The sequence below is a fragment of the Sphingomonas rustica genome (assembly GCF_039652585.1).
GTDB classification, from domain to species: domain Bacteria; phylum Pseudomonadota; class Alphaproteobacteria; order Sphingomonadales; family Sphingomonadaceae; genus Sphingomonas; species Sphingomonas rustica.
In genome coordinates, this window is the sequence record NZ_JBDIZK010000002.1 from 342,153 (window position 1) to 455,475 (window position 113,323).

A 113,323-nucleotide genomic window follows, 5' to 3' on the forward strand; every position below is an offset into this window, starting at 1 on the left:
CGCGATGCCGAGCCCGGCATGGACCAGCTGGACCATCGCGTCGCCGCTGTTGACCTCGATATTGCCGCTGACCGCCAGCAGGAAGGTCTCGTCGTCGCGCCGAAACGCCCAGCGCGGCTCCACCCGCCGGAAGTTGAAGCCGAGGCAATTATGGTCGAGCAGGTCCTCTGGCGCCTGCGGCACGCCGTGACGAGCGAGATAGGCGGGCGACGCGACGATGGTGCGCGTCGATTCCGCCAGGCGCCGGGCGGTGAGGGGGCTGTCGCTCAACGGTCCGATGCGGATCGCGACATCGGCGCGCTGCTCGATCAAGTCGATGATCGTGTCGGTCAGGCTCAGGTCGAGTTGGATGCCCGGATACCGATCGAGGAATTCCGGGATCAGCGGGATCAGGATCTTGCGGCTGTGGCCCAGGGTCGCGCTGACGCGCAGGCGTCCGCGCGGCGCCGCTTGGTCGGCGACCGACCGTTCGGTCTCGTCGATGTCGCGCAGGATCCGCAAGGCCGAGCGGTGATAGGCCTCGCCCTCCGGTGTCAGCGCGAGTGCGCGCGTGGTTCGCGACAGCAGCCGCACGCCCAGCCGGGATTCGAGCCGGGCGACGACGCGGCTGATGGCGGATGGCGTGAGGCCCAGAAGCCGCGCCGCGGCCGAGAAGCTGCCACGCTCGACGATCGCAGCGAACACTTCCATCTCACTGGCGCGGTCGATGCGGTCACGAGGCATTGATGCGTTCCAGTCACAGATGTTTGCCCTGGCACCGCTCTAATCAATCGATGCGACGCGCGCCACTTGTGCCTGATCATAAGTGGAGCGCTATGCCGTGAAGATCAATCCTCCGTTGCTGGCCCTGGCGATCGGCGCCTTCGGGATCGGCGTCACCGAATTCACCCCGATGGGATTGCTGCCGGTGATGGCCGCCGACCTCGGCGTGTCGATCCCGACCGCCGGGCTGCTGGTCAGCGCCTATGCGCTTGGCGTGCTGATCGGCGCACCGTTGATGACGCTGACGACCGGGCGCATGTCCCGCAAGACGCTGCTGATCGGGCTTGCCGCGATCTTCACTCTCGGCAACTTCCTCTCGGCGATCGCCGACAGCTATGCGCTGCTGCTCGTGTCGCGGATCGTCACCTCGCTCAATCACGGCGCCTTTTTCGGGGTCGGCGCGGTCGTCGCGGCCGGGCTGGTACCGGTCGAGCGCCAGGCGAGCGCGGTCGCGGCGATGTTCACCGGTCTGACCGTCGCGACGATCGCCGGGGTGCCGCTGGCGACCTGGATCGGCCAGCATCTCGGCTGGCGCGCCGCTTTCTGGGGAACGACCGGACTCGGCGTCGTAACCATGGCTGCGCTCTGGGCGTCGCTTCCAGCTGCCTTGCCCAACGCCAGCGGCAATGCCCGGTCCGAGCTGTCGGTGCTCAAGCGCGGCAACGTCCTGCTTGCGCTCGCGCTGACCGCGATCGGCTTCAGCGCGATGTTCGCGCTGTTCACCTTCGTGACGCCGATCCTTCAGGGCGAGGCGGGGGCATCACCGCTGGCCGTGACCCTCATCCTGATGATCTTCGGCGTCGGCCTGGCGATCGGCAACTGGGCGGGTGGACGTTTCGCCGACCGGTCGGTCGACCGGACGCTGATCGTCGCGATGGCGGCGCAGATCCTGCTGCTGCTCGTCTTCCCGTTCGTCATGCAGTCGGCCATTGCCGCCGCGGCGCTGCTGTTCGCGATCGGCATCGCCAGCTTCGCGCTGGTCCCGCCGCTGCAGATGCGGGTGATGAACGCGGCGGCCGATGCGCCGAACCTGGCATCGGCGATGAACATCGGCGCGTTCAACCTGGGCAATGCGATCGGCGCGGCGGCGGGCAGCGGAGTGATCGGCCTCGGGCTGGGCTATGGCGCGGTCTCGATCGCGGCAGCGCTGATGGCTGCCGCAGGCCTGACGCTGGTTCTCTTCACGCGTCGCCGGCCGGCACGCGGGGCGCCGGCCGGACTTGCGCAGCCAGGCTAGTCGGCGAGCAGCGCGGCCTCGGCGCGCGCGCGGACCTCGTCGAGCGTGCATGTGCTCAGCAGTTCGCCCGTGCGCCACACCGGCTGCAACAGGCTGGCGCCCGGCGCCACCTCGTCCAGGCGGCGGGCGACTAGCCTGCCGCCCTGTTCGATCACCGCCTGGCGACCCGCCTTGGATCCCTTGGTCGGGTCGGTGGCAGGGGTCTTGCTGACATCGTGCCAGACGTCTGCATCGTCCTGCATCGCATTCGCCTTCATCGCGAAGCGCAGCGTGTCGCGGTTGACCAGCTGGAGTAGGCCGCCGCCCATGCCGAAGGCGATGTTGTCGATCGCGAAGCCGCTCTCGATGACGCGATCAACCAGCCGGGCGATGCTGTCGATGTTCATGCCGTCGCCCTGGATCAGCCGGACATGCGGATCGAGCACGCGATAGCCCTTGGCGTTGACGCTGCCGCCGAACTTCTCCCACAGCATGTGAAGCGTGCGCACCGGCGTCTCGACCGGATCGCCGCTGTCGGGCCGGACGACCAATGTCCCGCCATCGCCCAGCACCGCGTCGCGCAGGCTGCCGCCCCAGATATTGGCGACGGCATTGTCCAGGTCATAGCTGTCGGAGACGACGGCGACCGTCTTTCCCTCGGCCTTGAACTGGCGCAGCATGTTCGCATAGGCGGCTTCCTCCCTGTCGCGGCCCCAGCTGGTCATGGTGCTGTGCTCGGCCGCGGGAATGGAGAAGGCCGGCATCTCAGTCGCGCCATAGAAGCGGCGGGCGGCGGCCAGCGCTTCCATCGTGTCGGTGCCCTTGAAATTGACCAGATGCGCCAGCCCGCCCAGCGCCGCGCTTTCGGCGGAGGAGACGCCGCGCGCACCGAAATCGTGCAGCTTGAACGGCAACTGGCCCATCGGGTCGTCGGAACTGCGCACCAGCCCGGCATGGATGATCCGCTTGGCCTTGCCGCTCAGCGTCGCGACCGTGCTCGGATACCAGATGGCGCGCAGCAGCGTGGTTTCGATGAACGTCGCCAGCCACGGCATCCGCGGATCGACATTCTCGACCTGGACCATCGGCACGCCGCTGGGCACCAGCGTCCCTTCGGGAAGGGCGCTGATCTCGAGCGGCAGGAAGCCGCCATGATCCGCCAGGATCGCATCCCACCCGGCGCGGTTGAACGGCACCCCGTGCGCGCCGCAGACTGCCTCGGCCTCGTCGATATCGGCCTGGTCGATCGGATCGGCCAGCGCGCCGAGCAGCAGCGCCTGGAGCCCGAAGAAGATCAGTTCGTCGGCAAAGGGATTGGCGCGCGCCTCGACATAGGCGCTGATCGTCCGCGCCTCGGGCGGGTATTGGCGGAAATGGCTCTGCTTGTAGCTGTCGGTCGCCAGGATCAGGTTCGTCATGATGTGAACTCCTCACATTGCGTTGGATTTCCGCGCGCCGGGCTCCCCGGCACTCGGGGTTTCAGAGGTCGGCCATCAGGTTGATGATCGACCAGTGATCTTCGAAGAATTGTTCGGCGCTCAGGTCGCCGACACGGTACCAATGGGCGTGCGCGGCATCGTCGCCGCCCTTGACGGTGAACAGGCTGCGCCGCTCGGGCAGGCGGAACAGGAAGGCGTGGGTAATGATCCGACCGCGCAGCGAGCGATCCGGCGCATCGAAGACGCGGGTGCGGCTGTCGTCGATGAACGACGCGAGCATCGCCGGGGGGATCTGGCCCTTCGCATCGCCGATGCCGGTTTCCTCGCGCAACTCGCGGATCGCGGCGTCTCGCACCCTCTCGGCGGGGTCGACGAACCCGCCGGGCAGCGCCAGCAGCCCCTTGCCGGGCAGGCGCCCGCGCTCGACCAGCAGGATATGGCCGGACTGGATCACGACCGCGTCCGCCGTCACGAACGGTCCCTTGCCCCACTGCGCGGGATAGGCGTCGAGATATTCGCGTTCGGCCAGCAGCGTGCGGAACTCCTCGCCCAGTGCGAACTGGTCGAGCCATTCGGACACGCCGGGTGACAGGATCGTCCGGGGAACGGCCGGGATGCGCTGGAAATAATGCTGGCGCACATCGCTGGCGCTGAACGTGCCATATTGGCTGTCGATCTGGATATTCTCCCATTCGGGAAACATCTTCAGATAATAGCTGGTGGCGTCCTTGCCATATCCGGCCAGGCTGACGCGCGGATTGCCGCCGTCGCCGGTGGTACCGCCGCCCGCAGCAAGCGCGATGCGCTTCACCCGCGCCTGCACCTCGGCGCACCACGCGGTGTCGGAATAGAGATGGTCGTCCAGCGGCTCGACGATCAGATGGCCATTGGCCATCTCATAGGCGAAGCTCTTGCGGAACATCGCCACCCGTTCGCCATAGGTGAACGGGTTGCGCGGATCGCGCGCGACATTGGCCGATCCGATCAGGACGATGACATGGCTGGTTCGGGAAAGCGCCTGCCGCACCACATGTTCGTGGCCGATATGCAGGGGCTGAAAGCGTCCGATGAAGACGCTGAAGTCGTTCGCATGCATTCGAGGCTCCCTCGAAAAAATCTGGCGTCGATGGACTCCCCATCGACGATTAGATGTTAGGCCCGCGGCTGTGCAGTCGCAAGGCCAACCTGCTCGTCTCGGCCCGTATTTTCGTTCGGATCATCTGCGCCGGACATGAAAACGGCGCGCGACTGTCGCCGCGCGCCGTCTGGTTCGAACCGCCGAAGCTTACTGGGCGGGCTGGCCCGACTCGTCGGTGGTGCCGCGATCGACGCGCGAGGTCAGGCCCGTGGCGTCGGCGTCCTCGGCGGTCTGCTGCGCTTCGCTCACCGTGTCGCGTGCCGGCTGCGGGATCGGAGCGGCGTTCGCGATCGGCTCGGCCGCCTCGATCACGTTGGTTTCGACCGGCGGGGTCTCGACCGGCGTCTCGACGACATTGGTGACGTTGGTGTCGACCGACACCTGGTTCGTCTCGTTGCTGCCCGAGCAGGCGGCGAGTGCCAGCGCGCCGAGCGAAACCAGTGCGATGCTGCGGATGGTCTTCTTCATGATATTCCCTTTATCGTCCCTTTACCGCGCCGGCCTGGATGGCCGAACGGCGTTCGATGCGCGTCGCAAGCGTCTTGTCCCAGCTATAGGGGTCGTTGCGGAAATTGATGCCGTTGGAGCTGGCATAGGCGGACCAGTAGAGCAGGTACACCGCGACCTCGTCTTCGGGACGCAGCTGCGCCCGGGTCGTCTTGCCGCCATCGATCGTCGACTGGATCGCCTCGGGCGTCCATTTCGGATCGTTGCGCAGCAGCAGTCGGGCGAGCGCGGCCGGCTTTTCGAGCCTGACGCAGCCATGGCTGGCAAGGCGGTCGAAGCGCGAGAAGGTCGCGTGGCTCGGCGTGTCGTGCAGATAGACTGCGAAGGGGTTTTCGAAGTCGAACTTGTACCGGCCCAGCGCACTCTGCGGCCCGGCCTGCTGCTGCAGGCGACGGCCGGCACCGCTGCCGATGACCTTGAAGCCGTTGCGCGCCAGATAGGCCGGCCCCTTGGGGAACAGTTCCTTGTTGGCGATGCCCGTCGGAACGTTCCAGGGCGGATTGAGCACGACCGAATGGATCTTCGACTGAAGCATCGGTGTCTCGCGGCCGCCGGGCGCGCCCGTCACGGCGCGCATCGAGGTGATCGGCTGATCGCCCTCGAACACCGTCAGCACCGCCGCGGCGATGTTCACCTGGATCCGGTTGCGCGGCAATTCCTGCGGCAGCCAGCGCCACCGCTCCATGTTCGCCATGATCTGGCGAACGCGCTGACCCGCGGGCACGTTCAGCGCCGTGCGGGTCTGGGCCGCTACGGTGCCGGTCGGGTTCAGGCCATAGCGACGCTGCGCCCGCTTCACCGCCTCGGTAAGTTCGGCATTATAGCTGTCGCCGGTCGCGGCGACCTGGCTGTCCTCGACGGCCAGGCGCTGGCGCAGCGCCAGCACGCGCGCACCGGTCGCGCCGGGAGCGATATCGGGCCCGGCGGCAAGCTGCTTCCAGCCGCCGGCATCCTCGATGCGGCGATAGGTGTCGAGCCCGGCCTTCAGCCCGTCATAGCCGGCATAGGGCGGGGGAAGCGCGTCCATCCACTGCTTCAGCCGGTTGCGCTTCACCGCGTCGGCAAAGGCGGGGACCGGATCATAGGGTGCCGGGCGCAGCGCCCAGTCGCTCTGGAAATCCTCGGGCGCCAGGCGTCCGCCATGCACTGCGCGGGCGTAATCCAGCGCGGCGCGAACCAGTTCCTCGTTGCTGGCGGGATCGGTCACCGGCGTCGCGTCGTGAACCAGGCCATGGGCATAGCGGGCTTCGCTCAGAAGCGTGAGCAACTGCGATGCCTGGCCCTGGCTGAGCTGGGGAAGCGGAACGGATTGCGGCACAGACTGGACGGTCTGCGGCGTGCCGGTCGGGGTGGGGGAGGGGGTCGGCGCGGCTTGTTGGGCGATCAGGGGCGCGGCAACTAGACCAACCCCCATCAGGAACGCGGCGCGTCCCAACGCTTTCTTACTCTTCATATACATCGCTTTACTCTACCCCGAAACCGTCAACGCTTGGTCGCGATCGATACACGGTTCGCCGCTCCTCTACCAGTTATGAATTTGGATAGCCCCGCGCAGAAACGGGCGATCGATGCGTTTCGTTCCTCAAGGACTTTTCGTTCGTTCGAAGGGCCAAGCGGAACATCGATCGCGCCGCGCCCGCTAGCCGCGCGGCCCGAAATCCTCAACGAGATCATAATGATCCGCCGGGAAGATCTGGACGGCGTGGGTGACGGACGCGCCCGCGCGCCACGTCCAGCGCTCGATCTTCAGGCATGGGGAGTCCGGCGCGATCTGCAGATGGCCCGCCTCGACCGGCCCGGCGCCCAGCGCGCAGATGCGATGGCGCGCATCGGTCCAGGGAACCGAGTCGAGCAGCCAGCTGCCGGGCGCTTGCGTGGTGAAATCCGTCGTCCGCGCTTCCGCCACGGTCGTCAGGTCGAGCCAGCGGCTCTCCCAACCGAAGGGCGACGTCCCGGCATGATGCACGCCGCAAAGCTCGAGCCTGTCCCCGACGGTCGCACGCGACACGAGTTGCCAGCGATAGGCTTCGCCTCGCGCGGCGATCAACGCGCCGATATCGGGAACCTCGACCACCGCGGAGCGGATGCGCGGCCGCGCGACAAACGATCCCGCGCGGCGGCGCCGCTCGATCAACCCCTCGCGTGCAAGGCGGGTCAGCGCCTTGTTGACCGTGGCGCGCGCGCAGCGATGGCGGGCGACCAGTTCGTGCTCGTACGGGATGCGGGTCCCCGGTGCCCATTCACCCGAACGGATGCGCGCCTCGATCTCGGCATGGATCCGCGCCTCGATGGTCATGCGATCAGTCGGGTCAGCGCGGCGCGAAAGCGGCGTTCGATCGCGTCACGCGCGACGTGCCGGCCATCCGCAACGCATTTCACGCCCTGTTGCCAGACACAGTCGACGGGTGCGCGTGCGGCGAAGATCCAGCTGTCGATCAGCGCGTCGCCACGACGTCCGACAAAGGCAGGGTCGCTCGGGTCGAGCGCGACAAAATCGGCACGGTCGTCCGCAATACCCAGGCTGCGGCGTCCTCCCCGAACGGCGGCGTCGAACAGGCGGGCGCCGGTGGCGGACCGGTGCTCGCCTGCCAGGACATTGCGCGCCCGCGCCGACAGGCGTTGTCCATATTCGAGCAGGCGCAATTCCTCCGCCGCATCGATGCGGACATTGGAGTCGCTGCCGACCGCAATGGCGCCGCCATCCGCCAGATAGGCGGGTGCCGGAAACAGGCCGTCGCCCAGATTCGCCTCGGTGATCGGGCACAGCCCGGCGACGGCGCCGCTCGCCGCCATCGCGCGGCGTTCGGCCTCGACGAGGTGGGTGGCGTGCACCAGTGTCCAGTCCGGGTCGACGGGCATCTTGTCCAGCAGCCACTCGACCGGCCGCTGCCCGCTCCAGGCGAGGCAATCCTCGACCTCCTTCACCTGTTCGGCGACATGGATATGGACCGGGCCGTCCTGCGCCAGCGGCAGGATCGCTCGGAGCTGGTCCAGCGTCGTGGCCCGCAGGCTGTGCGGGGCGATGCCGACCCGGGCCCCGGGCAGCACCGATGCAAGGTCGCGGCTCTGTTCGATCAGCCGCGCATAGCCGTCGACGCCGGTGATGAAGCGGCGCTGGGCGGGACCCGCAGGGATCCCGCCGAAACCGCCCTGGGCATAGAAGACCGGCAACAGCGTCAGGCCGATGCCGGTCGCCCGCGCCGCCGCGACGATCGCCGCGGCCATCTGCGGTCCCGCCGTGCCGTCGGGCAGGTGGTGCAGATAGTGAAACTCGCCGACCCGGGTGAAGCCGCTCTCGAGCATCTCGGCATAGGCCTGCGCTGCGATGGCCTCGAGGTCGTCGGGCGTGATCCGTTCGACGAACCGATACATCAGTTCGCGCCACGACCAGAAATCGTCGTCGCCTGGGCCGCGCCGTTCCGCCAGTCCGGCCATGCCCCGCTGAAACGCATGGCTGTGGACATTGGGGAGTCCCGGCACGCCGATCGCGTGGCGCTCGTCCGAGGCTGCCGGATCGACGCAGTGCTCGACGCTGGCGATCCGGCCATCGGCGAAACGCAACCGGACTCGATCCGTCCAGCATCCATCGATCCACGCGGTCTCGAACCACAATGTCATGCGAATATGTCTAGACATATTGATCGGCTTGTCCAACACCAACCGCGTGACGACTCCCGCCGACCGTCTCTGGCGCAACGCCCGCATTGCGACGATGACCGGCGCCGGGCTGGGGGTGGTCCAAGGTTGCGTCGCGGCCCGGGGCGGGCGGATCGTTCATGTGGGTGACGATGCGGGTGCGCCCGATGCGATCCAGACGCTGGATTGCGAGGGCCGCTGGATCACCCCCGGCCTGATCGACTGCCATACCCATCTGGTCCATGCCGGCGACCGGGCGCGCGAGTTCGAATTGCGGCTGCAGGGCGCTTCCTATGAGGAAATCGCCCGCGCCGGCGGCGGGATCGTCTCGACCATGACCGCGGTGCGTGCCGCCAGCGAGGCGGACCTTGTGTCGGCCAGCCTGCCGCGGCTCGACGCGCTGATCGCCGAGGGGGTCACGACGGTCGAGATCAAGTCCGGCTATGGCCTGACGCTGGACGACGAAGCGAAGATGCTTCGCGCGGCGCGGGCGCTGGAGGTCGCGCGCGGCATCCGCGTGCGCACCACCTTCCTTGGCGCCCATGCGCTGCCGCCCGAATTTCGCGGCGATGCCGATGGCTATATCGACCTGGTCGCCGGCACCATGATTCCGGCGATGGTCGGTCTGGCCGATGCGGTCGACGTCTTTTGCGAAGGCATCGGCTTCACCCCGGGCCAGACCGAGCGGGTATTCGCCGCCGCCGCCGCGAACGGCCTGCCGGTCAAGCTCCATGCCGAGCAATTGTCCAATCAGCATGGCGCGGCGTTGGCGGCGCGGCATGGCGCGCTGTCCGCCGATCATCTCGAACATCTCGACGATGCCGGCGTCGCTGCGATGGCCGCGGCTGGGACCGTCGCCGTGCTGTTGCCCGGCGCGTTCTACTTCATGCGCGAGACGCGCAAGCCGCCGGTCGATGCGCTGCGTGCCGCCGGTGTGCCGATCGCGATCGCGACCGACTGCAATCCCGGCACGTCGCCGCTGACTTCGCTGCTGCTCACGATGAACATGGGCGCGACGCTGTTCCGCCTGACGGTCGAGGAGTGTCTGGCCGGGGTGACCCGGCATGCCGCGCGGGCGCTGGGTCTGGCGAACGAGATCGGGACGATCGAGCCCGGCAAGGCGTGCGATCTGGCGATCTGGGACGTCGAGAGCCCGGCGGAGCTGGTCTACCGGATCGGGTTCAACCCGCTCCATGACAGAGTGATTGGAGGACGATGATCTTGCGACCGGGCCAGGTGCGGCTTTCCGAATGGCGCGCAATCTATGAAGGCGCGCGCCCGTCGCTCGATCCGTCCTGCAACGATGCAATTGCCGCCAGCGCCGCCGCGGTCGAGGCGATCCTGGCGCGGCACGAGCCGGTCTATGGCATCAATACCGGTTTCGGAAAACTGGCGAGCGTGCGGATCGGCGACGGCGACCTGGAGGCGCTTCAGCGCAACATCGTGCTGAGCCACGCCGCGGGCGTGGGCGATGCGGTTCCGGTCCCGGTGGTGCGGCTGATGCTGGCGCTGAAGCTCGGCAGCCTGGCGCAGGGTGCTTCGGGCGTGCGACCCGCGACCATCGCGATGCTGTCCGACATGCTGATGCGCGACATCATGCCGGTGATCCCGGGCCAGGGATCGGTCGGGGCAAGCGGCGACCTTGCGCCGCTGGCGCATATGGCCGCGGCGATGATCGGCGTCGGCGAGGTGATCGTCGATGGCGAGTGCCGCCCAGCCCGGGATGTGCTCGAGCCGCTGACATTGGGTCCCAAGGAAGGGTTGGCGTTGCTTAACGGGACGCAGTTCAGCTGCGCCCATGCGCTTGCGGGCCTGTTCGAGGCCGAGCATCTGTTCCGCTCGGCGCTGGTCACCGGCGCGCTGTCGATCGAGGCGGCCATGGGATCGGACACGCCGTTCGATCCGCGCATCCACACGCTTCGCGGCCATCGCGGCCAGATCGAGGTGGCCGCGGCGCTGCGCGAGCTGATGGCCGGATCGGCGATCCGCGCATCGCACCGGCTCGACGACGAGCGGGTGCAGGATCCCTATTGCCTGCGCTGCCAGCCCCAGGTGATGGGCGCCTGCCTCGACCTGCTGCGCCAGGCGGGAGCGACGCTGGAGGTTGAGGCGAACGGCGTCACCGACAACCCGCTGATCTTCGCCGACACCGGGGAGGCGCTGTCGGGCGGGAATTTCCACGCGGAGCCGGTTGCTTTCGCAGCGGACATGATCGCGCTCGCGATCTGCGAGATCGGCAGCCTGTCCGAACGGCGGATCGCGATGCTGGTCGATCCGGCACTCTCCGGACTACCGGCCTTCCTGACACCGCGCCCCGGGCTCAATTCCGGATTCATGATCCCCCAGGTCACTGCCGCCGCCCTGGTGTCGGAAAACAAGCAGCGCGCCTACCCGGCCAGCGTCGATTCGATCCCGACCTCGGCCAATCAGGAGGATCATGTGTCGATGGCGGCGCATGGGGCGCGGCGTCTGCTTGCGATGGCGGAGAATCTTGGCCAGGTGATCGGCATCGAGTATCTGGCAGCGGTCCAGGGGTGCGATTTCCACGCGCCGCTGCGGTCGAGCGACCGGCTGGAGCGTGCCCGAACCATCCTGCGCGACCGCGTGCCGACGCTGGACGAGGACCGCTATTTCGCGCCGGACATGGCGATAGCACGGTCGTTGTTGCGCGAACTGGAAACCGACCTGCCGGGAGTGGACTCATGATCGCCATCGTCCGCGGCGACGCGCCGCTCATCGTCTCGATCCCGCACGCGGGGACCGAGATACCCGACGACCTGCTCGGCGATGTCCACTCGGTCGCGCGCGCGCGCCATGACGCGGATCTCTATATCGATCGGCTCTACGACTTCGCGCGGCAGCTGGGCGCGACGATCTTCCGCACGACGATCTCGCGCACGGTGATCGACATGAACCGCGACCCCTCGGGCGTGTCGCTCTATCCGGGTCAGACCACGACCGACCTGTGTCCACTGACGACCTTCGATGGCGAGCCGCTGTGGCGTCCCGGCCGCGAGCCCGATGCGGCGGAGATCGAACGCCGCAAGCATCTCTATTTCGAGCCGTATCATGCCGCCCTGCAGGGCGAGATCGACCGTCTCCGCGTCCGGCACAATGCGATCGTCCTGTATGAGGCCCATTCGATCCGCAGCTTCGCGCCCCGGCTGTTCGACGGCGAGCTGCCTCAGTTCAATATCGGATCGAACGACGGCAAATCCTGCGACTATGCGCTGACCCGCGCGGTCGAGCGGATCTGTGACCGCAGCGGCGGCAGCTGGATCACCAATGGCCGGTTCAAGGGCGGCTGGACCACCCGTCATTATGGGCAGCCGGCCAAGGGCGTGCACGCGATCCAGATGGAATTGTCGATGCGCGGCTATCTCGACGAGGTCGGCCCCTGTGACTGGCCGCCGCCCTGGGACGAGGCGCGCGCGGCGCCGATGCAGTCCGTGCTCCTCCCGATCCTCTCCGCCTGCATCGGTTTCGCAGAAGGCCAGCCATGACCCGCATCGACAATGCCCGCCACATCCAGGCCCCGACCGGCTCCGACCTGACCGCGAAGAGCTGGCTGACCGAAGCGCCGCTGCGCATGTTGATGAACAATCTCGACCCGCGCGTGGCCGAGGCGCCGGAGAGCCTGGTCGTCTATGGCGGGATCGGCCGTGCCGCGCGCGACTGGGAAAGCTATGATCGCATCGTCGCTGCGCTGCGCGATCTGGACAACGACCAGACGTTGCTCGTCCAGTCGGGCAAGCCGGTAGGCGTGTTCCGCACGCACGAGAACGCGCCGCGGGTGCTGATCGCCAACTCGAACCTGGTGCCCAGATGGGCGGACTGGGATCATTTCCACGAGCTCGATCGCAAGGGGCTCATGATGTACGGCCAGATGACCGCGGGCTCGTGGATCTATATCGGCACGCAGGGCATCGTTCAGGGCACCTACGAAACATTCGTCGAGGCCGGTCGCCAGCATTTCGGTGGCGATCTGGCGGGCAGATGGGTGCTGACCGCGGGACTCGGCGGGATGGGCGGCGCGCAGCCGCTGGCGGCGACGATGGCAGGTGCGTCGTGCCTCGCGATCGAGTGCCAGCCGAGCCGGATCGAGATGCGGCTGAACACCGGCTATCTCGATCGCAGGGCGACGAGCATCGACGAGGCGCTCGAGATCATCCGTGCGACCGACGCTCCGATTTCGGTCGGCCTGCTCGGCAATGCCGCCGAGATCCTGCCGGAGATGGTCCGGCGCGGCATTCGCCCCGACATGGTGACCGACCAGACCTCGGCACATGATCCGATCAACGGCTATCTGCCGATCGGCTGGACCCTCGACGAGTGGATCGTCCGGCGCGAGAGCGCGCCGCATGAGGTCGAGGCGGCTGCGCGGCAATCGATGGCGGTGCATGTCGAGGCGATGCTTGCCTTCCACCGCGCGGGTGTTCCCACCTTCGACTATGGCAACAACATCCGCCAGGTCGCCCGGGATCAGGGCGTCGTCGATGCCTTCGCCTTTCCCGGCTTCGTGCCAGCCTATATCCGCCCGCTCTTCTGTCGCGGGATCGGGCCGTTCCGCTGGGCTGCACTGTCGGGCAATCCCGAGGACATCTGGAAGACCGATGCCAAGGTGAAGGAACTGCTGCCCGACAACGACCACCTCCATCGCTGGCTCGACATGGCGCGCGAGCGGATCCAGTTTCAGGGCCTGCCCGCGCGGATCTGCTGGGTCGGGCTGGGCGACCGGCACCGGCTGGGGCTGGCCTTCAACGAGATGGTGGCGAAGGGCGAGCTCGAGGCGCCGGTCGTGATCGGCCGCGATCATCTCGACAGCGGGTCGGTCGCCAGTCCCAATCGCGAGACAGAGGCGATGCGGGACGGATCGGATGCGGTGTCCGACTGGCCGTTGCTCAACGCGCTGTTGAACACCGCCAGCGGCGCGACCTGGGTGTCGCTGCATCATGGCGGCGGCGTGGGCATGGGCTATTCGCAGCATTCGGGCATGGTCGTCGTCGCCGACGGGACCGAGGACGCCGCCCGGCGCCTGGAGCGGGTGCTCTGGAACGATCCCGCGACCGGCGTGATGCGGCATGCCGATGCCGGATACGACATCGCGATCGAGTGCGCGCGCGAACAGGGTCTGAACCTGCCGAGTATCTGACCGCTCGCCACGCTTGAAATCACCGTCGCCGACGTAGAAGGCGGACGCGTGATCCACAGGCAAGGGAGACGGTGATGATCCGTGCGGCAGTGATCGGCTATGGCCTGGGCGGGATGGCGTTCCATGCGCCGTTGATCGATGGCGTTCCTGCGCTGGAACTGGCGGCGATCGCGACGTCGAGGGTCGATCAGGTGCGGGAGCGCTATTCCGAGGTGGCCGTCATGACCGCCGAGGCGGTGATCGCCGACCCGTCGATCGACTTGGTCGCGATCTCGACTCCCAATGACAGCCATTTTCCGCTGGCCCGCGCTGCGCTGGAGGCGGGCAAGCATGTCGTCATCGACAAGCCGTTCGCGATTACCGTCGAGGACGGCGAGGCGCTGATCGCGCTGGCCGATGCCCGGGGCCTCGTCCTCAGCGCCTTTCACAATCGCCGCTGGGATGGCGACTTCCTGACCGTCCGCGCGCTGATGGAATCGCAGCGGCTCGGCGACATCCGGCTTGCGGAATTCCGCTGGGACCGGTTCCGTCCGGAAGTCACCACGCTGTGGCGCGACCGGCCCGAGGCTGGCGCCGGGATGCTTGCCGATCTTGGGCCGCACCTGATCGACCAGGCGCTGGTGCTGTTCGGGATGCCCGAAGCGTTGACCGCCGATATCGCGGTCCAGCGCGACGATGCGCGCACCGACGACTATTTCGAACTCACCTTCCATTACGGCCAGCGCCGGGTGATCCTGGCGGCATCGCGGCTGATCGCGGCACGCCGGCCGCGCTTTGCACTTCACGGCACCCAGGCCGGCTTCATCAAGAACGGCCTCGACCCGCAAGAACCTTGGATGCGGGCGGGCGGAAGCGCCTCGGCGCCCGAGTTCGGGGTGGAAGATCCGGCCAATCACGGCACGCTGTGGCACGCCGACGGGTCCAGCGAGACGATCGTGTCCGAATGCGGCGACTATAAGCGCTATTATGCCGGAATCGCGGACGCCATTTCGGGCAAGGGGCCAGTCCCGGTCGATGCCGCCGACGCGGTGACAGGGTTGAAGCTGATCGACGTCGCGCGCCAAAGCGCCAGCGAAGGCCGTCGCATCACGCTGTGATACGATCGTATAATAACTCGAAAATGGCTTCAATTTAGCGTCGCACGCCGATTGCCTCTCCGCTGGCGCTGCCTAGGGTCCGCTCCCATCCATTGGGGGAGGATATCATGGCGAACGCGATCGGTGATTTCATGAGCGTGCCTGCACGGCTTTTGCTGGGTGCGGGCGAGGGGGACGAGGCAGGCGAGCCGCGCAAGGCGCGTCTGCCGGTAACGGGGCAGGGGACGATCGCATTCGCGGTCGCGCAGCGCAGGCGGTTCAGCGTCGTCCTGCGTGCAGAATGCTGGGGCGCGCCCGGTTATCGCTGGGATGTCGGGTTCGGCGAGGTGACGCTGTCAACATTCCGCGATGGCGAGTGGCATGCGCTGGTTCGGCTCGACGTCGGGCCCGGCTGGATGCCCGAGGTCGGGCTCGATGCCGATCCGCTCTGCCCTTATTGGTTCAGCATCGACTGCCACAATCGCAGGCTGCGCTACGGCAAGGGCGAGATGCGGCTGGAAACGATGCTGCTCGACTATGAACTGGCGCCGAAGCCGGCCGACGGGTCGCCCGATCCGCTGCACTGGCTGTGCGAGGTGGCGACGGTGGACCTGCGCGCTGAAATCCGCGGAGAGGCCGAGATCTGGCGTGATCCGGTGACCTGGGCGACGCCGATGCGCGTGGTCTCGCCCGACGAGATCACGATGGACGATGTCGCGCGGACGACCGACCGCGTGGCGGTTCCGGCGAACCTGACGCCCGCCTGCCAGCAACTGTTCGAGAATGTCGCGGGCAAGAGCTTCGTGCTCGACACCCCGGATTTCCCGGACTTCTCCAAGGCGATCGCCAACAGCATCGCGACCGAGGGCCTGTGGTGCTTCGAGAAGCTGAAGGAGAAGGCAAGCGAGTTCGGCGAGCCCGATCCGCTGGCGACCTATCTGCGCATCACCCTGGGCGGCAACCAGGGCGAGTCACCCGGCATCCCGTTCGTGATGGAGATCTGGCCGTCGCGGCATTATTCGCCGATCCACGATCATGGCGGTGCCGATGCGGTGATCAAGGTGCTGCACGGCGCGATCAACGTCCACCTGTTCCCGATGCTTTCCTGCCACCACAAAAAGCCCTTCGGCACGCAGGTGTTCGGCACCAACGAGGTCGCGTGGATCTCGGCCCGGCTCAACCAGTTCCACATGCTGGAAAATACGGGCGCCGAGCCCTGCATCACGATTCAGTGCTATCAATATGCCGCGACCAACGACGTGCACTGGCCCTATTTCGACTATCTCCAGAAATGGGACATCGCCCGGTTCGATCCGAACAGCGACGCCGATTATCTGTGGTTCAAGAACAAGATGCGCGAGGAGTGGCGCGACTATTGAAAGGATAAGGTGGCCCCGGCCTCGCTGCCGGGGCCAACCTCGATCAGGGGCGCCAGCCGACCGGCAGCGTCCGAGCCTCGACCGTCACGCGGGCGCGTGCCTTCACGTCGCGCGAATGCTCGCCCAGCAGGACTTCATAGCTGCCGCCGGCGACCTTCCATGAATGGCTCGCTGCATCCCAGGTCGCCAGAAGCCGCGGGTCGATGTCCAGCGTCACCGTCTGCGACTGGCCCGGCTTCAACTCGACCTTGCGGAAGCCGCCAAGTCGCTTCGGTGCTTCCCAGCCGCTGCCGGCGACATAGACCTGCGCCACGTCCTTGCCGACCCGCTTGCCGGTATTGCGCACCGCGAAGCTGACGCGGATCGATCCGCCCTGCGGCCGCGCGGTCAGCCGCGAATAGGCGAAGCTGGTGTAGGACAGGCCGAAGCCGAACGGATATTGCGGCTCCAGTCCCTTGGCATCGTACCATTTGTAACCGACCGTCGCGCCCTCGCTATAGACGGTGTCGCCCTTGTTCGGCTCGGACGGCTTGGCCAGCTGGTCGATCGAGCGCGGGAAGGTGACGGGCAGGTGCCCCGACGGATTGGCCTTGCCGAACAGCAGGTTGGCAATCGCATCGCCGCCCTGCGTGCCTGGGAACCAGGCCTCCAGGATCGCGCCGACTTCGCCGGCCCAGGGGGTCAGCACCGGCCCGCCGGTTTCCAGCACGACCACCGTCTTCGGATTGGCCTTCGCCACTGCCGAGATCAGCGCATACTGATGGTCCGGCAGGGTCAGCGACACGTCGAATGCCTCGCCTGCCCATTGGGTGGCATAGACGATGACGACATCGCTCTGCGAGGCGAGATTGACCGCGGCGGCCCGGTCGCTGCCGTCGGCATAGGATACCGATGCGCGCGGCGCCTGACGGCGGATCGCGTCGAGCGGGGCGTTCGGGTAATACATGATCGGACCCGGCCAGAAGGTCGGCTCCAGCCCGGGCACGGCATTGCCGCCGACCGGATAGACCAGCGACGACCCGCCGCCCGCGATCACGCCCTTGTCGGCCCGGCCGCCGATCACTGCGATCCGCTTTACCCGGGGCGACAGCGGCAGCAGCGCATTCTCGTTGCGCAGCAGCACGGCACCTTCCTCGGCATCGGCGCGCGTCACCTTGGCATGTTCGGCCAGCATTGCCGCGGGGAGGTCGTGCGGCGCCGCGGTGATCGGATGCTCGAACAGGCCGTGCGCGAACATCGAGCGCAGGATGCGGTGCGCCATCCGGTCCAGCGTCGCCATCGGCACGTCGCCGCGCGCGACCGCATCGGCCAGCGGCTTTCCGAAATAGGGCTCCTTGTCGAACGGGAAGCCCGAATCCTGGTCGAGGCCCGCCCTGGCCGCGGCGGCGGTCGAATGGGTCGCGCCCCAGTCGGACATGACATAGCCCTTGAAGCCCCAGTCGTCGCGCAGCACCTTGTTGAGCAGCCAGTCATTCTCGCACGCGTGCGTGCCGTTGACCTTGTTGTACGCGCACATGATCGACCCCGGCTGCGACCGCTCGATCGCGAACTGGAAGGCGAGCAGGTCGGACATTCGCGCTTCGGTGTCACCGATGATCGAATTGCCGGTGTCGCGATCGGTTTCCTGGTCGTTGATCGCATAATGCTTGATGGTCGAGATGACATGGTTCGACTGGACGCCGCGCACCTGCTCGCCGACCATCACGCCGGCCAGCCACGGATCCTCGCCGCCATATTCGAAATTCCGCCCGTTGCGCGGCTCGCGCATCAGGTTGACGCCACCCGCCAGCAGCACGTTGAAGCCGGACGCGCGCGCCTCGCGCCCGATCATCGCACCGCCCTGATAGGCAAGCTCGGTGTTCCAGCTGGCGGTGGTCGCCAGACCCGAGGGCAGGGCGGTCCGGCCTCGCTTGCGCTGCGCACCGCCTTGGGTGGCGACGCCGATGCCGGCATCGGTCTGCCACTGCGCCGGAATGCCAAGACGCGGGATCGCAGGGACATAGCCGGCACTGCCCGGCCGTGCCTCTGCAGGGGCGGTGTACTTCTTCGGCTGGAAGTCGCTGCCGAAATAGCCGAACACCAGCGTCAGCTTTTCCTCGGTCGTCATCTGCGCCACAAGCAGGTCGGCGCGGCGATCCGGATCCAGTCGCGGATTCGCCCAGGGACGGGCCGCCTCCGAGCGGGCCGGCGCGCTGTTCTGCGCGGTCAGCGATGTCGACGCCAGAATGGCCGCCAGGCCAGCCAGCGGGGTTGCAACTGCGATCGTGCGACGAAGGCCCATTTCTCTCTCCCGGAATTGTCCGCTATTTGTCAGCGTTGTCGGAAGCCGTCATATCGGGCAAGGGACAATTACGCCAGTGGGTCCGTCGATCGAAGACTCGCGGCAAAGTTCGAGCAGGGAGCAAGGAATGAAGGGCCAGACAAGTTCGACCACGACGATCGCGTTCGTGTGCGTGACCACATTGTTTTTCGCATGGGGGTTCATCACTGCGCTGGTCGACCCGCTGGTCGCCGCGGTGAAGGGCATCTTCACGCTGACCGACGTTCAGGCGCAGCTTGCCGCCTTCGCTTTCTTCATCGCCTATGGCGTCTGCTCCTTCCCGGCGGCGTCGCTGCTCGCCCGGCTGAAGTCGATCCCGACCATCCTGATCGCGCTCTGCACGATGATCGTCGGCTGCCTCGTCATGCTGGCGGCGGCGAACCTCGCCATCTTCACGCTGGTGCTGATCGGCCTGTTCATCCTGGCGAGCGGAATCACGATCCTTCAGGTCGCTGCGAATCCGCTGGCGGCCGCGCTCGGCGATCCGCGCTACAGCCATTTCCGCCTGACGCTCAGCCAGACCTTCAACTCGCTCGGCACTTTCCTGGCTCCGCTGATCGGCGCGCACCTCTTCCTCGAGGGCGTCGAGGTGAAGCCGGGCACCGTCGTGACCGAGGCGGTCCGTCAGCAGGCGCTGGGCGGCATCGATTCGGCCTATCTGTGGATCTGCGGCCTGATTGCGCTGCTCGCGCTGTTCTTCTTCTTCAGCCGCAGCGTCGTGACCCGCGCCGCCCCGCCCTCGACCGCCGAGGCACGCGGCAGCCTGGGCACGATGATCGCCGATGCCTTCTCGTCGCGCTGGGCGCTGTTCGGCGCGCTCGCCATCTTCCTCTATGTCGGCGCGGAAGTCGCGATCGGCACCCAGATGGCGCTGTTCCTCAACAATGACGCGATCTGGGGCCAGTCGAACGCACCCTTCTCGGTGCCGCTGCTGGGCTTCGCCATGGGCAGTGACGGCGTGCCCGGCGTCTCGCTTCAGGAAGCCGGCAAGGCGGTCGCCTTCTATTGGGGCGGCGCGATGGTCGGCCGTGCGATCGGGTCGGTGCTGCTCGGCTTCGTGCGCGCCTGGATCCTGTTGGCGCTGTTCACCGCGATCGCCGCGGGCATGTGCGCGTTCGTCGTCGTGGTCGGCGGCGTCGATGCCGGTTTCGTCGCGCTGGCGATCGGCCTGTTCAACTCGATCATGTTCCCGGTCATCTTCACCCTGACGCTCGAGCGCTCGACCGCCAGCCAGGAAGCCACGTCGGGCCTGCTGTGCACGGCGATCATCGGCGGTGCGATCCTGCCGCTGCTCGTCGGACTGGTGTCGGAAGCGAACGGCTATGCCTTCGCGCTGATCGTGCCGGCGGCCTGCTATGTCGCGCTGTGCCTGTTCGCGATTGCCGCAGGCCGCGCCCGCGTTGCCAAGCGCGAGGGCGAGGCAGCGGCAATCTCGATGCACTGACGGCCAGAACGGAGCGTCGATCCGGCGCTCCGTTTCCGGTCTTGCGGGCGCCGGGTCCGGGTGCGAGAACTTGTCCCGTTCGGTCGTATGGAGAGGTCAATGAAGGTGGATCGTCGTCGGTTGATTGCGGGATCGGCAGGCTTCGGCCTCATCGCGCTCGCCTCCTCCTCGTCCGCGCAGACTGCGCCCGCGCCGCAGGAAAGCGAAGCTGAGCGCCGCAACCGCGAGAAGCTCGAGGATTTCGCCGGCTTGAAGCGGTACGCCGCCGACAATGCGGCGGTGAAGGCGAGCGGCCGGCCGGTCGACATCGTCTTCATGGGCGATTCGATCACCGAGGGCTGGGTGGGCAAGCGCCCGGCCTTCTTCACGCCCGGCCGTATCGGCCGCGGGATCAGCGGTCAGACCACGCCGCAGATGGTGTTGCGGATGATGGCCGATGTCGTCGCGCTGCGGCCGCGCTTCGTCCACATCATGGCGGCGACCAACGACATTGCCGGCAATACCGGGCCGATGACCACGGCGCAGAGCCAGGACAATTTCCGGATGATGGTGGCGATCGCCAAGGCGAACCGGATCAAGGTGCTGCTGGCCTCGACTCCGCCGGCCGATGGCTTTCCCTGGCGGCCCGGCCTGGCGACCGTCCCGCGCATTCGCGAACTGAACGAGTGGTTTCCCCAATTCGCGCGTGCCGAGGGACTGACCTTCGTCGATTACACGCCGGTACTGGCCGATGCTAAGGGCGCGATGAAGCCGGGCCTGGCCCATGACGGCGTGCATCCGGGGCCAGAGGGCTATGCCCTGATCGAGTCGGTGCTCACTCCGCTGCTGGTCGCCCGCAAGGCATGAGGTTCCTGATCTGGGCCGCCGCGCTGGCCGCGGCGGTGCCCGCCTCGGCGCAGGTCCAGGAACTGGCCTCGCCCGATGGCAGCAATCGCATCGCGATCGGATTGAATGCCAACGGGACGCCGCACTACCGGGTGACCCGCAACGGCATGACGATCATCGCCAATTCGCCGATCGCGCTCGACCTCGACACCGACAGCCTGGGTTACGGGATGACCATGACGGGCGCCGACAGGGAGAGCGCCGACACGGTCTATCCGATCGTCGTGGGCAAGGCGGCGCAGGGCAGGGACCATCACAACCAACTGACCGTCCATTTCGTCGAGAAGGGCGGGGCGAAGCGTCGGATGGATGTCGTGCTGCGCGCCTATGACGACGGCGTCGCCTTCCGCACGGTCGTGCCGGTCCAGCCCCAGACGGCGGCGGCGATCGTCCGCTACGAACGGACCGGGTTCAATTTCCCCGAGGCGTGGAAATGCTGGGGCTTCAACGTCGGCAAGTTCGGGTCGAGCCACGAGGGCGAGTTCGATCCGGTCGATACCAGCCGCACGCGCGACCATAACCTGTTCGACATGCCCTTCGTCTGCGAGACCGGCAAGGCGGGCTTCGCCATTGCCGAGGCCGACCTGCTCGACTTTGCCGGCATGTACCTGACCGGCCGCGGCGATGGCGGGCTGGGCCTTCAGGTCAAGCTGTCGCCCTCGATCAACGACCCGCGCATTGCGGTCCGTACGCGAGTCGGCAGCCCGATCGTCACGCCGTGGCGGGTCGTGATGCTGGCGGACAAGGTCGGGCAGCTGATCGATTCGACGCTGATCACGACCCTGTCGACGCCCAGCCGGATCGAGGATACCAGCTGGATCAAGCCCGGCATGACGAGCTGGGACTGGTGGAGCGGCCCGGTCATCGCGCGCCTGCCCGGCAAGCGGACCAGCACCGAGGTCGCCAAGGCGCTGATCGATTTCTCGGCCGAGAATGGCTGGCCCTATGCGATGATCGACGAGGGCTGGTACGCCGGTGCCGGCGGCGGCGGGGTGCGTCGTCCCGGCGTCGACATCACCCGCTGGAGCGACCCGATCAACATCGAGGAAGTCGCCGCCTATGCCAAGTCGAAGAAGGTCCGCCTGTGGCTCTGGGCGCATTGGGAAGCGCTGGACGACCAGATGGAAGAGGCGCTGACGCTGTACGAGCGGCTGGGGATCGCCGGGATCAAGGTCGACTTCATGGACCGCGACGACCAGTGGATGGTCAACTGGTATTCGAAGCTGCTGGCCGCGGCGGCCCGTCACAAGCTGATGGTGGACCTGCACGGTGCGTTTCCGCCGCGCGGACTGGCGCGGACCTATCCGAACTTCATGACGCAGGAAGGCGTGATGGGCGCGGAGTATAACAAGTGGAGCCGTCGCGCGACGGCGCGCAACGATGTGATGCTCGCCTATACCCGCGGGCTGATCGGGCCGATGGACTATACGCCCGGCGGGTTCCGCAACGTCTCGCCGGAACAGTTCCGTATCCGCAACGACCTGCCGTTCGTGCAGACGACTCGCGCGCACGGCCTGGGCCTGTACGTCGTGTTCGACAGCCCGCTGGTGGCGGCCGCGGACAGCCCGGATACCTATGCCGAAAGCCCGGCCGGGTTCGAGTTCCTGCGTGACGTGCCGGCAAGCTGGGACGAGACCCGCTTCATCGCGGGGGACGTCGGCGACTATGTCGCGGTCGCCCGGCGCAAGGGAAAGACTTGGTATCTGGGCGTGCTCAACAACGAGAGCGGCCGCACCGTTCGATTGCCGTTGTCGTTCCTGGGCGGCAAGCGCCACACTATGACCCTGTGGGCCGATGGCGACGCGCCCGACGCGGTGCGCAAGACCGAGCGCAGCGTCGGCGGCAGCGAAGCGCTGGAGCTGGTGCTCAAGCCGACCGGCGGCGCGGTGGCGGTCTTTCACTGAGGGGCAGGTTTGAAACATCGCGAAAGAGCGATTTTCGATCCGGCGCCAGCCCGCGCCGCTGTCAGAACCAGCGGTCGTGCATCCAGCGATCGGCGACCTGGCGTACCAGCGCGGGATAGCCGAGCCAGTCGGTGCCGATGATCGGCAGGTCCCAGTCGGCGATGGTCGCGGCGATGCCCCCGGCATCGATCTCGCGGCCCGCCGCCCGGGCGTGGCGGGCAAGCTCGAGCTCCTGGCCCCAGAAATAGATCGCGCCGGCATCCATGTTGGCCTGCATCCGTCGGACCTCGTCGACGCGCCCGTCGCTGACCAGCCACAGCCAGATGTCCGGCATCAGCAGGTCGACCGGCACGTCGGGCCGATAGTCCAGCGCATCACTGCGCGCGATGTGGACCTTCTCCCGCGCTTCTGGCGGCAGCTGGGCGAAGATGTCGAGCGCGTCATGCAGCGCGATCACGTCCGGATCGCGCTCGACGACCGTCACCCGCGTCACCTCGGGCAGCATCGCGGTGGCGGCTGCCGCCCAGCCGAGACCCAGGCCGAGGATCACCACATGCCCGCGCGCCAGGCGGATGCCGATTTCCTGGCTCTGGAGTTCGAGCGGGGTGATCGACATCCAGGTTTCTTCGTGTCGCATCAGCACCGGGAAGTCGCTGACCAGGCTCGCCGGGCTCCAATAGCCCTGGATCAGTGCGTGCCCGCCGACACGAAGCGTCCAGTCGCCGATGGTCATCGGTTGATAGCTCGGTACGAACAGATCGGTTTCGAACCGCGTCAGCGCGCTTGGCAGGGTCATCCGGATCGGCCGTCCTTGTCTTCCCCGTGTCGGGTGGCGTTGGTGACCGATTGGTCATGACCGCTCTTGTCGCTGAAAAAAGCGGCGGCGAACAGACCACATCCGAGCAGTACCGACAGGAATACGCCGGCGATCGTCGCAGTAACGATCACGAAATTGAGTTCGACGTAGAGCGAAAGATACCACAGCGCGCCGATCACCATCAGGACGCCGGCGAGGGCGATCCACTTCATCATCCGCTTGAATTCGGCCATTGCGGCCGGACGGTCGTTCGACATGCTGTCCACTCCTTCGCCATCATGCAGATGGTGCGCGCCGTTGCGCCAGGCAATCGGACATAATGCCCCAGTCCGGACACGTCCGTCACCGATGTGAGGGTTGGCCGCGCCAGGTGCAATGGCATGCGAGTTCCGCACGGCAAAGCCTTGAAAAGTAGAACGACCTATTCCCCGTGCCAGGACAGGGGCAGGAGCCATATCCATATGCCGTCAGGGCAGGCTGGCGCGCAGTTCCTCGATCCAGGGCCGGGCGACGCCGTCGGAGGGTGCGCGCCAGTCGCCGCGCGGGCTCAGGCCGCCGGCCGCCGAGACCTTGGGGCTGTTGGGCAGGGCCGACCGCTTGAACTGGCTCGTCTGGAAGAAGCGCCACAAGAAGCTCTCCAGCCATTTGGCGATGGTCGGCAGGTCATACTGGTTGCGGCCGGTATCGGGAAAGCCTTGGGGCCAGGCGCCGGCGTCGCGGTCTTGCCAGGCGTGCCAGGCGAGGAAGGCGATCTTGGACGGACGCAGGCCGTGACGGACGACATAATGGAGGAAAAAATCGTGCAGCTCATAGGGACCGATACGGTCCTGCGTGCTCTGCATCCTGCCCTCGGCATCGACCGGGACGAGTTCGGGCGAGATTTCGGTGTTCAGGATCGCGGTCAGCACTTCGGCTGCCTTGCCTTCGAACTGGCCGTCGCTGACCGTCCAGCGGATCAGGTGCTGGATCAGCGTCTTGGGCACGCCGGCATTCACGCCGTAATGGCTCATATGATCGCCGACGCCATAGGTGCACCAGCCCAGCGCCAGTTCGGACAGATCGCCGGTGCCGACGACGAAGCCTTCGCGCTGGTTGGCCAGGCGGAACAGATAGTCGGTGCGCAGGCCCGCCTGAACATTCTCGAACGTGACGTCATAGACCGGCTCGCCATCGGCATAGGGATGCCCCATGTCGCCCAGCATCTGTCGCGCGGCGGGACGGATATCGATCTCCTCGCCAGTGATGCCGATCGCGTCCATCAGCGCCCAGGCATTGCTCTTGGTATCCTCGCTGGTGGCAAAGCCGGGCATGGTGAAGCCGAGAATGTCCGACCGCGGCCGGCCGAGCCGATCCATGGCCCTGGCCGCAACGATCAGCGCGTGCGTGGAATCGAGGCCGCCCGAAATGCCCAGCACCAGCCGCTTGGCGCCAGTCGACTCGATCCGTTTGCGCAGCCCTTCGACCTGGATGTTGAAGGCCTCATAGCAATCGTCGGCCAGCCGGGCGGGATCGTTCGGCACGAACGGGAAGCGACGAATGGCGCGGCGCAGGCCCAGATCGGCATGATCGGCGCCATGCTCGAACGCGATCCGCCGGAACCGCGTCTCGGGATGCCCTGCGGCGGCGGCGGCGTCGTTGAACGTGCCGGTGCGCATCCGCTCCAGCCGCAGCCGCTCGAGGTCGAGGTCGGCATAGACGGTCTCGGTCGACAGGTCGAAACGTTGCGAGGTAGCGAGCAATTCGCCCAGCTCGTAGATCTCGCCCTGGCCGTCCCAGGCGAGGTCGGTCGTGCTCTCGCCCGGACCGGATGCCGAGTAGAGATAGGCCGAGGCGGTCCTGACCGATTGCGAGGCGGAAAGCAGGGCACGCTCGCGCGCCTTGCCGACGACGATATTCGATGCCGAAAGGTTGCACAGAACCAGCGCCCCGGCCAGCGCCCCCGCCGTGGAAGGCGGGGTGGGGGCCCAGTAATCCTCGCAGATCTCGATATGGAAGATGAAGTCCGCCAAGTCGGCGGCGGCGAAGACCAGGTCGGTCCCGAACGGTGCGGTCTGGCCTGCAAGCTGAATGTCCAGCCCGGCAAGCCCGGTGCCCGAGGCGAACCAGCGCTTCTCGTAATATTCGCGATAGTTGGGCAGGAAGCTTTTCGGCACCACGCCCAGGATGCGGCCGCGCGCGATGGCGAGACCGCAATTATAGACCCGGCCATTGCGACGCACCGCCGCGCCCACCACCAGGACCGGCTTCAGCATGCGGCTGGCCTCGACGATGCTGGCGATACCCGCCTCGGTCGCCGCGAGGATCGCGTCCTGCATGTGGAGATCGTCGATCGCGTAGCTGGTGACGTTCAGTTCGGGGAAGACCAGCAGGTCGGCGCCCTCGGCATGGCCCGCCTCGGCCAGCGCGATCGTCGACGCGGCGTTGGTCGCCGGATCCCCGGCGGTCGCCACGGGCGTGCACACGCCCGCACGGATCATGCCCTGGCGATGGATCGAATAGAAGTCGTGGGTATCGGCCATGGGTGCGGGACGCCTTCCTCAGCGCCCGGCGGCCTGCGCGCCGGCGGGTGCGGTACGGTTACCGCGCCGTCCTAGTCGCACGCACGGTCCCGTGCCAACCCCGCCGCTGTCGTGAGCGTTGCGTCAGGCCTTGGCGGAATAGATCATCCGGCCGGGGCCGAGCCGTTCGAACAGCTTCGCCAGATCCTGCTCGCCCACCGCGAAGCAGCCCTGGCTCCGGCCCAGCTTGCCCCATTTCGCGACCATGTCCGGGTTCGAATACCAGGCGCCGTGGATCACGATCGCACGGTCCAGCGCATTGTTGTTGGTCGGGTCGAGCCCCTCCAGCCGCTGCGACGTGCCATGCTTGCCGACATAATATTCGCTGGTGACGAACGCGCCTTCGCACGTCGCTTCCGACCCGACCGCGTTGGAGAAATTGTGCAGCAGGCCGGTATGCTCGCGGTCGGAGCCGACGCCGTGCGCGACCAGCATCGTTTCGACCTGACCGGTGCCCAGGTTCACGATGTGAAAGCGCGGGCGGTAGGACGGGATGGCGAAGTCGGCGATCGCGATGCGGTCATGCGATGCGATCCGCATCGAATGGCGGTTCAGCGAGGCGATGGCCTGACGGAACAGATCGGGGCGCACGCCCGTTGGTGCCGGACGATGCGACGCGGCCGGGCTCGCCTGGATCTGGGCAGCCGCCATCTCGACGCCTTCCGGGCGCTGAGGCGTCGCTGGCAAGGGCATCGGCCGGGCGGCGATCGGGACCGATCGCTGGGCGCAGGCCGTCACCACGGCGCCGCCGGCGGCGATCAGCCCGGTCTTGATGAGGGTCCGGCGCGTCTGCGCCGTGTCGAGAGACTTCATAGCTTTGGTCGTGCCCAATTCGTTTTCCCGCTGTGGAAAGATGTACCACATAGATCGGGTGCGAATTGCTGACATGCTGCCACATTGTCCGCCATTCGCCGCAGCGATGGCCCGGTTCGCCGAGTCGTGGCCCTATTTCCGAACCGAGTCAGTGGGTTGGTCCCGAAATGACACAGGGTCGGTATCGGATTCGCGCGGTTACCCAACAGTTTATTTGCCATTAACGATCTTGCGGCCGGGCGAGTCCGGCGGCGAGGGGAGTTCGCCGATGAAGGACTGGCAGGCGATCGCATGCATGCTCTGCGGGGCAGCCTCGCTGCTGGCCGCGCCGGCGCTGGCGCAGACCGGGACGTCGCGCAGCGAACCCGCCGAGGTCGAGTTCGTCCCGCTGAAACCCGGGCAGTTTCTCTGGTTCGAGCGCCCCGCCGCGATCGGCGGCGCGACCTCGTCGATCTCGATCATCGTCTCGATCTCGTCGCAGGTCATGTATGTCTATCGCGGCGAGGCGCTGATCGCCGTCAGCACGGTGTCGACCGGCAAGCGGGGCAAGGCGACGCCGGTCGGCGAGTTCACCATCCTGGAAAAGCGGGAATTTCACCGCTCCAACCTGTACAGCAATGCGCCGATGCCCTGGATGCAGCGCCTCACCTGGGACGGGATCGCGCTCCATGGCGGGCATCTGCCCGGTTATCCCGCCTCGCACGGATGCATCCGGATGCCCGCGGCCTTCGCCCGTCGGCTGTTCGACCTGACCCGCACGGGCGCGACCGTGTCGATCGTCGGCGATGCGGTTCCCAGGCGGTTGATGCGCCAGCCGGCGGTGCCGATGCTGGTCGCCGACCCGCGCGGCTTCACCGACGAACGCTGGAACGTCGTGACGGCCAGTGCGGAGCGTGCAGAGCCAGCGGTGCGCTGATCCTTCGGCCTGTCACATTCCTGCGCTAGCCCGGTCGGATGACGATGGGCTTCGACGATGCTGCACGCGCGCTGGTGGAGATCGGCCGTCGCTTCGACGCGCGCGGCTGGGCCCCCGCCACATCGGGCAATTACTCGGTCCGGCTGGACGATGGCAGCTTCGCGGTGACCCGGTCGGGCAGGCACAAGGGGCGGTTGCAGCCGGAAGACATCCTGCGCGTCGGTGCGGACGGCATCGTCATCGGAACCGGACGGTCGTCCGCCGAGACGGCGCTTCACCTGTCGCTCTACGGCCTGTTTCCCGGTGCGCACGCCGTGCTGCATGGCCATTCCGCCCGAACGGTCGGTTTCAGCAGGGCGGTGACTGCCAGCGAATGGCGGTTCACTGGTCACGAGATGCTGAAGGCGTTTCCCGGTATCGGCACGCATGATGCGGAGGTGCGGTTGCCGATCGTCGACAACAGCCAGGATATGAGCGTGATCGATGACGCGGTCGCGCCGTCGCTGGGCGCAGCCGATGTCGCGCCTGCCTATCTGATCCGGGGCCACGGTCTCTATGCCTGGGGCGCGGATCTGGACGAGGCGGAGCGCGTGATGGAAGCCACCGAATGGCTGATCGAATGCGAGCTTGCCGAGGCGGCATTCCGGAAGGGGCTGGCATGACGAGGCTGAGGATTTTTCCTATGCTCGACGGGCTTGATCCGGTCGAGACCGACGATCCGGCGGAGATCGCTCGGCGGCTTGCCGCGATCGGCGTCCGGTTCGAACAATGGCCGCTGCGTGACGTGGCGCGCGATGCCGACGGCGCGGCGGTGCTGGCGGCCTTCGCGCCGGAGATCGATCGGCTGAAGGCGGAGGGCGGCTATCGATCGGTCGATGTCATCCGCATGACGGCCGACCATCCGGAGCGCGCGGTCCTGAGGTCCAAATTCCTTTCCGAGCACCGGCATGCCGAGGACGAGGTCCGGTTCTTCGTCGAGGGGCAGGGGCTGTTCACGCTGCGCGACGACGATCGGGTCCATTCGGTGCTGTGCGAGGCGGGCGACCTGATCGCGGTGCCGGCGGGCACCCGTCACTGGTTCGACATGGGTCCGCACCCGCACTTCACCGCGATCCGGCTGTTCGTCGATCCGGCGGGATGGGTGGCGAATTTCACCGGCGATCCCATCGCCGACCGTTTTCCGCGCCACGAGGCTCCATGACCCAAGCGCCCCGCGCCATCCTGCTCGATATCGAGGGCACGACCAGCAGCATCGCCTTCGTGACCGACGTGCTGTTTCCCTATGCGCGCACCCATTTGCGGGCGTTCGTCGCGGCGAATGCCGGTCGCGTGGCTCCGATCCTCGCCCAGGTTCCGGGCGATCCGGTCGAGACGCTGCTGCGCTGGATGGACGAGGATCGCAAGGAAACGCCGCTCAAGGCGCTGCAGGGGATGATCTGGGCCGAGGGCTATGCCTCGGGCGCGCTGCAGGGCCATGTCTATCCCGATACCCCCGACGCGCTGCATCGGTGGCAGGCCAGGGGGATCCCGGTCCGGATCTACTCGTCGGGGTCGATCGAGGCGCAGAAGCTGATCTTCGGCCATTCGGTCGCGGGGGACCTGACCCCGCTGATCTCCGGATATTTCGATATGACGACGGGCCCGAAGCGGGAGGCCGGCTCCTATGCCGCGATCGCGCAGGCGACCGGCCTGGCGGTCGGCGACATGCTGTTCGTGTCCGATATCCAGGCGGAGGTGGACGCGGCACGCGCGGCGGGGATGCAGGCGCTGCTGATCGACCGGGACGGCCGGACCGGCGAGGTTTCCAGCCTGGCGGAAGTCCTGCCATGATCCTAGAGGGGCGGCAGACGCGATCGATCGCGCGCAGCGACGACGGCAGGGGCGTGCGCATCCTCGATCAGCGCAAGCTGCCCTGGGAAGTGTGCTGGGTGACGCTGCGCGATGCGCCCGGCGCCGCTACCGCCATATGCGAGATGTGGACGCGCGGTGCGCCGATGATCGGCGTCACCGCTGCCTATGGTCTGGCGATGGCGCTCGACGCCGATCCCGGCGATGCGGGGCTGGCAAATGCCCATGCGATGCTGCTGGAGACGCGGCCGACCGCGATCAACCTGCGCTGGGCGCTGGACAGTGTCCGGGCGGCCGTCGCGCCGCTACCGCCCGAGGCGCGCGCCGACGCCGCCTGGGGGCGTGCCGACGAGATTTGCGACGAGGATTCCGATCTGTGCCGCGCGATCGGCGAGCATGGGCTGGCGCTGATCCAGGCGCTCCATGCCCGGCATCCCGATCGGCCGGTGAACATCCTGACCCATTGCAACGCGGGATGGCTGGCGACGGTCGATTATGGCACCGCGACCGCGCCGATCTATCTGGCGCATGATGCGGGCATCCCGATCCATGTCTGGGTCGACGAGACCCGCCCGCGCAACCAGGGCGCGCTGCTGACCGCGTTCGAACTGCGCAATCACGGCGTGCCGCACACGGTCGTCACCGACAATGCCGGCGGTCTGCTGATGATGCAGGGCAAGGTGGACGCGGTCATCGTCGGGACCGATCGGGTGACCGCCAATGGCGACGTCTGCAACAAGATCGGCACCTATCTGAAGGCGCTGGCGGCGCACGACAATGGCGTGCCCTTCTATGTAGCGCTGCCCCATACGACCTTCGATCCGGCAACCGCGACCGGTGCCGAGGTGCCGATCGAGGAGCGCGACGCCGCCGAGGTGACCTGCGTGTCCGGCATGGGCAAGGCGGGGATCGAGACGGTCCGGCTGACCGAGTCCCCGGCGGCAAACCCCGCATTCGACATAACCCCGGCGCGGCTGGTGACCGCCTATATCACCGAGCGCGGCGTCCTCGACCGGGTCTGACCCGCCTCAGCCCAGCCGTGCGCGAAAATCCGCCATCCGCTCGATCGCCGCGTCCAGCGTGGCGTCTTCCTTGGCAAAGCACAGCCGGACGACATGGGTCGCCGGCGTCTCCGCATAGAAGACCGAAACCGGAATGCTCGCCACGCCCGCCTCGATCAGCGCCTCGCTGAAGCTGCGGTCGTCCATGGCGATGCCCGAGCCTGCGAGGTCGATGCTCAGGAAATAGGTCGCGGCGCTGGGAAGCGTGGCATAGCCGGCCGTTTTCAGCCCCTCCGCCAGCCGGTCGCGCGAGCGCTGGAACCGGTGACGCGTATCCTGCACCCAGCCATCCTGCGTTGCCAGGCCCTCGGCCACTGCCCATTGCAGATTGGGTGGCGTGGAAAAGGTCAGGAACTGATGCGCCTTGGCCAGCACCCGGGCGATCGGTGGCGCGGCGCACATCCAGCCCACCTTCCACCCGGTCAGCGCAAAGATCTTGCCGGCGGACCCGATCTTGACCGTACGCTCGCGCATGCCGGGAAAGCCGATCAGCGGCAGGTGGCGGGCACCGTCGAAGGTGACGTGCTCCCACACCTCGTCGCAGATAGCGATCACGTCGTGCGCGACGCAGAAGTCGGCGATCCCGGCCAGCGTTTCCGCTCCGACCATGCTGGCGGCCGGGTTCACCGGGTTGCAGATCAGCAGGAAGCGGGTGCGCGGGGTCACCAGCGCCTCCAGCGCGGCGCGGTCCAGCGTCCAGTGGGGCGGCTCCAGCCTCGCGTAGAGCGGCACGCCGCCCGCGCGCTGGATCAACGGCGCATAGGCGTCGTACAGCGGCTGGAGACAGATCACCTCGTCGCCCGGCTCGATCAGCGCAAGGAAGCTCGTCGCCAGCGCCTCGGTCGCGCCCGACGTCACGATGACTTCTTCGGGGCTCAGGTTCAGCCCTTGATGGCGGGCGTAATGATCGGCGACCGCGCGGCGCAGCTCGATCAGTCCGGGCATCGGCGGATATTGATTCGATCGTTCCCGAAGTGCCCGGGCCGCCGCCTCGACGACCGGTTCGCAGCCCAGGCCGTCGGGAAATCCCTGGCCCAGATTGATCGCGCCCGTCTCCCTGGCGCGGGCCGACATGGCTTCGAAGATGGTCGTGCCCATCGCGGCGTAGATCGGGTTCATGCGCTCAACCTAACATGCATAAATTGCATTCGTGCAACGGGATCGTTAGCCCTGGGTTCAGGCTGGAAGCGTAACAAGAGTCCGTCATGAGCACCGATAAAGCCCGCGAAACCCCGAAGACCAACTCCGCCGAGGACAAGCAGGAGGGCGAGACCCTTGCCGCCGTCCGCCAGCTGGCCGCGGATATCAAGCGCCGCGCGCCGACCAACCGCCAGCTGGGCGTCGGCGCCGCGATCGGCGTCGGCTCGGCCGCGGTCGTGGCCGCGCTGCTCTACTGGCGCGGCAACCGCAAGTAACCTCCACCGTACCGGCCGCGATCGACGCTTCAGGCGAAGATCGCGGTCAGGTCACCGTCGGGCACCGCCTCCTTGGTGTCGCGCAGTTCCAGCATCACGCTGGCAAGCATCGTCATGCCGCCCACCGCGACCAAGGCGTTCACCGTCCCGACAACCAGCGAGATGATCAGCGGGCTCGCCATGCCTAGGGTCGCCTGGTCCGCGAAATGCTGGAGCAGCGCGAGGACCGCAGCGCCGATCCAGAAGGGCAGCATGGCAAGAAAGATGCGGAACCCCGATCCCCTGGTCAGCACCCAGCTTCGCGCGAACGCCTCGATCAACCCTTCTCGTTCCAGGACGTACACCGGCACAGCGATCGACCAGCGGATCCAGAGCAGCAAGGCAAGAACCCCGGCGATTAAAATGATTGTAAATACAACTAATGGGATCGCCTGCAGGGCTGTGATCGACTGAAGCATCAGGACCAGCACGAACATCGTGATACCCGAGATCAATATTGACGCGATCCACGTGACGAGGATGATCGCGACGACTGGCAACATGAGTGAAAACCCCACGCCAAGCGCTTCACCGGCGGCGACTCGTTGGCGGGCATGATGGCGGAATGTGGCGTGCGACAGCGCGATTTGTAGCACCGCGTTGGTCAGCAGCCCGACGGCGCCGATGATCAGATAGGGCAACCAGAAGTCGAACCTCGAATAGTCGGGCATTCCATAGGGCGTGACCAAGGCAGCCTGCCGGCTCCACCAGATCGCCGCGAAGGGCGGTCCTCCGGCAAGCAGGAACGACGCGCCCAGATACAGCGGCGCGTTCGCGCCGATCGAGTCGAAGGTGCGCGAGATGACGGTCGAAATCTCGAATCGTCCGCGCTCGTCAGCGAGATAGGCCATGAACTTCCCCCTTCCAGCCGCCGCCCCCGTTGGCTGTCCTGGGAAAAGCTGAACAAAATCAGCGAGGCTGTCCAGTCTTCTGCGACTTTCAACTTGCCCGGTCCTGTACTAGAAGTCGGTGGGGAAGGGGACAGTGTGGCGAATTCGGCCTCGACGGCGAACGGGATCGCGGAGGCGCATCAGCGCCTGCTCGCAAATCGCGATATCCAGTTCGATCTCCCGCCCCCGCCGCAGGTCCAGGCTCCGCCGGTTCGGGGATCGTCGCCGTGGCTGGACTGGATCGGCACGATCGGCAGTTCCGCCGGCTGGTTGATGTGGGTGGCGATCGGGCTGTTCGCCGCGCTGATCCTGTTCGTGATCGTCCGCTCCCTGATCCGCAATCGCAGCCAGCGCGAGGCGCCCGCGATCGTCAAGTACGACCTGGCCGAGTGGCGGCCCGAGGAGAAGCAGGCCCGCGCGCTGCTGGCCGATGCCGACGCGCTGGCGGCCGAGGGGCGCTACGAAGAGGCTGCCCGTCTGCTGCTCCACCGCAGCCTCGACGACATTCGCAAGCGCAAGCCCAAGCTGCTCAAGCCGGCACTGACCAGCCGCGAGATCGGCCTGATCGATGGCTTGCCGTCGCCGGTCAGGAGCACCTTCCAGGTCATGGCCGGCGCGGTCGAGCGCAGCCTGTTCGCCGGGCGGCAGTTGAGCCGCGAGGCGTGGGAGGAAGCACGGGCGGCCTATGACGCCTTCGCGCTGAAGGGCAGCTGGGCATGAGCGCGACCGGCGACAGCGCACCGTTCAAGGGCAGGACCATCGCGATCGTGGCGATCGTCTCGATCGTTGCGTTCATCGCCTTCATGCTCCTGTCCGCCTATGAGGGGGATCTGCGTCCGCAGCGGGGCGTGGGCGCGCATGCCCTGTCCAATTCGGCGGTCGGGTTTTCCGGGGTCATCCAGCTTGCCCAGGCGACCGGCAGCACGGTCAGGACCAGCCGTGACCCCAGGGACGTTTTTTCCGACGGGCTGCTGGTCGTGACTCCGCAATTCGGCATGGACCCGGACGAACTGAAGCGCTTCGTCGAACGACGCGACGGACGCCAGACGCTGATCATCCTCCCCAAGCGGATCGTGCTCGCGCTGCCGCAGCGCCCCGGCTGGGTGCGCGAGGCGGCAGTGCTCCAGGCCGGCGAGTTGAACGCGATGCTGAAAGGTGTCGCCGACGTGACGGTCCGCGACGCCAGGGGCGGCCGGACGATCCAGGGCGCCACGCTCGAGCCGATCCTGAACGGTCCCTCGGGCGGTGCGCTTCTGGCGGCCGTGAAGGGCAGCGGCACCTATATCCTCGCCGATCCCGACGCACTGAACAATATGGGGTTGAAGACCCTGGCCGGCGCCGAGCGCGCGAGGGCGATCCTCGACGAGATGGAGATCGCCGAAGAGCCGATCCTGTTCGACCTCACGCTGGTCGGCCGAGGAGAAGGGCCAAGCCTGCTCAAGCTGGCGTTCGAGCCGCCCTATCTCCCCTTCACCCTGTGCCTCGCGCTGGCGACCCTGCTCGCGGCGCTTCATGCGTCGCGCCGGTTCGGACCGGCGCTGCATGAAGAGCGCAAGGTCGCGTTCGGCAAGCGTGCCATCGCCGAGAACGGCGTGGCGCTGCTGCGGCTGGCGCGCCGTCGCCATCGAACCGGTGCGCGCTATGTCGCGCTGACCCGCGAGGCGGTCGCGAGCGCGACCGGCGCACCGCCGGGACTGAACGGTGCCGAGCTCGACCGGTATCTCGACAGCCTGAGCCGCGAGGGCGAGCCCTTTACCAGTATCGCCGCGCGCGCGGCCGATGCCCCCGATACGCGCCGGCTGATGGCTGCCGTGCGCGACCTGTACAGCTGGAGAAGGACCGTGACCCGTGACCATCGATGACGTTAAGGCGCTGGGCGACAGCATCCGTGCCGAGATCGCCAAGGGCGTGGTGGGACAGGACGAGGCGGTCGAGCTGATGCTCGTCGCGCTGTTCGCCTCGGGCCATATCCTGCTGGAGGGCCCGCCGGGCACTGCCAAGACCTTCCTGGCGCAGTGTTTCTCGCGCGCGGCGGGGCTGGATTATGGCCGTATCCAGTTCACCCCAGACCTGCTGCCGGGCGACATTCTGGGGTCGAACCTGTTCAACTTCCAGACTTCGCAGTTCACGCTGACGCGCGGGCCGATCTTCACCGAGCTGTTGCTGGCCGATGAGATCAACCGCACCCCGCCAAAGACCCAGGCGGCCTTGCTGGAGGCGATGCAGGAGCGGGTGGTCACGATCGACGGCGAGGATCACAGGCTGAGCGATCGGTTCATGGTCGTCGCCACCCAGAACCCGATCGAGAATCAGGGGGTCTATCCGCTGCCCGAGGCGCAGCTCGACCGCTTCCTGTTCAAATATGAGTTCAGCTATCCCAGCGCGGAGGAAGAACGGCGGATCGTCGCCGCGCACGGCAATCGCTTCGGCATGCCCAAGCCCGACGAATGGGGCGTCGCCCGCGTGGCCGATGCCGTGACGATCCGTGCCGCCGCCGACATCGTCGCGGCCAACACGCTGGCGGACGAGGTCATCGACTATGTCGTCCGCCTGATCCGCGCCACCCGATCGACCGGCGACCTCCAGACGGGCGCGAGTCCGCGTGCCGCGGCGATGCTTGCCGCGGCGGCCCGCGCGCGTGCCGCGCTGGACGGTCGCGACTATGTGCTGCCCGACGACGTCAAGGCGCTTGCCCCCGCGGCGTTGCGCCACCGCGTCATCCTGTCGCCCGCGGCCGAGATCGATGGCCGCAAGGTCGATACCATCCTCGCGGGGCTGATCGAGCAGACCGAGGCGCCGCGCTGATGATCCCGACCCGCCGGGGCGTATTGCTGATGGCTGCCGGCGCCCCCCTGGGGTTGCTGGTCGGCATTTTCGCACCTGCGCTCTGGTATCTCGGCCTGGTCTGGATCCTGGTCGCGCTGACGCTGATCATGCTCGACTGGCTTATGGCCGGGAGGGCTCCGGCGACCGAAGTGACCTGTCCGGGCGCGGTGGAGGTCGGGCAGGTGCTGAGCGTCACCGTGACTCTCGACCCCGAGGGCGCATTGCCCGCCGGCACCGAGATCGCTTTGGGCACCGGGCGCAAGCTGGTGCCCGTCGCCGACAACCGGGTGGCTCTGCGCCCCGACCAGCGTCAGGTCGCCATTGCCTTCTCGGCAGCGCGGCGTGGCCGCGATGCGATCGAGCGGCTGTGGATTCGCTGGACCGGGCCGATGGGTCTGGTGTGGCAGCAGCGCGAGATCGCGACGGACAGGCCCGTCATGATCACCCCGGACATCCGATCGGTGCGCGAGGGGGCATCGGTGATGCTGCGCGAATCGCAGATGGCCGAGATGGCGCGGATCGACCGCGGCGAGGGCAGCGAGTTCGAGGCGCTGACCGAATGGCGCAGCGGCATGGAGCGGCGCTCGATCGACTGGCGGCACAGCGCGCGCCACCTGAAGCTGCTGGCGCGTGAATTCCGCATCGAGCGCAACAACAATATCGTGTTCGCGATCGATTCGGGCCGGGTGATGTGCGAACCGGTCGATGGGCTGCCGCGCGTCGACCGCGCCATTTCGGCTGCACTGCTGGCAGCCTATTCGGCACTGCGCCTGGGCGACCGCGTCGCGCTGTTCGGCTATGATTCACGGCCGCGCATTTCGTCCGGGCTGGTCTCCAGCGTTCAGGCGTTTCCGCTGATGCAGCGGCTGGCTGCCGAACTCGACTATTCGATTGCCGAGACCAATCACACGCTGGGCCTCGCCACGCTTGCGGGATCGCTCAACCGCCGCTCGCTGATCGTCGTGTTTACCGAGTTCACCGACCAGACCGGTGCCGAGCTGATGATGCGGGCGGTGGCGAACCTGACCGGCACCCACTTGGTGCTGTTCGTCGTCCTGCGTGATGCCGAGCTGGAGGACATGGCCGAGGCCGAGCCGCAGTCCGTCGACGACGTCGCGCTTGCCGTGACCGCGGCGGCACTGCTGCGCGAACGCCGCCTGGTGATTTCCCGGCTTCGCCATCTGGGCATCCACGTCGTCGAGGCCCGCTATAACGAGGTCGGCCACGCCCTTGTCCGCCAATATCTTGAATTCAAGCGGAGGAACCTGCTGTGAGCGCGCTTGCCCCCGGCGGACCGGCCGGCAGCGCCACGCGGTTTCGCGAAGCGCGCGAGGCCGACTGGACGCGACTGGAACAGCTGCTCGACCGGATCGAGAAGGGCAAGGCGGGGTCGCTGTCCGACGAAGATCTGTTCGAGCTGCCGGTGCTCTACCGCGCGACGCTGTCGTCGCTGTCGGTGGCGCGCGAGACCTCGCTCGACGTCGATCTGGTCGCCTATCTCGAATCGCTTTCGACCCGCGCCTATTTCATCCTGTACGGCGTCCATGCGCCGTTCCTCGGGCGGCTTGCCAAGTTCTTCGGCAGCGACTGGCCGCTTTCGGTCCGCTCGATCTGGCGCGAGACGGTGCTGGCGACGCTGACCTTCTTCCTGGGGGCGATTGCCGCCTATTTCCTGGTGCGTGCGGATCCGAGCTGGTTCAACGCCGTGATCTCCCCCGACTTTGCGGGGGGACGCGATCCGACCGCAAGCAAGGAATTCCTGCGCGACGGGCTCTATTCCAACACGGGCCATACCGGCGGCCTGCTCGGCCTGTTCGCGACCCAGTTGTTCCTCAACAACAGCTGGGTGTCGCTGCGCTGCTATGCGCTCGGCTTCGCGTTCGGCGTGCCCACCCTGCTGCTGCTGATCGTGAACGGCGCGATGCTGGGTGCACTGATGGCGGTCTATATTCCCAAGGATCTGGGCTGGAACCTGGCCGGCTGGCTGTCGATCCACGGCACGACCGAGATATTCGCGATCGTGATCTCGGGGGGCGCCGGGTTCAGGATCGGGTGGGCGGCCGCCTTTCCCGGACGCGTAAGCCGGCTTCAGTCGGTCATCGCGGCCGGCCGGACCACCGGCTTCGCGATGCTGGGCGTCGTGATGATGCTGGTCCTGGCCGGCGTGCTGGAGGGGTTCGGACGCCAGCTGATCCGCGACGACGGCGCGCGGTTCGGGATCGGCGGCATCGCGCTAGTGCTGTGGCTCTGCTATTTCTACGTCATGCCGCTGCGCGGGAAGGACGATGCGAATGGCTGACAAGCCGCACCGCACCCTGCAGCGCGAATTCATCACCTCCGAAGGCGTCGACCTGCGGCTGACACTGGCCAGTGCGGGCGAGCGGGCGGGCGCATTCCTGATCGACGCGGCGATCATCTTCGGCGCGTTCATCGCGCTCGTGCTCCTCACCGCACTGATCATGGCCGGGCGCGCCACGGGATCGGAATATCTGTTCTCGATCGTCCTGCTGGTTTTCTTCTTCCTGCGCAGCGGCTATTTCGTCGCGTTCGAGCTGGGCAGCCGGGCGGCGACCCCGGGCAAGCGCGCGATGCGCCTGCGGGTCGTCGCGCGCGACGGCGGACGGCTAAGCGGCGAGGCGGTCGTCGCGCGCAACGCATTGCGCGAGATCGAGGTCGGGATCCCGTTCCTGTTCCTGCTCGGCAATGCCTTCTCGTCGGACGGATCGGACACCTGGACCAACTATGCCGCGCTCGCCTGGGTCGCGCTGTTCACCTTCTTCCCGCTGTTCAACCGCGACCGGATGCGGGTCGGCGACCTGATCGCCGGCACCTGGGTGGTGCGCACCCCGCGGCGAAAGCTGGGGGTCAGCGTCGTCCACGCGCATGTCGAGCCAAGCTTCGTGTTCACCGAGGAGCAGCTGGCGGCTTATGGCGAATTCGAGCTGCAGAAGCTGGAGGAAGTGCTGCGGCGCGAGGACGAGTTGTCGCTGATCGTCGTCGCCCAGGCGATCCAGCGGCGGATCGGCTGGACTGGAGGTGGGGACGATATGGAGTTCCTACAGGCCTATTACGCTGCGCTGTGCCAGCGGCTGGAGCGCAACATGCTGTTCGGCAAGCGGCGCGCGAACAAATATGAGCAGGCCTGACGCGGCGGACGTGCCGCCGTTCCTGACGGCGGCCGGTCTTGCCGCGGATCTCGAGCGACTGGGCGTCGTCGCCGGCGACATGGTGATGGTCCATGCGGCGATGGGCCGGGTCGGCGATCTGATCGGTGGGCCCGACACGCTGATCGACGCCTTGCTGTCCGTCGTCGGAAGCGCGGGGACGCTGATCGGCTATACCGACTGGAATGCGCGGTACGAGGACCTGCTGGACGCCGACGGGCGGGTGCCCGATGCCTGGCGCCCGCACATCCCGCCGTTCGACCCGCTGTCGTCGCGCGCGATCCGCCACAATGGCACGCTGCAGGAATTCCTGCGCACCCGCCCGGGCGCGCGGCGCAGCGCAAGTCCCGGACCGTCGGTGACCGCGATCGGTGCGCGTGCGGACGACGTCACTGCCGACCATCCGATCGACTATGGCTATGGCCCCGGATCGCCGCTGGCGAAGCTGGTTGCCGCAGGAGGCAAGGTCGCGATGATCGGCGCGCCCCTCGACACGATGACATTGCTGCACCATGCCGAGCATCTGGCAGCCATCCCGGGCAAGCGCATCCGGCGCTATGAGGTGCCGTTCGCCACGCCGGGAGTAACCGAGTGGCGCATGGTCGAGGAGTTCGACACCGGCGACCCGGTGGTCGACGGGCTGGACGAGGATTATTTCGCGACCATCGTCGAGGCGTTTCTGGCGTCGGGGCAGGGCGCGCGCGGCATGGTGGGCCGGGCGCCCTCGGTGCTGGTCGATGCCGCTGCGATCACCGAGTTCGCGGTGCGGTGGCTGGAGGCCGAAGTCCCCGGCTGATCGGCGATGCGGGCTTTGCCCGCGGCGCCGGCGGGACTAGGACGGTGGCCTAATTTGCGAGAGTCGAATGGGCCTCAACCTGCTGCTGGTCGAAGATGACGCCACGCTCGCCGCGAGCATGGTCGAGGAACTGGAGACGTTCGGTCACGCCACCGTCGTCGCGCCCGACGGCCAGGCCGCGATCGTGGCGGTGGCCGATGCGGCATTCGACGCGATCATTCTCGACCGGATGCTGCCCGTCTTCGACGGGGTTTCGGTCCTCACCCGGCTGCGCCGCGAGGGGGTGATCGTGCCGGTCATCATGCTGACCGCGCTGGGCCGATCGGTGGAGAAGGTGGAGGGGCTGGAGGCCGGCGCCGACGATTATGTGGTGAAGCCGGTCACCGCCGAGGAGCTGAATGCGCGGATCCATGCGCTGATCCGGGCCCGTCGCTGGAATGTCGAGCGCGACGCGGACACGCTGCGCGCCGGCAACCTCACGATCAGCCCGGCCAAGTTTCGCGCGTGGCGCGACGGCAAGCCGATCGACCTGCCCAAGGTCGAGTTCAACCTGCTGGCCGAACTGGCACGCAATGCCGACACGGTCATGACTCGCGCAATGCTGATCGAGCGGGTGTGGGGCTATGATTTCGAACCGACGACCAACATCGTCGACACCTATATCCGCCGGCTGCGGGTGCGGCTGATGGCGGACGGGGGCGAGGATCCGATCCTGACGGTGCGCGGCGTCGGCTATAGCTTGAGAGGGTGAGCAGTGCGGCTGCGCTCGCTCAAGGCGCTGGCCGCCGCCTTCCTGCTGATCTTTCTCGGCGTCACGGTCGCCACCGGGCTGATGGTGAACGCGGCCAGCCGGGCGACGATCGCGCAGCTGGTCGACCGGCGCATCGCGACCGAGAGCAGCAATGTGATCGGCCCGTCGCCGGTCGATCCGGTGCGGGTCGCCGCACGGATCGAGGAGTTCTCACAGCAGCGGGACACGGGCGATATCGGGTTCGAGCTTCGTGACGGCTCAGGCTGGCACATTGCGGGCAATGTGTCGCTCGATCGGCGCCTGCCGATGGGCTTTTCCACGATCGGCGAGAGCGTCCGGATCAAGGGGCTGAGCCACGGTCGCGCGCTGGTGCGCGACATCGGCGGCGGGATGACGCTGACCACCATCGCCGAGACCGAGCCGTTCGATCATTACAGCGCCGAGCGTGTCCGGATCTACCTGATCGGGTTCGGGTCGATCATCGTCGTGGTGGTCGCCGCGACCCTCCTGTTCGGTCGGATCGTATCGCGCCGGATCGCGGCGCTTCGCGCGACCGCAAACGCGATCATTGACGGCGACCTGCAGCGCCGCGTGCCGACCGACGGGAGCGACAGCGAGTTCGACCGCCAGGCGCGCACCTTCAACCGGATGCTCGACCGGATCGGCGACTTGATGGCCGAGATCGGCAATCTGTCGAACGAGATCGCGCACGACCTGCGCACGCCGCTGGCGCGGCTTCGCGCGCAGTTGCTCCGGCTCTCGCGCCGGATCGGTGACGACGCGCTGCGCGACGAGGTCGACCGGGCGATTGCGCAGAGCGACGAGATCCTGGCGATGTTCGCCGCCATCATGCGGATCGCGGAGATCGAGGGCGGCGCGCGGCGGGCGGGGTTTGCGCCGCTCGACCTGACCGGGCTGGTGGAGGAGGTCTGCGCGACCATGGGGCCGATCGCCGAGGACGAAGGGCACAGCCTGATCGTCGCCGCGACCGATCCGGTTCGCCTGGTCGCCGATCGCCAATTGCTCAGCCAGGCGCTGATCAACCTGATCGAGAATGGCATTCGCCACACCCCGGCCGGCAGCACGATCCGCGTGTCGGTGGTTGCCGACACCCGGTTCGTGGTGATGCGCGTTGCCGATGATGGGCCTGGGATCGCGCCGGACCAGCATGCGCAGGCGCTGCGCCGGTTCGGTCGGACGGATGCCAGCCGCTCGCGCCCCGGCCACGGCCTGGGGCTTCCGCTGGTCGCGGCGATCGCGCGGCTGCACGGCGGCAGCGTTGAACTGGCCAATGCGGATCCAGGCCTGGCGGTGTCGGTATTGCTGTCGCGAACCGACGGGATGCCGGGCACGAAAAAGGGGTGACGCCGGCGGCGCCACCCCGAAATGTCGATTGCTCTCGCTTCAGAAGCTGACCGTTCCCTCGAGACCGAAGGTCCGCGGCGAATTGAAATTGCCGTAATCGCCGAGCACGTTGCTGATGCTGCCGGTCAGGCTGGGCAGGCTGTTCGACGGGTCGCGGCGATAGACATGCGCTTCGTTGAACAGATTGCGCGACCAGGCGGCGACGGTCAGCGTATTGCCGCCGTGGCCGATATCGATATCGGCGAGCGAGATCCGACCGTTGACGATGAAGGACGCATCGTTCTTCGTCGCGAACTGATCGAAGCTCTGGGTCGCCTGGGCATAGTTGGCGTCCAGATGCAGCTTCAGCTTTGCGCCGCCGACCGCGGTCGAATAGTCGATCGCGCCGCTTGCCGCATTGCGCGGCGTGTAGACGATATAGACCTTCTGCGTGACGCCGGTGAACGGGTTCAGCACCGGCGGAATGTCGGTATAGGTATAGGCATAGGAGGCGCTGAGCGTCAGGCCTCGCGCGGGGCTGACCGTCAAGTCGGCTTCCAGGCCGCGGATTTTCGTCGTGCCGGGGGCGTTGATCGTCTCGACCGTGTTGCGATTCGAGTTGGTAATCGCGTCGAACGATACCGAGCTGAAGTCGACCTGGCTGCCCTTGCGGTCCATCACGTAGCCGGCCAGGTTCAGCCGGACGCGGCGATCGAGGAACTCGCTCTTAAGGCCTACCTCATAGGACGTCGCGTCCTCCGGCCCGAACTGACGATAGGTGACTGAGCGCGAGCTGGCGCCGCCGGCCCGGTAACCTGTCGAATATTTGGCATAAAGGTTGATGTTCGGCGCAGCGTCCCAGGCCAGCACGACCAGCGGGTTGAACCGGCTGCTATGCTGTTCATAGGTATAGGGCCGGGCGATGTTGTTGACGATGTAGAGGTCGCCCGACTTGTCGTCCCAGGTGCCGCGCCCGCCCAGTGTCAGGTGGAGCATGTCGACCGGCGAATAGGTGACCTGGCCGAAGACCGCATAGCTTTTGGCAAGGGCCCGGCTGGCGCGGTCGATCGATCGACTGCCCGGCTGCTGCGAGGTGGGATCGTTGATCGTGTAGCCGGTACCGGTCGAGTTCCAGGTGTTCGAGTTCGGCGTAGCGGCGTCGTCGCGGGCGCTTTCGTTGAAATAATAGAGGCCGGCGACATAGTCGAATGCGCCCGAATGACCGACCGCCTGCAATTCCTGGCTGAACTGGTGCTGGTACAGGTCGGCGAGGCTGTAGCGGCTGAAGGCGCCGCCCGGCGTGAACACCGGCGGACGATGTGCGCCGCCGCTATTGTCCCATTGCTCGGAACTGACGCCGCGCCATGCGGTGATCGAGCGCAGCTGAAGCCCCGGTGCGACGTCCCAGCGCAGATTGGCGGTATAGCCGTGGGTACGGTCGATGCTGGGCTGTTGCGGCACGCCGATATCGGCCACGTCCATCCGCGACGTGCCGTTCACGACGACGATCGACGGCACCGGCTTCACCGAACCGCTGAGGGTCGTGGTGTTGGTCCCCGGCAGGACGCAGGTCGATCCGGCAGTGACCGGGCCGGCGGTGCAGCCATTGGGGTTGACGTTCAGCAACTGGCTGTAGAACGGCGAATTCGCGTCATAACCGACGTCATAGGACAGGTCGGCGGTCACGTTGCTCGCCGGGGTCCAGCGGGCGGCGACACGCAGGCCGCGGCGGTCGAAATAGTTCCAGCCGGTCTGGCCGGCCAGCGGGTTCTTCGTCGTCGGGCCCTGATACTGGATGACGCCGTCAACCTTGACCGCGACATTGGCGACCTCCGGCAGGTCGAGATGGACCGCGCCGTTATAGCCGCCATAATTGGCGATGCCCGCCGTCACCCGGCCGTCGAATTCCCCGGTCGGTGCCTTGGACACGATGCTGAGCGCGCCGCCTTCGGTATTGCGACCGAACAGCGTGCCCTGCGGCCCCTTCAGCACCTCGATCCGGTCGATATCGAACAGCGCTGCGTTCAGCCCGTGCTGACGGCCGAGATAGACGCCGTCGAGATAGACGCCGACGCCCTGTTCGCGGGCGGGCTGGTTCGCGTCCAGTGGCACGATGCCGCGGATGCCGATGGTGAGCGCGGTCTGGCGCGCCTCGAACGTCGCGACGCGCAGGCTGGGCACGGCACCGTCGGCCAAGTCGAGCAGGCTCTGGACGTGGCGGTTGGCCAGCGCTTCGCTGTCCACCACCGCGATCGCGATCGGTGTCTTCTGAAGATTGGTCTCGCGCTTGGTCGCGGTCACGACGATCTCGTTCAACTGCCCGTCGTCACCGGGCTCCGGGTCGGCCGCCGGCTGCGGCGCCGTGTCAGCCTTGGGCGCGTCGTCAGGCCCGGCTCCGGCCGCAAGGGCAGGAGAGGCAAGCGTTGCCAGGGCAGCACCGCCAAGAAGCGCCGAGATAAAGGACCCTTTGATGTTTCGCATTTCATTCCCCGCATGGTCCGGCAGATACCGGTTCGCGAGGCGGGCCTCTAAATAGAGTCGGCGACACTAATGTTGCAACGGATGTAACTATAAAGTGTTTATTCGTACATTTTCGTTACATTTTGTAGTAGTTTTATGTAATCATGCAATTTGCTCTCAGTTAAAAAGTAGATATCTACCCATAATAATTTATAATTATATGTAATATTTAATGAATAATTACATTTTAGATCATTTGGGGTAGGTGTATTAAATAAATACATCGGCTATTTTTTGTTCGGGCTGGTGTGTCATGATTTTTGATCGATGGCAGTCACCAATGCGCGTGCATTTGCGCCGATCGCACGCCGATCGGGGAGCGGCACTGTGGATCAATTCAGCCGGGCGAGCGCAGTTCGCCTGTGCCACCGTCCTGTCACGCGATTGGGCCCGCGGGGCGTCGAACTGTCACGATCCGGCCCGAGGACTGTAACGCTTCCCCGCTAGCTGCGGCCGGGCCGACGCACTGCGCGGCCAACAGCGACATCAGGGGAAGCAATGAAGACTCTCGTAGGCGCGAGCATCGTCGCGCTGCAATTCGCATGCGTGTCCGCCATGGCACAGCCGGTGGACGGCGATCCGCAGGTCGAGTCCGAACAGGATATCATCGTCGTGACCGGCACCCGCGATCGGTCGCGGACACAGTTCGACACGCTGGCGCCGGTCGATGCGCTGCCCGCGGAACTGGTCCGGTCGAGCGTTTCGGGCGATCTGAACGACACGCTGGCGCAGTTGCTGCCGTCGTTCAATGTCCAGCGGCTGCCGGCAGCTGATGGCCAGGCGTTCGTGCGTCCGGCAACGCTTCGCGGCCTGTCGTCGGACCAGACGCTCGTGCTGGTGAACGGCAAACGCTATCACCGCTCGGCGCTGCTCGGCACCCGCGGCGCGCAGTCGGTCGATATCGCCAGCATCCCGTCGCTGGCGATCAAGCGGATCGAGGTGCTGCGCGACGGTGCAGCGGCGCAATATGGATCGGATGCGATCGCCGGGGTGATCAACATCATCCTCGAGGATCAGCCGGGAATGAACAGCTTCGCGCAGTTCTCGCAATATTATGAGGGCGACGGCAACGAGTATCGCGGCGGCATTCGCGGCGGCATCGCGCTGGGCGACCGGGGGAGCATCGTCTTCACCGGCCAGTATGACAAGTCGGAGGCGACATCGCGCACCCGCCAGCGTCCCGACGCGATCGCATTCCAGGCAGCGAATCCCGGTCTCGTCGTGCCCAATCCGGTCCAGCGCTGGGGACAGCCTGAAGAGACTCGCATTCGCGGCGCGGTCGACGCGAAATACGAATTCTCCGACGCGGTCGAACTTTATGGCTTCGCCACCGCACAGTCGGGAGAGGGCGTGACCGACTTCAACTGGCGCAATCCGGTGGGTACCGGCAGCGTCTACAATGCCAGCACGGTCTTCCCCGGCTTCTCGTTCCGCAATCTCTACCCCGCCGGGTTCACGCCGCGCTTCTCGACCGACTATGACGATCTCCAGACCAATGGCGGCGTTCGCGGGTCGTTGAGCGATGCGTTCACTTATGATCTGAGCGCCTCGTACGGCCGCAGCACCATCGACTATGGCATGCATGAAAGCCTGAACGCCTCGATGGGGCCGCTGAGCCCGACGAGCTTCTATATCGGGGCGCTGGAGCAGCGCGAGTTCAACCTCAACGCCGACTTCGTCTATCGCCTTCCGGTCGGATCGGGCGATCCGGTCAACATCGCCTTCGGCGCGGAGCGCCGGCGCGAGAGCTATCAGGTGATGGCGGGCGACGTCGCCTCGTACCTGATCGGGCCGGGCGCGGCGACCGGACTTGCGTCGGGCTCGAATGGCTTTCCCGGATTCGGCCCCGATCGTGTCGGAAGCTGGAGCCAGACCAGCTATGCCGGATATGTCGACCTGGAGTGGAAGCCGGTCGACATGGTAACGCTGGGCGCCGCCGGGCGTTACGAGGATTATTCGGCGTTCGGCGACACGTTCAACTACAAGCTGGCGGGACGCATCGATCCGGTCGAGGGGCTCGGCATCCGCGCTACCTATTCGACGGGGTTTCGTGCGCCGACGCCGGCGCAGCTGAATACTCGGGCGACCACCCAGGGTCTCGACACGACGACGCTGACGATCTTCACCCAGGGGCGGCTGTCGCCCAGCGACCCGCTGGCGATCGCCTTGGGTGCAAAACCGCTGACCCCGGAAAAGTCGAAGACGATCACCGCCGGCCTGACCTTCCGCACCGGCTTTGGCCTGACCGGCAGCGTCGATGCCTATCAGATCACGCTTACCGACCGGTTCAGTCAGTCGCGCACCTTTGCGGTGCCGACGAGCTTCCCCAATCCGGAAGGATTCACCTCCGTCAGCTATTTCACCAACGATTTCGATACCCGCACGCGCGGGATCGACGTGGTGCTGGGCTATGCCAAGTCGCTGGGCGGGGGCCGGGTGAACGCCAATCTGGCGTTCAACTACAACACCACCAAGGTGCTGAGCGGTGCGACCGCTGCGGTCCCGAACGACACCCAGCGCCGCGTGTTCGAGGAGCGCCTGCCTACGACCAACGCGACCGCCACCCTGGGCTATGAGATTGCCGGTTTCGACGTGCTGGCGCGGGGCCGCTTCTATGGCGCCTGGACCGATGTGTCGGGAAATGCGACCGGCGAGATATTCCAGCGGTTCGGGAGCATGGCGTTGTTCGACATCTCGGCAGGCTATCGGTTCGATGAGCATTTCTCGCTGCGCGTCGGCGCGGAGAATGTGTTCGACAGCTATCCCGACGAGGCGACGAACCAGGCGGTGCGCGGCCTGATCTACTCGCGCAACGCCCCCTATGACACCGATGGCGGTCAATATTATGTCCGCCTGGGGGTGACCTTCTGATGGCAGGCGGCCGTATCGACCGGCGGGGGCTGCTCGGCGCGGGCCTCGCCCTGCCGCTCGGCGCCCGCGCGGGCGGTGCCGCCGCCGCTTCGCTCGACGGCAACGACGAGGCGTTCTGGCGCGGGATCGCAAAGGAATATGACGTCACCGACAAGGTCATCCAGGTCGAGAACGGCAATTGGGGGATGATGCCGCGGCCGGTGCTGGCGGCCTATGAAGAGCAGGTGCGGCGGGTGAACCGCGACACCAGCTTCTACACCCGCCGGACCATGGCGCCCGACTGGATGGCGGCGCGGGCCAGCGTTGCCGGGGCGATGGGCGTGCCGGTCGAGGAGATGGCATTCACCCGCAACGCGACCGAGGCGCTGAAGGCGCTGATTCTGGGCTATAACCGACTGAAGCCCGGCGACGCGGTACTCTATGCCGATCTCGATTATGACAGCATGCAGGCGTGCATGGAGAGTCTGCGCGCGCGGCGGGGCGTACGGGTGGTGCGGATCGCGCTGCCCGAGCCGGCGACGAAGCAAGGGCTGATCGACGCCTATGCCGAGGCATTCGCGGCGCATCCCGGCATCCGCATGGTGCTGCTCACCCGGGTGAGCCATCGCACCGGGCTGGCGATCCCGGTGCGTGAGATCGCCGCGCTGGCGCGGGCGAAGGGAATCGATGCGATCGTCGATGCGGCGCACAGCTGGTATCAGGTCGATGGCGACATTGCGTCGCTCGACTGCGATTTCGTGGCGGTGAACTGCCACAAATGGCTCGGCGCGCCGCTGGGGGTCGGGGCGATCCATATCCGCAAGGCGGCGCTGGACCGGATCGATCCGGATCCGGCCAATGACGGCGCCGCGGGGATTGCGGCGCGGGTGCATACGGGCACCAGCGATTTTGCCGCGATCCTGACGGCGCCCGAGGCGGTCGCCTTTCATGCGCGGATCGGCGCGGCGCGGCGTGAAGCGCGGCTGCGCGCGCTACGGGATCGCTGGGTGTCTCAGGTGCGCGGGATCGAGCGGGTCGAGGTGATGACGCCCGACGATGCCGAACTGCACGGGGCGATCACGTCGTTCCGGCTGAAGGGCGTGATCGGCGCGGCGGACAATGCCCGGCTGGCCGAGCGGCTGCTGGAGCGGCATGCGATCTTCACCGTCCACCGGACCGGCGTCGAGCGGGGCGCGTGCGTGCGGGTGACACCTGCGCTGTTCAACGATATGGCGCAGATGGACGCCGTGGCCGCCGCGATTGCGGAGGTGGCGCGGACGTTCGACGCGTAGCGCTCCGGTCGCGCCGCGCGGCGCCACCCCCTGCCAGGCGAACCCCGTGACCCGACCCTTCTACCAGACCCGCACGGGCGTCTTCGCGCTGGCCACTTTGTGCTGCGCGCTGTGGGGCAGCGCCTATCCGGCAATCAAGAGCGGCTATGCGATGCTCCATATCGGCGTGTCGGACGTGGCGAGCCAGATGCTGTTCGCGGGTGTCCGCTTCGCTTTGGCGGGGGCGATCCTGCTTGTGGTCGCGGCGGCGCTGCGCCGGCCCATCTTCGATATGGGCGATCGCAGTTTCGGGCAGGTCGCGCTGCTGGGGCTGACCCAGACCGCGGTGCAATATGTGTTCTTCTATATCGGCCTGGCACATGCCAGCGGCGTGAAGTCGTCGATCCTCAACGCGACCGGCGTGTTCTTCAGCGTGGTGCTGGCGCACTTCATCTATTCCGACGACCGGCTGAGCACGCGCAAGGCGCTGGGCTGTATGATCGGCTTTATCGGTGTCGTCGTGGTCAATCTCCGCCATGGCAGCTTCAGCTTCGATTTCGCTCTGCTGGGCGAGGGGTTCGTGACCATCGCCGCCTTCGTGCTCGCGGCCGCATCGATCTACGGCAAGCATCTGTCGCGCAGCATGGACGTGATGGTGATGACCGGCTGGCAGCTGCTGATTGGCGGGCTGATCCTGACCGTGGGCGGCGTGGCGGGGAGCGGACATCTCGAAGGGCTGAACATCGCGTCGGGCGCGCTGCTGCTCTACATGGCACTGCTGTCGTCGATCGCCTTCGCTGTCTGGAGCCTGTTGCTCAAGCATCATATGGTCGGGCTGATCGCTGCGTTCAACTTCCTGATCCCGGTATTCGGCGTAGCGATGTCGGCGATCTTCCTGGGCGAGTCGCTGCTGCGTTGGAGCTATCTGGCAGCGCTGCTGCTGGTGTGCGTCGGCATCTGGCTGGTAACGCGGGCGCCCCAGCGGGCCTGAGGTGCCCGGCCGATCGGCCGGGCACCCTGGTCAGGTCAGGCGAGCATCCGCACCTTGGGCTCGCGATCGTAGAAGCGACGGGCCGCCGCCTCGACGAAACCGTCATCGAGACCGGTAACGCCGTCATCCGCCTCGACACCTGCCTTGTCGAGCAGCGGCTGGGCGGCGTCGCTCGCGCCGATCGCCTTGAGGTGGCCAAAGGCGTCCATCACCCACTGGACCGCCGCGCCTTCTTTCAGCAGCGTCTTGCAGCCTTCGTCCGACAGGACCACGGCAACTGCGTCGAAGAGCTGCGACGGGGTGCCCGCCAGTTGCCCGTCGGCCTTTCGGGTGCTGCCGTCCGACAGCGTCGCGCCGCCCACCTTGGGTGCGACGATCACCGGCTTGCCCTTCGCGCCGTCGACTGCGGCGATGACCGCATCGAGCGCCGCCGCGTCGGTGCCGTCGGCGATCAGGATGCCGACCGCGCGACCCTCCAGCGTTTCCTTCATGTTGCGGTGGATCGACAGCGCCTCGGACGGGTTCATGTCGACCGGCTCGCGCGCGGCCTCCGCCTTGGGCGGCAGGTCGATGCCGAGGCCGTCCGCGACCCGCTTGGCCAGATCCTCGTCGACATTTCGCAGGTTGGCCACCATCCGCGGCGGCACCTGATCGAGCAGGCCGACCTTGGACAGCTCGAACACGAAGGACGAGGCGATGTGCGCCTGCTCGTTCTCGGTCTGAGACCGGTAGAACAGCCGCGCCTGGCTGTAATGATCGGCAAAGCGCTCGGCCCGGATGCGCAGCTTGTCTCCCGTCTCGTCGGGGCCGGTGGCGGCATTGGCAGTGGCGAACCCGCGGACGGGGCTTTCGCGCGGACCGCCTTCCTCGCCGTGCGCGGCCAGGCTGTTGGGCTCGTAATTCGCCCGGCCCTTCGGCACCTGGGTCTGCATCATGCCGTCACGCTGGAAGTTGCCAAAGGGGCAGCGCGGCGCGTTGATCGGGATCTGGTGGAAGTTGGTGGTCCCCAGCCGCGACTTCTGCGTGTCCAGATAGCTGAACAGCCGGCCCTGGAGCAGCGGATCGTTCGAGAAGTCGATTCCCGGAACGATATTGGTCGGCAGGAACGCCACCTGTTCGGTCTCGGCGAAGAAGTTGTCGACGTTGCGGTTCAGCGTCATGCGGCCGATGATCCGCACCGGCACGTCCTCTTCCGGGATCAGCTTGGTCGCGTCGAGCACGTCATAGGGCTGGGCATCGGCGAAGGCTTGGTCGAACACCTGGATGCCGAGTTCCCATTCGGGAAAGGCGCCGGTGTCGATCGCTTCGAACAGGTCGCGTCGCTGATAGTCGTTGTCGGCGGCCTGGAGCTTCAGAGCCTCGTCCCAGATCGTCGACTGCAGCCCGAGCTTCGGCTTCCAGTGGAACTTGACGAAGCTCGCCTTGCCCTCGGCATTGACCAGCTTGAAGGTGTGGACGCCGAACCCTTCCATCGTGCGGAAGCTGCGCGGCAGCGTGCGGTCGGACATCGCCCACATCAGCATGTGCGTGCTCTCGGGCATCAGCGATGCCCAGTCCCAGAAGGTGTCATGCGCGCTGCCCGCCTGGGGATAGCCGCGATCGGCCTCCATCTTCACAGCATGGACCAGGTCGGGGAACTTGATCGCATCCTGGATGAAGAACACCGGGATGTTGTTGCCGACCAGGTCCCAGTTGCCTTCGCGCGTATAGAATTTGACGGCAAAGCCGCGCACGTCGCGCGGCGTGTCGACCGATCCGGCGCCGCCGGCGACGGTCGAGAATCGGACGAAGACCTCGGTCTTCTCGCCCTTGGTGAACACTGCGGCGCGGGTCAGGTCGCTGATATCGTCGGTCGCCTCGAATACGCCGTGGGCGCCCGATCCGCGGGCATGGACGATCCGCTCGGGGATGCGTTCATGATCGAAATGGAAAATCTTCTCGCGGAGAACGAAGTCCTCGAGCAGCGTCGGGCCGCGCTCGCCAGACTTCAGGCTGTTCTGGTTGTCGGAGATCGGCACGCCGTGATTGGTGGTCAATACGGCGTCGTCGTCGCCCGCGTGCTGGTGGGTCTCGCCCCCGTTTCCGGTGATGCGCGTAATCGAATCGGTCATGATAATTTCCCTCGAGCCGGAGGCTGCGTTCGAGGGTCAACGTGCGATGCTACGTCTATGTCCCTGAGCTCGATAATGTTTTTGCCGCCGTTCCGGAGCGATGGCGAGCGCACCGGATTCGCGGCTGGCGCCAGCACCTGACGTCCGGGGATACGGGCAGCGTCGGAACTCCCGGAGCGATGTGGCGCTCTATGGCGGCGCGGACATGACGTCCCGGCCAGGAGCATCCAATGTCAGAAGCCACAACCGTGACCTTGTACCGAATGGTCCTGCCCGACCATGTGTGCCCGTTCGGCGTCAGGGCCAAGGAGATGATCGAGGAAGCCGGGTGCCGGATCGACGAGCATATCCTGTCCACGCGCGACGAGGTTGAGGCGTTCAAGAATGAGCATGACGTCGCGACCACGCCGCAGGCCTTTGTCGATGGCGAGCGCATCGGCGGCAGCGAGGATCTTGCGCAATATCTTGCCCGATGAGGTCCGAGGGGAGCCGCGCGAACACGGGCGTGGTGCCGAGGGGCGCGGCGATCGCGATCATCGCCTGTGTCCTGGGCGCGAGCGCCCTGATCGGCCGTCGCAACGCGCCCAGTCGTTCCAATCCCGAAATCCGGTCCTGGTACCGGCGGCTGAGAAAGCCGGACTATACCCCGCCCGCGCCGATATTCGGGATGGTCTGGCCAACGCTGGAAACCGGCCTTGCCGTGGGCGGCTATCGATTGATGCGGGAGCCCGCAAGCCCGGCTCGCAATGTCGCGATCGGGCTATGGCTGGTGAACGGCGCGATGATCGGAGGGTGGACCGAGCTCTTCTTCCACCGCCGTGCATTGGCGGCGAGCGCGGCGGTGTCCGGGGCGATGGTCGCTACCACGGCTGGCTATGTCGCCGCGGCGAGTCGGGTGGACCGTGTGGCGGCGGGGGCAGGGGTGCCGCTGCTCGCGTGGCTGGGCTTCGCGACGCTGCTCGCCGAGCGGGTATGGGAACGGAACGGCACAGAACGCAGCGCCCGGTAGGGGAGTCGGAGGCTCTATCCAACTCCCCGCCACTCGATCCCAACGGAATCCTCGTTCATCTAGCGTCTGCTTGATGTCACCGAGCAGTTCCAATTCGACCTGCCTGTCCTGCCCATGAAGCCTTGTGTCGCTTCTAATCTAAAGCAGGCGATGTTGCTTAACCAGAATGGGGGGTGATCTTCGTCGGAGTCAGAAATTGGCCATAATTCCAGATCCAGCCTGACACCGTCGGCAACCGGAACTTGATCATATTTGCGGAGGGTCGCCACCGAAATCGCCTTGCAGGATTCATCCGGACACGTCCGCCCTCGCACGAAGACGTCGCCATATTTGGCCATGGTGTCGGCCGATGCCTTGTCGACGACAATGTACCCGCTTCCGCCGAGACGATCGACGCTGTCGATGTGTGTGCGCTTCAGATCGATGACATAGTCCGACCTGTCGCACGAAGCGGTCAGCAGGCTGGCCAATATCAACAGGTTTGACCGTGCCATCGCTACGTCGCCCGACAAGGTAGCTCCGCCGTGCCGCATCGCGATCAGCCCACCTGATTGAACGCGAAAAGGATGAGTCTCGAATCCATCTAGCGTTTGCCTGATGGTGTCGAGCAGTGCCAATTCGACCTTCCTGTCCTGCCCATGAACCCCTGCACTGCTTCTACCCTAAAACAGGCGACCTTCCCTAGCCAGAAAGGGGGGTGATCTTCATCGGATTCAAAAATGGGCCATAATTCCAAATTAAATCTGGCTCCGTCTTCAACCGGTATTTGATCATATTGGGAAAGCCCTCCTACCGTGATCGTCTTGCAAGAATCGTCCGGACACATCCGTCCTTGCACATAGACGTCGCCATATTTGGCCATGGTGTCGGCCGATGCCTTGTCGACGACGAGGTACCCGCTTCCGCCAAGACGATCGACGCTTTCGATGTGCGTGCGCTTGAGATCGATGACATAGTCTGACCTGTCGCATGAAGCGGTCAGCAGGCCGGCCAGTATCAACAGGCTTACTCGCGTCATTGCCCTAGCTCTGCCCATGCTGGCATTCTTCTATTGATCCGACTGTGGGAGTGCCGATCCGCCTTGAGAAGTATTACGAGAATATACCGGTCGGCAAGCCCGTCGGCAGCTCGACATGCTTGCGTTTGCCTGAACCCTTGCGTCAGCGGTCTCGACCGCGATGACGCCAGCGCTACCGGGGCGCAGCGCTTTTGCGCAATTTACACGGAAATCGACGAGAAATGGCGCGCCCGGCTGGATTCGAACCAGCGGCCCCAAGCTTAGAAGGCTCGTGCTCTATCCAACTGAGCTACGGGCGCGCGTCGCGACCCGCCTAGCGCGGATTGCGTCGCGGGTGAACCGGGATCATACAGCTTTCTCATGAGCATGGAGCAGGGGCCTGCGCGGGCCAGTGCGCGCGAGATCGCCGGCGGGCAGTTCCGCTATTATGATTTCGTGATGGCGGCGTTCGTCGCCATCCTGTTACTGTCGAATGTCATCGGCGCAGGGAAGGTCGCGCAGATCTGGCTGCCCTTGTGGAACGTCTATTGGCCGTTCGGGGCGGGCATATTGTTCTTCCCGCTGTCCTACGTGATCGGCGACGTGCTGACCGAGGTCTATGGCTATGCCCGGGCCCGCAGGGTGATCTGGGCGGGCACCGCGGCGGTGTTGTTCATGGCATTCATGTCGTGGGTGGTCGTCATGCTGCCGCCCGCGCCCGACTGGACGAACCAGGCGGCCTATGAGACGATCTTCGGGCAGGTGCCACGGATCGTGCTGGCATCGGTCTGCGCCTTCTGGGCGGGCGAGTTCGTCAATTCCTATGTCATGGCCCGGATGAAGATCTGGACCGGCGGCCGGCATTTATGGTCGCGCACCATCGGGTCGACCGTGGTCGGGCAGGGGGTGGACAGCCTGATTTTCTACCCGCTCGCCTTTCTCGGCGCGGTCGGGTGGACGAACGCGCTGGTGTTCAAGGTGCTGGTGACGCAATGGGTGCTCAAGGTGAGCTGGGAGGTGCTGCTGACCCCCGTGACCTATCTGGTCGTCAACTGGCTGAAGCGTCGTGAAGGCGTCGATGTCTATGACGACGGCACCGACTTCACTCCCTTCCGGACGCGTGTGTGACCAACCGAACGATCGTCTACCCACCCGCCGTCATCAAACCGGGCACGACCCTTCTCCAGGAAAGCAAGACCTGGGTGGTCGATCATGTCGGGCTGGAGAAGGATGCGCTGCACGTCTATCTCGCGCTCATCCTGCTCTTCGGCAGTGCCTGGCTGTTTCGCTGGTCGCTGCGCAGCTGGAAGCCTGCAGCGTTGATCCTTGTAGTCGCGGCCGCGGGCGAGGTCTGGGACATTCGCGACGGCCTGATGACCAGCGTTCCGCTGGAGGTCAGTCTCCCGCTTAGTTGGCACGACCTGTGGAACACGATGTTCTGGCCGCTGGCGATCCTGGTGCTTGCCCATGTGTCTCCGCTATTCGGATCGCGGGCAGGAGATGATCTCAAGGAAACAGATCCGAATAACCAGAACGGTTAGCGGATCGCGGATCTCGAAGTTCGCGAGCGCCAGGATTGCAGCTCCGCCGCCGGCGCTGGCGGTTACAGCCTGTCTCCGCTGCCCTCAGGGGTGACCGGCGGGATTTGCACCCGCTTCCACCGGAATCACAAACCGGCCGCGCACTGCATTGCGTTCGGCCACACCTGAAGGCAGCGGAAAGGCTGGAGTTTCGACGATCTGGTCAGGGTGGCAGGACTCGAACCTGCAACCTCCCCATCCCAAGGCGGGTGCTCCGACTCTCTTGAGCTACACCCTGAAGACAGGCGCAGCCGTGCTGCCCGTCAATGTCGGTGGGTAGCGGGTCGCGGTCGCGAACAGAGAATCAGGTCGGTCATAATGCTCGCTCAATGAGCGAGGCGGATTTGAAATGCAAGCCTATTTGGTGAAACGTGCTTCCAGGACAGGTTTCGACATATGGATGCGTGGAAGCGGTCCAAGCCGGCAAGTGGAAGTGCGCCTGCTGAAGCAGCGGCGGTTCAAGCGACCGCTGCGAGCAGTCCCTCGAACAGCCGGCGACCGTCATTGCCGCCATGGGCAGCCTCGATCCGGCGCTCGGGATGCGGCATCATGCCCAGAACATTGCCCTGCGCGTTGATGACGCCGGCGATCTGCCGGGCCGATCCGTTGACATGCTCGCCATAGCGGAAGGCGACGCGGCCTTCGCCTTCGAGGCGGTCGAGCGTATCGGCGTCGGCGAAGTAATTGCCGTCGTGATGGGCCACCGGGATGCGAATCTCCTCGCCGGCCTGGTAGGTGCTGGTGAAGATCGACTGGCTGTTGTCGACCGTCAGCGCGACGTCGCGGCAGACGAAGTCGAGACCCGAATTGCGCATCAATGCGCCGGGCAGCAGGCCGGTCTCGGTCAGGACCTGGAAACCGTTGCAGATGCCGATGACCGGCGTTCCGCGCTCGGCCGCGGCGACCACTGCCTTTACGATCGGCGACCGTGCGGCGATCGCGCCACAGCGAAGATAATCGCCATAGGAGAAGCCGCCGGGAAGGGCGATCAGGCCCAGATTATCGGGAAGGTCGCTTTCGCCGTGCCAGACCATGGCGGGCTTCGTGCCCGTCACATCCTCCAGTGCCACCGCGATGTCCCGGTCACAGTTCGATCCGGGGAAGACGATGACCGCAGTCTTCACAGCTTCTCGACCCGGTAATTCTCGATCACCGTGTTGGCGAGCAGCTTGCGGCACATGTCGTCCACGGCCTCGTCACTGGTGCCGTCCGCCAGATCCAGTTCGAAGATCTTGCCGGCGCGGACGTCGTCGACGCCGTCGAAGCCGAGGCCGGAGAGTGCGTGCTGGATGGCCTTGCCCTGGGGGTCGAGCACGCCATTCTTGAGCGTTACGATGATGCGAAGCTTCATGCTCCGCGCCTATGGCGATCCGATCGAGTCGCCGCAATCGGAAATAACATTTCTGGCCAATTCAGGGGCGTGTCAGCGCAGCGCGCCGGCCAATTCGGGTTGGGCGAAGAGCTGTGGTCCGAGCCAGGCGGCGCCGGCGCGGGTCAGGTGCATTCGGTCCTGGCTGATGAACTTGCGGTCTGGCGTGAAGACCGGGACGCGACCCTGCGCATCGCCGATGAGGCCGAGGATGCTGACATAATGACCGGGCGGGAGACTGCGCTTCAGTGCTGCGTCCGCCGCGCGCACCTGAGCGTCGGGCGCGGCGCGATAGGCGTAGCGGACCGCCGGGGCGAGTCGCATGACGGCATCGTTGTTCCAGCCGAAGGACTTGGGGCCGACGATGACGACCGGCGCGCTGCTGTTCGCCTGGAGCAGGCCGGCCAGTCTGGCGATGCAGGCGACATCGCCCGGCTGGGATCGCCGCGCGAGGATGATCAGCTCGGCGCGGGCGAGCACGCCGCGCAATTGTCGTCCCACGCGGTCGTGGCAGGCGCGTATCCGCGTCAAGCGCGTGGCGGCGGGATCGAGGACGCCGGCGGCAAGGCCCATATTGACGACATCGCGGGCGAAGCTGTCGCCCAGCACCAGCACGCGGGCCCTGGCGCCGCGGCGCTCGGACAGGGTCGCGCCCAGATAGCGCTCGGGCTCGAGATTATAGGCGATGTTGGCGTGGTTGACCGAGCCGGGGTCATCGCGGCCGAGTTCGGGCCAGTTGCGATAAAAGCCGGAGGTCGCGTGGAAGACGAGGCCGATCGCGACGGCGAGGACCGTCGCACCGCCTGTGGCGATCACGAGCGATCGCGTCGAAACCCTGGCGGGATCGCGGAAGGGCTGCTCGATCCAGGCCCAGCTTGCCCAGGACAGCAGCAGGATCGGAACGATCAGCGCACCGAGGAGCAGGGGCGAGGGCGGATCGAGGCTCGCGATCCGGACGAAGGCGAAGACCGGGAAGTGGATCAGGTACAGGCTGAAGCTGATCAGGCCGACCGCGGCCAGCGGGCGGGCGCCGAGCGTTCGGCCGAGCCAATTGCCCTGATGGGCGAGGACCAGGACCGTGGCGGTCCCCAGTACCGGGATCAGCATTGCCGCCGCCGGAAGTGCCATCGCGGCGTCGAACAGGAACAGCGGCACGCAGGCGGCGGCGAGCCCGACCGCGGCGGGGAGCGGGCGGGCGCGCTCAGCTATCCTCGCCCGGATCGCCGGGGTGGCAAAGGCAGCGAGTGCGCCGACCCCCAGTTCCCAGGCCCGGGTCGGCAAGAGGAAGAAATTATGGGCTGGGTAGGTGCGTGCCAGGAGCAGGCACAGCACCAGGCTGAAAACCGTAACCAGACCGGTCGCGAGCATCACGCCGCGCGCACGGCCGACCCGCCAGGCGAGCCACAACAGGATCGGAGCGGCGAGGTAGAATTGCTCCTCGACCCCCAGGCTCCAGCTGTGGGCGAGCGGCTTGAACGCGGTTTCCGTGTCGAAATAGCCGCTGGTCGCGGTCAGCAGGATGTTGTTGGCGAACAGGGCGGTGGCGACAAGCGACTGGCCGAAATTCTCCAGCCCGTCCGGCAGCATCAGCCACCAGGCGAAGGGGATGCAGGCGAGGCTGATCGCGAGCAGCGCGGGAAGGATCCGGCGGACCCGGCGCAGATAGAAGCGTCGGAACGAAAAATCGCTCGTATCCAGATCCTTGCGAATATTCGCTGAGATCAGATAGCCGCTGACGACGAAGAAGATATCGACGCCGAGAAAGCCGCCCGGAATCCAGGCGAAGCCGGCGTGATACAGGATCACGCCGGCGACGGCGATCGCACGCAGCCCGTCAATCTCGGGCCGATAGGTCAGGTGGCGCTGGGCGCTCCCCGCAGCGCGCATCGGCGCTTACTTGCCGCGACGCTTCCGATGGCTTTCCAGGTCGAGCACTGCCGAATCGTCTCCTTCCGGAAACAATCCAAGACGGCGGGCAACTTCCTGATAGGCCTCGACTTCTCCGCCCAGATCGCGACGGAAGCGATCCTTGTCGAGCTTCTCGCCCGAGGCGATGTCCCAAAGGCGGCAGCCGTCCGGGCTGATCTCGTCGGCGAGGATGATCCGCGGATAGTCATTGTCCCAGATCCGGCCGAATTCGAGCTTGAAGTCGACCAGCTTGATGCCGATCCCGGCGAACAGGCCCGACATGAAATCGTTCACGCGGATCGCCATGTCGGCCATGTCGTGCAGTTCTTCCTGCGTCGCCCAGCCAAAGGCGAGGATATGCTCGTCGGTGACCATCGGGTCACCCAGCGCATCGTCCTTGTAATAATATTCGACGATCGTCCGCGGCAGCGCCGTGCCTTCCTCGATCCCGAGACGCTTGGAAAGCGACCCGGCGACGACGTTGCGCACCACGACCTCGATCGGAACGATCTCGACCTGGCGGATCAGTTGCTCGCGCATGTTGAGGCGGCGGATGAAGTGAGTCGGGATGCCGATATGGCCGAGCATCGTGAAGATGTGCTCGCTGATCCGGTTGTTCAGCACGCCCTTGCCGTTGATCGTGCCCTTTTTCTGGGCGTTGAAGGCGGTTGCGTCATCCTTGAAATACTGGATCAGCGTGCCGGGCTCAGGACCCTCGTACAGGATCTTTGCCTTGCCTTCGTAGATTTGCCGGCGGCGTGCCATGTCGGCGGATACCCCTGAAATGCATCGCCCCGGCGGCGCGGGTCACCGCGTGGCTGCAGGGGCCGTGGAAAGGCTGCGCCTATACCGAAACGCCTGCCATGGCGCAATCGAGCATCGTGGCTGGCGATCGCCGACATGGATGGCGGGATCCGTGGAAGTGACGCGCCAGGCGCGGTCGGCGATCGAGAATGGTGTCGGCCCGCCGCGCGACCGGCCCAAAACAATCAATTGAGCTTGTGAATGTGCGGGCGGCTTTCAGGCCCGCCGCCCACACGCGTCGGCACACGGGATATTATCGCGTGCCGGCGATCGTGATCGGTCGGGCCTCGGCTTGGGCCAGCAGCCGGGCGCGCCTCGGCTCGACCTGGCTCAGCGCAGTCGCGACACAGGCGCGAATGCGGTGGGCGGTGGCGGCGTCGGTATAGCCGGGATTCGGGCACGCAAGCGCTGCTGCCCGCCTGGTCCGGCGGTCGAGTTCTGCCCGGCCGCGCTGGGTGGACAGGTCGAGATCGTGATGGGCTACCGAAACCGTGCGGGTGTCGGAGGATTGCGGCGCGGAGGCGGCGGCGATCAGGATGAGTGAGGCGAGGGTCAGCATTTCGGGTCTCCAGTTTCCAGTGACTGCCTTTCGGCGACCCGCCTCATCTGCGCCCGCATCGCCGCCGAAGCCAACAAATCGATGGACTGGAGCTGCAAGTCAGGCTTATGATTTATTCGATGCGACGCCTGCCACCCCTTGCCGCCGTCAGGGTTTTCGAGGCGGCCGCGCGCCACGGCAATTTCACCCGTGCGGCTGAAGAACTGGGAATGACCCAGGCGGCGGTCAGCTATCAGATGAAGCTGCTCGAGGAGCGACTGGGAGCGCCCCTGTTCGCGCGCAGCGGTCGGGGGATCGCGCTGACCGAACATGGCAGGCGGATCGCGCCGCAGGTCAGCGCGGCCTTCGATGCCATGGGCGAGGCGTTCGGGTCAGTCCGCGCCGAAAGCGAAGCGGTGCTGACGGTAAGCGCGCCGCAGACCCTGGCGACCAACTGGCTGGCCGGGCGGCTCGGCGGTTTCCAGATATCACGGCCCGGGCTGGCGGTTCGGCTGAACGTCGGCGATGCGATCGTCGATCTGGCCGCCGGTGACGCCGATGTCGCGATCCGCGGCGCGCCCGGGCCCTGGCCGGGACTGGTGTCCCATTTCCTGATGCGCATGCCGGTGACGCCGCTTGCCAGTCCGTTGCTGCTGGAGAAGCATCCGCCGGTGCGCACGCCGCAGGATCTGTTCCGGCTGCCGCTGCTGTCGCCCGAGGACGATTGGTGGCGGCTCTGGTTCGATTCCGCGGCGGCGGGTGAGGTCGAGGGCACGGCGCATCCCGGCATAAGGTTCGAGTCGCAGATTCTGGACGGGAACGCGGCGATCGCCGGACACGGGGTCGCGATCCTGAGCCCGCCAATGTGGCAATCGGCGATCGCCACGGGCCAACTGGTCCAGCCGCTTCCGCATTTCGTGAGCTATCGCAACGGTTTCTGGCTGGTCCACACCGAGGCGAAGCGCAACCTGCCCAAGGTGCGGGCCTTTCGCGACTGGATCCTGGAGGAAGTACGGACGACGCTGGGCGACGACCCGTTCGGCGCGTTGGTGCCCGTCCGTAACGAGGACTGAGCCGGGCGGGGGCACGCGTTCACGAAAAATCGCTGCCGCAGCCTCGCCACCTGCGTGAACGATTGCTAGAGACGAGAACAGAATGGCACTCGACACCGATCTTCCCGAAACCGACGGCTCGTCCGATGTCCCCTTCGACAGCGCGCTTTCCGAACGCTATCTCGTCTACGCCATGTCCACGATCACGGCGCGTTCGCTGCCGGACGTGCGCGACGGGTTGAAGCCGGTCCATCGGCGCCTGTTATGGGCGATGCGATTGCTGAAGCTGGATCCGAGCCAGGGGTACAAGAAGTGCGCCCGCGTCGTCGGCGACGTGATCGGCAAATATCATCCCCATGGCGATGCGTCGGTCTATGATGCGATGGTCCGCCTCGCCCAGACCTTCTCGCTGCGATATCCGCTGGTCGACGGGCAGGGCAATTTCGGCAATATCGATGGCGATAACGCCGCGGCCTATCGCTACACCGAAGCCCGGCTGACCCAGGTCGCGATCGACCTGATGGAAGGGCTGGACGAGAATTCGGTCGACTTCCGCGCCACCTATAATGGCGAGGACGAGGAGCCCGAGCTGTTTCCGGGACCGTTCCCGAACCTGCTGGCCAATGGTGCCCAGGGCATTGCGGTGGGAATGGCGACGAGCATTCCGCCGCACAATGCGGCGGAATTGCTGCAAGCCGCGACCGCGCTGATCGACAATCCACAGGCGAACGTCCTCGACTATGTGAAGGGCCCGGACTTCCCGACCGGGGGCCTCGTGGTCGACAGCCCTGCCGCCATCGCCGAGAGCTATGCGACGGGACGCGGCAGTTTCCGCGTCCGCGCCCGGATCGACAAGGTGACCGAGAAGGGTGGCGGCTGGCACCTGGTGGTGTCCGAAATTCCGTACGGCGTCGCGAAGGGCAAATTGATCGAGGGGATCGCGGATCTCATCAACGAGAAGAAGCTGCCGATCCTGGGCGATGTCCGCGATGAATCCGCCGAGGATATCCGGATCGTGCTGGAACCGCGCAGCCGGACGGTCGACGCCGAGACGCTGATCGAGAGCCTGTACCGGCTGTCCGACCTCGAATCGCGGGTGCCGCTGAACCTGAACGTGCTGGACAAGGCGCGCACCCCGCGCGTCATGAGCCTGCGCGATGCGATCGCGGCGTGGGTCGAGCATCAGTTCGTGGTGTTGCGGCGCCGGGCCGAGCATCGGCTGAACAAGATCGCCGACCGGCTGGAACTGGTCGGCGGCTATATCATCGCCTTTCTCAATCTCGACCGGGTGATCGAGATCATCCGGACCGAGGACGAGCCGAAGCCGGTGATGATCGCCGAGTTCGAGCTGACCGACCGCCAGGCCGAGGCGATCCTCAACATGCGGCTGCGCAGCCTGCGCCGGCTGGAGGAAATGGAGCTTCGGCGCGAGCGCGACGGGTTGCTGAAGGAGCAGGGCGACCTGCAGCAACTGCTGGCGTCGGACGCGCGGCAGCGCACCCGGCTGAAGCGCGATTTCGGCAAGATGCACGACCGCTATGGTCCGGAAACGCTGCTGGGCAAGCGTCGCACATCGGTGATCGAGGCGGCGCCGGCCCGCGACATTCCGCTGGAAGCGATGATCGAGCGCGAGCCGATTACGGTCATCCTGTCCGCACGTGGCTGGATCCGCGCGATGAAGGGACATGTCGAGCAGTTGAGCGGCGAGGCGCTGAAGTTCAAGGAAGGCGACGGGCCGTTCCTAGCGTTTCACGCGCAGACGACCGACAAGCTGCTGCTCGCGGCGGACAATGGCCGTTTCTACACGCTTGGCGCCGACAAGCTGCCGGGCGGCCGCGGGTTCGGCGAACCGCTGCGGCTGATGATCGATCTCGACGGCGACCGGCAGGTGCTGGCACTGATCCCCGCCAATGCCGCGACCCGGCTGCTGGTCGCGGCCAGCGACGGCCGCGGCTTCATCGTCAAGACCGAGGATGTTCTGGCCGAGACGCGCAAGGGCAAGCAGGTGGTCACGCCGCGTACCGGTGCGCAGTTGAGGATCGTCCGCCCGATCCCGCACGATGACGACAGCGTCGCGGTGATCGGCGACAACCGCAAGATGCTGGTCTATCCGCTGTCCGAGGTGGCCGAACTCGCGCGCGGGCAGGGGGTGCAACTCCAGCGCTACCGCGACGGCGGGCTGTCGGACGTGCGGACCTTCCGCATGGCGGATGGCCTGAGCTGGGCGATGGGCGGCGAGACCGGGCGCACCCGCACCGAGAGCGACCTGACGCCGTGGCGGGCCGCGCGGGGTGCCGCCGGCCGGATGCCCCCGACCGGTTTCCCGCGCGACAATAAATTCTGATCGGCCCGGAACGGCTGTTTTTCTTTGCCGGCGACTTCGCAAGACTTCAGCGCGCCTTAACGAATCGACCTTAGCCATCCTCGCGATGGTGCCGCTGGAGCTCAGCCACGCGTTGATATCGACCCCGCCGCACGAGCCGGCGCCGGGTCCGGCTGTCGCGTGTGACGTAGCGGCCAGCGCGGCGGTGCTCGACCTGATGCCGATCGCTGCCGCAATCGTCATCCAGCGGAGCGGCGAGCTGGAGTTCGCGGCGGTAAATCGGCTGTTCCGCAAGGCGGGCTTTGGCAGCGTGGCCGCCGACTCCTCGATGGCGCGGTTGCTGGGCCCGCAGCTGCGCCGGTTTTTCGCGTCCGATCAGACCCATGTCGAGATCGAATGGCAGTTCGGCGACGAGGTCGATTGCCGCTATTTCCGGGTCAGCTTTGCCAGGCGCTCGACCGTGCCGGGGGTGGATCGTGCGCTGGTCAGCCTGATCGACCAGACTGCGGAGTTCCGTACCGAGCAGAGCCTGCGCCGCGAAATGATGACCGACAGCCTGACCGGATTGTGCAATCGATCCGGGTTCAGCGACGCGATCGAGGGGGCAATCCAGCCCGGCGCTGCAGCGAAATATGCGGTGCTCGCGATCAACCTCGAGCGGTTCAGCCGGGTCAACGCCTGTATGGGCGGGCTTGCGGGTGACGAGCTGCTGATCTCGGTCGCGCGCCGGCTGAAGGGCGCGCTTCGCGGGCGCGATGTGCTCGCCCGATTGAATGGCGACGAGTTTGCGGTGCTGATGACCGCCCAGGGCGGCGCCGCCGACGCGTTCCAGGTCGCCAAACGGATCCGCTGTGCGCTTGCCAGCCCGTTTCGCCTGTCCGACTTCGAAATCAGGGTCGACTGCGCGATCGGCATCGCGTTCGGATCGGACGATGACGGCGATGGCGAGGATCTGGTGCGCAATGCCCAGTTCGCCCTCAAGCGATCGAAACAGTCCGGCCGGACCGAAACCTACCATGCCCGCGCATTCGACGTTGCCCGCAAACAATTCGGCATGGAGACCGGATTGCGGCGCGCGATCGAAAGCGAGGCGCTGACGCTCCATTTCCAGCCGATCTGCGATCTCGCGACCGGACGAATCGTCTCGTTCGAAGCGCTGGCGCGGTGGACCGACGAGCAAGGCGTCTGCCTGTCGCCGGACGCGTTCATCCCGGTCGCCGAGGAATCGGGACTGATCGTACCCCTGGGGCGCTGGGCGATGGATGAGGCGGTGCGGACGCTGGCGGCGTGGAACGACGCTGCCGGCAAGCCGTGCGACGTGCGGATCGCGGTGAACCTTTCCGCGATCCAGCTGCAGCGCGACCAGATCCCGTCGATGGTGCGGGCTGCGCTCGATCGCCATGGGGTGTCGTCGAACCAGTTGACGCTGGAACTGACCGAAAGCGCGATCGGGACCGATCCCGATCATGTCGCGCGGATCATGACCGCGCTGAAGGACATGGGTGCGACACTGGCGATGGACGATTTCGGCACCGGCTATTCGAACCTCGCGCACCTTCAGAGGCTGCCGATCGACCTGCTCAAGATCGACCGGAGCTTCGTGTCGGGCATGCTGGCCGACCGCGATAAGCTCGCGATCGTCCGCGCGATCCTGAGCCTTGCCTCGGCACTCGGCATGACGACCATCGCCGAAGGGGTCGAGGCGCTGGATCTGGCGCAGCGGCTGGCGGCACTGGGATGTACCCAGGGGCAGGGCTTCCTGTTCGGCCGCCCGCTCGACCGCGACCGGGCCTATCGGCTGATGGCCGAACGCAACGCCTGATCCGCAAGCTGTTCGACCCGCGCGGCATCGGGGAACGCCTCGGCGATCCACAGATCCTCGACCTGCCGCATCAACCGAGCGACCTCCGGGCCGGCCTTGATCCCGCGCGCGACGATGGCACCGCCGGAGAGCGGAAAGCGCGGCGGTTCCCAGTCGCGGATCGACGCCGCTTCGTCGATCGGTCGATCCGAAAGCAGCAGCTGATCCACCGCGCTTTCCACACCGATGCGATAGGCGAGGGGCCTGGCCGGATGGGCGGGCGGGGCAACCGCCATCGTCAGACGTCGCTTCTGGGCGTTCGACAGCTTGAGCCTCGCGCCGATCTGCTCTGCCGTTGCCGGGTCGGCGGGGATCAGCGCGGCGAGCCTGCGGATGGCGTGCGGGGGGATGCCGCCCTGCCGCTCCCGTTCTGCCAGCCGGGCGAGCCGCTCGGCACCGGCCTGGTCGATCTCGGGAAGTACGGCATCGAAGATCCCGCGCGCGACCATCAGCGCAACGACCCGGACCGCGTCCGTTGCGACGAGCAGCTTCAGCAGCTCGTCGGCGATACGCTCGCGACTGAGCGCCATCAGGTCGCGGGCGCGGTGGGTGCAGGCGTCGAGCCCCGCTGCGTCCGGCGTGTCGCCGAAGCGCGCCAGGAAACGGAAGAAGCGCAGGATGCGCAGATGATCCTCGGCGATGCGCTGTAACGGATCGCCGATGAAGCGCACGTGTCGGGCGTCCAGATCGGCGAGTCCGCCGAAATAATCATGAATCTCGCCGGTTGCCGGATCGGCGTACAGCGCATTGATCGTGAAATCGCGGCGCGCCGCATCTTCGCGCCAGTCATCGGTGAAGGCAACGGTCGCGCGCCTGCCGTCGGTCGACACGTCGCGGCGCAGGGTGGTGACCTCGACCGGCCCACTCTCGAGCACCGCGGTTACCGTCCCGTGATCGATGCCGGTGGGAACGACGCGGATGCCGGCGGCCTTCAGCCGGCGAATGACCTCCGCAGGCGGATGCGGGGTGGCGATGTCGATATCGGCTGCGGGAATTCCGAGCAGCGCGTCGCGCACGGCGCCGCCGACGAAGCGTGCCTCGCCGAGGGTGGCGGCGAGCCTGTCCAGGCCGGCGCGCACTCGCCATTCGGTCTCGGGAAGGATCATGCCGCCCACCTCAGCCGGCGCGAGAGGTTGACGATCATTGCCGCCGTCGCGCCCCAGATCCGATGTCCGCGCCAGTCCATCTCGTAATAGCGTCGTTCCTGGCCGGCATAGACGGCGCGGCCCTCCTTGTGGTTGGTTTCGTCCAGCAGGAAGCTGAGCGGCACCTCGAACAGCTCCGCAACCTCGGCCTCGGACGGAATCAACGGAAGGTCGGGTTCGATCACACCCACCACGGGCGTGACGCTGTATCCGGTAATGGTGCGGTACAGGTCGGCGGTGCCGATCACCTCGACGCGCGATGGCGGCAGCGCGATCTCCTCCTGCGCCTCGCGCAGTGCGGCAGCCACCGGGCCGCCATCGTCGGGGTCGATCCGTCCGCCCGGAAAGGCGACCTGGCCTGCATGACGGCGCAGCGTCTCTGTCCGGCGGGTCAGGATCACGCCGGGATCGGCCCGGTCGGTGACGGCAATCAGGACTGCGGCGGCACTGGTCACCGCGTCCGGATCGAAATCATGATGATCGCCGGTAAGAAGGACAGGCTCATGCCGAGCCTCGAGCGCATCGCGCAGCCGCGCCGCGAGCGTCATGCGTCGGCCTCCGGATCCTGCGTGTCGAAGGGGAAAAAGGCGCCGTTGCTCCACAGGCCGGGCGGCTCGCTGCCGTTCGACAGCGCGATCTGCGCCAGTTCGTAATAGACCGCACGGTTCACCAGCGCCTCCAGCCCGCCGCGAACGTGCAGATAGGGGCGCGTGCCGTCGAAGCGCAGCGGATGGTCGGAACCTGCCGTCACCAGCTCGTCGGTGTTGAGCCGGAACGCCAGCCGCATCTCGGTATCGCTGCCCTCGATCTTCAGTTCGACCGCCTGGAACGGGGCGTCCTCCACCTCGATGTCCAGCTTCTCGACCGGGGTTACGAGAACGAACGACCCGTCCGGCTCGCGGCGAAGGATCGTCGAGAAGAGTTTGACCATCGCGGTGCGCCCGATCGGCGATCCCTGATGATACCAGGTGCCATCGCGCGCGATTCGCATGTCGCTGTGTCCGCAATGAGCGGGATTCCATTTATCGACCGGCGGCAGTTTCTGCTCGGCGACGAGCCTGGCAATCTCCGCCAGCGAGAGATTGGCGAAATCCGGGGGAGGGGGCGTCGGCATGCGCTGTCGTTAGGCGAGCCGGAACGACAGCGCAAACCGGGTCAGGCCGGCTGAAGCACCCGAGGGCCGAGTGCGCCGGCACAGTCGGGCACATCATCGCCCAGCGCCAGGAGTCGGCGCGGCTCGAACGGACCGGGCAGGCGCCAGCGCGCGGTTCGATCGGCCATGAAGCCGAAGAACCGGCCATAATATTCGGGGTCGCCGATCAGCATGAGCGCATGCGCGCCGTCGAGGCTGCTCTCGGAAGCGGCCTCCAGCGCACGCGCCATCAGCGCGCGTCCGATGCCGTCGCGTTGCGACGAGGGTTCGACCGCGACCGGCCCGACCATCACCAGAGGAACGGTGTCGCCCTGATCGCAGCGGAGCAGCACGGGCCAGCACTGGATGGTGCCGAGAAGCCGGCCATCCGTGACCACCGCAGCGAAGCTGAGCGCGTCGATCGCTTCCGTGCCAGCCCGGACGCGATAGGCGGTTCGCGCGCGTCGGTCTGCCCCGAAAGCCTTGTCGAGCAGCGCGTCGACAGCCTGAGGCGAAACCTGGGCAAGCGGAACCAGTGCGATCACTTCGAATAATCCTCCGTCATTCTCCGGCAATGGAGCCGGGGCGGCGCGCTTTATACCCGCACGCGCCTGACGCAAGGTTGAATCGTCTTTCAGTCATGCCGGCTTCTGCTATGGGCGCGGACCAGCCTTTCCGAGGACAGCAGCGTGAACGACCTTCTCCAGCTCGAGGTGCATGACCTCGAAGTCCAGGTGCTGACGGGAATCTATTCAGAAGAAACGCATCTGCCGCAGCCTCTTCGGATCTCGATGACCGTCGACCTGGCACTGCCCGAGCGTTTCCTGCCCGACACGCCGCTCAGTGCGTCCAAAAGCTATATCGACCTGAAACATGCCGCGACGACGGCGTTGCCGCAGGGCGTCCACTTCACGCTGATCGAAGGGGTTGCCGAGCATATCTGCGAAACCTTGTTCGTCTCGGACGAGCGGGTGAAGCGCGTGCAGGTGAAGATCGTGAAGCTCGCCATTTCCGAAAATGGCGAATCGATCGGCATCACCCTGGTGCGTCATCGCCGCTGAGGCGGCGAAAGAGGCTCATCGCGCGCCCCGTTGTCGTTGCGTTTCCGGCATCGCCCGCCCCGCGGAGTGGGCGATGCCCAACGTCGATCAGTTGCAGGGGCCCAGGCTCTTGCGCACGAACTGATAGTCTTCCCGGGCGATCTGTGCGCTGGTGGGATCGCCCGCCTCCAGCGCGGTCGGCGGCAGTTCCGACGGCAGGCCGCAGGCGAGGCGGTACCACAACAGAGTGTCGCGTGGCGGCGCGCCTGCCGATTCGTCGATGAAATCGCCGGTGGAGACCGACCAGCGCGGCTGCTGATTCGGACGCCGCAGGACCTGAAGCGAGATCTGCTGGCCGCTGCCGGTCAGCAGGAAGATCTGCGTCTCACCTTCGCCGGGAAGCGACCCGGGGACGTGGAACGCGTTTCCGACCCCGGTGACTGCTTCCGGCGCATCGGCCGCCAGCACTTCGCGAACGATCCCTCGAACGCGCGAATCGAGTTCGGGCGTCCAGGGAATCTGGGCATCCGGGCCTGTCAGCTGGACCTGGTCCGGCGCGTTCGGCACGGAACGGGCAAAGGCGACGACCCGCATTTTCTTGAGTTTGGGCGCGCGGCCCCGCGCATCGAGCGGAACATCGACAAGATAGGCGACACGGGTCGCCATCGCTCCCGTACCGCGGATCAATGCGGTCACATCGATTTCAACATAGAAGCGTGCCCGCCCAGGCGCGAGACCGGTCGCCTCCGCGTCCTTGACCCGCGTGGCACTGCGGATCACACCGTCGATCACCAGCGGAGAACCAAGAACTTGGCGGGCGATGCTGGCATAGCCGGGGCCGGCAGGGAGAGGAGCGGCCTGGCTGGTGGGAGCTGCCGTCTGGGCAATTGCGGGGAGCGGCGCCGTCAATGCTGCGGCGCAACAAAAGAACAGGGTCTTCATGTGCGTCATGCCTGTCCCGTTACCGGAATGTGCCCATCTTAAACAGAAATAATTCCGAAGCGTGCGCCCTCTAGTGGGGAAATGTCCGACAAAGCGTTTGCGTAGCCCTGTGTCGGACGATACAGACTCGGGCTCTGCCGAGGACTTGTCGCGCGGCGGGTGATTCCGTGCGCTGGTGACAAGCGCTTCGTGGGTCGCATAACGGGATAGAGGAGTGACGGTGCCGAATGGCTTACGCTGACCGTAATGTAGCAGGAAGCCGGGTGGTAGCGATCGTAGTGGTCGCTGTGCTCGTGGCTGTCCTGGGCTATGTCTTCGTCACTGGACTGGCCATGAAATATATCAAGGAGAAGACCGAGGAACTGGACGTCTTCGACGTGCAGGACCCGCCGCCTCCGCCTGAGGAAGTGCCGCCGCCTCCGCCGCCGCCTGACTCTCCGGTGCCGCCGCCGCCTACCCAGGTCGTGACGCCCCCGGCAGTTGTGCAGGTTCCGGTTCCGGCGCCGCCCATCCAGTCGACCAACGTGCCGCAGCCGCCACCCCCGACGTCGCCTCCCGCGCCGCCGGCTCCGCCTGCGCCGCCGCAGCCGCCTGCGCCTCCCGCGCCGCCGCGTGTTGCCAAGAAACTCACGCCGCGCGGTCAGCCGCAGAGCTGGGTGACCAACGACGACTATCCGGCGGCTGCGCTTCGTTCCGAGAGCGAAGGTACCACCGGCGTTCGTCTGGACGTCGACGCGTCTGGCAAGGTCTCGAATTGCACGGTGACGTCCTCCAGCGGTTCGTCGCTGCTCGACAACACTGCCTGTTCGCTGCTCCGCCGCCGCGCCCGGTTCAACCCGGCCGAGGATGCGAGCGGAAATAAGATCCCTGCGAGCTGGCCCGGCCGGTTCACGTGGAAGATGCCGACGAACTGATTTTCGATTTGGGTGACCGGCGCGCCGGAGACATTCGCGCGCCGGATTGAACGACAAGCAATTCTTAGAGGAAAGAATCAAACATGTTCACGACCATTCTCGCTGCCGGGGCCGGTGCTGGCGCTCCTCCCGCCGATTTCGACGTGCTGCACGCCCTGAACGAAGGTGGCGTCATTTCGTGGGCCACCGCCATCATCCTGGTGAGCATGCTGTTCTTCTCGCTCTACATCCTGTTCACCAAGGTGTTCGAGCAGCAGAAGATCCTGAACCAGGGCAAGCGCGTCCGCGCCAGCTTCTGGTCGTCGGGCAACCTGCGCGAAGGCGCCGCCAAGCTCGCCAAGGATTCGGCCTATCGCCAGATCGTCGACGACGCGCTGCTCGCTCAGGACCAGTACAAGGAACTGACCGATCCCGTCGAGGCGCATGACTGGCTGCATGGCTCGCTGACCCGTTCGGAAGCGTCGATCAACTCGCAGCTTTCGGGCGGCCTGGCGTTCCTGGCGACCGTCGGCACGACCGCACCGTTCATCGGTCTGTTCGGTACCGTCGTCGGCATCTTCCGCGCGCTGATCAAGATCGGCGCGGAAGGTCAGGCGTCGATCGGCACCGTCGCAGGCCCGGTCGGTGAGGCGCTCATCATGACCGCACTCGGCCTGGTCGTCGCGGTTCCGGCCGTGCTCGCCTACAACTGGCTGCAGCGCCGCAACAAGGCGATCGCCGAGCAGCTCAGCGGCTTCTCGAACGACGTTCTCGGCTACCTGGCTTCGGACGGCCGCGTTCGTCCGGTGACCTCGTCGTCGGCAGCTGCCGCGGCTCGCAAGCCCGTCGCCCCGGTGGCGAAGGCTCCGCAGGCCTCGACCACGGCGTAACTCGACCAGGGCCGGGCCGCGCGGACAGGCTTGCCTCTGCCGCGCGGCTCCGGTCCGGCGATTTGCCCGGGGACAGGATGCGTAAGATAGGAATGCGCCAATGGCGATGAACATAGGCGGAGACGCCGAAGAAAAACCGATGTCGGATATCAACACGACGCCTCTGGTGGACGTCATGCTGGTGCTCCTGATCATCTTCCTGATCGCGATCCCGGTGGTGGTTCAGTCGGTTGAGCTGGCGCTGCCCAAGGTGGTGTTCGAACCGACCGAAACGAAGCCGGAGAACGTCCTGCTGGCGGTTCGCGCCGACTCGGCCGGGACCTGTCAGGTGTATTGGGGCTTGTCCCCGGTCAGCAGCACCGAACTGCTCGATCGCGCAGCTACGAAGCTTCAGGCCGAGATCGACAAAGTGGGCACGATTACCCGTGCGGATCAGCTTCCCGAAGTGCACATCCGCGGTGACGTGAACACGCCGTACAAGTGCATTGGCGGTACGATCTTCACGATGCAGCGTGCAGGGTTCGTCAAGGTCGGCTTCATTTCCGAACCGCCGCCCAACGCGGCCCTCTAAGCCACCGTTTAAGGAGTTAGTCACATGGCAATGAGCGGTGGCCGCGATGACGGCGAGCCGATGAACGAGATGAACACGACGCCGCTGATCGACGTCATGCTCGTGCTCCTCATCATGTTCATCATTACGATTCCGATCCAGACCCACGCGGTGAAAATCGATCTTCCGCAGACGCCGAAGAATCCGACGACCACGGTTGAGCCGACGAAGAACAAGATCTTCATCGACGCCAATGGCAACGTGTTCTGGAACAGCCAGCAGGTGGACGACATCACCCTGCAACAATATCTGGAAGCGACGAAGAGCATCGACCCGGAGCCTGAGCTGCACTTCCAGCCGGCGCCCGATGCGAAGTATGACAAGGTCGATCACGTGCTTGCGATCGTCAAGCGTGCGAACGTCACCAAGCTTGGCTTCGTCGGGAACGACCAGTATCAGGGCGTCTTCTAAGACAACCTAATATGAGATCCGCGCTCAGGCGCTGATTTGACAGAGGCGGCCTTCGGGCCGCCTCTTTTGTTTTGTGCGCACACTCGAGAACTTTGGGGCGGCGATGGCATGTCTCGCCCTCTTTCTGCTCGGCCAGGATGACCGCCGCGTTCGCTGCCGTCGCGCGCTGCGCGACACATGCCCGACCAGATACCGTGCTGCGCTGCTGTGCCAGATGCGGATTCACGGACAGGGCTGCATGTCCTGCACCCTCCCTGCGCAGTTGCGATGTTCGCAATTGCCAGCGTGAAACAGAAGTGTCACAAATCCGACATCAAAGAGTCACGGGAATTACGCCGTGATGTAACGATAGATGGAGGATGGCATGCGTAACGCACTGATCGGTTTTGGCGTGGCGGCCCCGCTGCTGCTCATGATTACGCCGGCCCAGGCTCAGACCCCGGCTAGCGATCCGGTCGCCAAGTCGGCCATCGTTCAGGGTGATTATGTTGCGGCCGAACGCCGCCTTATTCAGGAGCTCCGGATCCATCCGGGTCGTCCCGAACTCCTGTTGAACCTCGCCGCAGTCTATTCGCAGACGGGTCGCGTCAGCGAAGCGCGGGGTCTGTACCGTCAGGTCATCGCGCAGAATGACGTGCTGATGGACGTCAGCGCCGACCGCACTGCCGGGTCGCATACGATTGCAACCACCGGCCTTCGTCGGCTCGAGACGGTTCAGTTCACTCAGCGCTGAACAAGCCTGGCGGGCGCGCCCCCGGGTTCGCCCGCCTGCTCCAGCCACAAATTACGATAAAGTAGCTCGGTTGTCGGCTGTTCTATCGACGAGGTGCGCAACGCGCCTCGCGGCGCACGACATCAGAGCCGCGGCAAGGTCACGCCGCGTTGCCCCATATATTTGCCCGCACGGTCGGCATAGCTGGTCTCGCAGGGCTCGTTGCCCTTCAGAAACAGGAACTGGCACGCGCCCTCGTTGGCGTAGATCTTGGCGGGAAGGGGAGTGGTGTTCGAGAATTCGAGCGTGACATGGCCCTCCCATTCGGGTTCGAGCGGGGTGACGTTCACGATTATCCCGCAGCGGGCGTAGGTCGATTTGCCGAGGCAGATCACCAGAACGTCACGCGGGACCCGAAAATACTCGACAGTGCGCGCCAGCGCGAAGCTGTTCGGGGGGATGACGCAGACATTGGTCTTGCGATCCACGAAGCTGTTGGAGTCAAAGTCCTTCGGGTCGACCACGGCGCTGTCGACATTGGTGAAGATCTTGAACTCGTCGGCGACACGCGCGTCATAGCCATAAGAGGACAAGCCATAGCTGATGCACCCTTCGCGGCGCTGTGCCTCGACGAAAGGTTCGATCATCGCGTGCTGCGTTGCCTGGTCGCGAATCCAGCGGTCTGAAAGGATCATGGTGCAGCTTTCGCGGCTCGGCGGGGATCGGGCAAGAGGGCTATTCGACGTTCAGTTCGAACGGTGTCGCAGGCAGCCCGCCACGATCGTAAAGCGTGCAGACCGGGCTGTCGCCCCAGCAGTAGCGCACGCGGTCCGCAGCCCCGTCCGCAACGTCGAGGATGACGGCGTCGCCATCGATCCGCGCCTCGACGAACCGGCAGCTCGCATAGGCGGCCGCGCACAGTTCGAATCCGATCGGCCTGGTGGCCGACCAGGCCTGAAGCGGGCCGTCCATGCCGGTGAAGGTGACACGGACGCTGTCGCCGGTACGGCGCGCATCGACCGGCCAGGGCCCGGAATAGGCGATGGTCTCGCCATAGGCTTTCACTCGCGCGCCGAGCGCAAGCCGGCGTCCGACCTCCTGTTTGTTGGCCGGATGAATGTCCCACACATCGCCCAGGTCGGTGGCGACCGCCAGGGCGGCGTTGCGATCCGCCGCGACGGCGCGGCGCTGCTCGTCGCGGATGCTGGCATTGCCACTCTCGACCGGGATGGCATTGCGCGGACCCCATCCGGCGATCTGGACGATCAGGAACGGCAATTGAGAATCGCCGAACTGGCCTCGCCAGCCAGACATCAGGCCCGCCAGCCGCGTCGAATAGCCCGACGCAGCGCCGGTATCGGCCTCACCCTGATACCAGGCAACGCCGCGCAGCCGATAGGGGCCGATCGGGGCGATCATCGCATTGTATAGCCCCGACTGGCCGGATGTGCTCTCCCACGGCGTATGCGGTGAATCGCCGATGCCGGGGGTGGCGCGGTACTGCCAGTCTGACGCCGGCGGGAGGGCGAGGGTCGCGCCGTCGGCGAACTTGAGCAGGCGCGGGGCGTCCTTGCCATACATTCCGCCGCCGCCGCCGGTATCGATCACACCGACCGTGACCAGGTTGACGCCCGCCTTCAGAACGCCCGGGGCCAGGGGATAGCTGCGCTGCTGGTTCCAGACATTGGTCGAGCCGACCGGGACGCCGTTGACGAAAGCGACATCCATGTCGTCGGCGATACCCAGCTCGATGCCGGTCGCTTTCTTCGCCTGGGCGGCGGTCAGCCGGATCTCGGTCCGGTACCAGACGATGCCGTTATAATTCTCCATCGCGGAAACGCCCCAGCCTTCCCAGAGCTCGAATGCGGGGAGCTTGAGCCAATTGCCGGGGGCACCTGCCTGCCAGGGCTCGCGGCCCGCCGCATCGCCGCTCCGTTCACGCCACCATTGCATCCACGCGGTGCCCCATTTCCGCGCCGCCGCAGCGGGATCGCGCTGGTGCAGCGCGCGCAACTCGGCGTCGCCCTTGGCTACGGGATCGGCGGCGAGCGATCCGGCGCTGCGCCATGCATTGATCGCGGTACCGCCCCAGGTCGAATCGATCAGGCCGAACGGGACTTTCTGGCGCCCCTTCAGATCGCGGGCCATGAAATAGCAGGCAGCGCTGAACTCGCCGATCGTCTTGGGGGTAACGGGCTCCCAGGCCAGGGGATGCTTGAAGCGTTCGAGCGGCGCTGTCGCGGAGTCCTTCTGCACCGTGATCAGCCGCATCATCGGGTCATTGGCGTTGGCGATCTCGCTTTGCGCATTCAGCGCCTGAGAGACCGAGAGTTCCATGTTCGATTGGCCCGAACACAGCCAGACATCGCCGATCAGGACGTCGCTGATCGTCTGCACGCGGGATCCGGCGCGAACCGTCAGCGTGTAGGGGCCGCCGGCCGCGATCGCGGGCAGCTCGACGCGCCAGCGACCTGCCGAATCCGCCGTCGCGCGCGCCGTCTTGCCGGCGATTTCGACCTCGACCGGCTGACCGGGGGCGGCATTGCCCCAGACCGGAAGGGGCTTGTCCCGTTGCAGGACGCCATGGTCCTGGAACAGGGGCGCCAGCAGCGGTGCGTCCTGCGCCGTCGCCGGAAGCGCCAACAGCAGCGCAGCCGCCGCGCCCATGCCCGGAATCACCTTCACCGCCATCTCCCCGCCACCTGATCGCCCATGCAAAGCCGATGCGCCCGGGATCGGCAAGGCCTAAAGCAGGTCGCGCGGTCCGAACCCCTGGGGCAGCAGTTCGGATATGCGCCAGCTGCGGATCGCATCGCCCTGGGCCGACCCGCAATGGACGGGCAGGTCGCGGTCGCCGATCGCCGCCGCCTCGTTGATGATCTGCCGGCAGCGCCCGCACGGGCTGACGGGCGAGTCGCCGGTCGGTCCGTCGGGCCCGATCGGCCCGCCGATCACGCCGATCGCGACGACGTCTGCGATCCGGCCCTGGCTGTTCACGGTCGCGAGGGCGACGGTTTCGGCGCACAGCGACAGGCCGTAGCTCGCATTCTCGAAATTGGCTCCGGTCACGATGGTGCCGTCGGCCAGCAACACCGCAGCACCGACGCCGAACCGCGAATAAGGCGCATAGGCATTGCGCGACGCCTTTCGCGCCTCAGCAACCAGCTGTTCCGGGGTCACGTCACTCATTCGTCCATCGGTCCCTGTTCGTATCGTTACCCGATGCGGACTCGGGCGAACCCGGCAGCGTGCCATATCGCCTGAAGCTTGTCGAAAGCACAGTCGACGGTGGGCGGGTCAGCCCTTGATGTGCAGGACGCAGATGAGCGTGAACAGGCGGCGGGCAGTGTCGAAATCCACGTCGATCTTGCCCTCCAGCCGCTCCTTGAGGAGTTGGGCCGCATCGTTGTGGATGCCGCGCCGCGCCATGTCGATCGTCTCGATCTGCGCCGGGGTGGCATTGCGGATCGCCTGGTAATAGCTGTCGCAGATCGCGAAGTAATCACGGATGGGACGGCGGAAGCGCGCCAGGCCGAGCACCAGCGTCTCCAGAAGTGCGCCGTCCGCCCGCATCATCTGCAGCGCCAGCCGGCCTTCCTCGACGCTCAGATGCAGCTTGTACGGGCCCTCATAGTCGCCGCTGCGCAGGATCGGGGCGAAATGATTGTCCTCGATCAGGTCGAAGATCGCGATCCGCCGTTCCTGCTCGATATCGGCCGAGCGCCACAGGATGGTGCGCTCGTCCAGGGTGATATCGATGATCCGCGGATCGGTCATTGCCTGCCTATCCGTTCATTCCACATTTTCCACAAGCGCGCAGGTTGATGCTATGGTCGGTCTCCCCCACAGGTCCGAACATGGTCCAGTTGATTCCCTTGCCGACGCTTGCCGCGCCCGAAACCGTTCAGCTTCCCCAGAATGTGGAGGCAGAGGCGGCGCTGCTCGGCGCGATGATGATCGACAATCGCATCGCCGAGGACGTGCTGCAGAAGATTCGGCCGGAGCATTTCTTCGAGCCGCTGCATGGACGGATCTACGAGGCGATCTCGTTCCTGGTCGGTGACAATCGCCTGGCGACTCCGGTGACGCTGCGCCCGCTGTTCGCGGCCGATCCGGCGATGAAGGAGCTGGGCGGGCCGGCCTATCTGGCGCAGCTGACCGGCAATCCGGCCAGCATCATCGGCGCCCGCGCGTTCGCCGACCAGATCTATGACCTGGCGATGCTGCGTGCGCTGGTGACGGTCGGCCGCGACATGGTCGACGGCGCGCTGGACACCAGCAAGGACATCAATCCGGCCAAGCAGATCGAGGTCGCCGAGCTCAAGCTGTACGAGGTCGCCGAAAAGGGCGATGCCGAGGGCGGGGCGAAGAGCTTCACCCGCGCCGCCACGCTTGCCGTGAAGCAGGCCGAGAAGGCGATGAACTCGGGAGGCGGCATCTCCGGCATCACGACCGGGCTGACCGACCTGAACGCGTCTACCGGTGGTTTCAACCGATCGGACCTGCTGATCCTCGCGGGGCGCCCGGGCATGGGCAAGACCTCGCTGGCCACCAATATCGCGTTCAACGCGGCCAAGCGCTGGATGGACGATCTCGACGCCGGCATTGCCGAGGAAAAGTCGATCGGTGCGCCTGTTGCATTCTTCAGCCTCGAAATGTCCGCGGATCAGCTCGCCATGCGTATCCTGTCGGAGCAGGCCGAGGTGATCTCCGAAAAGCTGCGCACGGGCCAGCTGACCCAGGCAGAGTTCCAGAAGTTCGCGCGGGCGGCGGCGGACCTCGAGCGCCTGCCGCTGTTCATCGACGATACGCCCGGCCTGACGATCGCCGCGCTGCGCACCCGCGCACGGCGCATGAAGCGCCAGCACAAGATCGGCATGGTCATCGTCGACTATCTTCAGCTGCTCAGCGGGTCGGGCCGCAGCCAGGGCGATGGTCGCGTGCAGGAAATTTCGGAAATCTCGCGTGGATTGAAGACCTTGGCGAAGGAACTTCATGTCCCGGTGCTGGCGCTGTCGCAGCTCAGCCGTGCGGTGGAAAGCCGCGAGGACAAGAGGCCGCAGCTGTCGGACCTTCGCGAGTCGGGATCGATCGAGCAGGACGCCGACATCGTGCTGTTCGTGTATCGCGACGAATATTATCACGACTTCAAGGCGCCGACGAAGGTCCCCGACGGAACCGAGACGCCCGAGCAGCGCATCGCCTATGAGGAGTGGCAGGCGAAGCAGCTGGAGGTCGCCAACAAGGCGACGGTGATCATCGCGAAGCAGCGCCATGGTGCGACCGGATCGGTGCACATGCGCTTCGACCGTCAATTCACCAAGTTCAGCGACCTGGCGCACAGCGACTATTCGCCGGAGTACGAATAGCCCGCGATGCGCTGGCTGCCCCGCGCGATCAGGCCTGGGCGGGCTCGAGCGCGTTCTTCATGTCGCCGATCGTTCCGACGCGGATGCCGATGCGCGGGTCACCGCTCTTGGGAAACACGGCGTCGAGTCGCTGGCGCAGCACCGTCTCGAATTCCAGCTGGCCATGCTTGCGTGCACGCGAGACGGTGATGTCATGCTGGATCGCGTTCTTGATCCGGTCGACAGCGTCGTCGTCAAGCACGCCCGCGGCGACCAGTTCGGCGCACAGCTGAAGCAGCCCGACCGACGTCGCCTGCGCCCGAAGGCCGATATAGTCGAGACATTCATGCAGGCGGATCGCCTGCTCCTTCTGGCTCCGGTCCATCCTAAACCTCCTCGCGCCCTGATGAGCCGGGACGGCGCAGGCGCGGTCGGATGCCGTGTCGCTGCCGCGCGGAAGGGCGCTGAGGACAGGCTAGGTCGCGGAGGGCGTGGGCGTCAACGCTTTCGATGCGCTATCCGCCAGGCGATCAGAAGACGGGCAGGTTGGGATCATTGGCCGCGGTCGGATCGTGGATGCCGCACTCGGTCTTCTCCCAGCCACGCCAGCGGCCGGCGCGCGGGTCTTCGCCGGGCCGAACGACGCTGGTGCACGGCGCGCAGCCGATCGACAGATAGCCCTGCGCCTCGAGCGGATGGCGGGGGAGGGTGCGGGATTCGAACCAGGCGTCCAGATCGGCCTTGGTCCAGGTGGCGAGCGGGTTGAACTTCAGGCGATCGCCGTCCAGCTCGAAGCGGGGGAGCGCGTTGCGCGTGCTGGCCTGAAACGCCTTGCGCCCCGTGATGGTGGCGTCGAACGCCGCAAGTGCCCTTTCGAGCGGTACGACCTTGCGGATCTCGCAGCAGCCATCGGGATCATAGGACCAGCGCAGTCCGGTCTCGTCGCGCTTCGCGATGACCGCCTGATCGGGGGCGAGGATACGCAGATCGCGCAAGCCGAGGCGTGCCGCGAGCGTATCGCGATAGGCCAGCGTCTCGGGGAAATGCTTGCCCGTATCGATGAACAGCACCGGCACGCTCGGATCGATCGACGCGACCAGATCGAGCAGCACCGCCGACTCCGCCCCGAACGACGACACGATGCCGACATCGCCCAGCATCCGCTCTTGAAGAACGGTACGCAGCATTTCCTGGGTATCGGTGCCGCGGAACAGGTTGTTGAGGCGCACGGCGTCGGCCTCGCTGAAGCGCGGCGTCACGTCGATCACGTCCCGTTGCCGGGCGATACCGTGCGCGTCCGCTTCAGCCATGGCGCCGTTTCCACACAGGCACATGGCTGTCGGCGGCCGACTGATACACGAGTTCGTACCGCGCCAGCGATGCGGCCAGCGTCGCGGGATCGATCTCCGCCTCGGGCGCAAAGCTGTCGAAGCCGCAGCGGCGCATCAGCGGGATCTGGTCGACCAGCACGTCGCCCTGCGCGCGGAGCTCGCCGACATAGCCCGCCTCGCGCAAGATCCGCGCGGTGGAATAGCCGCGTCCGTCCCGGAATTTCGGAAAGCTTACCTCGACGAGCGCGATGCGATCCAGGCTGTCGAGCAGCGGCGCGACATCGTCGCCTGCCTCGATCCGGACGGCAGTCGCGTTGGACTGGCCGAGGAACGCGTCCATCGTCACCGCGGGCTCGTCATGCGCCTCGTCGTCGCGGTAGCGCAGCAGATCAGCCATAAAGCGCCTCCTTGAACGGCTCCATGCCGATGCGGCGATAGGTATCGAGGAAACGCTCGCCCGGCTGGCGCTCGCGCAGATAGACGTCGGTCGTCTTCTCTACCGCATCGACGATGCCGTCCTCGTCGAAGCCGGGCCCGGTGATCTTGCCCAGGCTGACATCCTCGGCGCCCGAACCGCCCAGCAGCAGCTGGTAGTTTTCGGTGCCTTTGCGGTCGACGCCCAGGATGCCGATATGGCCGGCATGATGATGGCCGCAGGCGTTGATGCAGCCGCTGATCTTGAGTTTCAGCTCGCCCAGGTCGCGCTGCCGGTCGAGGTCGGCGAAGCGCTCCGTGATCTTCTGCGCCACCGGGATCGCCCGGGCATTAGCCAGTGAGCAGTAATCGAGACCGGGGCAGGCGATGATGTCACTGATCAGGTCGAGATTGGCCTCGGCCAGCCCCGCCTCGGCCAGCTTCTGCCAGATCGCATACAGGTCCGCCTTGCGGACATGCGGCAGGACGATGTTCTGCGCATGGGTCACGCGAAGCTCGTCGAAGCTGTATTGCTCCGCCAGATCGGCCATCAGGTCGATCTGAGTCGACGACGCGTCGCCTGGAATGCCCCCGCGCGGCTTAAGGCTGATTGTGACGATCGAATAGCCGGGCTGCTTGTGCGCGGCGATATTCTGATCGATCCACAGCGCGAAGTCCGGGTCGCTGCGGTCGATCTCGTCCCCCAGGCCCGTTTCGAACGCCGGCGGCGCGAAGAAGGCGGCGATGCGATCGAGCTCCGCACGCGGCGGGTCGATGCCGAGCGCCTTGACCTTGGCGAACTCCTCCTCGACCTGGCGGCCATATTCGGCGGCGCCCAGGTCATGGATCAGGATCTTGATCCGCGCCTTGTAGATGTTGTCGCGCCGGCCATAGCGATTATACACGCGCAGGCAGGCTTCCATGTAGCTGAGGAAGTCCTCGAACGGCACGAAGTCCTTCACCTCGGGCGCGATCATCGGGGTGCGGCCCATGCCGCCGCCGACGAACACCTTCACGCCCAGCGCGCCGTCTTTGCGGACGATCTGCAGGCCGATATCGTGCAGCCGCATCGCGGCGCGATCCTCGTCGGCCGCGATCACCGCGATCTTGAACTTGCGTGGCAGGTAGCTGAATTCGGGGTGGAACGTGCTCCACTGACGCAGCAGTTCCGCCCAGGGCCGCGGATCTGCGATCTCGTCGGCCGCCGCCCCGGCGAACTGGTCCGAACTGATGTTGCGGATGCAATTGCCCGAGGTCTGGATCGCATGCATCTCGACCGTCGCCAGCTCAGCGAGGATATCGGGCGCATCCTCCAGCTTGATCCAGTTGAACTGCAGGTTCTGTCGGGTCGTGAAGTGCCCGTAATCGCGGTCATATTTGCGCGCGATATGGGCGAGCATCCGCATCTGGCGGCTGTCCAGCGTCCCATAGGGAACCGCGACGCGCAGCATATAGGCGTGCAGCTGGAGATAGAGGCCGTTCATCAGGCGGAGCGGCTTGAACTGATCCTCGGTGATCTGTCCGGCGAGGCGGCGGGTCACCTGGTCGCGGAATTCCTCGACGCGGGCGTCCACGATCGATTGGTCATACTGGTCGTATTTGTACATGTCAGATCACCCAGCTGCCGGCATTGGGGTCGGCGGGCTTGAGGGTCAGGTCGGGCCGGACGGTGGGGCCGAGGGCCCGGATCCGATCCTTGATGTGCGCGGGGCGGGGCCCCTCGGGCGTCTGCGACGCATCGATCACATAGGGACCGTTGACGCGCCGCGCACCTTCCTCGGAATGAGCGATCGCCTCGCCCTGGTCGCCGACGTCGACCGCGTCCTCGACATGGCGCGACCAGCCCTGGCCGGTCCACCAGGTCACGTCGCCGCTCGCCAGGTCGTTTCCGGTCAGCAGCTTCATGCGAGTGCCTCCGCCGCCTTGGCCCAGCCGACCAGCCTGTCCTGCGCATCGGCGAGCAGCACGACCTCGCCGACGATGATGATCGCGGGGCTCTTCACCTGCTCGCGCTCGACCATCGGGCCCAGATCGGCGAGCAGGGTGCGCAGCGCGCGCGACCCGTCCAGCGTTCCGCGTTCGAGCACGGCCACCGGCATGTCCGGCGTGACGCCGTCCGCCATCAGCTTGTCGGCGATATCGGGGCACGTCGCGACGCCCATATAGATGACGAGCGTCCGACCCTTCCCGGCAAGGCCCGACCAGTCCTGCTCGCTCAGCCCCTTGCACTGGCCCGCGACGAAACTGACTGCGCTCGACCAGTCGCGATGGGTCAACGGCAAATTGAATTCGGCGGCAGCGCCGAGTGCGGCGGAGATACCGGGAATGACCTCGACCGGCAGGCCGGCGGCGCGCACCGCCTCCACCTCTTCACCGCCACGACCGAAGATGAACGGGTCGCCCCCCTTCAGCCGAACCACGATCGCGCCGGTCTTCACATGGGCGATGATCAGCGCATTGATCGCATCCTGAGGCACGGTGTGCTTCGAACGGGTCTTTGCGACCGAGATGCGGTGCGCTCGCGGCGCCAGATCGAGCACGCGACGATCAACCAGCCCGTCATGGACCAGCACATCTGCCTGGCGCAGCGCCTCGACGGCACGAACGGTCAACAGCCCGGGATCGCCCGGGCCGGCACCGACAAGGATCACGCGACCGCGCGCGGAAGGATCAAGAAGACTTGCCATGCGAGGCAGATGGGCCGCCGGGCGGCGAAGGGCAACGGAGGGATGATTGGGACTGACGTAGACGAACTATAGCGGGCCCCAGACGGTGCCCGCCGCCGGCCGTCGACCCTCCAACCGCCACATCGGCGCATACCGAAAGCGCCGGCCCTCCGAAGAGAGCCGGCGCAGTCATGCCGTATCCGGCGCGGCCGGAGCCGCATCGCGGGTGCGGGGTCAGTCGAACAATTCCTCCAGAAACGACTTGCGGCGCTTCGGCTTGTAGCCATGGCCATGGCGATCATCGTGGTGGCGCCGGTCGTCCGGGTAGCGCGAGCGATCGTCGAACTGCGGCTGCGGCGCGTAGCCCGCACCAGGCGCAGGTGCGGACGGTGCGATCGACGCGCTGCTGCGTTCGATGATCTTGTCCAGCTCGCCGCGGTCCAGCCAGATACCGCGGCAATTGGGACAGTGATCGATCTCGATGCCCTGGCGCTCGGCCATCACCAGGTTGGTGCGGCAGACGGGGCAGGGGAGTCCGTTGGCAGTCATGATCAATCCTCCTGTTGACCGAACAGGCTCAGCAGCAGCTGGAACATGTTGATCAGGTTCAGATACAGCGACAGTGCACCCATGATCGCCATCTTCTCGATGCCTTCATGGCCGGCAAAGGCGATATATTCGCTCTTCAGCCGCTGCGTGTCCCAGGCTGTCAGGCCGGCGAACACCAGTACGCCCACGGCGGACACGATGATCTGCAGCGTCGACGAACCCAGGAACAGGTTGACGATGCTGACGCCGATCACCGCAAGCAGGCCGATGAACAGAAAGCTGCCCAGGCCGGTCAGGTCACGCTTGGTGGTATAGCCCCACAGGCTGAGCCCCAGGAACATCGCCGAGGCGGCGAAGAAGGCGCTCGCGATGCTGGTCGCGGTGAACGTCAGGAAGATCGCCGCCATCGAGACGCCCATCACCGCCGCAAAGGCGAAGAAGGCCGTGCGGGCGCCTGCAGTGGTCATCTTCTCGATCCGGAACTGAAAGAAGAAGATGAACGCCAGGGGCGCGAACATCGCGACCCATTTCAGCGGGGTGCCGAAGATCAGCGCAGTCAGCGCCGGGATCGAGGCAACGGCCATCGCCACCAGCGCGGTGACCAGAAGGCCGATGCCCATGTTGCGATAGATGCCGAGCATGTGGCGACGCAGGCCTTCGTCGAAACGGGCCTGCGCGCCGGACGCGGCTCTGGAATTGAATTGCGACAGGTTTTCCATGGGGTCTCCTAGGCGTGACGCGCGCGCCTGGGCGCGCCGCGGATCACGCGATTCATGTGACTTGCGTCGGGGAAATGCCGGAACAGTCGATCCTTCACCGCGAGTCGCTCTTTCTTGAGCCGTGCCAGACGAAGCGTGTCGGGCAGTCGGCGCGCCAGCTCGCGCCGGATCTCGCGGTTCAGATTCCGATGGGCTGTGATCAGCCGCTGTACCAGGTCACTCATATGCCACTCCAATCGATGGTTCATCGATCGAGCCGGCCTGGTGTTTTGGGAAGGTTTGGGACCGAAACGCCGTCAAACCTGCACCGAGCCAGCTCGATGCGGTCCGACATCACGACGCCTTCCTGTGGAAGGCCGCCGCCAGAGGGGCCCGGTCCCGCAAACATTAATTAGGATTGCGATATGGCGGTTTCAAGGACCCCGGTCATTCGGCCGGCCGCACCGGGCCAGCCTGCGCGTCAGGCGTCGCGCAGGCCCACGCCCATCGAGGCGCGCGCCTGCTCGGCTTCGGAGCTGACGACCGGATAGGCGCAATAGTCTGCCGCGTAGAATGCGCTGGGCCGGTGGTTGCCCGACCAGCCGACGCCCCCGAACGGCGCCGCCGACGATGCGCCGCTGGTCGGCCGGTTCCAGTTCACGATACCCGCGCGGATGTTCGCCCAGAACTGGTCGTAGAGGCGCGGGTCCTGGCTTACCAGGGATGCGGACAGACCGTAGCGGGTGTTGTTCGCCTCGGCGATCGCATCCTCGAAACTGGCCTTGCGATAGACTTGCAGGATCGGCCCGAACAGTTCGATATCCGGGCTGTCGGTCGCATCGGTCATGTCGATGATGCCGGGCGACAGGAATGGCCGTCCCTCCACCGGGCGCGCCAGATGCCGAAACGGGCGGCCGCCGCGGGTGAGCAGGGCAAGAAAGCTCTCGGTCAGCATGTCCGCGGTGTCGTTGTCGATCACCGGCCCCATGAACGGCGCCGGATCGGCATGCGGATGATCGACGATCAGCCGGTCGACCAGCTTGCCGATCTCGGCCATCAGCGGATCGCACAGCTTCTGGTCGACGATCAGGCGCCGCGCTGCGGTGCACCGCTGGCCGGCCGTGGTGAAGGCCGACTGCACCACCAGCACGGCGGCCGAATAAAGGTCGGGCGCGTCCCACACGACGATCGGGTTGTTGCCGCCCATCTCCAGCGCCAGGATCTTTTCCGGGCGCGACGCGAACTGGCGGTTGATGGCGATGCCGGTGGTGGCCGAACCGGTGAACAACAGGCCGTCGATATCTGGGTGGCCGGCCAGCGCCTTGCCCTCGTCCGGACCACCGATCAGCAACCGCACGCACCCGTGCGGGATGCCCGCGGCGTGGAAGCAATCGACCAGAAAGGCGCCCGAGGCCGGGGTCTTTTCCGAAGGTTTGAACACGACCGCGTTCCCGGCAAGCAGCGCGGGCACGATATGGCCGTTCGGCAAATGGATCGGGAAATTATAGGGGCCAAGCACCGCCAGCACGCCGTGCGGCTTGTGCCGAACCGCCAGCCGGCTGTTCATCGGTGCATCGACCCTTTGCTGGCCGGTGCGTTGAGAATAGGCGGTGATCGAGATGTCAACCTTGGCGATCACGCTGTCGACTTCGGTCCGCGCTTCCCAGACCGGCTTGCCCGTCTCGCGGGCGACCAGATCGGTCAGCGCCTCCGACCGCTGCCGGACGACATTGGCGAAGCGGCGCAGCGCCTCGACGCGATAGGCAAGTGGTTGTGCGGCCCATCCGGCCCAGCTGGCACGGGCAAGCGCCACTTCGGCATCGGCATCTCCCACGGGCTGGCGCCACAATTCGGCACCGGTTGCGGGTTCGATCGAGATGAGGTCCTGGCCAGTCATTCTGTTCCGTACATCGGTTGGATGATGGTTTCCGGCTCTTGCGCCAATTGGGCGTGGCGCGCCACCCCCGGGCAGCCGTCGGGTCAGGCCAGCGCCTCGCCCAAGCGCCGGATCGCGGCGACCTTGGCATGAAGCGGTGCCCAGTCGTCGCGCTCGTCGATCGCCGACCAGATCTCCTCCACCTCGTCGATCAACATCGAACAGGGTCGGGCATCGGACCAATAGGGGTGATCGCGATTCTTGCGCGCCGAATAGGGCTGCAGCCGGCTCCGCAATTCCTCGAAACCGGGCCCCTCGGGCGGGCGGCCGGCGAAATGATCGTGGAAGAACCGGTCGAGCGGGACCTGGCTCTCGCGTAATCCGCGTTCGAGCGCCTGGACCAGTGCGAGGTCGCTTGCCCCATCGAGCGGCTTTACCCCGAGGCGCCACAGCAGTGCATCGATGACCCCGGCCTGATAGCGGTCGCCAAAGGTCTCCAGCGTCTTGATCAGTGGATCGGACTCGGCGATCAGCCGCAGCGAGGCGGCAAGCTGCATGACGTCCCAGTGGATCGCCTCGGGTTGGCGGCCGAAGGCGTACAGGCCGTTCTGGTCGAAATAGGCAGCGGTGAACGCCACGTCCCAGGTCGGCGCGAACCGCCACGGGCCATAGTCGAAGCTCTCACCGGTCAGGTTGATGTTGTCGCTGTTCAGCACGCCGTGGACGAAGCCCGCCGCCATATATTGTCCCGCGAGTCGGGCGGTGCGGGCGACTGCCTGATCGAGCAACTGGATCGCGGGCGCGTCGCCCGGAGTCTCGCGGTAGAGATTGCGCAGGACATAGTCGGTCAGTCGTCGAAGCGACTCGTCATCGTGATGATAGGCGGCGCGCTGGAACGCGCCGATCCGGATATGGCTGTGGCTCAGGCGGACCAGCACGGCCGAGCGGGTGGGGGAGGGCTCGTCACCGCGGTGGAGCGATTCGCCGGTTTCGATCAGCGACAGGCTTCGCGACGTGCGGACGCCCAGCGCCTCCAGCATTTCGGTCGCCAGGATCTCGCGCACGCCGCCCTTCAGCGTCAGGCGGCCGTCGCCGAAGCGACTGTACGGCGTCTGGCCCGACCCCTTGGTCCCCAGATCCATCAGGCGTCCGGTATCGTCCAGAATCTGCGCGAACAGGAACCCGCGGCCGTCGCCGATCTCGGGATTGTACACGCGGAACTGGTGCCCGTGATAGCGTAGCGCCAGCGGCTGTTCGAGGCTGCCCGGCAGCGGCTGGAACCGGCCGAAATGGCGGATCCAGTCGGCGTCGCTCAATCCGTCCAGGCCGATCTCGACGGCGGCTCGATCGTTGCGGAAGCGCAGGATCGTCTGCGGGAAGTCTGCCGGTGCTACCGGGTCGTAGAGCGCCGGCCCCAGTTCGAGGATCGCCTGTTGCGGAGAGAAGTCCATGCGGCGATATGGGGGGCGATGGGTGAACGGCGCAACAGCTACACGGACGGGTTCTGGTGGTCGAAGGACGGAATTCGGCTGCACTATCGCGATTATCCGGGTCGTGACGACCGGCCGCCGGTCCTCTGTTTTCCTGGCCTGACCCGCAATGCGCGGGATTATGAGGCTGTCGCCGAGCGGCTGGCGGGGGAGTGGCGGGTGCTGCTGGTCGAGTTCCGCGGGCGCGGCGAAAGCGGCTATGCCAAGGACCCGATGACCTATGTGCCGCTGACCTATCTCCAGGATGTCGAGGCGTTGCTCGACGAGTTGAAGATTGCTCGGTTCGTCGCCATCGGCACGTCGCTGGGCGGGATCGTCACGATGCTGCTGGCGGCGACCGATCGCGACCGGGTCGCCGCCGCAGTGCTCAATGATGTCGGACCCGAGCTCGACGCCAGTGGCCTCGCCCGGATCCGCACCTATGTCGGCAAGGCGGTGCAGCATCCGACCTGGATGCACGCGGCGCGCGCGGTCGCGGAAGGCAATGGCGACGTCTATCCCGGCTACGGGATCGAGGACTGGCTGCGCATGGCCAAGCGGCTCTATCGCCTGAACAGCCAGGGCCGCATCGTCCTGGACTATGACATGAAGATCGCCGAGCCGTTCCGGGTTCCGGGCAACGAGGCGGGTCCGGACATGTGGCCGACGATCGATGCGCTGAGGGGAAAGCCGCTGCTGGTGGTTCGTGGCGCGCGGTCCGATATCCTGAACGCGCGAGTGGCCGATCGCATGATCGAGCGGGTGCCCGGTGCGACCTTGGTCACGGTGAGCGATGTCGGGCACGCGCCGACGCTGGAAGAGCCGGATGCGGCCGAGGCGATCGACACCCTGCTTGCCCGGGTCGCAAATGGACAGCCCGTCGTCTGAAGCGCCGGTTCGGGATGACGAGGCCCGATTTCCCCGTTAAGCGCCCGAAACCATGTCGATCCATATCCTGCATCTGCATTCGAGCTTCGACCTTGGCGGCAAGGAGGCGCGCTCGGTCCGGCTGATGAACGCATTCGGCGACCGCGCCCGGCACACGATCGTGTCGGCAGTGCCCGATCAACTGGGCGCCCGCGATGCGATCGCGCAGGGCGTGAAATATGAGATCGCGCAGGATCCTCCGTCCCTGACCGGCCGTCCGTCGGTCCGCCGCTACGAAGCCATCGCCCGCTTCATGCGGCGGTTCGATCTCGTGCTCAGCTATAATTGGGGCGCGATCGACGGCGCGATGGCGGCCCGGGTATTCGGCAAGGGCGTCCCGCCGCTGGTCCATCACGAGGATGGTTTCAATGCGGACGAGGCGGTCAGGCTGAACCCGGTGCGCAACACCTATCGCAAGATCGCGCTGAAGGCCGCCAACGGACTGATCGTGCCCAGCCGCATCCTCGAATCGATCGGCTATCATCAATGGGGCGTGCCGATGGACCGGCTGCGCTACATTCCGAACGGCGTCGCGACCCGGGACTATGGCCGCAAGCCCGATCCCGCCGCGATCCCGGGGCTTGAGCGCAAGCCCGGCGACGTGGTGATCGGCACCGTCGCCGGACTGCGCGAGGTCAAGGACCTGCCGATGCTGGTCCATGCGGTTGCCGGGATGAACACGCCGATGAAGCTGGTGATCGTCGGCGAGGGGCCGGAACGTGGTGCGATCGAGACCGCGATCGAGGCGATGGGGCTGGACGGCAAGGTGATCCTGGCCGGCTTCGTGCCAGAACCGCATCGCTATATCGGCCTGTTCGATGTCTTCGCGCTGTCGTCGAAGAGCGAGCAGGCGCCGATCTCGATCATCGAGGCGATGGCCGCGGGACTGCCGGTCGTCGCCCCGACGGTGGGGGATATCGCGACCATGGTGTCGGACCTGAACCAGGTCTATCTGGTGCAGGATCGCAATGCCGTGGGGATCCGGGACCGGATCGAGATCCTGGCCCAGCACCCGCACGAGCGCGACCGCGTGGGCAAGGCGAACCAGTCGCGCGCTCGCGCGTTGTTCGACGAAGCCGAGATGATCCGATCCTATGCGGAGATCTATTCCCAGGCGATCGGCCGGCCAGGAATCCTGGGCTGAAGGATAATCCTCGCTTCGCGAGGGCAATGCGGCTAGCGTCGCGCGCGTTTTAGGTTGGAGGAACAGTGTTCAAGGGTCTTAAGCCCATCATGTACGGCGGCCGCGAAGTCTGGCCGCTGATCGAAGGTGGCAAGGGTGTCGCGGCGACCAATCACGCGAGCGCGGGGGCATGGGCCGCCGCCGGTGGTATCGGAACGGTCAGCGCGGTGAATGCCGACAGCTACGATGCCGAGGGAAAGATCATCCCGCAGGTGTACAATGCCCTGACCCGCCGTGAACGCCACGAGGAACTCGTCGCCTATGCGATCGAAGGCGCGGTGCAGCAGGTGAAGCGCGCCTTCGACATTGCCGGCGGCAAGGGCGCGATCAACATCAACGTGCTGTGGGAAATGGGCGGTGCGCAGCGGGTGCTGCACGGCGTTCTGGAACGGACGCGCGGGCTGGTGGCCGGCGTGACCTGCGGCGCGGGCATGCCGTACAAGCTCAGCGAGATCGCGGCCTCCTACAACGTCAACTATCTTCCGATCGTCAGCTCCGGCCGCGCCTTTCGTGCGCTGTGGAAGCGCGCGTACAGCAAGGCTGCCGACTGGCTTGCTGCAGTCGTATACGAGGATCCGTGGCTTGCGGGCGGTCATAACGGCCTGTCCAATGCCGAGGACCCGCTGAAGCCCCAGGACCCCTATCCGCGCGTCAAGGAACTGCGTGAGGTGATGCGCGAGGGCGGCATTTCGGACGATGTGCCGATCATCATGGCCGGCGGCGTCTGGTATCTGCGCGACTGGAACGACTGGATCGACAATCCCGAACTGGGCTCGATCGCGTTCCAGTTCGGCACGAGGCCGCTGCTGACGCAGGAAAGCCCGATTCCGGCGGGCTGGAAGTCGAAGCTGATGGACGTGGAGCCGGGCGACGTCCTCCTCCACCGCTTCTCGCCGACCGGCTTCTATTCCTCTGCCGTCCGTAACCCGTTCCTGCGCAATCTCGAGGCGCGCAGCGAGCGGCAGATCCCCTTCTCGACCCAGGAGGCGGGCGACCACACCTTCCAGCTGGACGTGGGGGTCAAGGGCAAGAACTTCTGGGTGACGCGCAACGACCTGCTGCGCGCGCGCGAATGGTTCGGTCTCGGCTATACCTCGGCGCTCAAGACCCCTGACAACACCCTCGTCTTCGTCACGACCGAGGAACAGGGCATCATCCGCAAGGACCAGGCGGATTGCATGGGCTGTCTCAGCCAGTGCGCCTTCTCGTCCTGGGCGGATACCGAGACCAACTCGACCGGCCGCCTTGCCGATCCGCGCAGCTTCTGCATCCAGAAGACGTTGCAGGACATCGCCCATGGCGGCCCGACCGACGAGAATCTGATGTTCGCCGGCCACGCCGCCTACAACTTCAGGCGCGACCCCTTCTATTCGAACGGGTTCGTACCGACGGTAAAGCAGCTGGTCGACCGCATCCTGACCGGCGACTGAGACCCATGCCCCTCTTCCGGTCGGAAGAGGGGCACTTGTCGCCAGCCGCAGCGATCAGAGCCAGCCTTCGAGCACCTGATCGGGCGGGCGGTCGCCGCCGGACCACATGCGGATGTTAAGCACGACCTTGGCGCCCATCGCCTCGCGCGCCTCGAAGGTTGCGGCGCCCAGGTGCGGCAGCAGGATGACGGTGTCGAGCGCGACCAGCCGCGGATCGACCTGAGGCTCGTCGACATAGACATCCAGACCGGCGCCCGCGATCCGTCGGTCCTGCAAGGCGCCGATCAGGGCCTCGGGATCGACGATCTCTCCGCGGGCGGTGTTGATCAGCCAGCCTTCCGGCCCAAGCAGGTCGAGACGGCGTGCGTCGATCAGATGCTCGGTCGCTGCGGTATGCGGCGTGTGGATCGTCAGGATATCCGACGCCTCGACCAGGCTGTCGAGCGTGGAATGCCAGCTTGCGCCAAGCTGTCCCTCGAGCACCGCAGGCACGCGGTGACGGTTGTGATAATGGATCTGCAGTCCGAAGGCACGGGCGCGGGCCGCCACCGCCTGGCCGATCCGGCCCATCCCCAGAATGCCCAGCGTTCGTCCGCCGATGCGGTGGCCACGCATGCTGGTCGGGCTCCAGCCCGTCCATTTGCCTTCCCGCACCAGCTTGTCGCCCTCGACCAGCCGGCGGGGGGCGGCCAGGATCAGCGCCATGGCGATGTCGGCTGCGTCCTCGCTCATGACGCCCGGCGTGTTGCTGACGACGATGCCGCGAGCCTGCGCTGCCTTCAGATCGATATGATCGACGCCCGCCCCGTAATTGGCGATCAGTTTCAGCTTGTCGCCGGCGCGCGAGATCAGGTCGGCATCGATGATGTCGGTGACGGTGGGTACCAGGACGTCGCATTCGGCGATCGCTGCCTCCAGCCGGGCGCGGTCGAACGGCGCGTCCGCGCGGTTCAGCGAAACGTCGAACAGCTCCGCCATCCGCGCCTCCACCTTGTCGGGAAGCGCGCGCGTCACGACGACCTTGGGTCGGGCAGGTCGGGCGGAGACTGTCATGACGACGGATTGGGCCGGACGAGAGAGGCAGTCAACGGGTTGAAGCGTCGTGTCCCCTCAGGCTAAGCACGCGATGCGTTTCTTTCCGGGGGTTTTCTTCATGCGGTTCGGTAGCTGGATCATCCTCGGCGTTGCGGCGCTGGGTCTGATGACGCTGAGCGCCGAAGAAGCCTGGGCGCAGCAGCGCAAGCCGCCCTATTTCGCGTCGATCACCGCCGGCAAGGCGCGGATGCGCACCGGCCCGGGGCGCAACTACCCCGCCAGCTGGCTCTACCAGCGCTCCGACCTGCCGATCCGGGTGATCGATATCTATGGCGAATGGCGAAAGGTCCAGGATCCGGACGGCACCGAAGGCTGGATGCAGGTCAATCTGCTGAGCGACCGGCGCACCGCGATCGTGACCGGGCAGATCGTCGAATTGCGGGCCCAGCCGCGGTCCAGCGCCAAGGTCAACTGGCGTGCGGCGCCGGGTGTCGTGGGTCGGATCAGCCGGTGTTCGGATGGCTGGTGCTATTTCGATGCGCGGGGCAGGGGCGGCTATGTCGAGCAGGGTCGCATCTGGGGGACTGATCCCAACGAAACCGTGCCGTGACCGGCAAGGCACCCGGTTGCCCTCGTCCATGATCGGCGGTTCCGGGCGGCGGAGCATGCCCTGATGCCCGAACTCTTCTGGCCCGTGCTTCTTGGAGTGCTCGGAGCCGTATTCGGCAGCTTCATCGCGACACTGGCGATTCGCTGGCCCCGTTCCCGGTCGATCGTCGGGTCGAGCCGGTCGCAATGCGACAGTTGCGGCAAGCCGCTGCGCCCGCATGAACTGGTGCCGCTGCTGAGCTTCGTCCTGCTGCGCGGCCGATGTTCGGGCTGTGGCGCCTCGATCCCGATCAGTCATCTCGTGACCGAACTGATCGGCGCGGCGATCGGCGTCGCTGGCGGGATGATCGCACCGGGCGCGGAGGGGGCTGCGGGGGCGGTGTTCGGCTGGCTGCTGCTCGCCCTTGCCGCACTCGATCTTGCCGCCTTCTGGCTGCCGAACCTGCTGAACGGCGCGCTCGCGGCCGCGGGCGTAGCGACTGCAGTGATGGGGCTGGGCGCGCCGATCGCGGATCGCCTGATCGGCGGTGTCGCCGGCTATGCAACGCTGATGGCGGTCGCTTCAGGGTATCGCGGCCTTCGCGGTCGCGACGGGCTGGGGGGCGGTGATCCGAAGCTGTTCGGCGCCATCGGACTGTGGCTCGGCTGGCAGGCATTGCCGCTGGTCCTGCTGGTCGCCTGCTTGATCGGTTTCGGGGTGATTGCGGCATTGAGGCTTGGCGGAAGGCCGATGGGCATGCAGGATCGCCTTCCGCTGGGCGTCATGCTCGCGGTGGCGGCCTGGATAACCTGGTTCGGCCAAGCATGGGAGGGGATGGGGTGATGCGCGAGATCCTGGAGCGTCAGAGTTCGGCATTCATGGCGGAGCTTCCCGTCTCGATCGAAGCGCGGCGCGACAGGCTGCGGCGCGCCATCGCGATGATGTCGGACAATGCCGACCGGTTCTGCGACGCGCTGAGCGAGGATTTCGGACATCGCAGCCGCGAACAATCGATGATCACCGACATCGTCGCGTCAATTTCGCCGCTGAAGCATGCACTGAAACATGTCGGGAAGTGGTCGAAACCCCAGCGCCGGCCGGTGATCTTTCCGCTCGGTCTGCTGGGCGCTAGGGCCAGCGTCGAATATCAGCCCAAGGGTGTCGTCGGCGTGATCGCGCCGTGGAATTTCCCGATCAATCTGGTGATGAGTCCGCTGGCGGGCGTGTTTGCCGCCGGCAATCGGGCGATGGTCAAGACCAGCGAGTTCACCCCGGTGGTCGCCGCGCTGTTCGAGGAGGTTGCGGCCCGTTATTTCCCGGTCGAGGAAGTCGCCTTCGTGAGCGGCGGCGCCGAAGTCGGCAAGGCGTTTTCCGAACTTCCGTTCGACCATCTGCTTTTCACCGGGGCCACGGGCATCGGGCGCCATATCCTCCATGCCGCAGCCGACAACCTGACGCCGGTGACGCTTGAACTTGGCGGCAAATCGCCCGTGCTCGTTGGCCGCTCGGCCGATCTTTCGCAGGCGACCGAACGAGTCGTGCTGGGCAAGATGATGAATGCGGGACAAATCTGTCTCGCGCCCGACTATATGCTGGTGCCCGCCGAGCGCGAGGACGAGGTCGTCCAGGGTCTCACCCGGGCAGCGTCGAGCCTCTATCCGACGCTGCTCGGCAATCCCGACTATACGTCGATCATCAACGACCGCCATTTCGAGCGGCTGTCGAACTGGATAGACGACGCGCGGGCGAAGGGTGCGGACGTGATCCGCGTCGATCCGGCGAACGAGGATTTCGCCGGATCCAACGCGCGAAAGATGCCGCTCCACATCATCCGCGGCGCGACCGACGACATGACGGTCATGCAGGAGGAGATCTTCGGCCCGATCCTGCCGGTGCGTCGCTATGACCGGATCGACGACGCGATCGCCGAGGTGAATCGCCGCGACCGGCCGCTGGCGCTCTATTATTTCGGAACCGATGCCGACGAGCGGCGCAGGGTGCTCGACCGCACCATCTCGGGCGGGGTCACGACCGACGACGTGATCTTCCACGTCAGCATGGAAGAGCTTCCGTTCGGCGGGATCGGACCTTCGGGCATGGGTGCCTATCACGGCAGGGCCGGGTTCGAGACCTTCAGCCATGCGAGAAGCATCTACCGTCAGCCCCGGATCGACGTTGCCAAACTCGCGGGGCTCAAGCCGCCCTATGGTGCCGCCACGCGAAAGGCGATCGCCCGCCAGATGAAATGATGCGCGTCAGAAGCGCCGACGGACAAGGGGACGGGCCGCCGGCGCTTCCGCGCGTCGATGCGCGAAGTCAGCGGCACCGACGAAAAAAATGGCCACCCCGAAGGGCGGCCTTGGAAAGTTTTAGGAGAGGATGCCTGAAAGGCCCGATCTTTGTGCATCGCAGCAGAATGTTTCGCAAGTGCGTAATGTTACCGGTAGCATTGCAAAATTTGCAATCGTGTTTGGTTGCAGTTGCAACGATCTGATCCGTCGGGAAGAAAGCCTGATGCCTACCACGCTCAAACTCGACGAATTCCTCCCCTATCGCCTGTCGATCGTGTCCAATCTGGTCTCCGACACGGTCGCGGAGGCCTATCGCGCGCTGTTCGGCCTCAAGATTTCGGAATGGCGGCTCGTCGCGGTGCTGGCGGAGGACGGAGCGATGAGCCAGCAGGCGCTGTGCGGTCGTACGCACATGGACAAGGTCACCGTCAGCCGGGCAGCGATCGCACTGGCGGACCGGCGTCTGGTCGAACGTGCGCCGAACCCGGACGATCAACGCTCGCACCTGCTCGGGCTCAGCGAGGAAGGGTGGCGGCTCTACGAGCAGATCGCACCGGAGGCGCTTCAGATGGAGCAGCGAATCTTCGCCGATATCGATCCGGCGGAACTCGTCAGGTTTCGGGAAATGCTCGACCGGATCCAGTCCGGGGCAGAGGCGCTGCGCGAGTGATACCCTCTTCGATGTGCGGCAAGTTTCGCGTAAAATGATGGACTTGCGAAAGTTCAGGACCCATTTTGGGTCTGGCTCGTTACGGAGCCGGGGATGTCCGTCCAACGGCGTCCGAGGGAGGCGTAAGCGGGTCGGTTTGAGCGGGGTCAGTTACAAGGGAATTTGCGTCGCGGCATTGGCCGGCGCGGCGCTGCTGCCGGGGATCGCCTGTGCCCAGATTGCCGATCCCGGTGCGCCGGGTCAGGGCGCTCCGTCGTCTTCGCCATCGCCCGATCCCGCCCAGCAGGCGCCGCAGGATGAGGTGATCGTGCCGGACGCAACCTTCGAGGCAGCGATGCCGAAGGTGGACGACGATCTGAACGCTCCGCTGAGCGCCCTTCCGGCGGACTCGCCGGTTGCCGAAGATGCACTTGCCGAACTCGGGCGGTCGCTCGCGGAGACGCTGGAGGCGATCAAGCCCGAGGAACCGGAATTCGCGGCCGAGTTGCCGCCGCTGGACCAGTTCAAGCTCGACCCGCCGACGCAGCTGGCCGGGGTCAAGGATAGCAAGAGCGTCGTCATCTTCTACAACTGGAGCGCGACGGGGCTCGACGCGATCGATGCCGAAGACCGTTTCCGCGAATTGTCGGCGCTGCGCCGCGGCAAGGGCAAGGCAGCCAATTCGGCAATGGTGAATGCCCGCGCCGTCGAGGACGAGAAGCTTGCCGTCCGTCTGATGCAATCGCTCGGCTATTACGACGCCACCGCGATTTCGACGGTCGAACAGAGTGGCGAGAACCGGCGTCAGCTGTCGGTGACGATCACCGCGACGCCAGGCCCGCTCTACAAGCTCGGGGCCGTGTCGATCGAAGCCGCGCCCGCCAATCCGGCGGACCTGCTCAGCCGCAACCTGCCGCTCAAGACCGGCGACCCGCTGGAAGCCGAACGGGTGCAGGGCGCGGAAGCCAATCTCAGCCTGAAGCTGCCGCAGAACGGATATCCCTTCGCCGATGTCGGGGACCGCGACATCCTGCTCGACGAAGACACGCATACCGGGGACTATACGCTTCCCGTCACCCTGGGCCCGCGGTCGAGTTTTCGCGGCTTCCAGACCGAGGGCCGCCGCCAGGTCTTCGATATCGATCACCTCAATATCTTCGCGCGGTTCCGTCAGGGCGACCTTTATGACAGCCGCAAGGTCGATGACGTCCGCGAGGCGCTGATCGCGACCAGCCAGTTCTCGACCGTCTCGGTCGAACCGGTCCGCACCGGCGAGATGTCACCTGACGGGACCGAATATGTCGACCTGCTCGTCCGGCAGGTCGCCGGGCGTCCCCGCACGCTGGCAGGCGAATTGGGCTACAGCACGGGGCAGGGGATCCGGCTGCAGGGCAGCTGGACCCATCGCAACCTGTTCCCGCCCGAAGGCGCGCTGATCGGGACGGGTGTGATCGGCACGCAGGAGCAGGGCGCGACGGCGACGTTCCGCCGCTCGAACTGGCGCAAGCGTGACCGGACGCTCAGCTTCTCGCTCGGCGCCAACCACAGCGACTTCGACGCCTATGAAAGCTTCACCGGCTCGCTGACCGCGCGCGTGTCGTACGATTCCACGCCGATCTGGCAAAAGCGGTGGACCTATTTCTACGGGGTCGAAATTGTTGGTTCGAACGAAGACCGGTATAACTTCAACATCGGTGCGCGCGACCGCGGCACCTGGCTGATCGCCGCGCTCCCGACCTTCCTGGGCTATGATCGCTCCGACGACCTTCTGAACCCGACCCGCGGGTTCCGGATCAAGGCCAATGTCAGTCCCGAAACCTCGGTCCGAGGCGCGGCGCGGCCCTATGCGCGGATGATGCTGGAAGGGACTGCCTATTATCCCGTGATGAGCAGCATCGTGGTTGCCGGACGGGCGAGGGTGGGGTCGATCCCCGGCATCGACCGCGACGACCTGCCGCCGTCGCGGCGCTATTATGCCGGCGGCGGCGGATCGGTTCGCGGTTTCGGCTATCAGGAACTGGGCCCGCGCTCGCCCGACGGGCGCCCCGTGGGCGGTCGCAGCTTCAACGAGTTCGCGATCGAGGCGCGCTATCGTTTCGGCAATTTCGGTATCGTCCCGTTCATCGACGCCGGACAGGTTTATGACGGGGTCGCGCCGACGGGCAAGAATATCCGTTTCGGCGCAGGCATTGGCGGCCGCATGTACACCAATTTCGGGCCGTTGCGCGTCGACGTGGCGACGCCGATCAACCGCCAGCCGGGTGAATCGCGCGTGTCGCTCTATATCTCGATCGGACAGGCATTCTGATGGCGACCGACGAGCCCCGGATTACCGAGACGACCGACAGCGTGGATGACAGCCCGACCGAGACGGTCGTGGTGCGCGAGCGGCGCTCGCTTGCGGGGCGCGTCGCCAAATGGCTGGGCATCGTCATTGCCGTCCTGGGGGTGCTGGTCGTCGGCGCGATGCTGGGCATCAACACCGGACCGGGACGCGACCTCCTGGCGCGGCAGCTCAGCAACTACACGCTGGAGTCAGGCCTGAACGTGCGGGTCGGTCGGATCGACGGATCGATCTATGGCGCGATGGTCTTGCGTGACGTGCAGGTCCGTGACAGCAAGGGGACCTTCGCCTCAGCCGACGAGCTCGCGCTTGACTGGCGGCCCTTCGAGTTCCTGTCCAACCATGTCGACATCCGATCGCTGACCAGCCCGCTGGTGCGGCTCGACCGGCTACCGGAACTGAAGCCGACGCCGAGCGACCCGAACGCCCCCACGCTGCCGAATATCGCGATCGATGTCGCGAAGCTGGACATTGCGCGGATCGAGATCGGCAGCGCGATCACCGGCCAGCGCCATATCGCGACGCTGAAGGGCAAGGCGCACCTGGCCGGCGGACGGGCGCAGATCGATGCCGACGCGGGCACTCTGGCGGGACCCGGAATCGCCGGGGGCGACCGCGCGCTGGTCAAGATCGACGCGGTTCCGGATCGCAACCAGCTCGATATCGATATGCGGGTGAACGGCCCCGCCGGCGGGTTCATCACCGGACTGGCCGGCCTCGACAAACCGGTGACGCTGGCCGTCGGGGGCAAGGGCAGCTGGAGCAACTGGAACGGCAAGGCCGTGGGAACGCTGGGCGGCGAGACGATCGCCGACCTGACGGTCGCGGCGCGCAGCGGCACCTACAGCGTTCGCGGCACCGCCAATCCCGGCCTCTATATGGAAGGCCCGGTCGAGCGGCTGGGCGCGCCAAGGGTCGAGGTCGCGCTGGACGTGGCGTGGGATGATCGCCGCGCCGATACGAAGCTTCATCTGCGGTCCAAGGCGCTCGACGTAACCGCCAACGGCATGCTCGACTTTGCGCGGAGCCAGTTCGGCAATTTCCGGACCGAGGCGATGCTGCTGACGCCCGGCGCGATCGCCGACAACGTCAATGGCCGCGACGTCCGTTTCTCGATGCTGCTCAACGGTCAGTTCGCGCGACCCGTGGTCGACTACAAGTTGCAGGCGGCGTCGCTGGGCTTCGGCGAAATGCGTGCCGAGCGGCTATATGCCGAGGGTAAGGCACGCGTCGATGCCGATCGCATCCTGGTGCCGGTCAAGGCGCGCGCGGCGCGTGTCGCCGGCCTGAACGCTGCCGTCGGCGGGCTGGTGACGAACCTGACGATCGATGGCGACCTCGCCATTTCCGGCGACCAGATCCTCTCGGATAATCTCAAGCTGCGGTCCGACCGGATCGCCGCGACGGCGGTCGTCGTCGCCGACATCAGTGAGGGCCGCTATACCGGCGCGCTCAAGGGCCGGGTGAACGATTACGAGATCGACGGCATCGGCGTCGTCAACCTGACCACTGATGCGAAACTCTATGCCGCGCCCGGCGGCGGCTGGGGCATTCGCGGCCAGGTGGCCGGCCAGAGCGCCCGTATCTATAGCGACGGGGTACGCGAGTTCCTGGGCGGGAACGCGGTCGCCTCGGCTCAGGTCGGGTTCGACCAGAACGGGATAATCACCTTTTCCAACGTAAGGATGAACGCGCCGAAGTTCCGCATCACCAACGGGTCGGGTCGCTATGATCCCAAGGGCGCGCTGGCACTGACTGCGGATGCGGTGTCCACCGAATATGGTCCGATCACGGCCCGTGTCACGGGATCGCTGACCGCGCCGACGATCGCGCTGCGCGTCGCGCGGCCCGGCCTGGGTATCGGCTTGGTCGACCTGGAGGCTGTGGTGAAGGGAACGCCCAGCGGTGCCTACGCCATCGATGCGAAGGGTGGGACCGACTACGGACCGTTCACCGCGAACGTCCTGATCGAGACGGCCAACCGGCTCGCCGTGGAAATCCGCGCCGCGCGCTTTGCGGGCATGGATATTACCGGTCGGATCCAGCAGACCGCGGCGGGACCGTTCGAGGGTCGGGTCGACTTCTCCGGATCCGGCGTGAACGGCAATGCACGACTGTCGGCGCAGGGCGAGCTTCAGCGTGCCGATTTCGATGCGCGCGCGACCAATGCGCAGATTCCGGGCATGGCGGCGCTGAGCATCGGCCGGGCCATCGTGACCGGGAGCGTGGTACTTGCCGACACGCCGGAAATCGTCGCGGACGCTCAGGTTGCCGCGCTCCGCAGCGGTGCGTTCACCGTCAAGACGGCGCGCGTGAAGGTCAACTACAAAGGCAGCAACGGCACCGCCCAGGCCTATATCGACGGATCGTCCGGAGTGCCGTTCAACCTGGCGGTCAATGCCCGGCTCAACCCGAACGAGTGGCTGGTGGCGCTGAACGGTCGCGGCAGCGGCGTGGGGTTCCGCACGCCTGACGGTGCGCCCGCGCGTATCGCGTTGGAACAGGAGCGCTTCCGGCTGCTGCCGACTCGCCTGAACTTCGATCGCGGCACTGCGCGCATTGCCGGCACCTATGGCGACGGCATGTCGCTGCAGCTGCGTGTCGATCAGGTCGACCTGGCCGTGGTGAATGCGCTGGTCCCCGGACTGGGCGTCGGCGGCAAGGCGACCGGAAGCGTCGACTTCGCTCAGGCCGAGGGGAGCGACTTCCCGACCGCGAACATGCGGATCGAGGTTTCCGATTTCACCCGCGCGAGCGTCAGCCAGGTGTCGGAGACGGTGAACATGATCCTCGTCGGCAAGCTAGGCGCCGGCGGTGCGGAGACGCGCGCGCTGATCCGCCGTGGGTCGACGACGGTGGGTCGCGTGGTCGCCAATCTGCGCCCGGTGCCCGGTGGCCCCGGCAGCTGGACCGAGCGGCTGATGGCGGCACCGCTGTCCGGCGGTCTGCGCTATAACGGTCCGGGATCGGTGCTGTTCTCGCTCGCCGGCCTGGCCGGCCAGCATGTCGAGGGGCCAGTTGGGATCGCCGCCGATTTCAGCGGCTCGGTTCAAAGTCCCGATCTGAGGGGCGTCGTTCGGGCATCCAACCTCACCTATGAGAATGAAACCTTCGGCACCCGCCTGTCGAAGATGAGCATCGACGGGCGATTCACCGACGACCAGCTGGTGGTCAACGATGTCAGCGCGGTCGCCGGCGATGGCACGCTGAAGGCCAAGGGCACGATCGGGCTGTCGTCAAGCCAGGGCTTCCCCATGGATGTGACCGCCGATTTCAACAATGCGCGGCTGGCGCGCAGTGAATCGCTGGGTGCGACGGCGACCGGGCAGATCCGGGTGATACGCGACAGCCAGGGCAATCGCATCCAGGGGCGCCTCGACATTCCCGAAGCCCGCTACGAGATCGTGCTCCAGGGCGCGGCCGACGTGCCGGTCCTGACCGGCGTGCGGCGCAAGACCGACGTGTTCGAGACGCAGGAGCAGCGTGCCGAGGCGGAGAAGATGGGGTTGTGGAACCTCGACCTGCGCGTCTCGGCGGACAATCAGCTGTTCGTGTCCGGCATGGGCCTGGAGTCGGAATGGCGCGCGACGATGTTCGTTCGCGGAACCTCGGCCGCGCCGCGGATCACCGGGTCGGCGGAAGTGGTTCGCGGGACCTATGAGTTCGCCGGGCGGCGGTTCACGCTCAGCCGGGGCAATGTCAATTTCCAGGGGTCGCAGCTGACCAATCCGACGATCGACATCGCGGCGACCACCACCGCCGAAGGCGTGACCGCCATCCTGAACATCTCCGGCACGGCGCAGCAGCCGAGGATCAGCTTCACCTCGACGCCGTCGCTGCCGCAGGAAGAAGTGTTGTCGCGGATCCTGTTCGGCAGTTCGGTGACGAACCTGTCGGCGGTGGAGGCGCTCCAGCTGGCTTCGTCGCTCAACTCGCTTCGTGGCGGCGGGGGCGGTCTCAACCCGCTTGGCAAGCTGCGCTCGGCGACCGGGATCGACCGGCTGCGCGTCCTCGCCGCGGACGACAAGACCGGTCGCGGTACCGCGCTGGCGGCGGGCCAGTACATCACCGACGATATCTATATCGAGGTGATCACCGATGCCCGCGGCTTTGCCGCGACACAGCTGGAAGTCGCGCTGACGAAGTCGCTGTCGATCCTGTCGCAGACCGGATCATTCGGTGGATCGAGCGTCAGCCTTCGTTACTCCCGTGACTATTGAGTCTCCGCTGAAACGCTTTTGACCTTGGCTGCGCTGCTTACACCTGTGTAAGCATGGTGCGGCCAAGCGGGAGAGGCGAATGGCGGAGCATTTCGATGTCGTCGTTGTAGGGGCGGGCCTGTCGGGGATCGGGGCCGGCTATCACCTGCAGGCCAATTGTCCGGGCCGCAGCTATGTCATCCTCGAGGGGCGTGACCGGCTGGGCGGCACCTGGGACCTGTTTCGCTATCCCGGCATCCGGTCCGACTCGGACATGTACACGCTGGGTTTCTCGTTCAAGCCGTGGACCAACGCCAAGGCGATCGCGGACGGCCCGTCGATCCTGAGCTATCTCGAGGAGACGGCCGCCGAACACGGCATCGACCGGCATATCCGGTATCGGAGCCAGGTCATGGGGGCATCCTGGTCGAGCGAGGATGCGCTCTGGCGAGTGACCGCGGTGCAGGACGGCGAGGAGCGCGAGTTCACCTGCGGCTTCCTCTTCATGTGCACCGGCTATTATAATTATGGCCGCGGCTTTGCGCCCGAGTTCGAAGGTGCCGGCGACTTTGCCGGCCGGATCGTCCATCCGCAGTTCTGGAGTGACGATATCGACTATGCGGACAAGCGGGTCGTGGTCATCGGAAGCGGCGCGACAGCGGTGACGCTGGTCCCCGAACTGGCCAAGCAGGCATCGCACGTCACCATGCTCCAGCGGTCGCCGACCTATGTGGTGTCGCGGCCGTCCGAAGACTCGGTTGCGAACGGGCTGCGCCGGCTGCTCCCCGCCAAGGCGGCGTACGGCGTCACCCGCTGGAAGAATGTTCTGCTCCAGCAATTCTTCTACCGCCTGGCGCGCAAGCGGCCTGCCAAGGTGAAGGCGCATATGGTGCAGATGGTGCGTGACGCGCTGGGCCCCGATTATGACGTCGAGACGCATTTCACCCCCAGCTACAACCCATGGGACCAGCGCGTCTGCCTCGTGCCCGATGCCGATCTGTTCGCAACCTTGCGCAGCGGCCGCGCCGAGGTGGTCACTGGGCATATCCGGCGGTTCGTGAAGGACGGGATCGAGCTGGAAAACGGGCAGCTATTGCCGGCCGACCTGATCGTCACCGCGACCGGGCTGGAGTTGCAGCTGGTTGGCGACATTCCCTTGATCGTGGACGGCGAGACTGTCGATCTGTCGACGCACACGACCTACAAGGGGATGATGCTGTCCGACGTGCCAAACCTGGCGCTGTCGTTCGGCTATACCAACGCGTCCTGGACGCTCAAGGCCGACCTGACGAGCGAATATGTCTGCCGGTTGCTGAAGGCGATGAAGAACCGCGGCATGCGGCAGGCGACGCCGCGGTTGGCGACACCGGTCGAGGCCGCGCCCTTTCTGGACTTCACCTCGGGCTATGTGCAGCGCGCCATGGCGAAGTTCCCCCGCCAGGGAACCCGCAAGCCGTGGCGGCTCAACCAGAATTACTCGCGCGACCTGATGGCGCTGCGCTATGGATCGATCGATGCGGAGATGGAATTCTCGAATCCGGCGCCCAGGCCATCCGCAGCGGCCTGATCGTGCAAGCGCCTCGCGGGGGCGGATGGGTTACCGGGGTCGCGTTTCGAAGGAGTGATGATGATCGGTTTCCTGAAGCTGGCGAGTGCAGCCGCCTTGATGTGTGCGCTTGTGCCGGCCGCCTCCGCGCAGGAGAGCTTTCCCGAAAAGGAATTCGGCCGCTGGAGGGTCTATGGTTGGGGCAAGAGCTGCTGGATCTCGACCGAAGCAGCGGACGGCACGAGCTTTCGGATCTCCGACAGCGACAATCCGGGTGACGTCTATTTGTCCTTCGCCAATCCCGCCTGGGACTGGATCGAGGGCGGTAGCACGTTGAACATGACCGTCCGTCTTGGCACCACCGATATCGAGGCGACGGGCTTCGGCAATGGGGGCGCGACGATGCCGCCGGGTGTCGGATTGTTCCTCGACAGCACCGAACGATCGCACCTCGCAATGCTGCGCGCTGGCGGATCGGTTGCGTTGAGTCATGAGGGCAAGCTGCTCACCCGGCTGGACGTGGACCTGTCGGGCGAGGGCTATGACTATTATGACCGCTGCCTCAAGCAGGTGGATGTCTACGCAAAGTCGGAAGACGACTGAGCGCGTCCTGCGTGGGGTCGAGCAAGGCTTCGGCCGCCGCGATCCCGGTCTCGTAAGCGCCGTGTGCCGTGGAGAAATCGGTGTCGTGACAGGCTTCGCCAGCCATCCGGATGCGCGGATCGACCGGAGCCGACAGCTGCCGCCGCGCGCCATGGCACCCCGGCAGCGCATGGCTGTAGGCGCCTTGGACGAAGCTGTGGCGCGCCCATGCGGAGGCGGTGATCAGCTTCAGCCGCCTTCGCCAGTCGTTGCCCAGCAGGTCCGCCAGCTCGTCGATCGCGAACGCGGCCGCATCGTTGAAACCGGCAGCGCACAGGGTTCGCGCCGTCTCACCGCCGACCATGCATTCGATGATCGGGCGGCCGAACGGGCGAAGCGTGTAGGTGCCCGTGTGGGCGGCGCGCGGATTGCCCATCAGATGGCCGTCACTCGGCAGCAGCTCGGGGTCTTCCACCTCGAAGAACAGCTTGTCGGCATCGCCTAGCGGCAGGCGGCTCGACGCATGCTGGATGTCGGCGAAGGCCTTCGGCAACCCGATCGCCCCTGACGCGAGGACATTTGTCGACACGGTGATGATCGCATGGCCGGCGGTCAGACGGCCCCTGGAGGTTTCGATCGAAAGCCGCTTGCCGTCGGTATCGATCGAGGTGACGCGGGTCCCCATCGCAGTGGGCAGCCCCGCGGCGTGCGCGGCGACCAGGGTTCCGTAGCCGTCGGTCACCCGCCAGTCGGTATCGGTCGCCGCATCCATATAGGCGAGATAGTCGGCGACGGAGAGGCGATCGAGCCCGGCGCCGTTGATGACGCCGCTGAGCGTCTCGAGATAGGCGTTCCATTTCCCGCCCGGGTCGATGAGGTCGCCGGCACGGTCGCTGGGTGGCGGTGCGTCTCGCATCCGCTGTTCGAAGGCGTGGAACGCGTGCGCGGCTTCGCGTTGTTCCTCGCGCGAAAAGCCGAGATCGCGCCACTGGTCCATCCATCGAGGCAGGTCGCGGTCGATCGTGAACCCGGCCTGCTCCGCGACCCTGGCCCAGGGATTGTGTTGCGCCGAGTGCAGCCAGCCGCACCCGAGGTCGAGCGGGAGGCCGGAGCGGACGACCGTATGCGCCCGGCCACCCAGGCGGGTCGACGCCTCGACGATCAGGACGCTGCGTTTCGCATCCGCCACGCGCCGCGCAGCCGCGACACCCGCGGCGCCACCGCCGACGATCACGAAATCCCAGTCGCTCATCGCCGCATAACGCGGATCAGGCGGCCTTGCTCCGCAGCAGCGCCGAGCGCAGGCATTCGCAGACCACCTCGTCGCGCTGATTGAGCATGCGATGCTTCCAGGTGACGATCCCCTGGCCGGGGCGCGACTTGCTCGGGCGGAGTTCGACCACCTCGCTGGTGGCGCGCAGCGTGTCGCCGATGAAGACCGGCTTGGGCATCACCAGCTTGTCGTAGCCGAGATTGGCGACGAGCGTACCGACCGTCGTGTCGCCGACCGAAATCCCCACCATCAGGCTGAAGGTGAAGGTGCCGTTGACCAGTATCTGGCCAAACTCGCTCGCCTTCGCGGCTTCGGCATCCAGGTGCAGCGGCTGGGCATTATGGGTCATGGTCGAAAAGAGCAGATTGTCGGTCTCGGTCACCGTCCGCCGCAGCTCGTGCTCGATCGTGTCGCCGACCTGCCATTCATCGTAAAATCGTCCAGCCATAGGTGCTGCCCTAGCCGCAGCGCCGCAGCATGGGAAGGCTCTGGCGCGGTCTGGCGGGCGGGTGTAGCCATTGAGCCATACACTGATGCTGGAGAGACACGTTGAAGACCCGGTTCCTGCTTCTCGCCGCGCTGCTGGCGACCTCGGCCTGCACGCCGGCCCCCTCGACACCGCCCAAGGGCACCGAAATCGGGGTGGACGTGTCCGGTCTCGACAAGTCTGTGAAGCCCGGCGACGATTTCGACGAATATGCCAATGGCGGCTGGCGCGACCGGACCGAAATCCCCGCAGATCGATCGCGCACCGGCGTGTTCCTGGATGTGTTCAACAAGGCCGAGGCGAACACCGTTGCGATCGTCCAGGCTGCGATCAAGGCACAGGCGGCGGGCGGCACCGACCAGCGGCGCATCGCCGACTGGTACACCGCATTCACCGACACGGCGGGCATCGAGAAGCGCGGCATGGCGCCGATGCAGGGCGAGCTTGCCGCGATCGCGGCACTGAAAGACAAGAACGCCCTGTCGGCGATGCTTGGCAGCAACGTGCGGGTGGATGTCGATCCGCTCAACGCGACCAATTTCGAGACCGAGAATCTGTTCGGGCTGTTCGTCAGCCAGTCCTTCGACCGGCCGGACACGACCGTACCCTATGTGCTGCAGGGCGGGCTGGGCCTGCCCGATCGCGATTATTACCTGTCTTCCAAGCCGGAGATGGTGAAGATCCGCGACGCCTATAAGGCCTATGTCGCGAAGCTGCTGGGGCTGGCGGGGGTCGGCGATCCGGCGGCGCGGGCCGATCGCATCCTGGCGCTGGAGACGCGGATCGCGCAGGCGCATACCGACAATGTCACCAGCCAGGATGCACACAAGGCGAACAACCCCTGGAAGAAGGCCGACTTCGCCGCGAAGGCGCCGGGGATCGACTGGAACGGCTTCTGGAACGCCGCCGGCCTTGCCAATCAGCAGGACTTCGTCGTTTGGCAGCCGGCGACGGTCGCCGCCGTCGCCAAGCTGGTGGCGGAGGCACCGCTGCAGGACTGGCAGGACTGGCTGACCTTCCACCGGATCAATCAGGTCAGCGACGTGCTGCCGACGGCGATCGACCAGGCGCATTTCGACTTCTTCAGCAAGACGCTGAGCGGTACCCCGCAGCAGCGACCGCGCGACAAGCGCGCGATCGCCAGCGTCAATGCCTGGCTGGGAGACGCGATGGGCAAGCTGTATGTCGAGCAACATTTCCCCGCCTCGTCGAAGAGCGACATCCAGACGATGGTGAAGGGCATATTGAAGGCGTTCGACGACCGGGTCGCAGGCCTGAGCTGGATGACGCCGGCGACCAAGGCCGAGGCGCGCAAGAAGATCGAGACGATGCGTGTCGGCATCGGCTATCCCGAGACGTGGCGCAGCTACGCCTCGCTGGAGGTGAAGGCCGACGATCCGGTCGGCAATCTGCGCCGCGCCGAAAAGGCGGAGACGGCGCATCAGCTTGCCAAGATCGGCAAGGCCGTCGATCGCGGCGAATGGTGGATGACGCCGCAGACGGTCAATGCAGTCAATCTGCCGCTGCAGAATGCGCTGAACTTCCCGGCGGCGATCCTGCAGGCGCCTTTCTATGATCCGGCGGCGGACGCCGCGAGCAACTATGGCTCGATCGGTGCGATCATCGGACACGAGATCAGCCATGGTTTCGACAATCTCGGCGCTGACTTCGACGCCGAGGGGCGGCTGCGCAACTGGTGGACCAAGGAGGACCTGGCGCATTTCGAGGCGCAGGGTGCGGCGCTGATCGCGCAATATGATGCGTACGAGGTGTTCCCGGGACTTCACGTCAACGGCAAGCTGACCTTGGGCGAGAATATCGCCGACGTTGCCGGCCTGGCGGCGGCCTATCAGGCGTGGCGGACATCGCTGGGCGGCAAGGAGGCGCCGGTGATCGGCGGGTTGACGGGCGACCAGCGCTTCTTCCTGGCCTTTGGGCAGAGCTGGCGGGCGAAGGCGCGCGAGGCGGCGCTGCGCCAGCAGGTCGCGACCAACGGCCATGCCCCGGACCGCTGGCGGGCAATGACGGTGCGCAACATCGATGCCTGGTACGATGCGTTCGGCGTGAAGCCCGGCGAGAAATTGTATCTGGCGCCGGACAAGCGGGTGAAGGTGTGGTGATCCGCTTCAGGCGGTAACGATGGACCCGTCGCGGATCGTGACCGGCCAGGGCGTCAATGCCGCCCCCGCGCACGGTCCGCCGACACAGCGACCGTCGTCGATACGGAACAGCGCACCGTGCCAGCTGCACTGGATCAGCGAGCCGTCGCCGGTCAGGTAGCGGTCGAGCTCCTGCGCCAGCGGGACGCCCATATGCGGACATCGATCGACATAGCCTGTGACTGCCTCACCGGAGCGGACAACGAACCCGTGGAAGCGGCCGGCACGCATCTCCAGCACGAAATTGCGCGCGCCGCCTTCGGTGACGAGCTCGATCGGGCCAAGCGTGATGCCGGCGGGGGTGGCGGACAGGCGTTCCATCGGGGGTCGGGGCTCTGCCGGCGTCACCGCGGCAGTTGCGCCTTGGGAAATCCGCTCCAGGCCTCGTCATAATCGGGCTGGGCGCGGTCCAGCGCGTGGCAGGTCGGGCGATATGGCCAGCAGGTCTCGACCATGAACGCCATGGTGCCGTCGATTTTGTGCGGCTTCAGATCGGCGTCGGTCGCAGCGCGCCAGCTGGTCACGTCCGGGCCGTGGCCAGCCATCAGATTGTGCAGCGACAGGCCGCCGGGCGCAAACCCATCGGCCTTCGCATCATAGGCACCGTGGATCAGGCCCATCGCCTCGCTCATGATGTTGCGGTGGAACCAGGGCGGGCGAAACGTGTCCTCGGCGACCATCCAGCGCGGCGGGAAGATGACGAAGTCGGCATTGGCACGGCCCGGCACATCGCTGGGCGAGGTGAGCACGGTGAAGATCGACGGATCGGGATGATCGAAGCTGACCGTGTTCATCGTGTTGAACCGGGCAAGGTCGTATCGCCACGGCGCGAGAGTGCCGTGCCAGGCAACGACGTCCAGCGGGCTGTGGTCGATCCGGGTGGTCCACAGGTTGCCCAGATGCTTCTGGACGACCTCGAAAGAGTTGTCGCGATCCTCGAACCAGGCCGCCGGCGTCTCGAAATCGCGCGGATTGGCCAGGCCGTTCGCGCCGATCGGGCCCAGATCGGGCAGGCGGAACAGCGCCCCGTGATTTTCCGCGACATAGCCCCGCGCCTCGCCGTCGGGGAGGATCGCACGGAAACGTACCCCGCGGGGCACCAGTGCGATCTGGCCCGGCGCGATGTCGATCCGGCCGAATTCGGTCAGCAGCGTCAGCCGGCCGGACTGGGGGATGAACAGGAGTTCGCCATCGGAATCGAAGAAGACCCGCATGTCCATGTCGGCATTGGCGGCATAGACGTGCACCGCGACGCCCTCCAGGTCCGCGGGGTCGCGGTTGGCCAGCATCGTGGTCATGCCGTCGATCAGGTCAGTGCCGGGGGCAGGGGCCTCGATCGGGTTCCACCGCAGTCGGTTGGGGGGCAGGGGGGTATCGACCGTGCCGGCTGCGAAGCGCGATGCACCGTCATAGCGGGTGAATGGCGGATGCTCGGCGCTGGGGCGGAGGCGGTACAGCCAGGAGCGGCGATTCTCGTGGCGCGGCGCGGTGAAGGCTGTGCCCGACAATTGCTCGGCATACAGGCCGAAGGCAGGCTTTTGCGGGCTGTTGCGCCCGATCGGCAGCGCACCCGCGACCGCCTCGGTCGAGACGTGGTTGCCGAAACCGGGGAAATAGTCGGTCATGCCGGATGATGTCCTGGAATTGGCCGGGGTGAAGCAACGCCAACGCTACACGCGCGCTTCCCCCGGCTCTCCCTCTCCAACTCGGGCGGCGCCGGATGGGCGCCGCATGGTCCGTGTCGTCCGAATCCCGCAGATGCAGGATGACGCAAAAAACCTTACGCGTCGACCTTGATTACGCCGCGGCGGATCTGGTCGAGCTCGATACTTTCGAACAGCGCCTGGAAATTGCCGTTTCCGAAGCCTTCATTGCCCTTGCGCTGGATGATCTCGAAGAAGATCGGCCCAAACATGTTCTCGGTGAAGATCTGCAACAGGATGCCCTCGTCGCCGACATTGCCGTCGATCAGGATGCGATTCCTGCGCAGTCGCTCGAGATCCTCGCCGTGGCCGGGGACGCGCTTGTCGACCAGTTCGTAATAGGTCTCGATCGTGTCCTGAAGCTTCACGCCGCGCGCGCGCAGCCGCTCGACGGTGTCGAAGATGTCCGGCGTGGTCAGCGCAAGGTGCTGGATACCCTCGCCCTTATACTCGCGGATGAATTCCTCGATCTGGCTCTTGTCGTCCTGGCTCTCGTTCAACGGGATGCGGATCGCCTTGTCGGGTGCGATCATCGCCTGGCTGAACAGGCCGGTCGCCTGGCCCTTGATGTCGAAATACTTCTGTTCCTCGAAGCCGAAGAGCGTGCGGTAGAATTCGCTCCACACGCGCATCTGGCCGCGACGGACATTGTGGGTCAGGTGGTCGAGCAGGTCGAGGCCGACAGTGTTCCGTGCCTCCGCTTCCTGCCAGCCGGGGAACTCGGCCCAGTCGGCGTAGAGATCGACATCGTCCTGGATGAAGTAGAGATAGGATCCGCCGATTCCCTGGATGACCGTGTCGTCCTCGTCGGTCGCCTTGCCGCCATGCGCCAGTGCCCATTCGAGCGCGGCGCGGGGATCGGCGACGCGGAACGCCATCGCGCTGGCCGAGGGGCCATGTTCGCCGCGGAAGGCGGCGACGCGGCCCGCTTCGTCGCGGTTCAGCATCAGATTGATGCGACCCTGCTTGTAGCGGGTGATGTTCTTGCTGGGGTGACGGTGGGTCGGGACAAAGCCGAGTTGCTCGAACTGCTGCCCCATCGCCTCGGGATCGGGCGAGGTGAATTCAACGAACTCGAAGCCGTTCAGGCCAAGCGGATTTGTCGGGTCGGTCATGGTCGCCTCCATCATGCCGAGCGGTTAGGCGATCCCCGATTTGGTGTCAAATGATACTACCTCACTCGCGTTACCCGGACTGGTTTTCCACACCCTGTGGATAACTTGCATCAAGGCATGATTTCGGGGCATGATAGGCCATGGCCGTCGTCAAGCTGAAGGAGAGGGAGCGGGTCGATACCCGCGGTCGCATCGTCGCGGCCGCGTCCCGCCTGTTCGATCGCGACGGCATGGACGGAGTGACGGTCGATGCCATCGCGTCCGAGGCGAGGATCGGCAAGCCGACGGTCGACAGCCATTTCGATGGCAAGGACGATATCGCGATCGCGCTGCTGATCGAGGCGGATCGCAAGGCGCTGGATGCCATCGCACTGTTGCCGAAAGAGGGGATGAGCGTTGCCGAGGCGCTGGATGCAGCGGCATGGATGCTGCTGGACAGCAAGTCGCCGCATCCCGATTGCGTCCGTGCCTTTCTGTGCCGATTGTTCGGTGTCGAGGTTATGGCACCCGAACTGACCGACTATCTTGCCGCACTCGACGATTCGATCCGGGCGCTGTTCGAACGCCTGCTGGCCCGGCCGGGCATGCGCCGCGCGCTGCCGGCAGAGACGCTGGTTCTGTCGTTCCGATCGATGCATATGGGTCTGTTGACCCAGTGGCTGATCGAGGGTGCACCCTATGAGAGCGCGCGCATCCTGACCCGCCGGCAGAGCGGGCTGCTGGCCAAGGGCCTGGCGCTCTGAGCCGCCTCGGCTAGAGGCCTTCGCCGCCGACCCATTGCGCGTTCGACAGGCGGCGTGCGAGGTTCCAGGTCTGGGTGCGGATGTCGGGTACCGCCACGATTTCCCAGAACGCGCCCCGCGTCATCGGGCCGAGCGCATACAGCGAACGGTTGATCTTCCCCGCGGCGTTCATCGTTTGCGCCTGGTTGTCGACCTCGATCCCGAGCTTTGCCGCATCGGCGCGGATCGTGCCGCGCGCCGCCAGCGTGCGCAGCAGCGGCTCGGTCGTCCGGGCGAGATCGGTGAGCGGACCGGTGCAGTTGACGATGCGCTGGACCGACAGCGATTCCACCGCGTCCCCGCCGCGCGGGCGCAGCGCGACCTGGACCCCGTCGGCAGCCGGCTCGAACGACAGCGTCTTTCCGGCACGAATGGTCAATTGGCCGCGGTCGATGATCGCCTGAAGGCGCGCATTGACCTCGGGCGCCAGACGGTGGCGGTGGACGTCCCACCACGGGCGCAGATGGCGAAGGAAGCGGGCGCGCTGATCCTCGTCGGCATTGCCCCACATCGGCTGGGTGAAGGGGCGCAGTTCGTCGACCGCGTTGCGCCATCCGATCGCGTCCGCGCGGGCACGTACGCGGTGCAGCAGTTCGGAGGCGACGGTATCGGGTCGCTCGTCGATCTTCGCCCAGTCGGCACCGGGTCCATGCGACCGGGGAAGCAGGCCGCGCCGCGACAGCGCGACGATCCGACCCTTATAGCCATGCGCATCCAGGGTGAGCGCGACATCGACCATCGTCAGCCCGGTGCCGATGATCAGGACGGTGTCCTGCTCGCTGAGCCCATCGGCGATGCCGGGATCCCAGGGATTGCCCATGTAGCGATCGGCTGACAGCGCATCGGGATCGAGCCCGGGCGGGACGTGGGGCGGCAGGTTGCCGACGGCCAGCACAGCGACATCGGCATCTATCGTCCGGTCCTGAAGCCGCAGCCGGGCGCCGCTTCCGACAAGGTCCACATCCTCCACCTCGCCGCGGACCACGGTCAACCGGTCGCCCGCCGATCGGCGAGTTTCCTCAAGCATCTGTTGCAGATACTCGCCATAGGTCACGCGCGGAATGAACGCTGTGGTCGGCTCTGTCACGCCGCGGCTCTCGAGCCAGCGGACGAAATGGCCCGGATCGTCGGGCAGGGCGCTCATATTGCCCGCGCGGACGTTCAGCACATGGCTGGGATGCGCGGCGCCATAGGCAAGACCGACGCCGGGGCGCGGCGCCCGCTCGATCAGCGTCGCTCTCGGCCCGTCATGGCGCAGCAGGTTGATCGCCTGGAGCGTGCCGGAAAAGCCACCGCCGATGATGGCGACATGTTCGATCTTCATAATCCCCCCGGATCTCAAGCGGTCAGATCTCGTACTCGATCTGCCATTCGGGGTCGCGGTGCGCCTGGCGCATTGCCGGCGCATTGGGCTGACGGGCGACCATTTGCGCATAGAGGCGCTTGACCCGATCGCTGGCCGCGCGGGGGAAAACGGCGGGCAGCACTGCATGGATCAGGCAGGCAACCCCGCCCACGATCATCGTCGCGCCGAACCGGCCTGCAACGCCGGCATGCTCGACATAGGTCTCGCCGACGCTGCGGGGGTGGGACAGGAATACGCGATCGAACATGGTGGGCTAC

106 protein-coding genes and 3 tRNA genes (1 of these 109 running past the window's edge) are annotated in these 113,323 nt (G+C 66.1%); 55 read left to right on the forward strand and 54 right to left on the reverse strand.

Translation table 11 applies throughout. The features are described 5' to 3' along the window. Positions 1-723 carry the 5' portion of a LysR family transcriptional regulator gene (locus TPR58_RS04530; RefSeq protein WP_346245426.1) on the reverse strand. It extends 174 nt beyond the left edge of the window, so only the first 723 of its 897 coding nucleotides appear in the window; the start codon lies at positions 721-723; its stop codon lies off the left edge, out of view. A 97-nt stretch (positions 724-820) separates the two neighbouring features. Here TPR58_RS04530 and TPR58_RS04535 point away from each other — a divergent pair, with 97 nt between their 5' ends. Then, a complete protein-coding gene (locus tag TPR58_RS04535; RefSeq protein WP_346245427.1) occupies positions 821-1,999 on the forward strand; it encodes an MFS transporter in 1,179 nt (392 codons plus the stop codon). Here TPR58_RS04535 and TPR58_RS04540 read toward each other — a convergent pair. The 6 genes from TPR58_RS04540 to TPR58_RS04565 form a co-directional block, all read right to left on the reverse strand. Then, positions 1,996-3,396 (reverse strand): nicotinate phosphoribosyltransferase, encoded by a 1,401-nt coding sequence (locus TPR58_RS04540; RefSeq protein WP_346245428.1) that lies wholly within the window; start codon positions 3,394-3,396, stop codon positions 1,996-1,998. The two genes, TPR58_RS04535 and TPR58_RS04540, sit on opposite strands and share 4 nt — an antisense overlap. 61 nt (positions 3,397-3,457) lie before the next feature. Then, the gene (locus tag TPR58_RS04545; protein WP_346245429.1) at positions 3,458-4,513 is read right to left on the reverse strand and encodes an NUDIX domain-containing protein; all 1,056 of its coding nucleotides are present in this window, start codon (positions 4,511-4,513) and stop codon (positions 3,458-3,460) included. A gap of 189 nt (positions 4,514-4,702) precedes the next feature. Then, positions 4,703-5,023 carry a hypothetical protein gene (locus TPR58_RS04550; RefSeq protein WP_346245430.1) on the reverse strand — a complete coding sequence of 107 codons (321 nt, stop codon included), beginning with the start codon at positions 5,021-5,023 and terminating at the stop codon, positions 4,703-4,705. A gap of 10 nt (positions 5,024-5,033) precedes the next feature. Further along, the gene (locus tag TPR58_RS04555; RefSeq protein WP_346245431.1) at positions 5,034-6,515 is read right to left on the reverse strand and encodes a L,D-transpeptidase family protein; all 1,482 of its coding nucleotides are present in this window, start codon (positions 6,513-6,515) and stop codon (positions 5,034-5,036) included. Positions 6,516-6,701: 186 nt separating this feature from the next. Then, positions 6,702-7,358 (reverse strand): histidine utilization transcriptional repressor HutC, encoded by a 657-nt coding sequence (gene hutC / locus TPR58_RS04560; RefSeq protein ID WP_346245432.1) that lies wholly within the window; start codon positions 7,356-7,358, stop codon positions 6,702-6,704. Further along, a complete protein-coding gene (locus TPR58_RS04565) occupies positions 7,355-8,680 on the reverse strand; it encodes a formimidoylglutamate deiminase (RefSeq protein WP_346245433.1) in 1,326 nt (441 codons plus the stop codon). Before TPR58_RS04565 ends, hutC begins: the two co-directional genes overlap by 4 nt. Positions 8,681-8,774: 94 nt before the next feature. Between TPR58_RS04565 and hutI the strand changes: the two genes are divergently transcribed. The 6 genes from hutI (at position 8,775) to TPR58_RS04595 (ending at position 16,305) form a co-directional block, all read left to right on the forward strand. After that, entirely contained in the window at positions 8,775-9,917 is a 1,143-nt protein-coding gene (gene hutI, locus TPR58_RS04570) for an imidazolonepropionase (RefSeq protein WP_346245639.1), read from the forward strand. Beyond that, entirely contained in the window at positions 9,914-11,404 is a 1,491-nt protein-coding gene (gene hutH / locus TPR58_RS04575) for a histidine ammonia-lyase (RefSeq protein ID WP_346245434.1), read from the forward strand. The genes hutI and hutH overlap by 4 nt, the downstream gene beginning before the upstream one ends. Further along, positions 11,401-12,201, forward strand: coding sequence for an N-formylglutamate deformylase (gene hutG / locus TPR58_RS04580; protein ID WP_346245435.1), 801 nt, complete (start codon positions 11,401-11,403; stop codon positions 12,199-12,201). Before hutH ends, hutG begins: the two co-directional genes overlap by 4 nt. Beyond that, positions 12,198-13,850, forward strand: a complete 1,653-nt coding sequence (gene hutU / locus TPR58_RS04585) for a urocanate hydratase (RefSeq protein ID WP_346245436.1) — start codon at positions 12,198-12,200, stop codon at positions 13,848-13,850. The genes hutG and hutU overlap by 4 nt, the downstream gene beginning before the upstream one ends. Before the next feature lie 74 nt (positions 13,851-13,924). Beyond that, positions 13,925-14,947: an oxidoreductase gene (locus TPR58_RS04590; protein ID WP_346245437.1), complete on the forward strand. Its 1,023-nt coding sequence runs from the start codon at positions 13,925-13,927 to the stop codon at positions 14,945-14,947. A gap of 107 nt (positions 14,948-15,054) precedes the next feature. Then, complete coding sequence (locus TPR58_RS04595; protein WP_346245438.1) at positions 15,055-16,305, forward strand: cysteine dioxygenase; 1,251 nt, start codon at positions 15,055-15,057, stop codon at positions 16,303-16,305. 43 nt (positions 16,306-16,348) lie between these two features. Here the strand turns inward: TPR58_RS04595 and TPR58_RS04600 are convergent, their stop codons facing one another. Further along, positions 16,349-18,586, reverse strand: coding sequence for a glycoside hydrolase family 3 C-terminal domain-containing protein (locus TPR58_RS04600; RefSeq protein ID WP_346245439.1), 2,238 nt, complete (start codon positions 18,584-18,586; stop codon positions 16,349-16,351). A 127-nt stretch (positions 18,587-18,713) separates the two neighbouring features. On the opposite strand from TPR58_RS04600, the gene TPR58_RS04605 reads away from it, so the two are divergent. From TPR58_RS04605 to TPR58_RS04615, 3 genes are all read left to right on the forward strand, one after another. Then, positions 18,714-20,069, forward strand: a complete 1,356-nt coding sequence (locus tag TPR58_RS04605) for an MFS transporter (RefSeq protein WP_346245440.1) — start codon at positions 18,714-18,716, stop codon at positions 20,067-20,069. 99 nt (positions 20,070-20,168) lie between these two features. Next, positions 20,169-20,915: a GDSL-type esterase/lipase family protein gene (locus TPR58_RS04610; protein ID WP_346245441.1), complete on the forward strand. Its 747-nt coding sequence runs from the start codon at positions 20,169-20,171 to the stop codon at positions 20,913-20,915. Next, the gene (locus tag TPR58_RS04615; protein ID WP_346245442.1) at positions 20,912-22,858 is read left to right on the forward strand and encodes a glycoside hydrolase family 97 protein; all 1,947 of its coding nucleotides are present in this window, start codon (positions 20,912-20,914) and stop codon (positions 22,856-22,858) included. The genes TPR58_RS04610 and TPR58_RS04615 overlap by 4 nt, the downstream gene beginning before the upstream one ends. 61 nt (positions 22,859-22,919) lie before the next feature. On the opposite strand, the gene TPR58_RS04620 is transcribed toward TPR58_RS04615, so the two are convergent. The 4 genes from TPR58_RS04620 to TPR58_RS04635 form a co-directional block, all read right to left on the reverse strand. Continuing rightward, the gene (locus TPR58_RS04620) at positions 22,920-23,654 is read right to left on the reverse strand and encodes a polyamine aminopropyltransferase (RefSeq protein ID WP_346245443.1); all 735 of its coding nucleotides are present in this window, start codon (positions 23,652-23,654) and stop codon (positions 22,920-22,922) included. Further along, positions 23,651-24,070: a hypothetical protein gene (locus TPR58_RS04625; RefSeq protein ID WP_346245444.1), complete on the reverse strand. Its 420-nt coding sequence runs from the start codon at positions 24,068-24,070 to the stop codon at positions 23,651-23,653. The genes TPR58_RS04620 and TPR58_RS04625 overlap by 4 nt, the downstream gene beginning before the upstream one ends. Before the next feature lie 72 nt (positions 24,071-24,142). Next, positions 24,143-26,194, reverse strand: coding sequence for an NAD(+) synthase (locus TPR58_RS04630; RefSeq protein WP_346245445.1), 2,052 nt, complete (start codon positions 26,192-26,194; stop codon positions 24,143-24,145). Between the two features lie 123 nt (positions 26,195-26,317). After that, the gene (locus TPR58_RS04635; protein WP_346245446.1) at positions 26,318-27,046 is read right to left on the reverse strand and encodes a murein L,D-transpeptidase catalytic domain family protein; all 729 of its coding nucleotides are present in this window, start codon (positions 27,044-27,046) and stop codon (positions 26,318-26,320) included. A 268-nt stretch (positions 27,047-27,314) separates the two neighbouring features. Here TPR58_RS04635 and TPR58_RS04640 point away from each other — a divergent pair, with 268 nt between their 5' ends. Genes TPR58_RS04640 through mtnA form a run of 5 tightly spaced genes read left to right on the forward strand, consistent with a single transcriptional unit; the run spans position 27,315 to position 30,832 of the window. After that, the gene (locus TPR58_RS04640) at positions 27,315-27,962 is read left to right on the forward strand and encodes a L,D-transpeptidase family protein (protein ID WP_346245447.1); all 648 of its coding nucleotides are present in this window, start codon (positions 27,315-27,317) and stop codon (positions 27,960-27,962) included. 38 nt (positions 27,963-28,000) lie between these two features. Beyond that, on the forward strand, positions 28,001-28,624 hold the full coding sequence (gene mtnB / locus TPR58_RS04645) for a methylthioribulose 1-phosphate dehydratase (RefSeq protein WP_346245448.1): 624 nt from the start codon (positions 28,001-28,003) through the stop codon (positions 28,622-28,624). 20 nt (positions 28,625-28,644) lie between these two features. Further along, on the forward strand, positions 28,645-29,163 hold the full coding sequence (locus TPR58_RS04650) for a 1,2-dihydroxy-3-keto-5-methylthiopentene dioxygenase (protein ID WP_346245449.1): 519 nt from the start codon (positions 28,645-28,647) through the stop codon (positions 29,161-29,163). Further along, positions 29,160-29,792, forward strand: a complete 633-nt coding sequence (gene mtnC, locus TPR58_RS04655) for an acireductone synthase (protein WP_346245450.1) — start codon at positions 29,160-29,162, stop codon at positions 29,790-29,792. Before TPR58_RS04650 ends, mtnC begins: the two co-directional genes overlap by 4 nt. Beyond that, a complete protein-coding gene (mtnA, locus tag TPR58_RS04660) occupies positions 29,789-30,832 on the forward strand; it encodes an S-methyl-5-thioribose-1-phosphate isomerase (protein ID WP_346245451.1) in 1,044 nt (347 codons plus the stop codon). The genes mtnC and mtnA overlap by 4 nt, the downstream gene beginning before the upstream one ends. A 6-nt stretch (positions 30,833-30,838) precedes the next feature. Here mtnA and TPR58_RS04665 read toward each other — a convergent pair whose 3' ends face one another. Beyond that, positions 30,839-31,990 carry an aminotransferase gene (locus tag TPR58_RS04665; RefSeq protein ID WP_346245452.1) on the reverse strand — a complete coding sequence of 384 codons (1,152 nt, stop codon included), beginning with the start codon at positions 31,988-31,990 and terminating at the stop codon, positions 30,839-30,841. An 86-nt stretch (positions 31,991-32,076) separates the two neighbouring features. On the opposite strand from TPR58_RS04665, the gene TPR58_RS04670 reads away from it, so the two are divergent. Next, a complete protein-coding gene (locus tag TPR58_RS04670) occupies positions 32,077-32,286 on the forward strand; it encodes a hypothetical protein (protein ID WP_346245453.1) in 210 nt (69 codons plus the stop codon). Between the two features lie 29 nt (positions 32,287-32,315). Here the strand turns inward: TPR58_RS04670 and TPR58_RS04675 are convergent, their stop codons facing one another. Next, positions 32,316-33,176 (reverse strand): hypothetical protein, encoded by an 861-nt coding sequence (locus TPR58_RS04675; protein WP_346245454.1) that lies wholly within the window; start codon positions 33,174-33,176, stop codon positions 32,316-32,318. 135 nt (positions 33,177-33,311) lie between these two features. Between TPR58_RS04675 and TPR58_RS04680 the strand changes: the two genes are divergently transcribed. The 9 genes from TPR58_RS04680 to TPR58_RS04720 all read left to right on the forward strand — a co-directional run bounded on the left by TPR58_RS04680 (position 33,312) and on the right by TPR58_RS04720 (position 42,117). Next, positions 33,312-33,935 carry a hypothetical protein gene (locus tag TPR58_RS04680; protein WP_346245455.1) on the forward strand — a complete coding sequence of 208 codons (624 nt, stop codon included), beginning with the start codon at positions 33,312-33,314 and terminating at the stop codon, positions 33,933-33,935. Next, positions 33,932-35,077, forward strand: coding sequence for a DUF4350 domain-containing protein (locus TPR58_RS04685; RefSeq protein ID WP_346245456.1), 1,146 nt, complete (start codon positions 33,932-33,934; stop codon positions 35,075-35,077). Before TPR58_RS04680 ends, TPR58_RS04685 begins: the two co-directional genes overlap by 4 nt. Continuing rightward, a complete protein-coding gene (locus TPR58_RS04690; protein ID WP_346245457.1) occupies positions 35,064-36,020 on the forward strand; it encodes an AAA family ATPase in 957 nt (318 codons plus the stop codon). The genes TPR58_RS04685 and TPR58_RS04690 overlap by 14 nt, the downstream gene beginning before the upstream one ends. Continuing rightward, positions 36,020-37,315 carry a DUF58 domain-containing protein gene (locus tag TPR58_RS04695; protein ID WP_346245458.1) on the forward strand — a complete coding sequence of 432 codons (1,296 nt, stop codon included), beginning with the start codon at positions 36,020-36,022 and terminating at the stop codon, positions 37,313-37,315. The genes TPR58_RS04690 and TPR58_RS04695 overlap by 1 nt, the downstream gene beginning before the upstream one ends. Then, positions 37,312-38,340: a stage II sporulation protein M gene (locus TPR58_RS04700; RefSeq protein ID WP_346245459.1), complete on the forward strand. Its 1,029-nt coding sequence runs from the start codon at positions 37,312-37,314 to the stop codon at positions 38,338-38,340. The genes TPR58_RS04695 and TPR58_RS04700 overlap by 4 nt, the downstream gene beginning before the upstream one ends. Next, on the forward strand, positions 38,333-39,187 hold the full coding sequence (locus tag TPR58_RS04705) for an RDD family protein (protein ID WP_346245460.1): 855 nt from the start codon (positions 38,333-38,335) through the stop codon (positions 39,185-39,187). The genes TPR58_RS04700 and TPR58_RS04705 overlap by 8 nt, the downstream gene beginning before the upstream one ends. Continuing rightward, positions 39,174-40,001: an aminoglycoside 3-N-acetyltransferase gene (gene aac(3), locus TPR58_RS04710; protein ID WP_346245461.1), complete on the forward strand. Its 828-nt coding sequence runs from the start codon at positions 39,174-39,176 to the stop codon at positions 39,999-40,001. Before TPR58_RS04705 ends, aac(3) begins: the two co-directional genes overlap by 14 nt. Positions 40,002-40,068: 67 nt before the next feature. Beyond that, positions 40,069-40,752 carry a response regulator transcription factor gene (locus TPR58_RS04715; RefSeq protein ID WP_346245462.1) on the forward strand — a complete coding sequence of 228 codons (684 nt, stop codon included), beginning with the start codon at positions 40,069-40,071 and terminating at the stop codon, positions 40,750-40,752. A 3-nt stretch (positions 40,753-40,755) separates the two neighbouring features. Continuing rightward, positions 40,756-42,117, forward strand: a complete 1,362-nt coding sequence (locus TPR58_RS04720; RefSeq protein WP_346245463.1) for a sensor histidine kinase — start codon at positions 40,756-40,758, stop codon at positions 42,115-42,117. Between the two features lie 39 nt (positions 42,118-42,156). Here the strand turns inward: TPR58_RS04720 and TPR58_RS04725 are convergent, their stop codons facing one another. Then, positions 42,157-44,577 carry a TonB-dependent receptor gene (locus TPR58_RS04725; RefSeq protein ID WP_346245464.1) on the reverse strand — a complete coding sequence of 807 codons (2,421 nt, stop codon included), beginning with the start codon at positions 44,575-44,577 and terminating at the stop codon, positions 42,157-42,159. 537 nt (positions 44,578-45,114) lie between these two features. Between TPR58_RS04725 and TPR58_RS04730 the strand changes: the two genes are divergently transcribed. From TPR58_RS04730 to TPR58_RS04740, 3 genes are read left to right on the forward strand one after another with little or no spacing between them, the layout of a single operon-like run. Continuing rightward, a complete protein-coding gene (locus TPR58_RS04730) occupies positions 45,115-47,487 on the forward strand; it encodes a TonB-dependent receptor plug domain-containing protein (protein ID WP_346245465.1) in 2,373 nt (790 codons plus the stop codon). Beyond that, positions 47,487-48,758: an aminotransferase class V-fold PLP-dependent enzyme gene (locus TPR58_RS04735; RefSeq protein WP_346245466.1), complete on the forward strand. Its 1,272-nt coding sequence runs from the start codon at positions 47,487-47,489 to the stop codon at positions 48,756-48,758. The genes TPR58_RS04730 and TPR58_RS04735 overlap by 1 nt, the downstream gene beginning before the upstream one ends. Before the next feature lie 46 nt (positions 48,759-48,804). Continuing rightward, positions 48,805-49,728: a DMT family transporter gene (locus tag TPR58_RS04740; RefSeq protein WP_346245467.1), complete on the forward strand. Its 924-nt coding sequence runs from the start codon at positions 48,805-48,807 to the stop codon at positions 49,726-49,728. 35 nt (positions 49,729-49,763) lie between these two features. Here the strand turns inward: TPR58_RS04740 and TPR58_RS04745 are convergent, their stop codons facing one another. Continuing rightward, complete coding sequence (locus tag TPR58_RS04745) at positions 49,764-51,839, reverse strand: catalase (protein ID WP_346245468.1); 2,076 nt, start codon at positions 51,837-51,839, stop codon at positions 49,764-49,766. Between the two features lie 230 nt (positions 51,840-52,069). Here TPR58_RS04745 and TPR58_RS04750 point away from each other — a divergent pair, with 230 nt between their 5' ends. Both TPR58_RS04750 and TPR58_RS04755 read left to right on the forward strand, forming a co-directional pair. After that, positions 52,070-52,315: a glutaredoxin domain-containing protein gene (locus tag TPR58_RS04750; protein ID WP_346245469.1), complete on the forward strand. Its 246-nt coding sequence runs from the start codon at positions 52,070-52,072 to the stop codon at positions 52,313-52,315. Next, positions 52,312-52,848 carry a TspO/MBR family protein gene (locus tag TPR58_RS04755; protein ID WP_346245470.1) on the forward strand — a complete coding sequence of 179 codons (537 nt, stop codon included), beginning with the start codon at positions 52,312-52,314 and terminating at the stop codon, positions 52,846-52,848. The genes TPR58_RS04750 and TPR58_RS04755 overlap by 4 nt, the downstream gene beginning before the upstream one ends. Positions 52,849-52,907: 59 nt before the next feature. Here the strand turns inward: TPR58_RS04755 and TPR58_RS04760 are convergent, their stop codons facing one another. From TPR58_RS04760 to TPR58_RS04770, 3 genes are all read right to left on the reverse strand, one after another. Next, complete coding sequence (locus TPR58_RS04760) at positions 52,908-53,465, reverse strand: hypothetical protein (RefSeq protein WP_346245471.1); 558 nt, start codon at positions 53,463-53,465, stop codon at positions 52,908-52,910. Then, positions 53,432-53,866: a hypothetical protein gene (locus tag TPR58_RS04765; RefSeq protein WP_346245472.1), complete on the reverse strand. Its 435-nt coding sequence runs from the start codon at positions 53,864-53,866 to the stop codon at positions 53,432-53,434. Before TPR58_RS04765 ends, TPR58_RS04760 begins: the two co-directional genes overlap by 34 nt. Positions 53,867-54,088: 222 nt before the next feature. Then, a tRNA-Arg gene (locus TPR58_RS04770) sits at positions 54,089-54,165 on the reverse strand. 67 nt (positions 54,166-54,232) lie between these two features. On the opposite strand from TPR58_RS04770, the gene TPR58_RS04775 reads away from it, so the two are divergent. Together TPR58_RS04775 and TPR58_RS04780 are read left to right on the forward strand one after the other, a co-directional pair. Further along, positions 54,233-54,973, forward strand: a complete 741-nt coding sequence (locus tag TPR58_RS04775; protein ID WP_428835693.1) for a queuosine precursor transporter — start codon at positions 54,233-54,235, stop codon at positions 54,971-54,973. Beyond that, positions 54,970-55,386, forward strand: coding sequence for a hypothetical protein (locus TPR58_RS04780; RefSeq protein ID WP_346245474.1), 417 nt, complete (start codon positions 54,970-54,972; stop codon positions 55,384-55,386). The genes TPR58_RS04775 and TPR58_RS04780 overlap by 4 nt, the downstream gene beginning before the upstream one ends. A gap of 89 nt (positions 55,387-55,475) precedes the next feature. Here the strand turns inward: TPR58_RS04780 and TPR58_RS04785 are convergent. The 7 genes from TPR58_RS04785 to TPR58_RS04815 all read right to left on the reverse strand — a co-directional run bounded on the left by TPR58_RS04785 (position 55,476) and on the right by TPR58_RS04815 (position 60,065). Beyond that, positions 55,476-55,548 (reverse strand) — tRNA-His (locus tag TPR58_RS04785). 37 nt (positions 55,549-55,585) lie between these two features. Beyond that, positions 55,586-55,663: transfer RNA gene (locus tag TPR58_RS04790), tRNA-Pro, on the reverse strand. Positions 55,664-55,883: 220 nt separating this feature from the next. Continuing rightward, on the reverse strand, positions 55,884-56,549 hold the full coding sequence (gene purQ, locus TPR58_RS04795) for a phosphoribosylformylglycinamidine synthase subunit PurQ (RefSeq protein ID WP_346245475.1): 666 nt from the start codon (positions 56,547-56,549) through the stop codon (positions 55,884-55,886). Continuing rightward, on the reverse strand, positions 56,546-56,776 hold the full coding sequence (gene purS, locus TPR58_RS04800) for a phosphoribosylformylglycinamidine synthase subunit PurS (protein WP_346245476.1): 231 nt from the start codon (positions 56,774-56,776) through the stop codon (positions 56,546-56,548). Before purS ends, purQ begins: the two co-directional genes overlap by 4 nt. A gap of 72 nt (positions 56,777-56,848) precedes the next feature. After that, on the reverse strand, positions 56,849-58,681 hold the full coding sequence (locus TPR58_RS04805; protein ID WP_346245477.1) for an acyltransferase family protein: 1,833 nt from the start codon (positions 58,679-58,681) through the stop codon (positions 56,849-56,851). A gap of 6 nt (positions 58,682-58,687) precedes the next feature. Then, entirely contained in the window at positions 58,688-59,467 is a 780-nt protein-coding gene (gene purC, locus TPR58_RS04810) for a phosphoribosylaminoimidazolesuccinocarboxamide synthase (protein ID WP_346245478.1), read from the reverse strand. Between the two features lie 292 nt (positions 59,468-59,759). Beyond that, positions 59,760-60,065 (reverse strand): UrcA family protein, encoded by a 306-nt coding sequence (locus TPR58_RS04815; RefSeq protein ID WP_346245479.1) that lies wholly within the window; start codon positions 60,063-60,065, stop codon positions 59,760-59,762. 119 nt (positions 60,066-60,184) lie between these two features. Between TPR58_RS04815 and TPR58_RS04820 the strand changes: the two genes are divergently transcribed. The 3 genes from TPR58_RS04820 to TPR58_RS04830 all read left to right on the forward strand — a co-directional run bounded on the left by TPR58_RS04820 (position 60,185) and on the right by TPR58_RS04830 (position 65,241). Further along, the gene (locus tag TPR58_RS04820) at positions 60,185-61,117 is read left to right on the forward strand and encodes a LysR substrate-binding domain-containing protein (RefSeq protein ID WP_346245480.1); all 933 of its coding nucleotides are present in this window, start codon (positions 60,185-60,187) and stop codon (positions 61,115-61,117) included. 82 nt (positions 61,118-61,199) lie between these two features. Next, entirely contained in the window at positions 61,200-63,440 is a 2,241-nt protein-coding gene (parC, locus tag TPR58_RS04825) for a DNA topoisomerase IV subunit A (RefSeq protein WP_346245481.1), read from the forward strand. 85 nt (positions 63,441-63,525) lie between these two features. Then, a complete protein-coding gene (locus tag TPR58_RS04830) occupies positions 63,526-65,241 on the forward strand; it encodes a putative bifunctional diguanylate cyclase/phosphodiesterase (RefSeq protein ID WP_346245482.1) in 1,716 nt (571 codons plus the stop codon). On the opposite strand, the gene TPR58_RS04835 is transcribed toward TPR58_RS04830, so the two are convergent. From TPR58_RS04835 to TPR58_RS04850, 4 genes are read right to left on the reverse strand one after another with little or no spacing between them, the layout of a single operon-like run. Further along, a complete protein-coding gene (locus tag TPR58_RS04835) occupies positions 65,211-66,386 on the reverse strand; it encodes a CCA tRNA nucleotidyltransferase (protein ID WP_346245483.1) in 1,176 nt (391 codons plus the stop codon). The two genes, TPR58_RS04830 and TPR58_RS04835, sit on opposite strands and share 31 nt — an antisense overlap. Beyond that, positions 66,383-66,973: a CoA pyrophosphatase gene (locus tag TPR58_RS04840; RefSeq protein WP_346245484.1), complete on the reverse strand. Its 591-nt coding sequence runs from the start codon at positions 66,971-66,973 to the stop codon at positions 66,383-66,385. Before TPR58_RS04840 ends, TPR58_RS04835 begins: the two co-directional genes overlap by 4 nt. Next, positions 66,970-67,539 (reverse strand): DUF1285 domain-containing protein, encoded by a 570-nt coding sequence (locus tag TPR58_RS04845; RefSeq protein WP_346245485.1) that lies wholly within the window; start codon positions 67,537-67,539, stop codon positions 66,970-66,972. Before TPR58_RS04845 ends, TPR58_RS04840 begins: the two co-directional genes overlap by 4 nt. 41 nt (positions 67,540-67,580) lie before the next feature. Then, positions 67,581-68,102 (reverse strand): GNAT family N-acetyltransferase, encoded by a 522-nt coding sequence (locus tag TPR58_RS04850; RefSeq protein ID WP_346245486.1) that lies wholly within the window; start codon positions 68,100-68,102, stop codon positions 67,581-67,583. Positions 68,103-68,246: 144 nt separating this feature from the next. On the opposite strand from TPR58_RS04850, the gene TPR58_RS04855 reads away from it, so the two are divergent. Beyond that, on the forward strand, positions 68,247-68,618 hold the full coding sequence (locus TPR58_RS04855) for a dihydroneopterin aldolase (protein ID WP_346245487.1): 372 nt from the start codon (positions 68,247-68,249) through the stop codon (positions 68,616-68,618). An 87-nt stretch (positions 68,619-68,705) separates the two neighbouring features. Here TPR58_RS04855 and TPR58_RS04860 read toward each other — a convergent pair whose 3' ends face one another. Further along, positions 68,706-69,539 carry a hypothetical protein gene (locus TPR58_RS04860; RefSeq protein WP_346245488.1) on the reverse strand — a complete coding sequence of 278 codons (834 nt, stop codon included), beginning with the start codon at positions 69,537-69,539 and terminating at the stop codon, positions 68,706-68,708. A 227-nt stretch (positions 69,540-69,766) separates the two neighbouring features. Here TPR58_RS04860 and TPR58_RS04865 point away from each other — a divergent pair, with 227 nt between their 5' ends. The 5 genes from TPR58_RS04865 (at position 69,767) to TPR58_RS04885 (ending at position 73,076) form a co-directional block, all read left to right on the forward strand. Next, positions 69,767-70,453: an energy transducer TonB gene (locus tag TPR58_RS04865; RefSeq protein WP_346245489.1), complete on the forward strand. Its 687-nt coding sequence runs from the start codon at positions 69,767-69,769 to the stop codon at positions 70,451-70,453. 83 nt (positions 70,454-70,536) lie between these two features. Beyond that, complete coding sequence (locus tag TPR58_RS04870) at positions 70,537-71,322, forward strand: MotA/TolQ/ExbB proton channel family protein (protein WP_346245490.1); 786 nt, start codon at positions 70,537-70,539, stop codon at positions 71,320-71,322. Positions 71,323-71,422: 100 nt separating this feature from the next. Further along, positions 71,423-71,893: an ExbD/TolR family protein gene (locus tag TPR58_RS04875; RefSeq protein WP_346245491.1), complete on the forward strand. Its 471-nt coding sequence runs from the start codon at positions 71,423-71,425 to the stop codon at positions 71,891-71,893. 24 nt (positions 71,894-71,917) lie between these two features. Continuing rightward, the gene (locus tag TPR58_RS04880) at positions 71,918-72,343 is read left to right on the forward strand and encodes an ExbD/TolR family protein (protein WP_346245492.1); all 426 of its coding nucleotides are present in this window, start codon (positions 71,918-71,920) and stop codon (positions 72,341-72,343) included. A 364-nt stretch (positions 72,344-72,707) separates the two neighbouring features. Beyond that, positions 72,708-73,076, forward strand: a complete 369-nt coding sequence (locus TPR58_RS04885) for a tetratricopeptide repeat protein (RefSeq protein WP_346245493.1) — start codon at positions 72,708-72,710, stop codon at positions 73,074-73,076. A 122-nt stretch (positions 73,077-73,198) separates the two neighbouring features. Here TPR58_RS04885 and dcd read toward each other — a convergent pair whose 3' ends face one another. The 4 genes from dcd to TPR58_RS04905 are packed head-to-tail and all read right to left on the reverse strand — an operon-like array spanning position 73,199 to position 76,832. After that, positions 73,199-73,750, reverse strand: coding sequence for a dCTP deaminase (dcd, locus tag TPR58_RS04890; RefSeq protein ID WP_346245494.1), 552 nt, complete (start codon positions 73,748-73,750; stop codon positions 73,199-73,201). A gap of 40 nt (positions 73,751-73,790) precedes the next feature. Further along, entirely contained in the window at positions 73,791-75,740 is a 1,950-nt protein-coding gene (locus TPR58_RS04895) for a sialate O-acetylesterase (RefSeq protein WP_346245495.1), read from the reverse strand. Positions 75,741-75,800: 60 nt separating this feature from the next. Further along, the gene (locus TPR58_RS04900; protein WP_428835691.1) at positions 75,801-76,310 is read right to left on the reverse strand and encodes a cytidine deaminase; all 510 of its coding nucleotides are present in this window, start codon (positions 76,308-76,310) and stop codon (positions 75,801-75,803) included. A 42-nt stretch (positions 76,311-76,352) separates the two neighbouring features. After that, positions 76,353-76,832 (reverse strand): UPF0262 family protein, encoded by a 480-nt coding sequence (locus TPR58_RS04905; RefSeq protein ID WP_346245497.1) that lies wholly within the window; start codon positions 76,830-76,832, stop codon positions 76,353-76,355. Positions 76,833-76,912: 80 nt separating this feature from the next. On the opposite strand from TPR58_RS04905, the gene TPR58_RS04910 reads away from it, so the two are divergent. After that, positions 76,913-78,424: a replicative DNA helicase gene (locus TPR58_RS04910; RefSeq protein WP_346245498.1), complete on the forward strand. Its 1,512-nt coding sequence runs from the start codon at positions 76,913-76,915 to the stop codon at positions 78,422-78,424. Positions 78,425-78,452: 28 nt separating this feature from the next. Here the strand turns inward: TPR58_RS04910 and TPR58_RS04915 are convergent, their stop codons facing one another. The 11 genes from TPR58_RS04915 to TPR58_RS04965 form a co-directional block, all read right to left on the reverse strand. Then, positions 78,453-78,788, reverse strand: a complete 336-nt coding sequence (locus tag TPR58_RS04915; protein ID WP_346245499.1) for a hypothetical protein — start codon at positions 78,786-78,788, stop codon at positions 78,453-78,455. Between the two features lie 145 nt (positions 78,789-78,933). Then, on the reverse strand, positions 78,934-79,713 hold the full coding sequence (locus tag TPR58_RS04920) for a phosphoadenylyl-sulfate reductase (RefSeq protein WP_346245500.1): 780 nt from the start codon (positions 79,711-79,713) through the stop codon (positions 78,934-78,936). Beyond that, positions 79,706-80,131 (reverse strand): DUF934 domain-containing protein, encoded by a 426-nt coding sequence (locus TPR58_RS04925; RefSeq protein WP_346245501.1) that lies wholly within the window; start codon positions 80,129-80,131, stop codon positions 79,706-79,708. The genes TPR58_RS04920 and TPR58_RS04925 overlap by 8 nt, the downstream gene beginning before the upstream one ends. Then, on the reverse strand, positions 80,124-81,755 hold the full coding sequence (locus tag TPR58_RS04930; protein ID WP_346245502.1) for a nitrite/sulfite reductase: 1,632 nt from the start codon (positions 81,753-81,755) through the stop codon (positions 80,124-80,126). Before TPR58_RS04930 ends, TPR58_RS04925 begins: the two co-directional genes overlap by 8 nt. 1 nt (position 81,756) lies before the next feature. After that, entirely contained in the window at positions 81,757-82,053 is a 297-nt protein-coding gene (locus tag TPR58_RS04935) for a DUF2849 domain-containing protein (protein WP_346245503.1), read from the reverse strand. After that, complete coding sequence (cobA, locus tag TPR58_RS04940) at positions 82,050-82,835, reverse strand: uroporphyrinogen-III C-methyltransferase (RefSeq protein WP_346245504.1); 786 nt, start codon at positions 82,833-82,835, stop codon at positions 82,050-82,052. The genes TPR58_RS04935 and cobA overlap by 4 nt, the downstream gene beginning before the upstream one ends. Positions 82,836-83,048: 213 nt before the next feature. Then, positions 83,049-83,363 (reverse strand): TFIIB-type zinc ribbon-containing protein, encoded by a 315-nt coding sequence (locus tag TPR58_RS04945; protein ID WP_346245505.1) that lies wholly within the window; start codon positions 83,361-83,363, stop codon positions 83,049-83,051. A 2-nt stretch (positions 83,364-83,365) separates the two neighbouring features. Continuing rightward, positions 83,366-84,082 (reverse strand): Bax inhibitor-1/YccA family protein, encoded by a 717-nt coding sequence (locus tag TPR58_RS04950; protein ID WP_346245506.1) that lies wholly within the window; start codon positions 84,080-84,082, stop codon positions 83,366-83,368. Positions 84,083-84,090: 8 nt separating this feature from the next. Next, a complete protein-coding gene (locus TPR58_RS04955; protein ID WP_346245507.1) occupies positions 84,091-84,306 on the reverse strand; it encodes an HP1242/YdcH family protein in 216 nt (71 codons plus the stop codon). A 236-nt stretch (positions 84,307-84,542) separates the two neighbouring features. Next, the gene (astD, locus tag TPR58_RS04960) at positions 84,543-85,958 is read right to left on the reverse strand and encodes a succinylglutamate-semialdehyde dehydrogenase (RefSeq protein WP_346245508.1); all 1,416 of its coding nucleotides are present in this window, start codon (positions 85,956-85,958) and stop codon (positions 84,543-84,545) included. Positions 85,959-86,041: 83 nt separating this feature from the next. Further along, a complete protein-coding gene (locus tag TPR58_RS04965; protein ID WP_346245509.1) occupies positions 86,042-87,388 on the reverse strand; it encodes a protein adenylyltransferase SelO family protein in 1,347 nt (448 codons plus the stop codon). Between the two features lie 18 nt (positions 87,389-87,406). Between TPR58_RS04965 and TPR58_RS04970 the strand changes: the two genes are divergently transcribed. The 3 genes from TPR58_RS04970 to TPR58_RS04980 all read left to right on the forward strand — a co-directional run bounded on the left by TPR58_RS04970 (position 87,407) and on the right by TPR58_RS04980 (position 90,946). Next, positions 87,407-88,294 carry an alpha/beta fold hydrolase gene (locus tag TPR58_RS04970; RefSeq protein WP_346245510.1) on the forward strand — a complete coding sequence of 296 codons (888 nt, stop codon included), beginning with the start codon at positions 87,407-87,409 and terminating at the stop codon, positions 88,292-88,294. A 52-nt stretch (positions 88,295-88,346) separates the two neighbouring features. Further along, the gene (locus TPR58_RS04975; protein WP_346245511.1) at positions 88,347-89,477 is read left to right on the forward strand and encodes a glycosyltransferase family 4 protein; all 1,131 of its coding nucleotides are present in this window, start codon (positions 88,347-88,349) and stop codon (positions 89,475-89,477) included. A gap of 65 nt (positions 89,478-89,542) precedes the next feature. After that, a complete protein-coding gene (locus TPR58_RS04980) occupies positions 89,543-90,946 on the forward strand; it encodes an NAD(P)H-dependent flavin oxidoreductase (protein ID WP_346245512.1) in 1,404 nt (467 codons plus the stop codon). 54 nt (positions 90,947-91,000) lie between these two features. Here the strand turns inward: TPR58_RS04980 and TPR58_RS04985 are convergent, their stop codons facing one another. Beyond that, positions 91,001-91,999, reverse strand: coding sequence for a 2-hydroxyacid dehydrogenase (locus tag TPR58_RS04985; RefSeq protein ID WP_346245513.1), 999 nt, complete (start codon positions 91,997-91,999; stop codon positions 91,001-91,003). A 73-nt stretch (positions 92,000-92,072) separates the two neighbouring features. Between TPR58_RS04985 and TPR58_RS04990 the strand changes: the two genes are divergently transcribed. From TPR58_RS04990 to TPR58_RS05025, 8 genes are all read left to right on the forward strand, one after another. Beyond that, the gene (locus tag TPR58_RS04990; RefSeq protein WP_346245514.1) at positions 92,073-92,591 is read left to right on the forward strand and encodes an SH3 domain-containing protein; all 519 of its coding nucleotides are present in this window, start codon (positions 92,073-92,075) and stop codon (positions 92,589-92,591) included. A 63-nt stretch (positions 92,592-92,654) separates the two neighbouring features. Further along, positions 92,655-93,413 (forward strand): prepilin peptidase, encoded by a 759-nt coding sequence (locus tag TPR58_RS04995; RefSeq protein WP_346245515.1) that lies wholly within the window; start codon positions 92,655-92,657, stop codon positions 93,411-93,413. Continuing rightward, complete coding sequence (locus TPR58_RS05000; RefSeq protein ID WP_346245516.1) at positions 93,413-94,819, forward strand: coniferyl aldehyde dehydrogenase; 1,407 nt, start codon at positions 93,413-93,415, stop codon at positions 94,817-94,819. The genes TPR58_RS04995 and TPR58_RS05000 overlap by 1 nt, the downstream gene beginning before the upstream one ends. Before the next feature lie 265 nt (positions 94,820-95,084). Further along, positions 95,085-95,531 carry a MarR family winged helix-turn-helix transcriptional regulator gene (locus TPR58_RS05005; RefSeq protein WP_346245517.1) on the forward strand — a complete coding sequence of 149 codons (447 nt, stop codon included), beginning with the start codon at positions 95,085-95,087 and terminating at the stop codon, positions 95,529-95,531. 136 nt (positions 95,532-95,667) lie between these two features. Next, on the forward strand, positions 95,668-97,818 hold the full coding sequence (locus TPR58_RS05010; protein ID WP_346245518.1) for an autotransporter assembly complex protein TamA: 2,151 nt from the start codon (positions 95,668-95,670) through the stop codon (positions 97,816-97,818). Continuing rightward, positions 97,818-102,074 carry a translocation/assembly module TamB domain-containing protein gene (locus TPR58_RS05015; RefSeq protein WP_346245519.1) on the forward strand — a complete coding sequence of 1,419 codons (4,257 nt, stop codon included), beginning with the start codon at positions 97,818-97,820 and terminating at the stop codon, positions 102,072-102,074. The genes TPR58_RS05010 and TPR58_RS05015 overlap by 1 nt, the downstream gene beginning before the upstream one ends. A 79-nt stretch (positions 102,075-102,153) precedes the next feature. Then, the gene (locus TPR58_RS05020) at positions 102,154-103,620 is read left to right on the forward strand and encodes a flavin-containing monooxygenase (RefSeq protein ID WP_346245520.1); all 1,467 of its coding nucleotides are present in this window, start codon (positions 102,154-102,156) and stop codon (positions 103,618-103,620) included. A gap of 60 nt (positions 103,621-103,680) precedes the next feature. Next, the gene (locus TPR58_RS05025) at positions 103,681-104,202 is read left to right on the forward strand and encodes a hypothetical protein (protein ID WP_346245521.1); all 522 of its coding nucleotides are present in this window, start codon (positions 103,681-103,683) and stop codon (positions 104,200-104,202) included. Here the strand turns inward: TPR58_RS05025 and TPR58_RS05030 are convergent. Both TPR58_RS05030 and TPR58_RS05035 read right to left on the reverse strand, forming a co-directional pair. Next, positions 104,162-105,433, reverse strand: coding sequence for a flavin monoamine oxidase family protein (locus TPR58_RS05030; RefSeq protein ID WP_346245522.1), 1,272 nt, complete (start codon positions 105,431-105,433; stop codon positions 104,162-104,164). The genes TPR58_RS05025 and TPR58_RS05030 overlap by 41 nt on opposite strands. Before the next feature lie 16 nt (positions 105,434-105,449). Continuing rightward, positions 105,450-105,902 carry a MaoC family dehydratase gene (locus tag TPR58_RS05035; RefSeq protein ID WP_346245523.1) on the reverse strand — a complete coding sequence of 151 codons (453 nt, stop codon included), beginning with the start codon at positions 105,900-105,902 and terminating at the stop codon, positions 105,450-105,452. 101 nt (positions 105,903-106,003) lie between these two features. Here TPR58_RS05035 and TPR58_RS05040 point away from each other — a divergent pair, with 101 nt between their 5' ends. Then, a complete protein-coding gene (locus tag TPR58_RS05040) occupies positions 106,004-108,061 on the forward strand; it encodes a M13 family metallopeptidase (RefSeq protein ID WP_346245524.1) in 2,058 nt (685 codons plus the stop codon). Between the two features lie 6 nt (positions 108,062-108,067). On the opposite strand, the gene TPR58_RS05045 is transcribed toward TPR58_RS05040, so the two are convergent. The 3 genes from TPR58_RS05045 to hppD all read right to left on the reverse strand — a co-directional run bounded on the left by TPR58_RS05045 (position 108,068) and on the right by hppD (position 110,918). Beyond that, on the reverse strand, positions 108,068-108,421 hold the full coding sequence (locus TPR58_RS05045) for a Rieske (2Fe-2S) protein (protein WP_346245525.1): 354 nt from the start codon (positions 108,419-108,421) through the stop codon (positions 108,068-108,070). A gap of 23 nt (positions 108,422-108,444) precedes the next feature. Next, on the reverse strand, positions 108,445-109,725 hold the full coding sequence (gene hmgA / locus TPR58_RS05050) for a homogentisate 1,2-dioxygenase (RefSeq protein ID WP_346245526.1): 1,281 nt from the start codon (positions 109,723-109,725) through the stop codon (positions 108,445-108,447). 155 nt (positions 109,726-109,880) lie between these two features. Then, positions 109,881-110,918 (reverse strand): 4-hydroxyphenylpyruvate dioxygenase, encoded by a 1,038-nt coding sequence (gene hppD, locus TPR58_RS05055; protein ID WP_346245527.1) that lies wholly within the window; start codon positions 110,916-110,918, stop codon positions 109,881-109,883. Positions 110,919-111,058: 140 nt separating this feature from the next. Here hppD and TPR58_RS05060 point away from each other — a divergent pair, with 140 nt between their 5' ends. After that, positions 111,059-111,661, forward strand: coding sequence for a TetR/AcrR family transcriptional regulator (locus TPR58_RS05060; RefSeq protein ID WP_346245528.1), 603 nt, complete (start codon positions 111,059-111,061; stop codon positions 111,659-111,661). Positions 111,662-111,671: 10 nt separating this feature from the next. Here TPR58_RS05060 and TPR58_RS05065 read toward each other — a convergent pair whose 3' ends face one another. Continuing rightward, a complete protein-coding gene (locus TPR58_RS05065) occupies positions 111,672-113,024 on the reverse strand; it encodes an FAD/NAD(P)-binding protein (RefSeq protein ID WP_346245529.1) in 1,353 nt (450 codons plus the stop codon). A gap of 22 nt (positions 113,025-113,046) precedes the next feature. Continuing rightward, the gene (locus TPR58_RS05070) at positions 113,047-113,313 is read right to left on the reverse strand and encodes a DUF6356 family protein (RefSeq protein ID WP_346245530.1); all 267 of its coding nucleotides are present in this window, start codon (positions 113,311-113,313) and stop codon (positions 113,047-113,049) included. Positions 113,314-113,323: the final 10 nt, after the last annotated feature.

Bases quoted from the DNA above. Each gene is read 5' to 3' on its own strand.
- TPR58_RS04545 (WP_346245429.1), bottom strand. From the start codon at position 4,513: ATGCATGCGAACGACTTCAGCGTCTTCATCGGACGCTTTCAGCCCCTG.
- TPR58_RS04730 (WP_346245465.1), top strand. From the start codon at position 45,115: ATGAAGACTCTCGTAGGCGCGAGCATCGTCGCGCTGCAATTCGCATGC.
- TPR58_RS04885 (WP_346245493.1), top strand. From the start codon at position 72,708: ATGCGTAACGCACTGATCGGTTTTGGCGTGGCGGCCCCGCTGCTGCTC.
- TPR58_RS04835 (WP_346245483.1), bottom strand. From the start codon at position 66,386: ATGATCCTTCCCGAGACCGAATGGCGAGTGCGCGCCGGCCTGGACAGG.
- TPR58_RS04930 (WP_346245502.1), bottom strand. From the start codon at position 81,755: ATGTACAAATACGACCAGTATGACCAATCGATCGTGGACGCCCGCGTC.
- TPR58_RS04920 (WP_346245500.1), bottom strand. From the start codon at position 79,713: ATGGCTGAAGCGGACGCGCACGGTATCGCCCGGCAACGGGACGTGATC.
- hppD (WP_346245527.1), bottom strand. From the start codon at position 110,918: ATGACCGACCCGACAAATCCGCTTGGCCTGAACGGCTTCGAGTTCGTT.
- TPR58_RS04715 (WP_346245462.1), top strand. From the start codon at position 40,069: ATGGGCCTCAACCTGCTGCTGGTCGAAGATGACGCCACGCTCGCCGCG.
- parC (WP_346245481.1), top strand. From the start codon at position 61,200: ATGGCACTCGACACCGATCTTCCCGAAACCGACGGCTCGTCCGATGTC.
- TPR58_RS05065 (WP_346245529.1), bottom strand. From the start codon at position 113,024: ATGAAGATCGAACATGTCGCCATCATCGGCGGTGGCTTTTCCGGCACG.
- TPR58_RS04685 (WP_346245456.1), top strand. From the start codon at position 33,932: ATGAGCGCGACCGGCGACAGCGCACCGTTCAAGGGCAGGACCATCGCG.
- TPR58_RS04965 (WP_346245509.1), bottom strand. From the start codon at position 87,388: ATGGACTTCTCTCCGCAACAGGCGATCCTCGAACTGGGGCCGGCGCTC.
- TPR58_RS04840 (WP_346245484.1), bottom strand. From the start codon at position 66,973: ATGACGCTCGCGGCGCGGCTGCGCGATGCGCTCGAGGCTCGGCATGAG.
- TPR58_RS04605 (WP_346245440.1), top strand. From the start codon at position 18,714: ATGAAGGGCCAGACAAGTTCGACCACGACGATCGCGTTCGTGTGCGTG.
- TPR58_RS04595 (WP_346245438.1), top strand. From the start codon at position 15,055: ATGGCGAACGCGATCGGTGATTTCATGAGCGTGCCTGCACGGCTTTTG.
- TPR58_RS04845 (WP_346245485.1), bottom strand. From the start codon at position 67,539: ATGCCGACGCCCCCTCCCCCGGATTTCGCCAATCTCTCGCTGGCGGAG.
- TPR58_RS04550 (WP_346245430.1), bottom strand. From the start codon at position 5,023: ATGAAGAAGACCATCCGCAGCATCGCACTGGTTTCGCTCGGCGCGCTG.
- TPR58_RS04615 (WP_346245442.1), top strand. From the start codon at position 20,912: ATGAGGTTCCTGATCTGGGCCGCCGCGCTGGCCGCGGCGGTGCCCGCC.
- TPR58_RS04640 (WP_346245447.1), top strand. From the start codon at position 27,315: ATGAAGGACTGGCAGGCGATCGCATGCATGCTCTGCGGGGCAGCCTCG.
- TPR58_RS05035 (WP_346245523.1), bottom strand. From the start codon at position 105,902: ATGGCTGGACGATTTTACGATGAATGGCAGGTCGGCGACACGATCGAG.
- TPR58_RS04860 (WP_346245488.1), bottom strand. From the start codon at position 69,539: ATGAAGACCCTGTTCTTTTGTTGCGCCGCAGCATTGACGGCGCCGCTC.
- TPR58_RS04610 (WP_346245441.1), top strand. From the start codon at position 20,169: ATGAAGGTGGATCGTCGTCGGTTGATTGCGGGATCGGCAGGCTTCGGC.
- TPR58_RS04755 (WP_346245470.1), top strand. From the start codon at position 52,312: ATGAGGTCCGAGGGGAGCCGCGCGAACACGGGCGTGGTGCCGAGGGGC.
- TPR58_RS04725 (WP_346245464.1), bottom strand. From the start codon at position 44,577: ATGCGAAACATCAAAGGGTCCTTTATCTCGGCGCTTCTTGGCGGTGCT.
- TPR58_RS04950 (WP_346245506.1), bottom strand. From the start codon at position 84,082: ATGGAAAACCTGTCGCAATTCAATTCCAGAGCCGCGTCCGGCGCGCAG.
- TPR58_RS04775 (WP_428835693.1), top strand. From the start codon at position 54,233: ATGGAGCAGGGGCCTGCGCGGGCCAGTGCGCGCGAGATCGCCGGCGGG.
- TPR58_RS04955 (WP_346245507.1), bottom strand. From the start codon at position 84,306: ATGAGTGACCTGGTACAGCGGCTGATCACAGCCCATCGGAATCTGAAC.
- TPR58_RS05000 (WP_346245516.1), top strand. From the start codon at position 93,413: ATGCGCGAGATCCTGGAGCGTCAGAGTTCGGCATTCATGGCGGAGCTT.
- TPR58_RS04880 (WP_346245492.1), top strand. From the start codon at position 71,918: ATGGCAATGAGCGGTGGCCGCGATGACGGCGAGCCGATGAACGAGATG.
- hmgA (WP_346245526.1), bottom strand. From the start codon at position 109,725: ATGACCGACTATTTCCCCGGTTTCGGCAACCACGTCTCGACCGAGGCG.
- TPR58_RS04910 (WP_346245498.1), top strand. From the start codon at position 76,913: ATGGTCCAGTTGATTCCCTTGCCGACGCTTGCCGCGCCCGAAACCGTT.
- hutG (WP_346245435.1), top strand. From the start codon at position 11,401: ATGATCGCCATCGTCCGCGGCGACGCGCCGCTCATCGTCTCGATCCCG.
- mtnA (WP_346245451.1), top strand. From the start codon at position 29,789: ATGATCCTAGAGGGGCGGCAGACGCGATCGATCGCGCGCAGCGACGAC.
- TPR58_RS04945 (WP_346245505.1), bottom strand. From the start codon at position 83,363: ATGACTGCCAACGGACTCCCCTGCCCCGTCTGCCGCACCAACCTGGTG.
- TPR58_RS04750 (WP_346245469.1), top strand. From the start codon at position 52,070: ATGTCAGAAGCCACAACCGTGACCTTGTACCGAATGGTCCTGCCCGAC.
- TPR58_RS05025 (WP_346245521.1), top strand. From the start codon at position 103,681: ATGATCGGTTTCCTGAAGCTGGCGAGTGCAGCCGCCTTGATGTGTGCG.
- hutC (WP_346245432.1), bottom strand. From the start codon at position 7,358: ATGACCATCGAGGCGCGGATCCATGCCGAGATCGAGGCGCGCATCCGT.
- TPR58_RS04695 (WP_346245458.1), top strand. From the start codon at position 36,020: ATGATCCCGACCCGCCGGGGCGTATTGCTGATGGCTGCCGGCGCCCCC.
- TPR58_RS04600 (WP_346245439.1), bottom strand. From the start codon at position 18,586: ATGGGCCTTCGTCGCACGATCGCAGTTGCAACCCCGCTGGCTGGCCTG.
- TPR58_RS04745 (WP_346245468.1), bottom strand. From the start codon at position 51,839: ATGACCGATTCGATTACGCGCATCACCGGAAACGGGGGCGAGACCCAC.
- TPR58_RS04995 (WP_346245515.1), top strand. From the start codon at position 92,655: ATGCCCGAACTCTTCTGGCCCGTGCTTCTTGGAGTGCTCGGAGCCGTA.
- TPR58_RS04635 (WP_346245446.1), bottom strand. From the start codon at position 27,046: ATGAAGTCTCTCGACACGGCGCAGACGCGCCGGACCCTCATCAAGACC.
- TPR58_RS04815 (WP_346245479.1), bottom strand. From the start codon at position 60,065: ATGCTGACCCTCGCCTCACTCATCCTGATCGCCGCCGCCTCCGCGCCG.
- astD (WP_346245508.1), bottom strand. From the start codon at position 85,958: ATGACTGGCCAGGACCTCATCTCGATCGAACCCGCAACCGGTGCCGAA.
- TPR58_RS05060 (WP_346245528.1), top strand. From the start codon at position 111,059: ATGGCCGTCGTCAAGCTGAAGGAGAGGGAGCGGGTCGATACCCGCGGT.
- TPR58_RS04675 (WP_346245454.1), bottom strand. From the start codon at position 33,176: ATGGCCTATCTCGCTGACGAGCGCGGACGATTCGAGATTTCGACCGTC.
- TPR58_RS04555 (WP_346245431.1), bottom strand. From the start codon at position 6,515: ATGAAGAGTAAGAAAGCGTTGGGACGCGCCGCGTTCCTGATGGGGGTT.
- TPR58_RS04705 (WP_346245460.1), top strand. From the start codon at position 38,333: ATGGCTGACAAGCCGCACCGCACCCTGCAGCGCGAATTCATCACCTCC.
- mtnB (WP_346245448.1), top strand. From the start codon at position 28,001: ATGACGATGGGCTTCGACGATGCTGCACGCGCGCTGGTGGAGATCGGC.
- hutH (WP_346245434.1), top strand. From the start codon at position 9,914: ATGATCTTGCGACCGGGCCAGGTGCGGCTTTCCGAATGGCGCGCAATC.
- TPR58_RS04805 (WP_346245477.1), bottom strand. From the start codon at position 58,681: ATGCGCGCTGCGGGGAGCGCCCAGCGCCACCTGACCTATCGGCCCGAG.
- TPR58_RS05045 (WP_346245525.1), bottom strand. From the start codon at position 108,421: ATGGAACGCCTGTCCGCCACCCCCGCCGGCATCACGCTTGGCCCGATC.
- TPR58_RS05015 (WP_346245519.1), top strand. From the start codon at position 97,818: ATGGCGACCGACGAGCCCCGGATTACCGAGACGACCGACAGCGTGGAT.
- hutI (WP_346245639.1), top strand. From the start codon at position 8,775: ATGACCGGCGCCGGGCTGGGGGTGGTCCAAGGTTGCGTCGCGGCCCGG.
- TPR58_RS04900 (WP_428835691.1), bottom strand. From the start codon at position 76,310: ATGGCACGCTGCCGGGTTCGCCCGAGTCCGCATCGGGTAACGATACGA.
- TPR58_RS04565 (WP_346245433.1), bottom strand. From the start codon at position 8,680: ATGACATTGTGGTTCGAGACCGCGTGGATCGATGGATGCTGGACGGAT.
- cobA (WP_346245504.1), bottom strand. From the start codon at position 82,835: ATGGCAAGTCTTCTTGATCCTTCCGCGCGCGGTCGCGTGATCCTTGTC.
- purS (WP_346245476.1), bottom strand. From the start codon at position 56,776: ATGAAGCTTCGCATCATCGTAACGCTCAAGAATGGCGTGCTCGACCCC.
- mtnC (WP_346245450.1), top strand. From the start codon at position 29,160: ATGACCCAAGCGCCCCGCGCCATCCTGCTCGATATCGAGGGCACGACC.
- TPR58_RS04670 (WP_346245453.1), top strand. From the start codon at position 32,077: ATGAGCACCGATAAAGCCCGCGAAACCCCGAAGACCAACTCCGCCGAG.
- TPR58_RS04650 (WP_346245449.1), top strand. From the start codon at position 28,645: ATGCTCGACGGGCTTGATCCGGTCGAGACCGACGATCCGGCGGAGATC.
- TPR58_RS04665 (WP_346245452.1), bottom strand. From the start codon at position 31,990: ATGAACCCGATCTACGCCGCGATGGGCACGACCATCTTCGAAGCCATG.
- TPR58_RS04630 (WP_346245445.1), bottom strand. From the start codon at position 26,194: ATGGCCGATACCCACGACTTCTATTCGATCCATCGCCAGGGCATGATC.
- TPR58_RS04935 (WP_346245503.1), bottom strand. From the start codon at position 82,053: ATGAAGCTGCTGACCGGAAACGACCTGGCGAGCGGCGACGTGACCTGG.
- purC (WP_346245478.1), bottom strand. From the start codon at position 59,467: ATGGCACGCCGCCGGCAAATCTACGAAGGCAAGGCAAAGATCCTGTAC.
- TPR58_RS04540 (WP_346245428.1), bottom strand. From the start codon at position 3,396: ATGACGAACCTGATCCTGGCGACCGACAGCTACAAGCAGAGCCATTTC.
- TPR58_RS04990 (WP_346245514.1), top strand. From the start codon at position 92,073: ATGCGTTTCTTTCCGGGGGTTTTCTTCATGCGGTTCGGTAGCTGGATC.
- TPR58_RS04925 (WP_346245501.1), bottom strand. From the start codon at position 80,131: ATGGCTGATCTGCTGCGCTACCGCGACGACGAGGCGCATGACGAGCCC.
- TPR58_RS04870 (WP_346245490.1), top strand. From the start codon at position 70,537: ATGTTCACGACCATTCTCGCTGCCGGGGCCGGTGCTGGCGCTCCTCCC.
- TPR58_RS04865 (WP_346245489.1), top strand. From the start codon at position 69,767: ATGGCTTACGCTGACCGTAATGTAGCAGGAAGCCGGGTGGTAGCGATC.
- hutU (WP_346245436.1), top strand. From the start codon at position 12,198: ATGACCCGCATCGACAATGCCCGCCACATCCAGGCCCCGACCGGCTCC.
- TPR58_RS05070 (WP_346245530.1), bottom strand. From the start codon at position 113,313: ATGTTCGATCGCGTATTCCTGTCCCACCCCCGCAGCGTCGGCGAGACC.
- TPR58_RS04905 (WP_346245497.1), bottom strand. From the start codon at position 76,832: ATGACCGATCCGCGGATCATCGATATCACCCTGGACGAGCGCACCATC.
- TPR58_RS04590 (WP_346245437.1), top strand. From the start codon at position 13,925: ATGATCCGTGCGGCAGTGATCGGCTATGGCCTGGGCGGGATGGCGTTC.
- TPR58_RS04820 (WP_346245480.1), top strand. From the start codon at position 60,185: ATGCGACGCCTGCCACCCCTTGCCGCCGTCAGGGTTTTCGAGGCGGCC.
- TPR58_RS04830 (WP_346245482.1), top strand. From the start codon at position 63,526: ATGGTGCCGCTGGAGCTCAGCCACGCGTTGATATCGACCCCGCCGCAC.
- TPR58_RS05005 (WP_346245517.1), top strand. From the start codon at position 95,085: ATGCCTACCACGCTCAAACTCGACGAATTCCTCCCCTATCGCCTGTCG.
- TPR58_RS04875 (WP_346245491.1), top strand. From the start codon at position 71,423: ATGGCGATGAACATAGGCGGAGACGCCGAAGAAAAACCGATGTCGGAT.
- TPR58_RS04985 (WP_346245513.1), bottom strand. From the start codon at position 91,999: ATGACAGTCTCCGCCCGACCTGCCCGACCCAAGGTCGTCGTGACGCGC.
- dcd (WP_346245494.1), bottom strand. From the start codon at position 73,750: ATGATCCTTTCAGACCGCTGGATTCGCGACCAGGCAACGCAGCACGCG.
- TPR58_RS04975 (WP_346245511.1), top strand. From the start codon at position 88,347: ATGTCGATCCATATCCTGCATCTGCATTCGAGCTTCGACCTTGGCGGC.
- TPR58_RS04970 (WP_346245510.1), top strand. From the start codon at position 87,407: ATGGGTGAACGGCGCAACAGCTACACGGACGGGTTCTGGTGGTCGAAG.
- TPR58_RS05020 (WP_346245520.1), top strand. From the start codon at position 102,154: ATGGCGGAGCATTTCGATGTCGTCGTTGTAGGGGCGGGCCTGTCGGGG.
- TPR58_RS04765 (WP_346245472.1), bottom strand. From the start codon at position 53,866: ATGACGCGAGTAAGCCTGTTGATACTGGCCGGCCTGCTGACCGCTTCA.
- TPR58_RS05030 (WP_346245522.1), bottom strand. From the start codon at position 105,433: ATGAGCGACTGGGATTTCGTGATCGTCGGCGGTGGCGCCGCGGGTGTC.
- TPR58_RS04735 (WP_346245466.1), top strand. From the start codon at position 47,487: ATGGCAGGCGGCCGTATCGACCGGCGGGGGCTGCTCGGCGCGGGCCTC.
- TPR58_RS04620 (WP_346245443.1), bottom strand. From the start codon at position 23,654: ATGACCCTGCCAAGCGCGCTGACGCGGTTCGAAACCGATCTGTTCGTA.
- TPR58_RS04915 (WP_346245499.1), bottom strand. From the start codon at position 78,788: ATGGACCGGAGCCAGAAGGAGCAGGCGATCCGCCTGCATGAATGTCTC.